89 protein-coding genes, 8 pseudogenes and 1 riboswitch (1 of these 98 cut by a window edge) are annotated in these 115,343 nt (G+C 65.9%); of the genes and pseudogenes, 36 read left to right on the top strand and 61 right to left on the bottom strand.

Going from position 1 to position 115,343, the window contains the following annotated elements:
* Both secA2 and JX552_RS15560 read right to left on the bottom strand, forming a co-directional pair.
* Window positions 1-329 carry the start of an accessory Sec system translocase SecA2 gene (gene secA2 / locus JX552_RS15565; protein WP_205872973.1) on the bottom strand. It extends 2,008 nt beyond the left edge of the window, so the window shows 329 of its 2,337 coding nt (coding positions 1-329); the start codon lies at window positions 327-329; its stop codon lies beyond the left edge, outside the window.
* A gap of 34 nt (window positions 330-363) precedes the next feature.
* Complete coding sequence (locus JX552_RS15560; protein WP_205872972.1) at window positions 364-2,007, bottom strand: acetolactate synthase; 1,644 nt, start codon at window positions 2,005-2,007, stop codon at window positions 364-366.
* 94 nt (window positions 2,008-2,101) lie between these two features.
* On the opposite strand from JX552_RS15560, the gene bacA reads away from it, so the two are divergent.
* Window positions 2,102-4,030 carry a vitamin B12 ABC transporter pemease/ATP-binding protein BacA gene (bacA, locus tag JX552_RS15555; RefSeq protein ID WP_205872971.1) on the top strand — a complete coding sequence of 643 codons (1,929 nt, stop codon included), beginning with the start codon at window positions 2,102-2,104 and terminating at the stop codon, window positions 4,028-4,030.
* 109 nt (window positions 4,031-4,139) lie between these two features.
* On the opposite strand, the gene JX552_RS15550 is transcribed toward bacA, so the two are convergent.
* The 3 genes from JX552_RS15550 to JX552_RS15540 all read right to left on the bottom strand — a co-directional run bounded on the left by JX552_RS15550 (window position 4,140) and on the right by JX552_RS15540 (window position 6,917).
* Window positions 4,140-5,630: an FAD-binding protein gene (locus JX552_RS15550; protein WP_205872970.1), complete on the bottom strand. Its 1,491-nt coding sequence runs from the start codon at window positions 5,628-5,630 to the stop codon at window positions 4,140-4,142.
* The gene (locus tag JX552_RS15545; protein ID WP_205878471.1) at window positions 5,627-6,127 is read right to left on the bottom strand and encodes a VOC family protein; all 501 of its coding nucleotides are present in this window, start codon (window positions 6,125-6,127) and stop codon (window positions 5,627-5,629) included. Before JX552_RS15545 ends, JX552_RS15550 begins: the two co-directional genes overlap by 4 nt.
* 100 nt (window positions 6,128-6,227) lie before the next feature.
* The gene (locus tag JX552_RS15540; protein WP_205872969.1) at window positions 6,228-6,917 is read right to left on the bottom strand and encodes a TetR/AcrR family transcriptional regulator; all 690 of its coding nucleotides are present in this window, start codon (window positions 6,915-6,917) and stop codon (window positions 6,228-6,230) included.
* 112 nt (window positions 6,918-7,029) lie between these two features.
* Here JX552_RS15540 and JX552_RS15535 point away from each other — a divergent pair, with 112 nt between their 5' ends.
* On the top strand, window positions 7,030-7,470 hold the full coding sequence (locus JX552_RS15535) for a nitroreductase/quinone reductase family protein (protein ID WP_205872968.1): 441 nt from the start codon (window positions 7,030-7,032) through the stop codon (window positions 7,468-7,470).
* Here JX552_RS15535 and JX552_RS15530 read toward each other — a convergent pair.
* From JX552_RS15530 to JX552_RS15520, 3 genes are all read right to left on the bottom strand, one after another.
* Window positions 7,460-10,153, bottom strand: coding sequence for a PE family protein (locus tag JX552_RS15530; RefSeq protein ID WP_205872967.1), 2,694 nt, complete (start codon window positions 10,151-10,153; stop codon window positions 7,460-7,462). The two genes, JX552_RS15535 and JX552_RS15530, sit on opposite strands and share 11 nt — an antisense overlap.
* A gap of 420 nt (window positions 10,154-10,573) precedes the next feature.
* The gene (locus tag JX552_RS15525) at window positions 10,574-11,236 is read right to left on the bottom strand and encodes an Rv1815 family serine proteinase (protein WP_205872966.1); all 663 of its coding nucleotides are present in this window, start codon (window positions 11,234-11,236) and stop codon (window positions 10,574-10,576) included.
* Window positions 11,237-11,336: 100 nt separating this feature from the next.
* The gene (locus JX552_RS15520; protein WP_205872965.1) at window positions 11,337-12,290 is read right to left on the bottom strand and encodes a sterol desaturase family protein; all 954 of its coding nucleotides are present in this window, start codon (window positions 12,288-12,290) and stop codon (window positions 11,337-11,339) included.
* A 63-nt stretch (window positions 12,291-12,353) separates the two neighbouring features.
* Here JX552_RS15520 and JX552_RS15515 point away from each other — a divergent pair, with 63 nt between their 5' ends.
* Window positions 12,354-13,286: an alpha/beta hydrolase fold domain-containing protein gene (locus tag JX552_RS15515; RefSeq protein WP_205872964.1), complete on the top strand. Its 933-nt coding sequence runs from the start codon at window positions 12,354-12,356 to the stop codon at window positions 13,284-13,286.
* The gene (locus JX552_RS15510; RefSeq protein WP_241011149.1) at window positions 13,283-14,449 is read left to right on the top strand and encodes an NAD(P)/FAD-dependent oxidoreductase; all 1,167 of its coding nucleotides are present in this window, start codon (window positions 13,283-13,285) and stop codon (window positions 14,447-14,449) included. The genes JX552_RS15515 and JX552_RS15510 overlap by 4 nt, the downstream gene beginning before the upstream one ends.
* Here JX552_RS15510 and JX552_RS15505 read toward each other — a convergent pair whose 3' ends face one another.
* The 19 genes and pseudogenes from JX552_RS15505 to JX552_RS15410 all read right to left on the bottom strand — a co-directional run bounded on the left by JX552_RS15505 (window position 14,450) and on the right by JX552_RS15410 (window position 36,535).
* A complete protein-coding gene (locus JX552_RS15505; RefSeq protein ID WP_205872962.1) occupies window positions 14,450-15,175 on the bottom strand; it encodes an MgtC/SapB family protein in 726 nt (241 codons plus the stop codon).
* Between the two features lie 96 nt (window positions 15,176-15,271).
* A complete protein-coding gene (locus tag JX552_RS15500) occupies window positions 15,272-15,598 on the bottom strand; it encodes a DUF732 domain-containing protein (RefSeq protein ID WP_205872961.1) in 327 nt (108 codons plus the stop codon).
* A complete protein-coding gene (locus tag JX552_RS15495) occupies window positions 15,595-17,001 on the bottom strand; it encodes a PPE family protein (protein WP_205872960.1) in 1,407 nt (468 codons plus the stop codon). Before JX552_RS15495 ends, JX552_RS15500 begins: the two co-directional genes overlap by 4 nt.
* A 32-nt stretch (window positions 17,002-17,033) precedes the next feature.
* Window positions 17,034-18,272 carry a PPE family protein gene (locus JX552_RS15490; protein WP_205872959.1) on the bottom strand — a complete coding sequence of 413 codons (1,239 nt, stop codon included), beginning with the start codon at window positions 18,270-18,272 and terminating at the stop codon, window positions 17,034-17,036.
* Window positions 18,273-18,456: 184 nt separating this feature from the next.
* Window positions 18,457-18,780, bottom strand: a complete 324-nt coding sequence (locus tag JX552_RS15485) for a DUF732 domain-containing protein (RefSeq protein ID WP_205872958.1) — start codon at window positions 18,778-18,780, stop codon at window positions 18,457-18,459.
* Window positions 18,781-18,820: 40 nt separating this feature from the next.
* Window positions 18,821-20,229, bottom strand: a pseudogene (locus JX552_RS15475) (PPE family protein).
* Window positions 20,230-20,308: 79 nt separating this feature from the next.
* Window positions 20,309-21,557, bottom strand: a pseudogene (locus JX552_RS33360) (PPE family protein).
* Between the two features lie 696 nt (window positions 21,558-22,253).
* Entirely contained in the window at window positions 22,254-23,390 is a 1,137-nt protein-coding gene (locus JX552_RS15465) for a PPE family protein (protein WP_205872955.1), read from the bottom strand.
* A 314-nt stretch (window positions 23,391-23,704) separates the two neighbouring features.
* Window positions 23,705-23,876: riboswitch (M-box (ykoK) riboswitch) on the bottom strand.
* Window positions 23,877-24,008: 132 nt separating this feature from the next.
* Window positions 24,009-25,217 carry a PPE family protein gene (locus JX552_RS15460; protein ID WP_205872954.1) on the bottom strand — a complete coding sequence of 403 codons (1,209 nt, stop codon included), beginning with the start codon at window positions 25,215-25,217 and terminating at the stop codon, window positions 24,009-24,011.
* 93 nt (window positions 25,218-25,310) lie between these two features.
* A complete protein-coding gene (locus tag JX552_RS15455; protein ID WP_205872953.1) occupies window positions 25,311-26,573 on the bottom strand; it encodes a PPE family protein in 1,263 nt (420 codons plus the stop codon).
* A 477-nt stretch (window positions 26,574-27,050) separates the two neighbouring features.
* Window positions 27,051-28,886 carry a type VII secretion AAA-ATPase EccA gene (gene eccA / locus JX552_RS15450; protein WP_205872952.1) on the bottom strand — a complete coding sequence of 612 codons (1,836 nt, stop codon included), beginning with the start codon at window positions 28,884-28,886 and terminating at the stop codon, window positions 27,051-27,053.
* The gene (gene eccE / locus JX552_RS15445) at window positions 28,883-30,109 is read right to left on the bottom strand and encodes a type VII secretion protein EccE (RefSeq protein WP_205872951.1); all 1,227 of its coding nucleotides are present in this window, start codon (window positions 30,107-30,109) and stop codon (window positions 28,883-28,885) included. Before eccE ends, eccA begins: the two co-directional genes overlap by 4 nt.
* Window positions 30,106-31,922 (bottom strand): annotated as a pseudogene (locus JX552_RS15440) (type VII secretion-associated serine protease mycosin). The gene eccE and the pseudogene JX552_RS15440 overlap by 4 nt, the downstream one beginning before the upstream one ends.
* The gene (eccD, locus tag JX552_RS15435; RefSeq protein WP_205872950.1) at window positions 31,900-33,411 is read right to left on the bottom strand and encodes a type VII secretion integral membrane protein EccD; all 1,512 of its coding nucleotides are present in this window, start codon (window positions 33,409-33,411) and stop codon (window positions 31,900-31,902) included. Before eccD ends, JX552_RS15440 begins: the two are co-directional and overlap by 23 nt.
* Before the next feature lie 275 nt (window positions 33,412-33,686).
* The gene (locus tag JX552_RS15430; RefSeq protein ID WP_205872949.1) at window positions 33,687-34,589 is read right to left on the bottom strand and encodes an ESX secretion-associated protein EspG; all 903 of its coding nucleotides are present in this window, start codon (window positions 34,587-34,589) and stop codon (window positions 33,687-33,689) included.
* Window positions 34,590-34,688: 99 nt separating this feature from the next.
* A complete protein-coding gene (locus tag JX552_RS15425) occupies window positions 34,689-34,973 on the bottom strand; it encodes a WXG100 family type VII secretion target (protein ID WP_055579135.1) in 285 nt (94 codons plus the stop codon).
* A 59-nt stretch (window positions 34,974-35,032) separates the two neighbouring features.
* The gene (esxW, locus tag JX552_RS15420; RefSeq protein ID WP_205872948.1) at window positions 35,033-35,329 is read right to left on the bottom strand and encodes a type VII secretion system protein EsxW; all 297 of its coding nucleotides are present in this window, start codon (window positions 35,327-35,329) and stop codon (window positions 35,033-35,035) included.
* A gap of 318 nt (window positions 35,330-35,647) precedes the next feature.
* Window positions 35,648-35,947 carry a type VII secretion system ESX-5 target PE19 gene (locus tag JX552_RS15415; protein ID WP_055579137.1) on the bottom strand — a complete coding sequence of 100 codons (300 nt, stop codon included), beginning with the start codon at window positions 35,945-35,947 and terminating at the stop codon, window positions 35,648-35,650.
* A gap of 249 nt (window positions 35,948-36,196) precedes the next feature.
* A complete protein-coding gene (locus JX552_RS15410; RefSeq protein WP_205872947.1) occupies window positions 36,197-36,535 on the bottom strand; it encodes a DUF732 domain-containing protein in 339 nt (112 codons plus the stop codon).
* 395 nt (window positions 36,536-36,930) lie between these two features.
* On the opposite strand from JX552_RS15410, the gene pstS reads away from it, so the two are divergent.
* A complete protein-coding gene (gene pstS / locus JX552_RS15405; protein ID WP_205872946.1) occupies window positions 36,931-38,040 on the top strand; it encodes a phosphate ABC transporter substrate-binding protein PstS in 1,110 nt (369 codons plus the stop codon).
* A 13-nt stretch (window positions 38,041-38,053) separates the two neighbouring features.
* Here pstS and JX552_RS15400 read toward each other — a convergent pair whose 3' ends face one another.
* From JX552_RS15400 to JX552_RS15375, 6 genes and pseudogenes are all read right to left on the bottom strand, one after another.
* Window positions 38,054-39,274 (bottom strand): PPE family protein, encoded by a 1,221-nt coding sequence (locus JX552_RS15400; RefSeq protein WP_205872945.1) that lies wholly within the window; start codon window positions 39,272-39,274, stop codon window positions 38,054-38,056.
* Window positions 39,275-39,311: 37 nt separating this feature from the next.
* Window positions 39,312-40,471, bottom strand: a pseudogene (locus JX552_RS15395) (PPE family protein).
* Window positions 40,472-40,720: 249 nt separating this feature from the next.
* Window positions 40,721-40,915, bottom strand: coding sequence for a ferredoxin (locus JX552_RS15390; protein WP_205872944.1), 195 nt, complete (start codon window positions 40,913-40,915; stop codon window positions 40,721-40,723).
* Window positions 40,916-41,135: 220 nt separating this feature from the next.
* Entirely contained in the window at window positions 41,136-41,504 is a 369-nt protein-coding gene (locus tag JX552_RS15385; RefSeq protein WP_241010571.1) for a DUF732 domain-containing protein, read from the bottom strand.
* A 520-nt stretch (window positions 41,505-42,024) separates the two neighbouring features.
* Window positions 42,025-43,245: a PPE family protein gene (locus tag JX552_RS15380; RefSeq protein ID WP_205878469.1), complete on the bottom strand. Its 1,221-nt coding sequence runs from the start codon at window positions 43,243-43,245 to the stop codon at window positions 42,025-42,027.
* A 133-nt stretch (window positions 43,246-43,378) separates the two neighbouring features.
* Window positions 43,379-44,590, bottom strand: coding sequence for a PPE family protein (locus JX552_RS15375; RefSeq protein WP_205872943.1), 1,212 nt, complete (start codon window positions 44,588-44,590; stop codon window positions 43,379-43,381).
* A gap of 242 nt (window positions 44,591-44,832) precedes the next feature.
* Here JX552_RS15375 and JX552_RS33355 point away from each other — a divergent pair, with 242 nt between their 5' ends.
* Both JX552_RS33355 and JX552_RS15370 read left to right on the top strand, forming a co-directional pair.
* Window positions 44,833-44,961, top strand: a complete 129-nt coding sequence (locus JX552_RS33355; RefSeq protein WP_277395987.1) for a hypothetical protein — start codon at window positions 44,833-44,835, stop codon at window positions 44,959-44,961.
* Window positions 44,962-45,369: 408 nt separating this feature from the next.
* A complete protein-coding gene (locus JX552_RS15370; RefSeq protein WP_205872942.1) occupies window positions 45,370-46,545 on the top strand; it encodes a cytochrome P450 in 1,176 nt (391 codons plus the stop codon).
* Between the two features lie 339 nt (window positions 46,546-46,884).
* Here the strand turns inward: JX552_RS15370 and eccCa are convergent, their stop codons facing one another.
* Together eccCa and eccB are read right to left on the bottom strand one after the other, a co-directional pair.
* Window positions 46,885-51,051: a type VII secretion protein EccCa gene (gene eccCa, locus JX552_RS15365; protein ID WP_205872941.1), complete on the bottom strand. Its 4,167-nt coding sequence runs from the start codon at window positions 51,049-51,051 to the stop codon at window positions 46,885-46,887.
* Window positions 51,048-52,577, bottom strand: a complete 1,530-nt coding sequence (gene eccB, locus JX552_RS15360; RefSeq protein ID WP_205872940.1) for a type VII secretion protein EccB — start codon at window positions 52,575-52,577, stop codon at window positions 51,048-51,050. The genes eccCa and eccB overlap by 4 nt, the downstream gene beginning before the upstream one ends.
* A gap of 280 nt (window positions 52,578-52,857) precedes the next feature.
* Here eccB and malQ point away from each other — a divergent pair, with 280 nt between their 5' ends.
* The 3 genes from malQ (at window position 52,858) to JX552_RS15345 (ending at window position 55,872) form a co-directional block, all read left to right on the top strand.
* Entirely contained in the window at window positions 52,858-55,029 is a 2,172-nt protein-coding gene (gene malQ, locus JX552_RS15355) for a 4-alpha-glucanotransferase (RefSeq protein WP_205872939.1), read from the top strand.
* Window positions 55,023-55,493, top strand: a complete 471-nt coding sequence (locus JX552_RS15350) for a nuclear transport factor 2 family protein (RefSeq protein ID WP_205872938.1) — start codon at window positions 55,023-55,025, stop codon at window positions 55,491-55,493. The genes malQ and JX552_RS15350 overlap by 7 nt, the downstream gene beginning before the upstream one ends.
* Before the next feature lie 103 nt (window positions 55,494-55,596).
* Entirely contained in the window at window positions 55,597-55,872 is a 276-nt protein-coding gene (locus JX552_RS15345) for a LapA family protein (protein ID WP_205872937.1), read from the top strand.
* Between the two features lie 17 nt (window positions 55,873-55,889).
* On the opposite strand, the gene JX552_RS15340 is transcribed toward JX552_RS15345, so the two are convergent.
* Entirely contained in the window at window positions 55,890-56,318 is a 429-nt protein-coding gene (locus tag JX552_RS15340; RefSeq protein WP_205872936.1) for a type II toxin-antitoxin system Rv0910 family toxin, read from the bottom strand.
* 190 nt (window positions 56,319-56,508) lie between these two features.
* Here JX552_RS15340 and JX552_RS15335 point away from each other — a divergent pair, with 190 nt between their 5' ends.
* A complete protein-coding gene (locus tag JX552_RS15335) occupies window positions 56,509-58,248 on the top strand; it encodes a molybdopterin-dependent oxidoreductase (RefSeq protein WP_205872935.1) in 1,740 nt (579 codons plus the stop codon).
* Window positions 58,249-58,261: 13 nt separating this feature from the next.
* On the opposite strand, the gene JX552_RS15330 is transcribed toward JX552_RS15335, so the two are convergent.
* On the bottom strand, window positions 58,262-58,822 hold the full coding sequence (locus JX552_RS15330; RefSeq protein ID WP_205872934.1) for a hypothetical protein: 561 nt from the start codon (window positions 58,820-58,822) through the stop codon (window positions 58,262-58,264).
* A 202-nt stretch (window positions 58,823-59,024) separates the two neighbouring features.
* Between JX552_RS15330 and JX552_RS15325 the strand changes: the two genes are divergently transcribed.
* Together JX552_RS15325 and JX552_RS15320 are read left to right on the top strand one after the other, a co-directional pair.
* Window positions 59,025-60,908: a DUF4407 domain-containing protein gene (locus tag JX552_RS15325; RefSeq protein WP_205872933.1), complete on the top strand. Its 1,884-nt coding sequence runs from the start codon at window positions 59,025-59,027 to the stop codon at window positions 60,906-60,908.
* 142 nt (window positions 60,909-61,050) lie between these two features.
* Entirely contained in the window at window positions 61,051-61,503 is a 453-nt protein-coding gene (locus JX552_RS15320; RefSeq protein ID WP_205872932.1) for a DUF6941 family protein, read from the top strand.
* A 56-nt stretch (window positions 61,504-61,559) separates the two neighbouring features.
* On the opposite strand, the gene JX552_RS15315 is transcribed toward JX552_RS15320, so the two are convergent.
* The 3 genes and pseudogenes from JX552_RS15315 to JX552_RS15305 form a co-directional block, all read right to left on the bottom strand.
* Window positions 61,560-62,774, bottom strand: coding sequence for a cytochrome P450 (locus tag JX552_RS15315; protein WP_205878468.1), 1,215 nt, complete (start codon window positions 62,772-62,774; stop codon window positions 61,560-61,562).
* An 857-nt stretch (window positions 62,775-63,631) separates the two neighbouring features.
* Window positions 63,632-63,988, bottom strand: coding sequence for a PE family protein (locus JX552_RS15310; protein ID WP_431195985.1), 357 nt, complete (start codon window positions 63,986-63,988; stop codon window positions 63,632-63,634).
* A gap of 2 nt (window positions 63,989-63,990) precedes the next feature.
* A pseudogene (locus JX552_RS15305) lies at window positions 63,991-65,077 on the bottom strand (ISAs1 family transposase); the annotation flags it as partial.
* 137 nt (window positions 65,078-65,214) lie between these two features.
* On the opposite strand from JX552_RS15305, the pseudogene JX552_RS34125 reads away from it, so the two are divergent.
* Window positions 65,215-65,408 (top strand): annotated as a pseudogene (locus JX552_RS34125) (ISL3 family transposase); the annotation flags it as partial.
* On the opposite strand, the gene JX552_RS15300 reads toward JX552_RS34125, so the two are convergent.
* A complete protein-coding gene (locus tag JX552_RS15300) occupies window positions 65,398-65,844 on the bottom strand; it encodes a PE family protein (protein ID WP_205872930.1) in 447 nt (148 codons plus the stop codon). The pseudogene JX552_RS34125 and the gene JX552_RS15300 overlap by 11 nt on opposite strands.
* Window positions 65,845-66,003: 159 nt before the next feature.
* Window positions 66,004-69,030, bottom strand: a complete 3,027-nt coding sequence (locus JX552_RS15295) for a PPE family protein (RefSeq protein ID WP_205878467.1) — start codon at window positions 69,028-69,030, stop codon at window positions 66,004-66,006.
* 295 nt (window positions 69,031-69,325) lie between these two features.
* Here JX552_RS15295 and JX552_RS15290 point away from each other — a divergent pair, with 295 nt between their 5' ends.
* Entirely contained in the window at window positions 69,326-69,952 is a 627-nt protein-coding gene (locus JX552_RS15290) for a TetR/AcrR family transcriptional regulator (RefSeq protein ID WP_431195860.1), read from the top strand.
* A 3-nt stretch (window positions 69,953-69,955) separates the two neighbouring features.
* Window positions 69,956-70,546 (top strand): TetR/AcrR family transcriptional regulator, encoded by a 591-nt coding sequence (locus tag JX552_RS15285; RefSeq protein WP_205872929.1) that lies wholly within the window; start codon window positions 69,956-69,958, stop codon window positions 70,544-70,546.
* On the opposite strand, the gene JX552_RS15280 is transcribed toward JX552_RS15285, so the two are convergent.
* Together JX552_RS15280 and JX552_RS15275 are read right to left on the bottom strand one after the other, a co-directional pair.
* Complete coding sequence (locus JX552_RS15280) at window positions 70,522-71,322, bottom strand: DAPG hydrolase family protein (RefSeq protein ID WP_205872928.1); 801 nt, start codon at window positions 71,320-71,322, stop codon at window positions 70,522-70,524. The genes JX552_RS15285 and JX552_RS15280 overlap by 25 nt on opposite strands.
* Window positions 71,322-72,662: an FAD-binding oxidoreductase gene (locus JX552_RS15275; protein ID WP_205872927.1), complete on the bottom strand. Its 1,341-nt coding sequence runs from the start codon at window positions 72,660-72,662 to the stop codon at window positions 71,322-71,324. Before JX552_RS15275 ends, JX552_RS15280 begins: the two co-directional genes overlap by 1 nt.
* Window positions 72,663-72,728: 66 nt before the next feature.
* On the opposite strand from JX552_RS15275, the gene JX552_RS15270 reads away from it, so the two are divergent.
* Window positions 72,729-73,475, top strand: a complete 747-nt coding sequence (locus JX552_RS15270) for an IclR family transcriptional regulator (RefSeq protein ID WP_205872926.1) — start codon at window positions 72,729-72,731, stop codon at window positions 73,473-73,475.
* A gap of 72 nt (window positions 73,476-73,547) precedes the next feature.
* Here the strand turns inward: JX552_RS15270 and JX552_RS15265 are convergent, their stop codons facing one another.
* The 7 genes from JX552_RS15265 to JX552_RS15235 all read right to left on the bottom strand — a co-directional run bounded on the left by JX552_RS15265 (window position 73,548) and on the right by JX552_RS15235 (window position 82,565).
* Window positions 73,548-73,838 carry an ANTAR domain-containing protein gene (locus JX552_RS15265; protein ID WP_205872925.1) on the bottom strand — a complete coding sequence of 97 codons (291 nt, stop codon included), beginning with the start codon at window positions 73,836-73,838 and terminating at the stop codon, window positions 73,548-73,550.
* A 168-nt stretch (window positions 73,839-74,006) separates the two neighbouring features.
* On the bottom strand, window positions 74,007-75,371 hold the full coding sequence (locus tag JX552_RS15260; protein WP_205872924.1) for a wax ester/triacylglycerol synthase domain-containing protein: 1,365 nt from the start codon (window positions 75,369-75,371) through the stop codon (window positions 74,007-74,009).
* Window positions 75,372-75,482: 111 nt separating this feature from the next.
* Entirely contained in the window at window positions 75,483-76,760 is a 1,278-nt protein-coding gene (locus JX552_RS15255; protein ID WP_431195984.1) for a D-arabinono-1,4-lactone oxidase, read from the bottom strand.
* 2 nt (window positions 76,761-76,762) lie between these two features.
* Window positions 76,763-77,968, bottom strand: a complete 1,206-nt coding sequence (locus JX552_RS15250) for a M28 family metallopeptidase (protein ID WP_205872922.1) — start codon at window positions 77,966-77,968, stop codon at window positions 76,763-76,765.
* 19 nt (window positions 77,969-77,987) lie between these two features.
* A complete protein-coding gene (locus tag JX552_RS15245; RefSeq protein ID WP_241010569.1) occupies window positions 77,988-79,226 on the bottom strand; it encodes an amino acid deaminase/aldolase in 1,239 nt (412 codons plus the stop codon).
* 109 nt (window positions 79,227-79,335) lie between these two features.
* Window positions 79,336-81,255 (bottom strand): PE family protein, encoded by a 1,920-nt coding sequence (locus JX552_RS15240; protein ID WP_205872920.1) that lies wholly within the window; start codon window positions 81,253-81,255, stop codon window positions 79,336-79,338.
* 89 nt (window positions 81,256-81,344) lie between these two features.
* Window positions 81,345-82,565, bottom strand: a complete 1,221-nt coding sequence (locus tag JX552_RS15235) for a CaiB/BaiF CoA transferase family protein (RefSeq protein WP_205872919.1) — start codon at window positions 82,563-82,565, stop codon at window positions 81,345-81,347.
* A gap of 228 nt (window positions 82,566-82,793) precedes the next feature.
* Here JX552_RS15235 and JX552_RS15230 point away from each other — a divergent pair, with 228 nt between their 5' ends.
* The 8 genes from JX552_RS15230 to JX552_RS15195 are packed head-to-tail and all read left to right on the top strand — an operon-like array spanning window position 82,794 to window position 91,394.
* Entirely contained in the window at window positions 82,794-83,657 is an 864-nt protein-coding gene (locus tag JX552_RS15230; protein WP_205872918.1) for a mycofactocin-coupled SDR family oxidoreductase, read from the top strand.
* 58 nt (window positions 83,658-83,715) lie between these two features.
* Window positions 83,716-84,654: a thiamine pyrophosphate-dependent dehydrogenase E1 component subunit alpha gene (locus JX552_RS15225; protein WP_205878465.1), complete on the top strand. Its 939-nt coding sequence runs from the start codon at window positions 83,716-83,718 to the stop codon at window positions 84,652-84,654.
* Between the two features lie 14 nt (window positions 84,655-84,668).
* A complete protein-coding gene (locus JX552_RS15220) occupies window positions 84,669-85,667 on the top strand; it encodes an alpha-ketoacid dehydrogenase subunit beta (protein WP_205872917.1) in 999 nt (332 codons plus the stop codon).
* Window positions 85,660-85,899 (top strand): lipoyl domain-containing protein, encoded by a 240-nt coding sequence (locus tag JX552_RS15215; protein ID WP_205872916.1) that lies wholly within the window; start codon window positions 85,660-85,662, stop codon window positions 85,897-85,899. The genes JX552_RS15220 and JX552_RS15215 overlap by 8 nt, the downstream gene beginning before the upstream one ends.
* A gap of 17 nt (window positions 85,900-85,916) precedes the next feature.
* Window positions 85,917-86,786, top strand: a complete 870-nt coding sequence (locus JX552_RS15210) for an enoyl-CoA hydratase/isomerase family protein (RefSeq protein WP_205872915.1) — start codon at window positions 85,917-85,919, stop codon at window positions 86,784-86,786.
* Window positions 86,787-86,795: 9 nt separating this feature from the next.
* Window positions 86,796-88,328, top strand: coding sequence for an acyl-CoA synthetase (locus JX552_RS15205; RefSeq protein ID WP_205872914.1), 1,533 nt, complete (start codon window positions 86,796-86,798; stop codon window positions 88,326-88,328).
* A 25-nt stretch (window positions 88,329-88,353) separates the two neighbouring features.
* The gene (locus tag JX552_RS15200; protein ID WP_205872913.1) at window positions 88,354-89,706 is read left to right on the top strand and encodes an aromatic ring-hydroxylating oxygenase subunit alpha; all 1,353 of its coding nucleotides are present in this window, start codon (window positions 88,354-88,356) and stop codon (window positions 89,704-89,706) included.
* On the top strand, window positions 89,703-91,394 hold the full coding sequence (locus JX552_RS15195; protein WP_205872912.1) for an FAD-binding protein: 1,692 nt from the start codon (window positions 89,703-89,705) through the stop codon (window positions 91,392-91,394). Before JX552_RS15200 ends, JX552_RS15195 begins: the two co-directional genes overlap by 4 nt.
* A gap of 47 nt (window positions 91,395-91,441) precedes the next feature.
* On the opposite strand, the gene JX552_RS15190 is transcribed toward JX552_RS15195, so the two are convergent.
* The 3 genes from JX552_RS15190 to JX552_RS15180 form a co-directional block, all read right to left on the bottom strand.
* Window positions 91,442-92,284: an enoyl-CoA hydratase-related protein gene (locus tag JX552_RS15190; RefSeq protein ID WP_205872911.1), complete on the bottom strand. Its 843-nt coding sequence runs from the start codon at window positions 92,282-92,284 to the stop codon at window positions 91,442-91,444.
* A gap of 177 nt (window positions 92,285-92,461) precedes the next feature.
* On the bottom strand, window positions 92,462-93,007 hold the full coding sequence (locus tag JX552_RS15185; protein WP_205872910.1) for a class I SAM-dependent methyltransferase: 546 nt from the start codon (window positions 93,005-93,007) through the stop codon (window positions 92,462-92,464).
* Window positions 93,008-93,016: 9 nt separating this feature from the next.
* Window positions 93,017-94,108 carry an NAD-dependent epimerase/dehydratase family protein gene (locus tag JX552_RS15180; RefSeq protein WP_205878464.1) on the bottom strand — a complete coding sequence of 364 codons (1,092 nt, stop codon included), beginning with the start codon at window positions 94,106-94,108 and terminating at the stop codon, window positions 93,017-93,019.
* 264 nt (window positions 94,109-94,372) lie between these two features.
* Between JX552_RS15180 and JX552_RS15175 the strand changes: the two genes are divergently transcribed.
* Window positions 94,373-94,951, top strand: a complete 579-nt coding sequence (locus JX552_RS15175; RefSeq protein ID WP_205878463.1) for a TetR/AcrR family transcriptional regulator — start codon at window positions 94,373-94,375, stop codon at window positions 94,949-94,951.
* A gap of 21 nt (window positions 94,952-94,972) precedes the next feature.
* Here JX552_RS15175 and JX552_RS15170 read toward each other — a convergent pair whose 3' ends face one another.
* A complete protein-coding gene (locus JX552_RS15170; RefSeq protein WP_205872909.1) occupies window positions 94,973-96,199 on the bottom strand; it encodes a hypothetical protein in 1,227 nt (408 codons plus the stop codon).
* A gap of 950 nt (window positions 96,200-97,149) precedes the next feature.
* Between JX552_RS15170 and JX552_RS15165 the strand changes: the two genes are divergently transcribed.
* A complete protein-coding gene (locus JX552_RS15165; RefSeq protein WP_205878462.1) occupies window positions 97,150-97,590 on the top strand; it encodes a hypothetical protein in 441 nt (146 codons plus the stop codon).
* On the opposite strand, the gene JX552_RS15160 is transcribed toward JX552_RS15165, so the two are convergent.
* The gene (locus JX552_RS15160) at window positions 97,587-99,338 is read right to left on the bottom strand and encodes an N-acyl-D-amino-acid deacylase family protein (protein WP_205872908.1); all 1,752 of its coding nucleotides are present in this window, start codon (window positions 99,336-99,338) and stop codon (window positions 97,587-97,589) included. The two genes, JX552_RS15165 and JX552_RS15160, sit on opposite strands and share 4 nt — an antisense overlap.
* 124 nt (window positions 99,339-99,462) lie before the next feature.
* On the opposite strand from JX552_RS15160, the gene JX552_RS15155 reads away from it, so the two are divergent.
* The 3 genes from JX552_RS15155 to JX552_RS15145 are packed head-to-tail and all read left to right on the top strand — an operon-like array spanning window position 99,463 to window position 102,325.
* Window positions 99,463-99,672 (top strand): ferredoxin, encoded by a 210-nt coding sequence (locus JX552_RS15155; RefSeq protein WP_205872907.1) that lies wholly within the window; start codon window positions 99,463-99,465, stop codon window positions 99,670-99,672.
* Window positions 99,669-101,072: an NAD(P)/FAD-dependent oxidoreductase gene (locus tag JX552_RS15150; protein WP_205872906.1), complete on the top strand. Its 1,404-nt coding sequence runs from the start codon at window positions 99,669-99,671 to the stop codon at window positions 101,070-101,072. The genes JX552_RS15155 and JX552_RS15150 overlap by 4 nt, the downstream gene beginning before the upstream one ends.
* The gene (locus tag JX552_RS15145) at window positions 101,069-102,325 is read left to right on the top strand and encodes a cytochrome P450 (protein ID WP_205872905.1); all 1,257 of its coding nucleotides are present in this window, start codon (window positions 101,069-101,071) and stop codon (window positions 102,323-102,325) included. Before JX552_RS15150 ends, JX552_RS15145 begins: the two co-directional genes overlap by 4 nt.
* A gap of 9 nt (window positions 102,326-102,334) precedes the next feature.
* Here the strand turns inward: JX552_RS15145 and JX552_RS15140 are convergent.
* Window positions 102,335-103,117 (bottom strand): annotated as a pseudogene (locus JX552_RS15140) (LLM class F420-dependent oxidoreductase).
* 313 nt (window positions 103,118-103,430) lie between these two features.
* Here JX552_RS15140 and JX552_RS15135 point away from each other — a divergent pair.
* The 4 genes and pseudogenes from JX552_RS15135 to JX552_RS15120 all read left to right on the top strand — a co-directional run bounded on the left by JX552_RS15135 (window position 103,431) and on the right by JX552_RS15120 (window position 106,034).
* Window positions 103,431-104,615 carry a cytochrome P450 gene (locus JX552_RS15135; RefSeq protein WP_205872904.1) on the top strand — a complete coding sequence of 395 codons (1,185 nt, stop codon included), beginning with the start codon at window positions 103,431-103,433 and terminating at the stop codon, window positions 104,613-104,615.
* Window positions 104,612-104,821, top strand: coding sequence for a ferredoxin (locus JX552_RS15130; RefSeq protein WP_205872903.1), 210 nt, complete (start codon window positions 104,612-104,614; stop codon window positions 104,819-104,821). The genes JX552_RS15135 and JX552_RS15130 overlap by 4 nt, the downstream gene beginning before the upstream one ends.
* 36 nt (window positions 104,822-104,857) lie before the next feature.
* Window positions 104,858-105,651 (top strand): annotated as a pseudogene (locus JX552_RS15125) (heavy metal-binding domain-containing protein).
* A complete protein-coding gene (locus tag JX552_RS15120; protein ID WP_205872902.1) occupies window positions 105,651-106,034 on the top strand; it encodes a DUF5073 family protein in 384 nt (127 codons plus the stop codon). Before JX552_RS15125 ends, JX552_RS15120 begins: the two are co-directional and overlap by 1 nt.
* 19 nt (window positions 106,035-106,053) lie before the next feature.
* Here JX552_RS15120 and JX552_RS15115 read toward each other — a convergent pair whose 3' ends face one another.
* On the bottom strand, window positions 106,054-107,547 hold the full coding sequence (locus tag JX552_RS15115; protein WP_205872901.1) for an adenylate/guanylate cyclase domain-containing protein: 1,494 nt from the start codon (window positions 107,545-107,547) through the stop codon (window positions 106,054-106,056).
* A 111-nt stretch (window positions 107,548-107,658) separates the two neighbouring features.
* On the bottom strand, window positions 107,659-109,035 hold the full coding sequence (locus JX552_RS15110; RefSeq protein WP_205872900.1) for a WS/DGAT/MGAT family O-acyltransferase: 1,377 nt from the start codon (window positions 109,033-109,035) through the stop codon (window positions 107,659-107,661).
* Window positions 109,036-109,319: 284 nt separating this feature from the next.
* On the opposite strand from JX552_RS15110, the gene JX552_RS15105 reads away from it, so the two are divergent.
* Window positions 109,320-110,246 (top strand): putative antibiotic biosynthesis monooxygenase, encoded by a 927-nt coding sequence (locus JX552_RS15105; protein WP_205872899.1) that lies wholly within the window; start codon window positions 109,320-109,322, stop codon window positions 110,244-110,246.
* Here the strand turns inward: JX552_RS15105 and JX552_RS15100 are convergent, their stop codons facing one another.
* On the bottom strand, window positions 110,247-111,122 hold the full coding sequence (locus JX552_RS15100; protein ID WP_205872898.1) for an SDR family NAD(P)-dependent oxidoreductase: 876 nt from the start codon (window positions 111,120-111,122) through the stop codon (window positions 110,247-110,249).
* Complete coding sequence (locus JX552_RS15095) at window positions 111,119-113,920, bottom strand: MMPL/RND family transporter (RefSeq protein WP_241010568.1); 2,802 nt, start codon at window positions 113,918-113,920, stop codon at window positions 111,119-111,121. Before JX552_RS15095 ends, JX552_RS15100 begins: the two co-directional genes overlap by 4 nt.
* A gap of 255 nt (window positions 113,921-114,175) precedes the next feature.
* Here JX552_RS15095 and JX552_RS15090 point away from each other — a divergent pair, with 255 nt between their 5' ends.
* Window positions 114,176-115,246: a hypothetical protein gene (locus tag JX552_RS15090; protein ID WP_205872896.1), complete on the top strand. Its 1,071-nt coding sequence runs from the start codon at window positions 114,176-114,178 to the stop codon at window positions 115,244-115,246.
* Window positions 115,247-115,343: the final 97 nt, after the last annotated feature.

Genomic DNA, 115,343 nt, shown 5'->3' with positions numbered 1-115,343 from the left:
GCCATTTCGATCACGTCGCCGGCCAGCATCCGCAGCGCCCCGAGCAACTGGACATCGAACGGCCGCAGCCCCGTCGCACGCTCGGCCGCCTCGCGCGCGATAGCGAGAAACTGCGGAATGTCCGAGGAGTCCGCAAGATCGTCCAGGTTGAGCAGCCCCGCAGCCTTGCGCAGCTTCTCGTCGCTGAGATCGGCGGCTTCCTTCTCGTACTCCTCGGCATCGGTCACCACGGCCATCGAGCGGCTGCGGTTCTTTTCCGTTGTGGCGCCGAGCAGGCGCCAGAAGCGGCTGCTCAGCCGTCCGGGCTGGGAGCGGGTGGTCTTCGGCACAGCTAAACGGTACGCGAACTGCGGTCAGGCCCGATCAGGCCAGGTTCGAACGGCGCGGGTAGGCGACGCTCGGGTCGGTGAGGACGTTGACGACCGCCGGTAGCCCGCTGGCGAAGGCACGTTCCAGCGCCGGGCGAAGCTCAGCGGGTGCCGACACCAACTCGCCGTGACCGCCCAACGCGCGTGCCAGCTCGTCGTACCGGGTCCCGGGCCGCAGCTCGGCCACCACCGAATAGCCGTACAGCGCCTCCATCGGGTGCTTCTCCAGTCCCCAGATGCCGTTGTTGCCCACCACCGACACCACCGGCACGTTGTGCCGGACCAGGGTGTCCCATTCCATGCCGCTGAACCCGAACGCGCCGTCGCCCTGCAGCAGCACGACCTGCCGTTCGGGTCGGGCCAGTTTGGCTGCCAGCGCATAGCCGGGACCCGAGCCCAGACAGCCGAAGGGGCCGCTGTCCAACCAGCAGCCCGGCTGGTAGCTGTCGATGACCCGGCCGGCGTAGGACCCGAAGTCACCGGCATCGATGACGACGATGGCGTCGCGGTCCAGCAGCGGAGCCAATTCGGCGTACACCCGCATCGGGTGCAGCGGAATACGGTCGTCGGCGAGTTCGGCCAGCTCGGATTCGCGCGCGGAGGTTTCGGCGGCCCGGAGTCCGTCGGTCCACTGCTGGTGGTCAGAGGTGCCCGATCCCGCCAGCGCGGAAAGGATTTCGGTCAGGTCGCCATACAGTTCGGCGGCCACCGGCCGCGGATGTCCGCGCTCCGGCCGGGCGCGGTCTACGGCGATGAGTTGCGTGTCGGCACCGAACACTCCCCCGAAGCCGAGCCGGAAATCCATCGGTACTCCGACGATCAGCGCAACGTCGGCTCCGCCCAACGCCTTCGAACGGGCCCGCGAGAACGCCAGCGGGTGGTCGGCGGGCACCATGCCGCGGGCCATCCCGTTCATCAGCACGGCGACGCGCAATCGTTCGGCGAGGCGTAGCAGGGCGGTTTCCCCGTGCCCCCACCAGACGTTGGTGCCCGCCATGATCACCGGCCGTTGCGCCCGCGACAGCAGGTCGACGGCCCGATCCAGCGCGTCGGCGTCGACGCTGGGCGGGCTCGGCAAGGTGCTCAGCGCGCCCGGGCTGCGGTCATCCTCGGCCATCGAGAACACGTGGTCCATCGGAAAGTCGACGAATCCGACCCCGGAGGGGGCACCGACCGACGCCCGCAACGCCTGGTCGACGAGTGCGCCGGCGTCCTGCGCCGACTGTGCGGTGGCGGCAAAGCGGGCCAGTGGCGCCACGAACGGCACATGGTCGATCTCCTGCAGCGAGCCCATCCCCCAGCGCAACGCCGGCGCCCGGCCGCCGAGCACCAGCAGCGGCGACTGATTCTGTTGAGCGGCAGCCATCGCGCTCATGCCGTTGGTGATGCCGGGCCCGGCGGTGAGGGCGGCCACCCCAGGCACCCGGGTCACCTTGGACCAGCCCTCGGCGGCGAACGTCGCGGTCTGCTCATGGCGGGTGTCTATGAGCCGGACGCCCTCGTCGCGGCAGCCGTCGTAGATCGAGAACAGGTGGCCGCCGGACAGGGTGAAAAGCGTGTCGATGCCGCTGGCCTTGAGCCGGCGGGCGACGAGTCGGCCGGCGTGCAGGGCTTGGGCGGGCGCGGCGTCGGTAGTCATCATCGCAGCCTATCCATCCGCCGTCGGGTACCTTCGCCGGAGGATTTCTGTTGCTCAGCCGCGCAGAACACCTCGACTGTGAGGAGACAAGACCGTGGGTCCGAAGCCGTTCACGTTCTCGATTGATTGGGCCCATGCGCTGGTCGACTCGCTGCGGTGGACCGCCATCGCGTGGACGATCAGTGCGGCCGCCGTCCTGCTCGCCTTGGTGGCTTTCCGGTATCTCACCCCGTGGGGTCGTCAGTTCTGGCGGATCACGGGCGGATACTTCACCGGTCGCCACAGTGTGCGGGTGTGGCTGATGTTCGGTGTGCTGCTGCTGTCGGTGGTGCTGGCGGTACGGCTCAATGTGTTGTTCAGTTACCAGGGCAACGACATGTACACCGCCTTGCAGAAGGCATTCCAGGGTGCGGCCAGCGATAACGATGTCGTCAAAAACTCTGGTGTGCACGGCTTTTGGATGTCGATCGGAATCTTCAGCATCATGGCCGTGATTCACGTGGCCCGGGTGATGGCCGACATCTACCTGACGCAGCGTTTCATCGTCGCCTGGCGGGTATGGCTGACGGACCACCTCACCGGGGACTGGCTGGCCGGCCGGGCCTACTACCGGGACCTGTTCATCGACGAGACGATCGACAACCCCGACCAGCGCATCCAGCAGGACATCGACATCTTCACCGCCGGAACCGGAAACGGACCGAATCAGCCGGGCACCGGAACGGGAAGCATCTTGTTGTTCGGTGCGGTGCAGTCGGTTATTTCGGTGGTGTCCTTCACCGCGATCCTGTGGAACCTGTCCGGCACGCTCACCTTCTTCGGGGTTTCCTTCCCCCGCGTGATGTTCTGGACGGTCATCGTCTATGTGTTGATCGCCACGATCATCTCGTTCATGATCGGTCGTCCGCTGATCTGGCTGAGCTTCCGCAACGAAAAGCTCAACGCCGCTTTCCGATACGCGTTGGTGCGGGTGCGCGATGCCGCGGAGGCGGTCGGCTTCTACCGCGGTGAGCGGGCCGAACGCATCCAGTTGCGTAAGCGTTTCACCCCCGTCATCGACAACTACCTCAAGTACGTCAACCGCAGTGTCGGCTTCTACGGCTGGAACCTGGCGGTCAGTCAGGCGATCGTGCCGTTGCCGTGGTTGATCCAGGCGCCTCGATTGTTCGCCGGTGCAATCGATTTCGGTGACGTCAGCCAGACGGCATCCTCGTTCGGCAACATCTCGGATTCGTTGTCGTTCTTCCGGAATGCCTACGACTCGTTCGCGTCGTACCGGGCGGCCATCATCCGGCTGCACGGGCTGGTCGAAGCCAACGAGCAAGGGCGGGCGTTGCCGTCGGTGCTTGCACTGCCGAGCGACGACGGGTCGGTGGAGATCGACAACGTCGAGGTTCGCCGGCCGGACGGCGACCGGTTGATCGATCCGCTGGACGTGCGACTTGAGACCGGCGACTCGCTGGTGATCACCGGACGCTCCGGATCCGGCAAGACCACCCTGCTGCGCAGTCTCGCGGAGTTGTGGCCGTTCGCTTCCGGCACCCTGCACCGCCCCGGCGGCGACAACGAAACGATGTTTCTGTCCCAGCTGCCCTATGTGCCGCTGGGGGATCTGCGTTCGGTGGTCTGCTACCCACTGTCGACGGAGGACGTCTCCGATGCTGAGTTGCACGACGTCTTGACCAAAGTCGCTCTGGCGCCGCTGATCGACCGTCTCGACGAGGATCAGGACTGGGCCAAGGTGCTGTCACCCGGCGAGCAGCAGCGCGTCGCGTTCGCACGGATCCTGCTCACCAAACCCAAGGCCGTCTTCCTCGACGAGTCCACCTCGGCGCTCGATCCCGGTCTGGAGTACGCGCTGTATAAGCTGGTGCGAACCGAGCTGCCGGACACCATCGTGGTCAGCGTCAGTCACCGGCCCACCGTCGAACAACACCACGGGCGCCACCTGGAACTGCTCGGTGAGGCGCAGTGGCGGCTGGGTCCGGTCGACAAGCAGGCGGTCGCTTCCGGCAGTTCCTGAGCGGGCTGGACGGGTCGCCAGGGTGGTGTCGGCGGCGCCGAAATTGCCATGAGGGCTGTGGTTCGGCCCGCGACCACCACCATGGCGGCAAACTCGGCGGCGACTGCGCCTACCCGCCCCCGGCGTGTCGGGCCGCGTGCGCTCCGGCACGGCGCCCGAAGAATGATCCCTCACCTAGCTGCGTCCCGCTGGCATACCCTTTGCCGTCCTGGGCGATGTTTGAGGCGCACGCACCGGCCGCATAAAGCCCGGGAATGACACTGCCGTCCGTGCGCTGCACCTCTCCGTCGACGGTCACCGTCAGGCCGCCCATGGTGAATCCGGAGTACATCGCCCGCCCGAGCGACAGATCGAATACCGCCCAGGGGCTTTTGTCCTGCGGTGCAACGTATTCGGGTTGCTTGTGGAAGTCCGGGTCGTCACCCCCGGCGGCATATTCGTTGTAGCGCTGCAGCGTTTTCTCGAGGTTTCCCGCAGGGATGCCGAGCGCGGTCGCCATCTCGGCGATGGTCTCGTAGCCGTCGAGGAACTTGATCAGTGGCATCTCGGGCATCTTCATGTGCGCTTCGTCGACGATCAGATACGCGGTCTGCTCCGGCTGCTCCAGCACGAACGCCGAAGTGCGCGAATGGTAGGAGTCCTCGGCGACGAATCGCTTGCCCTGCTGGTTGACGATCAGACCGGTCAGCAGGATCTCCGGCGGATAGGCAGCCGCGGTGATGAACAGCTCGTCCATGTTCTTGGTGGCGCCGCCGGCCGACATCCCCAATCGGATGCCGAGTCCGTCGTCGTGGGGATTGCCCAGGATGTAGGGAGCCACCAGGCCGTGATGTTTGGTGCGCCGTGGCTGACCCAGTGCCGGAGTGTGCTCAGCGACCATGTCGGGGTTCATCGCGAAACCGCCGGCCGCGATGACGACGGACTTCGCCCGCACGGCGCCGCTTTCGGAGAAACGCTTCCAACTCGCACCGACAACCGCGTCGTCGTCGACGACGAGGTGGGTGACCCCGGTTTCGTAGTGGACCTGGACGCCGAGTTCGGCGGCGCGCTTGACCAGTAGTTCGATCACCATTGCGGCGCCGCCCAATTCGCCGGGGACGGGCACGGAGTGCCCACGCGGCGCCGGCTTGGCCTGCTCGCAGTACGGCCAGACCTTTTCGTTGCCCGTGTAACTCAGGCCCTCGGTGCCCGGCGGCACCACCACCTTACCGGGGTAGAAACTGCGCTCGAACTGAAACCCAAGCGCCTCAAGCCAATTGAAGTGCTCGACACTGTCGTCGCAGTAGCGGCGGATCTTGTCGAACTCTGGTTCGCGGGACACCGCGACCAGGTACTTGTACATCTCCTCCGGCGAGTCGGAATGGCCAGTCGCTTCCTGGACGGCGGTACCCCCACCGAGGTAGAAGTGGCCGCCTGCCATGGAGGTGGTGCCCCCCGCGGCAGCGGCCCGCTCGAGCACCAGCACACGGGCGCCCGCGGCTGCGGCGCTGACCGCGGCACAGCCGCCGGCGATGCCGAAGCCGATCACGAGCACGTCGACCTCGTCGGACCAGGACTCGACCGAGTCCGCGTTCACGGTGGTGGGGATGTCGGTGCTCACCGCTGCTCCTGTTTGATGTAGTCGTAGAACGCTTTGATCTCGGGTGAGAGGTAGGCGATCTCCACGAACGGGACACCCGCCTGTGGCGCGCTGACGTACGCGAAGTGGATGCCGCCGGGCATCACGCCCTGTTGCACCACCTCGGCGTCGTGCAGTGCCGCATCGGCCAGTGCGGCGTCGAACGCCTCGCGCGTTTCGGCCTCCATGCAGATGTGGTGCAGGCCCGGGCCGCCGTCCCGCAGAAATTCACTATAGATATTCTCCCCCTGAACCGGTGCGATCAGCTCCAGCTGCATGTCGCCGAGGTAGCTCAGGGAGATGCTCGCGATGAAGTCGGCGGGCTCGCCGCGCAGGCGGCAGGTGTCCGGACCGAAGTGCACATCGGGTATCCGCACCCACTTGCGAACACCTAAAAGCCCGGTGAGAGCGGTTTCTGTGGCGTCCAAGTCCGGCGTCACCCAGGCGATCTGGATCGGTGACGTTCCAAGAAAGTTCATCGTCTCGCAGACTATCTCAGCGGGCGGTCGGCAGAAAGAACCGGGAAAAACTTTGCCGTCTGCGCCGCTGTCACGGTCCGCCACCGGGGGTGAACATGTTCTAGTTCTGCTGGCCGAACAAGCCGATCAGCAGCCGCACCTGGGTGTCGAACACGCTCTTGGGATCGGTTACGGTGTCGGCTCCGTACTGCCCGAACACTTCCATGCCGATGGCGCCCAGCACGCCGGCCCACAGCAGGAAGCATCTGGCCATCACGCGGTCGTCGCCGGGAAACCCGAATTCTCGCCGAATGCGCCCGAAGTCCGATGACATCGGTTGTGGCGCAGCGTCACTGGTGAGCATGATGTCGCCGGTGGTGATGCCCGCAGCGATGGCGTCGAACAATTCTGCCACCACGCGGGTGCCGACTCCCGCGGTGCGCTCCGGCGGCGCGTGGTACCCGGGCACCGGGCTGCCGTAGAGCAACGCCCAATGGGCCGGGTGTGCTACCGCCCAGGCGCGCACCGCGTGCGTAATGCCCAGTACGTCCTCGCTCCACGAGTCGCTTTCGGTGCTGTCGCGGGCTTGTCGGACGGCTTCGGCCAGGTCGGAATAGGCGTCGACAAGCAGCAACGTCAGCAGCTCGTCCCGGTTGGCCACGTAGCGGTAGACGGCTGAGGACACCATGCCCAGCTCGCGAGCGATGGCGCGCAGCGACAGCCCGGCCGCTCCGTGGTCCACCAGGTGGCGGCGCCCGAGCTCGATGATCCTCGCCTCGATCTGCTCGCGCGATTCCCGACGTTTGCCCACGTGAGCAAGTTTGACAGGAACGAGATCACTGCTCTTGCTTTTCGGTCTCGATTGTGACACGTTGTTCCTCAAGCGAGAGCAGTGCTCTCTATTTGCTTTAGGGAGGTCCGCGATGCCCACCCAGTATCAACAGCCGAACACAGCCGCCCGCGTCGCTACAGCCGCCATTCGCTGGCTCGCCGAATCGGGCATCAGCATCGCCGGCACCCGTGCCCTGAAGGTGCGGGGGCGCAAGACCGGTCAACCACACAGCGTGGTCGTCAACCTGCTTACCGTCGACGGCGTCGAGTATCTCGTCTCGCCGCGCGGCAATACCCAGTGGGCCCGCAATGTCAGGGCGGCCGGTTTCGTCGAGACGGGGCCACGCTGGCGGCGGCGACCGGCACGGGTCACCGAACTCGCCGACGACGACAAGCCAGAGATTTTGCGCACTTATCTGCAACGGTGGTATTGGCAGGTGAAGGACTACGTCGGCGGAGTCACGCCGGAATCGCACGACGGCGAGCTGCGTGCCGTCGCTGCCCGGATTCCGGCATTCGCGCTCACGCGTTAGGGGTGCCGGCTTTTCCGGACGCGCCTCCCACGCCGTCCATGCCCAACGCACCGCCCTGCCCACCGCTGCCGCCAACACCTGGGCTGAGCGTGGCGAAGCCCAACGCGTTTCCGCCGTCGCCGCCATTTCCGCCGTTACCGCCAGGCTGGGTCCCGGCCCCGCCGTTACCGCCGTCTCCACCCTGGGCGGAAGCGCTGCCGTTGTCCATCCACGCCACGGCATTCCCGCCGCGACCGCCCGCGCCGCCGCTCGCCCCGCCGTCGGCGCCGTTGCCGCCGGCACCCCCGATGGCCGCGGCGGCCGAGACGTCGTTGTAGATCGAAGCGACACCGCCGTTTCCGCCGGCACCACCGGCGCCGCTGAAGCCGCCGCTGGTCCCGGCTGCGCCGTCGCCGCCGGTGGCATTGCCCGTTCCACCGTTCTCCGCGTCGCCGCCGCTGCCACCAGCGCCGCCGCCGGCGGCACCCGAGCCCCCGAGCGCTCCGTCTGCTCCACGGGCGTCGCCGCTGCCCAGGTTCCTGGCGCCACCGCCGGCTCCGCCGGCTCCGCCGGCTCCCGTCAGACTGTCCCCACCTGCACCGCCCGCGCCGCCGACGGCATCGACCGACGACGATGGGCCGGCATAGGCAAGTCCCCCTTCTCCGCCGTTGCCCCCGTTTCCAGAAGTGCCGGAGCCACCGGCGCCGCCCTTACCGGCAACAGGGCTCGTCGTGCCTTCGGTTCCCGCGGCGCCTCCCGCGCCGCCCTGTCCCCCCGTGACCCCGGCGCCCCCGGCCCCGCCCACACCTCCGGTGGCGGTCGCGGCCGACGAGGTGTTGGCAGTGTAAGCAAGGCCGCCCGCTCCCCCGTCGCCTCCGCTGCCATCGATCCCGTAGCCGCCGGCCCCGCCCGCGGCGGCGGCTGCATTGCCAATGCCGCTGGTAAGAGCGCTCCCGCCGCTACCGCCATGGCCGCCGGCGGTGCCGGTGCCGCCCGCGCCGGCGGCACCGCCAGTGGCGGTCGCCGCTGACGTGGCGCTATCGACGATGCCGAAGCCGCCATCCCCGCCGTCACCACCTACCGCGGTCGTGCCGCCGTCGGTGCCGGCGGCGCCGGCTCCGCCGGTCGCGTTTCCGGTTCCGGTCTGCGTCGCATCGCCACCGGCGCCCCCCGCACCGCTGCCACCAGGTCCCACTCCGGCAGTCCCGCCCGCCCCGCCTAACGCGTTTCCGCTCCCCTCGTGGAACACATCGCCGCCGCGGCCACCATCTCCGCCGGCGCCCGCCGTCGCCGTGCCTCCGGCGCCGCCAGTTCCGCCGGTGGCGTTCCCGGCCCCGTAGCCTCGCGACACCCCGCCTTCGCCGCCAGAGCCGCCGCTGGCGCCGGTACCGCCGGCTCCGCCGGTGCCACCCACGCCGGAATCGCCGGTCCGTCCACCGGTGCCGCCGGTACCGGCGGCGCCGCCACGCCCTGCCTCTCCACCGGTTCCGCCCTCACCGCCGGAGGCGGCGCCAGTGTCGGAGCCGCCTTTGCCGCCAGTGCCGCCGTTGCCGCCGGCACCGCCATCACCGTTGACCCCGCCATTGCCCGATCCGCCTACACCGCCGACCCCGCCCGCGCCGCCTCGGGCGCCGTCGCCGCCGCTGCCGTTCGAACCCGTGCCGGTTGCGCCCTCCAGCCCGGTGCCACCGGTGCCGCCGGTCCCACCGTTGCCGCCGGTTCCGGCGCTGCCCGCGATCGCTCCGCTGCCGCCCAGGCCCGCGGCGCCGCCGGCGCCACCCGCGCCGCCGGTGCCCGCGCCGGCACCGGTGTCCGCGGCACCGGTCCCGCCGTGACCGCCTAATCCGCCGGTGCCGCCCATGCCGCCGTCGCCGCTACCGCCAGTGGTTCCCGAGCCGCCGCCGAAGAACCCAGAGGCGCCGCCGGCTCCTCCGGCGCCACCGACGCCGCCCATACCGCCCTGGCCACCGGCCTGGCCAGCGCCGCCGGCCCCGGCGGCGACGCCGTCTATGCCGGTCGACCCTGCGACGCCGGCTCCGCCAGTGCCTCCGACGCCGCCCGTACCGCCGCCACCGCCCGCCCCACCGGCACCCCAGAACATTCCGCCATTGCCGCCCGCGCCGCCCGTGCCGCCGGCTCCGCCCGTACCGCCTTGGGCGCCGGATGATCCGGCGGTGCCCGTCCGGCCGATGCCGCCCGCCCCGCCCCGGCCGCCATTGCCGAAGAAGCCCGCATCCCCGCCCCGGCCGCCAGACTGTCCGGGCGCTCCCGACCCGCCGTTGCCCCCATCACCCCACAGGAGCCCACCTGCCCCGCCGTTGGCTCCCGTTCCCGCCGCTCCGTCGGTGCCGTTACCGATCAGGGGTCGTCCCAGCAGCATTCGGGTCGGGGCGTTGACAACCTCCAGCAACAGCTGCTCGGCACCAGTGGCCTCGGCGGAGGCATAGGCATCCGCACTTGCCATCAGCGTGCGCACGAATTGCTCGTGAACTGCCGCCGCCTGGATGCTGAGTTGCTGATAGGCCTGGCCATGGGTCGAGAACAGGGCCGCGACGGCCGCCGACACCTCATCCTCGGCAGCGGCGAGTAGGCCGGTGGTGGCTCCGGCCGTTATCTGATTGGCCGTGCGGACCACCGATCCGATTCCGGCGAGGTCTGCGGCCACGGACGTCATCGCTGTCGGCAAAACGAGCACATGGGACATGAAACGGGCCTGTCTTTCCGTGTGAGGAACGAATTTGACGGTTCCCGGGGCCCGATCCCGGCGAGTGCCCCGACTGGGGCAGGGTCATCGACAGCGGCCGCTAAGCGTGCATGCGGAGTAGCGAGTAACCCAGATCCGGATCGTATCTTCAGCAGCCGAGAAAGTGGCTCACTTTCGGGAATCAGAGCCAATTAATGCCGCCATTGATTTGTCTGGCTAATTGGTATATAGCCAGCTCGCCGTCATTGGCGACGGCACGGCTCGAATGGGCTAGTGCTGCACCAAAGTCATTGTCAGCATTGATGACTCGGCTTTGGATCGTGGGGCGCTGAGAATTCTGTGGATAGCATATGGATCCGACGCTGAAGCCACGAATTAGAAACCGGTTCTAATAATGTGGCGGAAAGCGGTGTCGGAACATTACGGGTTGAAGCCGGTGTCTTCGCGCACCTGCTGGGTGACCGATGCCCACGAGACCGCGGCGGGCAGAGTGCCCCACACGCTGTTGAAGATCCCGACGATCTGGCCGGACCCGTCCCCTGCGAGATAGATCGGCCCGCCCGAGTCGCCTTGCTGGGTCTGTACCCCGTTGGTCATAGTGAACCAACCGTTGTTGACGCTTTCCACCGTCCCGCAGGTCTCGCCGGTGATGATGCCGAAGTGGCAGACCGCCTGGCCGGGACTTACCGTGCCGGGCCCCGACCGTAACTGACGTCCACCCGGTAGAGCGTTGCTCACCGCCACGTTGTCGGCCAGGGCGATCGCTTCGTAGTCGGCGATGACCTGGTCGGTGGCCACCGTCGACCCGGTCGGGGTGTTGTCGCGGAAGGTCGTCATGTGCCCGATGACGTTGTTGGCCTGGTCGGTCACCGCGCCGCCCCCGCGACAGTGCCCGGCCGTGTACGCCGTGTGCATGCGGACGTCCACGAAGCCCAGCGTGCACACGCGATTCTCCTGGTGGATCTCCATTCCCGGATAGACCACGGTGGGGTCCGCGCTGGCAGTTGCCGGCGCGAGCGCCGACACCGGCGCGACGAGCATCAGGGATGCGGTTAGTGAATGCAACACCGTGCGGCGCACCATCGGACTCCGATCCATCTCAGGCCGACACGGCGCCGACCTCCCCTAACGAGGTTACGGATTGATAACCCCGTAGAGGAATTCGCACAAGGAGACCGCTTCGTTACCGTGACGCAGCCAGGGGCGGGGCTCCCCTGGTGTGGCCGGCCTTGCGTGGCGTCCAGCCCGGGGGGCCGAACACGTAGCCGAAGCAGTCGCGCAGCCGGCTCGCCGAGCGCACGTCGCGGGCGATCGCGACGTATTCGTGCGTCTGGAGTTTCCAGATGTTGAACGTGTCAACTTGCTTGGTCAGCCCGTAGTGCGGCCGGAACAGCTCCTTCTGGAAGCTGCCGAACATGCGGTCGAAGACGATGAAGATCCCGCCGTAGTTCTTGTCCAGGTACACCGGGTCCCTGCCGTGGTGCACGCGGTGATGCGACGGGGTGTTGAAGATGAACTCGAACCAGCGCGGCAGCTTGTCGATGCGCTCGGTGTGCACCCAGAACTGGTAGATCAGGTTCAGCGACCAGCTGAAGAAGATCATCCATGGCGGGAGCCCCAGCAGCGGCAGCGGCGCCCACATCAGGATTTCGCCGCTGTTGTTCCACTTCTGGCGCAGCGCGGTGGCGAAGTTGAAGTACTTGCTTGAGTGATGGGCCTGGTGGGTAGCCCAAATAAGCCGGATACGGTGGGCGACGCGGTGATAGGCGTAGTAGAGCAGGTCTACGCCTACGATCGCGGCGACCCACGTGTACCACTGCGTCGCAGGGAGGTGCCAGGGAGCGAGGTAGGCATAGATTGCGGCATACCCGAACAGCGCCAAGGTCTTCCACGCGGCAGTCGTGGCTATCGACACCAGACCCATCGAGATGCTCGCCATCGAATCGCGGGTGAGGTACGCACCAGAAGAAGGCCTGTCCGGCGCCGGGTTCTTGGCAGCAGCGGCGTCAAGCTTCTCCAGCTTGCGTGCCGCGGTCCACTCCAGCGTCAACAGCAAGAGGAAGAAAGGGATGGCGAACAGCACCGGATCCCGCATCTCGGGGGGCAGCCCCGCGAAGAAGCCCGTAATAGCACTCACAGCTGACAGATTACTGACAGCGCCGCCCACCCGTGCCGGGTTATGCCACCACGGCAGGCGCTGGTGAGGACTCTGACGCGCCCGGTGCGCAAACCTCACGTGACCCAGCGGCTGCTGCGTGCGTCCGGTGTGCGGAACCGGATGTTCCCGCCGGCAAAGCTGGCCAGCTGGGCCGCCAACCCCCGCCCGCCCTACTGCGGCCTGCCCTCCAAGTTGGTGCTGAAGAAGATCGACGTCGTCCGCGACGACCTCAACGGCCGCCCGGTCTACGAGGTCAGCCCGCGTCACCTCGATGCCCGTGAACACACCGGCCACCTGATCTACCTGCACGGCGGCGCCTACGTGCTGGATCTGCTGCCGCACTTCCACTGGCCGGCCATCGCGCGCCTGGCCACCATGCTGCGGCGCACGATCACGGTGCCGATCTACCCGATCGCGCCCGAACACAACTACCGACAGGTGTTCCCCTTCCTGCTACAGCTCTACCGCCGCATCCTGGACACGCATGACCCGAAGTCAGTTGCGTTCATGGGAGATTCGGCCGGCGGCGGGATGGCCTTTGCGTTGTGCCACGCGGTGCGCGACGCCGGGCTGCCACAACCGACGGACGCATTGCTGCTGTCTCCCTGGATGCATCTCGGGCTGCCCGACCCGGACGTGCCGAACGTCGCCAAGATCGACCCGTTTCTCAACCTCGACGATCTGCGGGCCGCCGGCATTCGCTACGCAGGCGGCGATCCGCTCGACAGTCCCCTGCTCAGTCCGAGCGTTGGGCCGCTGGACGGGTTGCCGCGCCTGACAGTGTTCACCGGAACCCATGATGTACTCAATCCCGACGCGCGCGCCTTCCGCAGGCGTGCGACGTCCGAAGGTATGGACATCGGCTGGTTCGAACTCGAAGGAGGCATGCACACGTGGATGTTGCTTCCCGGGCACAAGGCCAAACTGACACTGGGCCAGATCCGCGACGTGCTGTCGGAGCGAACCGGGTCCTGATTATCGGCTCCGGATTCGCGGGGTTGTGGACCGCGCTCGGGGCTGCCCGGCGACTCGACGAGCTCGCGGCCCCGCCGGGCAGTGTCGCCATCACGGTCTTGAGCACGCAACCATTCCATGACATCCGGGTGCGCAACTACGAGGACGACCTGAGCGGCTGCCGCATCCCCCTGGCCGAGTTGCTCGACCCCGTTGGCGTCGCACATATCACCGCCGAGGTGACGCACATCGACTCCGCCGCCCGCACGGTCACCACGTCAGCCGGAGCGACATACGAATATGACCGCCTGGTCCTCGCGGCCGGCAGCCGGGTTAACAAGCCCGACCTTCCGGGGCTGCGCGAGTTCGGATTTGACGTCGACACCTACGACGGCGCTATGCGCCTCCGCCACCATCTGGAAGCGCTGGCGGGCGCGCCGGCGGAGGCCACCGTGGTGGTGGTCGGCGCCGGGTTGACGGGGATCGAAACGGCCTGCGAGCTGCCGCACCGGCTCCGCGAACTGGGTATGACGCCACGGGTGGTGCTGGTCGACCACAACCCTCTGGTTGGCTCCGACATGGGCGCATCGGCCCGGCCGGTTATCGAGAAGGCGTTGTCTGGCAACGGTGTCGAGTGTCGCACCGCGGTGAGCGTGACCTCCGTGGACCCGGCCGGCGTCACGCTGAGTTCGGGTGAGCGACTCGACACCGCAACGGTGGTGTGGTGCGCCGGGATGCGGGCCAATGCGCTGACCGAGCAGTTGCCGGTGCCCCTTGACCGGTTGGGGCGCGTTGCGGTCGATGACTATTTAAGGGTGATCGGGGTGCCGGCGATCTTCGCCGCCGGCGATGTGGCCGCCGCCCAGATGGACGACAAGCACCTGTCGGTCATGTCGTGTCAGCATGGTCGGCCGATGGGACGGTACGCGGGGTACAACGTCGTCAGCGATTTGCTTGGAAAGCCGCTGATTGCGCTTCGAATCCCTTGGTATGTAACGGTTTTGGACCTCGGTCCGGCGGGGGCGGTGTATACCGAGGGGTGGGACCGCATCGTGGTGGCACAGGGCGAGCAGGCCAAGCGGACCAAGCAGACCATCAACACCAAGCGCATCTATCCGCCGCTGACCGCCAGCCGCGCCGACTTGCTGGCTGCGGCCGCGCCGGAGCTGCAGGCACGGCCTTGATCAGTCCGACTGGCCAGTTTGCAGCATCGGGCTGACCGGGTCGCCGGCGTACCAGTGCACCGCATAGATGCCGGGTTGCAGCGACAACTCCGCCACCAGCCGTTCCAGCTTCGCCGCCGAGTGGCCGCCCAGCAGCACATGCGCGGTCAACGCGACGTTGTCCACGGCTTGTCCGGTATGGATACCGCGCAGAATGATGTCGTTACTGCGGGTGTGCTGCACGATCTGGGCGCGCGCATACTTCGCCGACTTGGGGCGACAGACCACCTGGACCTGGTAGGGCTCGAGCCCCTCGTCCTCGTCGCCGGAGTTGTCGTGATCGATGAGCCGGCCCAGCGGGCGCCCCAACAGGTGGATGGCGACAACGGTGCCGGTCGCGATCAGGGCGAACACCAGGTGACCGGAGGCGGCCAGTACGCCTACGGCGGCTGAGCACCACAGAGTGGCGGCCGTGTTGAGTCCGCGGACATTGGCGCCCTCACGAAGGATGACGCCACCGCCCAGGAATCCAATGCCGGACACCACATAGGACGCGACCCGCGTGGGGCTGCTGTCCTCGGTGGCCGCGGCGTACAACACGAACAGCGTGGCGCCCGCTGCCACCAGGGCATTGGTGCGCAGACCCGCCATGCGGGCCCGCCACTGACGCTCCAGTCCGATCAGGGCGCCGCATCCCACACCGACGGCCAGGCGCAGCGCGAAATCGGCGATAGTCAGCGTGTGCACGGCGCTACTCCTCTCCTGGGCCCGCTACGGCAGCCAATCAGAATCGGGTTAACACGAGGTGGCCGCCGGGCAACCGCATTCCGCCAGAAGCTCCGGCTAGAAGTAGCCGCCCTCCGGTTGGCCCAGATGCTCGGGGCAATACGTGTTCGACGCGATGGCCGTGAACATGGCCGCGCCGTCGAGGGTCAGTCCGGGATTTTGGTTTCGCACGTCGGTCAGCACCTGCAGCCCGGTTTCACCGTTGCGCATCAACCCGCACACGGCTTGGGCGGATACGACTGCCTGAGCCGGGTCGGGCACCGTGATGCCCGCATCGGCCAGAGCGGAGAGAAACGTCGCGTCATCGCCATCGGGGTCCGCATGCGCCGGGGCGGCGAAAGCGATCGTGGCGACGACTGCGGCCGCTGCGATCGCCGGCCTCATGTGCCACCCAATTGCGCATCCGGCAGTGTCACCTTGGGCTTGTCCTTATTCGAGACGTGTACCGCGTGGATTCCCGGCTCTTTCGACAGCTTGTCGAGCAGCGCGTCAAGGCCGGCCTTGTCGACATTCCAGTGTTTCACCGAGTCCGGCTCCTTTTGCAATTTTGCGATGACGCTGTCCAGCTTGACCGGTTCGACATGGCCTTTTCCACCGTTGGCGCGGGCACGGGCACCACTGCCGCTGAGGACTTCAGCGCCGGCGGCGCCGAGTGCGCCACCAGTCATACTCCCCAGAGCCATCTGGTTGACCAGGTTTGCCGGCATACCCGCCATGGGCGCCGCCGCCAGGCTGGTGGCAGGTAGCGCCGTCGAGGCCATCCTGATCGCCGGAGTCGCTGAAGCCCAACTCGGCGGCACCGACAACTTGCCCACCACGTTGGCCGCACCCACGTTCGCCGATGTCGCGCTGGTCAGGCCCGCCGACGGTGCCATCCCGAGCCCGGCTCCCAGCGCGGATTTCGGGATGTCTTCCAGAGGAGGCTTCCAGAAGAGCTTGAACTCGGTCATGCCGAGGTTGGGCACGCTCATGCTGTCGTTGGCAACCACACTGAAGCGCCCGATGTCTGCCAGAATTCCGAAGGTGTTTTCCCAGGTTGAGGCCGCTAACGGCGTACCAGTCAGGGCGTTGAGAAGCTGACCCATAGCTTGGATGTACGCGGTGCCCCCGCTGCCCAGTGCCTGAAAGACCTGCAGGACGATGTCGAACGGAAACACCGGCGCCGCGGTGGGTGCGGCCGCGGCGGCAGTCGCCGCCGCGGTACCCGCCGCCAACCCGCTGGATTGTCCGACCGCAGCTTGTTGGGCGGCCAGGCCTGATTCGTTGGTGATCTGCGGTGGTTCGGTGTAGGGCGTCAGCCGCACGGCCGCCGCCGACGACGTGGTGTAACCCAGCATTGCGGCGGTGTCCTGGGCCCACATCTCCCCGTACTGCGCCTCTAGCGCCGCGATGGCGGCCGTGTTCTGCCCAAAGAGGTTGGTTGCCACCAGCAGAGCCAACTGGCTGCGGTTGATCGCAATCTCCGTCGGCGGTACCACGGCCGCGAACGCGGTCTCGTACGCGGTCACGGCCGCGTTCGCCTGGTCGGCGGCCGCCTTGGCCTGCGCCGCGGTCGCTGACATCCACGCCACATAGGGTGCGGCAGCCGCTGCCATGGCGGCCGCCGACGTACCGGTCCACGATTCGTTGGCCAACCCGTCGACGATCAAGCCGTACGAGGATGCCGTGGACTGTAATTCAGCCGCCAAGCTGTCCCATGCAACAGCGGCCGCAATCATCGGCGCCGCGCCTGGCCCGGCGTACATGAGGGCGGAAGTGATCTCCGGTGGTCGCACCGCAAAGCTCATAAGCCCGGCCTTTCTGCTGCGGATGTCATGAGTCAGTCCGCCGGTATCACGATGATGGTCGCCGTGGTGGCGACGTCGTCGGCCGCTGCGACGCCACCGCTGCTGCCCGCACCACCGTTACCCACGGTGCGGATGCTGGCGCCGGCGAGCGCGCGTCCGGCCAGACTCGCCATGGCCATCTCGCCGAACAGGCCGCCCTCGGCAGCCGCCGGGGCTGCGGCCAGAGCGGCGGGGCTGGCGGCGGGCAGTACGGACGCCATCGTTCTCATGACCGGAGCTGCGGTCACCCAGCCTTGTGGCACCGACAGGGATCCAACCAGGGTGGACTGACCCATCGACCCGGCGACTCCGGGAGTGACTGCGGCCACGTAGCCCCCGCGTAGCGGCGACAGGCCGGCAATCGGCTTGCCTCCGGTATTCAGTAGCGCGGCAACCCCCGGCGCATTTTGCGACAAGCCGAGGATCTGCAACGCGAAGAGCCACCAGCCGCCGGCGAGAACGAATCCGATGATCGGACTGTAGGCACCGGTGATAGCAGCGAACAAGGGTCGGATCGCCACCACATACGGATTTATCGCGTCGATGACCGAGCCGATGGGCGTCGAAGCCGCCGGTGCGGCCGCTGCCGGACCTACCGCCTGCAGCGCGTTAGGCACTGCGGTCATCAGTTGCGACAGCCCCGATTGCGCCTCGGCGGCGCCGACTGCCTCGCTGACCGCCGCGGCCTGTCGTCCCGCAGCCGAGGGGTCGGTGGTCTCCGGGGGCTCGGTGAAGGGCGTCAACTGTGTCGCGGCCGCCGAGGATGCCGCATACCCGTACATAGCCGCGGCATCCTGGGCCCACATCTCCACGTACTGCGCTTCGGTGGCAGCGATCGCCGCCGTGTTCTGGCCCAGCAGGTTGGTGGCGACCAACGCCATCAGCAGGTTGCGGTTGGCCTCGATGATGGGCGGGGGCACGGTGGCCCCGAATGCGGCTTCGTAGGCGCCCACCGCGAGCTTGGCCTGCGCCGCCGTCTGCTCCGCCTGGGTGCCCGTCGCGGTAAGCCATGCCACGAACGGCGCGGCTGCAGACAGCATCGAGGCCGCCGCCGGACCCTGCCATGACCCGACCGTCAACCCCTGGATCGTCGAACGGTAGGACGCCGCCGTGGAGTGCATCTCGGCGGCCAGGGCATCCCATGCCGCTGCGGCAGCCAGCATCGACCCAGGTCCTGCCCCCATGTACATGCGTCCCGAGTTGATTTCCGGCGGCAACGCCCCGAAGTCCATCTATTTCCTCCGGTCCCCATTGTGGCCGCCATGGTAATCGCCGCTGTCACGTTATGCGGGCAGGTCCGGCGGATCTCATATGAAGTCCACCAGATGTCCCAATGACACTCCGCGCAATTCCACGTATTTGCGCATCGTGGTAGCGGCGTGGGAACCGAAATTCAGTTAGGCGGAAGAAGTTTCGTCAGCTCTTCGAGAGGTGTTGCGGGCAGTAGAACTGAGACGAGAGCACGGCGAATTCGGCAGCGGCGTCGAGATTGAAGGCCGGGTTGTGGACCTGCACGTCGTGAACGAGCTCCAGACCCGACTCGCCGTTGTTCAGGCAGGTGCACACCGCCCGAGCGGACCGAACCGCTTGAGCCGGTGAGTTGTAGCCGATATCGGCCGTGTGGAGAGCGGCGAGAAACGCGGCATCGTCCCCGCCATTGGTGTCTGACGGGTCGGCGTGCGCCGGGGCGCCGAAGCCGATGGTGGCGCCCAGCCCGATCGTCGCGAGAAGCATCCTCATGTCGATACCTTTCGTGGTTTCCGGCGTCCGCAGGCGCCCGTCAGCCCAATTGCGCATCCGGCGGTACGACTGATGACTTGCCGCGCTTCGACAGGTGCACCGCGTGGATACCGGGCTTCTTGGCCAATTGTTCGAGCAGGCTGTCCAGACCGTCCTGATCGACCGTGTGGTGCTGGACGCTGTCCGGCCTTTCCGATATCTGAGCCACCATGCGTCTAAGCATTTCCGGCGACTTGAGGTCTTTGAGGTCCTTGACGGGTGTGACGTGGCTGCGCGTTCCGGCTCGTCCGGACGGGCCGGGCGCTGCGGCGCCTAGGGCCGCTCCGGTCATACCCGCCAGCGACATCGAACTGAGCAGCCCGCCCTGGCCGAGCTCGGCGGCGGGGACGGCTTCCGGGCCGGCCGCCGACAGCGCGGCAGCGATGGTCCGGATGGCCGGGGTGTTGGCGGCCCAGCTCGGCGGAACCGTGAGGGCTCCGACCGAGGTTCCGTGTCCGAAGTTGGCGGAAGGCGCCGACTCGGCGCCGGTCAGCCAGCCCCGCCCCCAATGCGGGGCCGCCAGCCCGCCGCCGAGCGCGTCTTTCGGTAGCTCGGCGAGCCCCGCTGCCGAGTGCGGGCCGAACTTGAGGAACTGCGATGCCGGGAAGTTGATCAGCAGGCCGATGTCGTTGAACTGGGTGGTGAAGCCCAGTGGCACCTTGAGCGCCGAGTACAGGGTCGTGTACGTCGACGCCCCGGCAGGCCCGAACATGCCGTTCAGGAGAGCGTTGATGGTGGCCGTGTAATCGGTGCTCAGGTTCGCCGAAACCTGCAGCAAGCCCGAAAACGGGGTCCCCGGTGGCCAGCACGGATTGCACGAGGGTGCCGCTCGATGTGGCGGCGGATTGCGCGGCCGCCGCGGCCTGTTTGGCCAGCCCGCCCGCGTTGACGATCTGGGGAGGCTCGGTGAAGAGCGTCACCTTGCTCGCGGCGGCCGACGCACCGGCATACGTGTCCATAGCGAGCGCGTCCTGCGCCCAGAACGCGCCATACTGGGCCTCGGTGGCGGCAATAGCCGCGGTGTTCTGCCCGAACAGGTTGCTGGCCATCAGCGATGCCAATTGCGCCCGGTTGGCCGCGATCTCCTCTGGCGGCACATGTGCGGCGAACGCGGTCTCGTACGCGGAGGCCGCCGCCGCGGCCTGGCCGGCCGTCTGCGTGGCTTGTGCGGCGGTGGCGCTCACCCAGGTCACGTAGGGTGTTGCCGCCCCGGCCGTGGCCGCCGACGACGGACCGACCCAGGGTCCGCTGATCAGGCCGGAGATTACCCCCGTCAAGGCCGCGGCGGTTGACTGCAGCTCAGCGGCGAGCCCGTTCCACGCACTCCGCGGCCGCCAACATGGGTCCCGCGCCCGGACCGCTGTACATCCGGCCCGAATTGATCTCCGGCGCAAACGCTGCAAAGAACATCCCGGTCTACCCCCTGCTCCGATGACACGTCTGAATTAGTTGTGCCGGAACATCATTCGTGGTCACCACGGTGACGGGCTCATTCCTCCATTGCCGGGAGGACGAAGATCATGGCCGCGGCGTGATCGACTTCGGCCACGAGGCCGCCCAGTGACGCGGCGGCCGCGCCGTCGCTCCCCGACGTTGCCGTGCTGGCGGCCAGCGCGCGTTCCGCCAGGCTGGACGCGGCCAGCTGTCCGAAGACTCCCGATTCCCCCGTCAGGGTGGCCGCGGGAGCCGCCGCCAAAGTTGTGGAGAGCGTCGCCGCGACCGTCCTGATGGCCGGAGCGGCGGTGGTCCACCCCTGCGGCACCGACAAGCTGCCCACCAGGGCCGCCCGTCCCATGGCGCCGGAGGCTGCACCATCGACGCTGGTCAGGTGCGGCGGAATCGACTGAGCGATAGGTGCGAGCGCACCGGTGATCGGCTGTGGCGGCGCGAAGAAAGACGCCAGACTCTGGCCGTTCTGACCGTAGGCGTAAACCTGACCGAACGACACGAACGGGCCGCCGGAGCGTTCCTGTGACGGTGTTCCAGTTCGAGAGTTTCGTCGACAGCCACGGCGGCAGCGAGGCGGTGGCCAACTGAGGCACGGCGAGGCATTGCACGAGTGACGTGGACCCCGTCGTCGGCGCCGCGCCGAGGGTTGTCGCGAGGTTCTGTAGTGCGGTGGGCACCGAAGTGACCAGGTGGGACAGCTGCGAAGCCACGTCTGATCCGGTGTCCTGGGCGACCGTGGCACCCTGCAGGCTGGATCCTGCGGCGCCGGTGGTTTGCGGTGGCTCGATGAATGGTGTCAATTGTGTTGCGGCCGAGGAGGACCCGGCGTAGCCGTACATGGCGGCGGCGTCCTGGGCCCACATCTCCTGATACTGGGCCTCCGTGGCGGCGATCGCCGGCGTGTTCTGGCCGAGGATATTGGTGGCGGTCAACGACAACAACAGTGCGCGGTTTGCCGCGATCACCGGCGGGGGAACCGTTGCCGCAAAAGCGGTTTCATAAGCACCCACGGCGATCTTGGCCTGCGCCGCCGCCTGGTCGGCGCGGGCGGCAGTGGCGGACATCCAGGACACGTACGGACCGACCGCGGCCGCCATCGCGGTCGCCGACGGGCCCAACCAGGTTCCAGCGGTGAGATTCTCAACTGCCGACGCGTAAGATGCTGCACTGAAATGTAATTCGACTCCAAGCTGATGCCAGGCGGCAGCGGCGGCCAGCATCGGGCCCGGACCGGGTCCGATATACATGCGGCCGGAATTGATTTCGGGTGGCAGTGCCCCGTAATCCATGGGTGTTCCCCCTTGTACCCCTCGATGGTCGCCCGGTTTCCCCACATCGGGCGATCATTTGCATCCTGACGAAAAGGCTCGACCGGTGTCGAATTCTTCGCTCTCACCGACCCCGTGTCCCATTGCAATGCCATGTTTGACCGCGTTTATTTTCGCCGCATTCCCGCTACGTGATCGTAAGGTAAACAAGAAATCTCGCCGGACGCAGCGTGACGTGATATTGCGCTACAGCTATATCTGAAAACTTTTCGAGCCATGTTCATGACCGTGTTAAGGGCTGGGTGGCAAACGTTGACATACGACAAATAGCGCTATCGCCAATCGCGGCAACGAAAGCGCGATCCCGCGCCGATTTCCACCAAATCGGTTGCTAAAAATGGTGGCCGTAGCTGTAAGCCCAACGTGCATAGGACGTGATCAAGCCGAGATTGTCATCCCGAACCATTTTCGTCTGCGACGAGTATGGTGGGCCGGGTGCGTGGTGATCTATGGGCCGGGTCCACCTCGTCGCCACCTCCCCAGCCGCCGGAGACGACGTCGCCTGGTGCGCGACCGACCGGCATGGCCTGTTCTCCCTGACCTTCAGGAATAACCACGTCAGGCGTGGGAGCGGTAGGGCATAACACCTGTAACGTGACTGCACCTTTCCTTGTGGTGTCCGAAAAGGGCATCGTGCGCACCTCTATTGGAGCGCCGTCAGCCGGCGGCGGGTGATCGCGCGATCACCGTGGAGCGAAAACCGTACTGTGGCACAGCCCGGCCGTAGTGCTGCCCGTTGGTGTTACCCATTGGGAGGCCGGGCATTCCGGGTGACCCTGACGGCGGTGGGGCCACCATGGGAGTGCCACCCAACGCGGAGTGCAGCGGACTGGTCAACGGAGTGGCCGCTGTCCAGGCCGGTGGCACCGACAGTTTGCCAACAGCGCCCGAATTTCCGGCGCCTGCCGAAACGATGCCGCCCGGAACCCTTGTCGATCCCATCGAGCCGGCAACCGCGTTACCCACCGCTGCTGCGGCGCCGTCCGCCGCATCGGCCGCGGCAGCGCCGTTGAGCATGCCCAGGAATGACCCGAAGGTGCTGCCGGGCACCATCAGTCCGCTTGAAGCAAGCGTGTTCCATACATTGGCGTTGGGTCCCCAGTCAGCCCAAAAACCCTGTCCTGCTAGCCCATTGGTTCCGGCGAGTCCCTTCAGTGCGGCCGGTACCGCCGAAATCAGTTGGGAGAGCGTGCTTTGCTCTCCCGAGGCGCCGGCTGCCTGGGTGACCGCGACCGCCTGTGCGGCCAACCCGCCGGGATCCGTGGCTTCCTGCGGCGCCGCGAACGGGTGCAGTTCTGTGGCGGTCGCCGATGATCCGGCGTAACCGTACATGGCCGCCGCATCCTGCGCCCACATCTGGAAGTACTGCGCCTCGGTCGCTGCGATTGCGGGGGTGTTCTGGCCCAGGAGGTTGGTGGCGACCAGCATCGCCAGCTGAACCCGGTTGGCCGCGATCAGCGGCGGCGGCACCGTGGCCGCGAAAGCTGCTTCGAAGGCGACCGCGGCGGCCTCGGCTTGCGCGGCGGTCTGCTCGGCCTGCGCCGCGGTCGCACTCATCCAGCCCAGCTGCGGCACAGCGGCCGCGGCCATGGCCGCCGATGCGGGGCCGAGCCACTCCTGGCCGGTCAACGTTGCGAGTACGGCATCGAAAGACAACGCGGTGGCGCGCAGCTCGGCGGCCAGACCTTTCCAGGCCGAGGCCGCGGCCAGCATCGGACCAGAGCCCGGGCCGGTGTACATACGGGCGGAGTTGATCTCGGGCGGCAACGCTGCAAAGTCCAGGGCGGCAGTCATCGCTCGCCTCCTTTACTGACTGAGTTTTCCGGCAGCACGAGTCCGAATTCGGGCAGCTTTCATCGCAATTGACGTGCGGCTATTTCGCACGCATGAATTACGCAGGGCGGCGAACTCGGCGCACCCGTGTGATTGTCAGAATTTCCGACTCAATTTGTGGACATGGTGCCCGGGCCGGATCGAAGCGAAATGGTCGTCGATCTCGGATAGGGACTGTCGTCGGGACTCACTCCGCTCTCACCTCCTTCGGGCCGGGGCACACGGGGGTGCCGGGCGCATGCCATGGAGATGAGACCAGCGGGAAAACCGCTGGGCCAGCACCCCTCTCGACAGAGCTTCGGCACCACACGGCGTATCCGGCCAGCGCCGGAAGCCACTTGGGCTCAACCCTTAAGCCGGGAAGAGCTGTCCTGACCCTGGGCGTCTTTCGACGTTCGAGGTCAGTGGCCTGTGTCCGTGCAGACGCCTCACCTAGCGAGGTGCATGCAAAGTCATCGTGGCACTCGCCGCGAAAAGAGTCAACTCACCGGCCCGCTTTTGGTCGGATTTCGTAAAAATCAGGGAGGGCGAAATTTGTTGTTCGCCACGATGACAATTGCTGCGTTTGCCGATTCGTCGCTATCCCGCGGCCACCGGACGCGGCATGACGGTCAGCTTGAACCCGTACCGGGGGCCGTTCCCCCAGTTGCGGGAGTAAGCGTTGACAGCGGGCATGCCGGGCATTCCCGGGGTTCCGCTTGCGGCGGGGACCGCTGCGGTAATGGTCGGACCGGTGCCGGGGAGTGTAACCGCACCGTCGCCGGCGACCTCCGCGGCCGCGGTCCAACTCGGCGGCACCGACAGCCGCCCGACGAAGGACGCTTGACTGGTGGTGGCGCTCACGCCAACGCCTGATTGAGCCGCGGTGAGACCGGCCTCGGCAGACGCGGCATCGGCGGCGGCGGGCGCGGCATCGGCCGCGCCGTCGGCCACCGCCTCGAGGTTGGCCATCGCGTCCGTCGAGGCCGGGACGATCAACGCGGGCGACACGTACTGGGCCGACACCAACGCGTTCACGATGTTGGAATTCAAAAAGATTCCGTAGGGGTTGCCGTCGTTGCCGTCGAGGAAATTCAGCAGGTCGGCGAGCAGCCCGGTCTGCGGGATGTTGTCGAAGGGCGAAGCCGCGGCCGGGGATGCCAGTTGCTGCAGACTGGCCGGCACGGCGGACATCAATTGGGGCAGTTCGGACTGCGACGCGCTGCCCGTCGCGGAACCGGTCGCTTGGGCGACCGTCGCGGCCTGGTCCGCAGCACCGGACGGATTCGTGGTCTGGTCCGGTTCGCTGAACGGCGTCAACGTCGCGGCTTCCGCGGCACTGGCGGCGTAGACGTACATCGCCGTCGCGTCCTGAGCCCACATCTCGGCGTATTCGGCCTCGGTGGCAGCGATGGCGGGTGTATTGACGCCCAGGAAGTTGGTGGCCACCAGCACCAGCAATCGTGCCCGGTTGGCGGCGACGACGGCCGGAGGCACCGTCATCGCGAACGCCACGTCGAATGCCGCGGCTGCGGCTGCGGCCTGACCGGCAGTCTGCTCGGCCTGCAGACCCGTCGCGCTCAGCCACGTCACATACGGAACGACGGCAGCGGTCATGGCCGCCGACGCCGGCCCGAGCCAGCCGTCGCTGATTAACGTCGAGATCACCGAGTCGTATGCCGTTGCGGTCAAACGCAATTCGGAAGCGACTCCGTCCCAGGCCGCCATGGCGGCAAGCAGCGGAGCCGAGCCGGGCCCGGAATACATGCGCAGCGAATTGATCTCAGGTGGGAGTACTCCAAAATCCAATATCGGCACCTCCTTTCACCAACCGTGGTCGCGTTGTCGGCGGCGGCAGCCGCATGCAAGCGGAACCGATCACCCGCGGTGGTCTCCCTCCTGTCATCCAGCGGCTGGCGGGCGCCCCATGATCGTCGGCCGGAATCCGTAACGTGGTGGATTGCCGAAGTTGTTGCCCCCGTACATAGCCGGCATACCCGGGACGCCGGGCATACCCGCGGCGGCAGCCTGCGGAGCAACGGCGGTACTGGTCCACCCGCCGCCCGGGTCAGCCGTCCCGGCGTGGTTCACCACCGACGTCGCCGCTATCCAGCTCTGCGGAACCGACATCCGTCCCACCAGTGCCGCTTGATTCGTTCCAGCCGTAACCCCGCCGCGGGTAGCGAACGAGGCCTCGGCGACATCCATCAACGGGGGGAGGTTGGTGGGATTGGCCGGAGAATTCGCCGGTATCCAGGAAGCGTTCCCCTCGCCGGAACCCATCGGCGGTATCGCCTGCTGCTGCGCCCCGAGGGCCACCGCGTTGATATCCGCCAAACCTGCGAACGCCGCGGGGGCCACGATGGCGGGGCTGGTGTATCCGGCCGACACGAATCCGTTCACCAACGATGAATTCAGGAAGATCCCGTAAGGGTTTCCGTCGTTGCCGTCCAAGAAATTCAGCAGGTCAGCGAGCAGTCCGGCGCCCGGGATGTCCTCGATCCCGGCCGCCGGCGCCGAAAGGCCTTGCAGGGTCGACGGAACCGAGGACATCAGCTGCGGGAGCTGCGATTGAGCGGTGCCCGCCGCGGCACCGGCCGCCTGCGTCACCGCGGTCGCCTGTCCGGCCTGCCCAGCCGGATCGGTGACCTGTGGTGGGGCGCTGAAGGGCGTCAGCGTCGAGGCGGCCGCCGAATTGGTGGCATAGCCGTACATCGCCGCCGCGTCCTGGGCCCACATCTCGCCGTAGGCGGCCTCATTCGCCGCGATGGCTGCCGTGTTCTGCCCGATCAGATTAGTGGCCACCAGAGTTTGCAACTCGGCCCGGTTGGCGGCGACGACCGGTGGCGGCACCGTCATGGCGTATGCCGATTCGAATGCTCCGGCCGCGGCTGCCGCCTGCGTAGCGGCCTCTTCAGCCTTCACCCCGGTCAGGGTCATCCACGTCAGGTAGGGCGTGATGGCCGTCAACATAGCCTCCGACGCCGGTCCGCGCCAACCTTCGTCAGTCAGTATCGCGACCACGGTGTCGTAGGCGGCGGCCGTCGACTGCAGTTCTGTGGCCAACCGCTCCCATGCCGAAACCGCGGCCAGCATCGGTGCCGACCCGGGACCGGAGTACATGCGCAGCGAGTTGACTTCCGGAGGTAATGCGCCAAAATCCATCGCCACCATCTCCTCAACCGATCACGATGATCAGATGAATAGCGGAATGCATTGCAGCACAGGCTGGTTGAGATAAAGACATCGGACTTCTCCTAGTGAGACAGTCCGACCCAGCTACGGGGCTTGGCCGCTGCGGTGGTGTCGGGGTGCTGCCGTCAACACGGGTGCCGTGGCACCGCGCGTCCGGATCGTTGCGCCAGCCGATTTCGACGACGGGAAAGCGCCGTGACCGGATCGGGAAGAATGGTCATCGAATTCGTACAGACGTTGCCAATTGAATAAGTGCGGCCCCACCTCCCGTCACCGTCGGGCACACGGGAGCGCGACCGTGCCAGGTGCGCCTGCCCTCTCGCCTAGCTCAAGTTGCACACAGCGTATCGGGCCGAAGCCGCGGTGGCAGGGCAATGGACACAACCCATTCGGCGTGCCGCGCCGGGTCGCGCCGGCCGGCCGGTGGGATGCGGTCCGACCGAGGCGTTACTTGTTCTTGCGCTCCTCCGCTACCGCGGCGCTGAGTCCTTCGGCAAGGTCCTCGCGGGTGAGCTCACGGAAGCGGCGCAGCTGGGTCTCGCTGAATTCGGTGAAGTCGCTGTTGAGCACCGCGTCCAGGTCCTCGTCGTCGAGGCGGAAGCTACGGTGGTCGCGGGCCTTCTCCACGACATTGCGGACGAAGCCGGCGTTGCCGAGCATGTCGATGCCGCGGATCAGGTCGCCGTCCTCGGAGTAGGTCTCGTCGTTGTAGAACTTGGTGTAGGAGGGCAATAGCACCGTGGCCTCATTCTCGGTGATGACGTCCTCGTTCTCCCTGCCCATCAGCACGGTCAACGCGACCAGTTCCTCGGGCGTATAGCTGAAGAACTCGATCACGGTCGAAAAGCGCCGTCGCAGACCCTGATTCACTTCGAGCATCTTTTCCATCGCCTTGGCGTATCCGGCGCCGAACACCACCAACTCGTCGCGATGGTTCTCCATGTAGAGCAGCAGGGTATTGATGATCGCGTTGCCGTACGGGTCGCCCTGCTGGTAGCCCTTTTCATGCAGGGTGTGCATCTCATCGAAGAACACCGCGCCACCGAGTGCGCCTTCGAGCATCTCCTCGGCGTTCTTCTCGGCATCGGCCATGTAGCGGCCGAGTAGCTTGGTGCGGCTGGTTTCCACCACCAGGGGCTTGCGCAGCACGGTCAGGCCGCACAACTGCTTAGCGAACGCCCGCGCGACAGAGGTCTTGCCGGTCCCGGGCGGCCCCAGCAACAAGGTGTGACGGGATGTCAACGGCACGGGAAGACCCATTTTGGCGCGCGCCAGGTTCACCTTGGTCGTCGACTTGATCAGCTTGATTTCGCGCTTGGCCTGCTCCATGCCGAGCATCGCATTGAGCTCGGCGTCGCCTTCGGCCAGATATTTCGCGGCTTCCACGGCATGGCGGGCAGCCTCGGTCTGCGCCCGCGATGGCGCGCTGTCCGGATCCCAAGGGTCCGTGCGCGCCTCGATCGTCTCCGGGTCGGTCAGCACAAGCCGGAAGTTAGGGTTGTCCAGAGCCTCGCGGGCCGGGGTGAACTTGGCGTCGCGTGAGTACACGCGGCGCAATAGTTCGACGGCTTCCTCCTCACGCCCGACATGCCGCAGGCACATGCCCTGGGTGTACAAGGCGATGTTGGCCGCACCCGGCACCCGGTCGCCCTCGATGGCGTCCTGGCCACGTCGGAAGGCCTCCTCGAACACTCCCAGCGACGCCAGCGCGGTGGTGGCCATCGCGGCCCCCGCCGCCTTGAGCTCGGGATGCCGCCACGGGGTCGCCTCGGGGAACTGCGCGAGCACGTCCGGCCAGCGCTTGGTGCGGAAGTAGAGCACTCCGCGCACATAGGTCACCAGTTCGGCGTCAAACGGGTGTCTGGGTTCGGCCGAGTCCAGCAGCTCGGCGGCCTCCCGGTAGCGCTTGTTCTCGGCGAGCACCGCGGCGTACGCGCAGGCCAGCGAATCGACGCTGGTGACGGCCAGACGCAGGAACAGGCCGTCGGACACCTCGGGCCGGAACTGCAGGTCGGTGACGCCGAGCCGGCGGGTCTCCCACCCGAACGTCCTTACCGCCGCCCAGGCGCCGGCAAGGACCTCGATGCTCTGGTCACCGGCCAGGATTCGCGCCAGCCAGGCGTCGCACATGCCGGGGTCGAGCTTGGTGGCAGTGGTGAACATCTGCGCCGCGACCTGCGGGTTATGGCTCGGCTGCAGTCCATTGACCGAGATGCCCGAGGCCAGGAGTCCGGCGACCATGGCGTTTCTGGCATCTTCCGCGGCTGACTGCCCGCGGGTCATTGTGCTGCTGAGCTGGTTGCCCGCTCCGGCTCGTGCGTCACCGGCAACTCCAGCTCGTCGTGATCACGCAGGTCGCGGCTCGGTACGACCAGCGGTGGACGCGACGAGGGCGCAGGCAGGCTGGCCCGCACTGCCGCCAGCTGGCGTCCGGTGAGGCGATTGAGCCCTGACGTCAGATCCTTGGGCAGCCGAGACTCACTGTGGTAGCGCACGAAGGCCGACAATTGCGGCCGGCCGGCCCGCGTCTTCAATCGCATGGTGAGAACAGTAGCGCCCACCTCTGGGGCGTCCGACAGCCACAGGCTTTCCAGGGATTCTGTGTCGATGTCGGTGGGCGTCACCCAGAAACTGGTGACGAATCCATTGAAGTGCTTCAGGTGGCGCCACCCGGGCCGGCTCCAAGTCGGTTCCAGATCGGCCAGCACGGCGGAATCCACCTCCGCCAGCTCGTCGGCCGTCAACGGACGGGCCGCGCACGTCTGCCCGTCCAAGTCTTGGACCAGCCGCTCGGTGGCGGCGACCAGCGTCGCCGCCAACGAATCACGACACACCACGGCGGCCACGTTTCGTTGCGGGTTCATCCGCAGCACCAGCCAGGTGCGGCGCCGGTTGCCGGCGGGACGATCGCCGGCGCCCTCGTTCGCCTCCCAGCCCTCCGGCTGCCACTCTTCCAGCGACGCGGAGGCGCGGGCGGCTGCGGCGCCACCACGCACCTGCACCGACACGATGTCAATGCAGTCCAGGTGAATATCGAACTGGCGCAACCCGTCAGCCACAGCCGCCACCGGCAGATACGGCGCCGATGCGCCGCCAACGGTGCGGTGACGATGACGGCCCGACGGGTCGCTGTCGCCCCCGTCCACCTCCACCACGGCGACCAGTTGACCGCGGTACTCGCGTACCCCCACCGTGTCACGGCCGAACCGACGCTTGAAGTCGATGGCCGGGGTGCAGCCGGCTCCCAGGGCGGTACCGGGGTCGGCGGACCAATCCCACAGCCAGGCCGCCACTCCCGAGGCCACTGTGATGCCGTGGTAACTGACGATCGACAACAGTGTCACCAGCACCGCGATGCCGACGCCGATCCACCACGCCACTCTGCCCTCGCCCTGCCAGGAATCGGGTGCGTGGCTGGCCAATATCAGGATGAGCACGTCCACCAGGAACACCGCAGTCAGCCGCGGCCAGGACAACGCCAACCCGAACTTGCGCTGGGCCTTCATCGTTGTTTCCGCGATCGTCGCATCAATGACGCTGTACCGAACACTGCTCCGCCTATCAGTAATGCCGCAGCCAGGCCCCCGGTGGCCACCCACACCGGCGCCATGTTGCGCGGGGCGGGCGGCTTCGGCAGCGACAGCGGCGCCGAAAGTTGTTTAGGTGCCTGGGCGGGCCCTTGCGGGACATCCCATGTCAATGCCGCCACCGGGTCGACCACACCGTAACCGACCTGGTTGTCGACGCCACGTGCGGGCGGCCTGGCCGTGTGAATCAACCGGTGCATGACCTGGTATGCAGACAGTTCCGGGAACTTGGCACGCACGAGTGCGGCCACCCCGAGACGATCGCGGTCGCGAAACTGGTGCCCGCGGGAACCAGCAGCGTGTTGTCCGGACCGTCGATCGCGTTGACCAAGCCGTCGTCGCGGGGCGAGAGCCCCATGACGTCGGTACCAGGTGCGGAGATCGACACCCACGGCCCGGCGATGCTCATCTGTGACAACGGCTGGCCGCTGGTGTCGACGGCCCCGACCGTGAGCACGTAGTCACTGAACCACGACGGTGTCACCACAGTGCTGACGGCGTTCCAGGCGCGTGGGTCGTTGGGCGACAACGGGTCGAAGATGGTGTTCTGCTTGCAGTCCTTCTTGCTGCTGTCCCCAGCCGCGGCCACGATCAGCGCGTTCTTGTCGACCGCGGCATAGTGCACCGCGGCGCCCAGGGTCCGTTGGTCGACTACGTTGCGCGCGCTCATGCAGGTCACGTCGGAGATGTTGATTACCGAGGCTCCCATGTTGGCCGCATGCACGATCGCGCGCGCCATCGTCTCGACGCTGTCGATCTTGGCCACCGTCTGGGGGTCCTCGTCGCCGGTATAGGCGTCTTTGAGACCGAACGCCTGGCTGGACTGCCGGATCGAGATCACCTCGACGTCGGGCGCGATCCCGCTGAACGCGTCCGGCGGTGCCGCATTGGGACTCGGCGGCGGAGGCGGTGGCGGGGTCGACGACGAAGACGTGGCCGACGTTGAGGAAGTCGGGCTGGGTGACGTCGAGGTGGTCGACGGAGCAAGCGGGTACGGGACGCGCGGGTGGTCGACCGGATGCACCTTGCCGCCCCCCGCGTAGCCGGGGATCGTCACGGTTCCGCCGCCGCGGTTGGCCGACGGGGCCTGACCGGGGCCGGGCGCCGGGCCGGGCCCAGCCCCTTCCGACTGCGAGGGCGGCGCCGGAATCACTGTGATGGTCGGGCCGGGTACCGGCGAGAGGGTGACCGTCTGTGGTGGTGGCGGCTTCTCGGTGGTCGGAATGGTGACCGGCCGGCGCGGTGACGCTGGCGGAGGCGACGCACCGTTGGCGGGCGCTCCGGCGATCATCGAGGCCACCAAGGTGCCATGGGCGTCACAGTCAGACAGGCCGTCGCCCCCGGCCATCACATAGTCGCCACCCGGAATCAGGCGCGGCAACCTCGGGTGCGGGGTCACGCCCGTGTCGATGACGGCGACCTTGACGCCTTCGCCGCGGCCGAACTGCCATGCCTCGTTGAGGTTCAGCATCTCCATGTATTTCGGTGGCACCTTGAAGTCGGTGCCGGGCAGCACCCCGACCTCCGTGCAGTAGGAGTTCTGCTTCATGGGCGCGATCGGCCCGGGCGGGCTGTCAGGAGGAAGCGCCCCCGGATCAATCTGCGGAGGCGCAATCGCATATGCAGGTGGCATTCCGGCGAGCGCGCCGGAGGTCAGCAGCATCGCGGCAACGGTCGTGCTTATCGCACGACCGCGCCGCGAGCGGCTGCTACCGGTATCGGATCGCTGCATAGACATTCATCAACCACAATGCCAGCGGGAAGATCGGCATGAGGCATAGGTACTCGAGCCATTCCACGAACTTGCGGAACAGCGGGCTGTACACGGTGTTGGGCACGACGGCCGCAGCGGTCAGACCCGCGGCCGGCAGCGCCACCAGGATGGCTGCGGCGATCGACACCGACAGCGGTGAGGACAGCACCAGCGCGTAACGCACCAGCACCGCCGCGACGATCAGCACCGCGGTGGCGGCCAGGGTGATCGACTGCCAGCGGTCCACGTACGACCGGCCGCGCAGCAGCAGGAACCCGGCGGTGAAGCCCACCAGGAGCAGTGGCAACCACCGCTCGTGGGTGTGCGGGTTGGACAGCGCGGTCAGGCAGATGACCATCAACACGCCGAGCCCCACCAGCAGACCACTCAGGAACGAACGTGCCCGTTCGGCCTGCAGCAGCACGTCGCGCACTGACGCCGGGCCCTCGAGGGTCGGCGGGCCGCCCTCGGAGCGCACCACGGTGGTCGGCAGGTCCGGCCGGGCCTCGAACACCCAACGGCTGGTCGCGGACGGGAAGACCGGCAGCCGGATGCCGGCGAGCCGCCGGGACAGCGCCGGGGCGGCGTGGTAGAGGATCACGCTGGCCAGCACCAGGCAGGAAAGCAAGGTCACGGCACTGGTGGCGGCCACCATCCTGGCCAGGCTGGCGATGGTCGCGAGTCCGGCAATGGTCACGATCGCGGTGTACACCGCGAGCCGGCGACCGGTGAAGCGCAGCGCCAACGCCGCCGCCACGGCCAGTACGCCGAAGCCCAACACGGCTTGTGGCGACCCGACCGGGCCGGGCGGCGCCGAGGCGGCCGCCACCGTGACCGGAACCAGTCCGCTCATCAGCATGATGTCGGCGACCCGGCGGTCCGCGTCGGTCTTGGCGCGCATCAGCAGCATCACCGACACGGTCAACACGAGGGCACCGACGATCGCGGTGAAGATCGTGGTCAGCCAGGTGTTGTGGTGCCAACGCCACCAGCCGAGCACACCGGAGGCCAGCACCACGCCCGACGCCACCATCGTCGCGCCGACCTGCAGGGCGACGATCGGGTCGATCGAGGCGAACCTCTTGCTGAGGTTGGCCGAAACCGCGGTCGAGATGTGCTCGATGACCTGCGATCGGTGCTCGGTGTCGGCGATGAACCGGATCCACAGCCGGTCGCCGTCGTAGACGTCCTGTTCGGTCAGCGACTGGGTGGCACGCAGCGGCGTGCCGTCGACCAGGCACAGCGCCCACCGCCCACGCCCGCTGGACTCCAGAGGGGTCTCCCCCAGTTCCCGGAGCCGCCCGTTGATCACCTTCAGAAGTGGGTCGGTCATCACCGAGACGGGGGCGTTGGCGTCCAGCAGAACGCCGATCTGGACACCCTCGCCGGCCATGATCCCGACGACCACAGCCCGGGGCGAGGAAACGCCCTCAATGTCAGTCTGTGGCGCATCAGCTACTGCGGTCATCGTCCTGCACCCCCTGCCCTAACGAATGAATAGGTTGTCGATCGCGTGGGCGGCTTTGCCGGTGCGCTGACCGGGGCGGCTGCGACTTTGCAGCCCGGATAGCGCTGCGGCTGGACTGACTCCGATTTCATTTGCCTCGCCTCGCGGTTATTGGTTGTGGTTGACGTAGTGCGATTTAGTTTGCAGCCCGTTCCAGAGCAGTATGCCGTGTTGACATCTTGCTCGCATTTTATGTTCAAAAATGTTGTTACACTGCGCGTTTGGTAACGGCGCTGTTAAACCCTGCTGTGTGATTTCCACTCGCCGTAGGGCAAAGTGTCCAAAACCGTCTTGACCCCGACCTGCACCAGCTGTGGGGTGGCTGGGCAGATAGCCAGCCACGCTTCGCCGGAACCGGCCGTCCTGGCCTGTTGGTAGAGCGCGATGCGACCGCCGGACCCGTCCTTGAGAGACAGGACGGAGGCGCTGGGGCCTTTGGCGTCGTCTCGGTACTGGCGCGCGTACACCGCAACCTCGGCCGCGGGGTCGGACAATGCCTGACCCAGCGCGGCGACCGTGGAGGCGCTGATGCCCATGCGTCGCAGGTCTCCACCGGAAAAGACGTTGAAGCCCGACTCCTGCCACGACTTGGTGGCCTCGAGCATCTCTTCCAGGGGCACGTTGACGGCGTTGATGGCCGCCGGATCCGCGTGATGAATCGACTCGAGGCCGTCGATCACCAGTGCGGCGATCGAGGCGCTGTCCGAGACGACGACGTCGTCGACGGTGATGTCGTTGCCGACCCGCACGGCCGAGACCCAGTGGTTGGCGCGGCGGGCCAATACCACGCGGAACTCGTTGTCGGGGATGTCGCGTGAACCGGGAGGCTGGTTCTCGTCGTCGACCACGCCGTAGAGCAGCTTGCCGCGGGACAACAGCGCAACGACCTCGATGTCCGGCGCGGCGAGCACCTTCATCCGGGCGGCTACCTGCTCGTTGACCTCGTCGCCGACGACAATGCCCTGTTCGCGCATCACCGCCATGCCCGGATGCTCGTTGAGCCAGTCATTGTTGTCGGTGGATACGTACGGCCGGCACCTCAACTCCGGCGCGACGTGCCGGATATCCAGCAACGCCTGAAGCATCCAAAAGCCGTCAACGTTGACGGTGATGTCGGTGCGGGTGCTCTGTTGATCCATCCCTACCTCAACGGTCGTTATTCCATTCGAACTTCCAGTTAACTGCAGGACACGGCAGCACACCAGTAATTGGTGTGCTGCCGCGCCTGAAGTTCGGTTTTAGGCCCAGCTGGAGCCGACGGCGCTGTCGGTCTGCGCCATGTTGCTGCCGGCTGACTGAACCTTTTGGCCGTGGGCGTTGGCCTGCTCGTAGATCACCTGGAAGTTGCGGCCCAACTGGGCGATGAACTCCTGGCAAGCCACCGAACCGGCGCCGCCCCAGAAGTCACCGGCAGCCAGCACATCGCGAACGATGGCCTGGTGCTCGGCCTCCAAGTTGGCGGCCTGCGCGCGGATGAGAGCGCCGTGGGCATCCACATCCCCGAATTGGTAATTAATGGTCATATCGGTGTTCTCCTATCGTGCGAAAGCGTACGCAGCCAGTGCTTCGAAAGCTGTGGTGGCTAGCTGCTGAGGATCTGCTGGGAAGCCTGCTCTTGCTGCTCGTAGTTGTTCGCGTCGCGGACGAGTCCGTCGCGCACGCCGTGCAGCATGTTCACGATGTTGCGGAACGCCGTGTTCATCTGACCCATGGTGTCCAGCGAGGTGGCCGAGGCCAGACCGCTCCAGCCGGCGCCGGAGATGTTCTGCGCGGACGCCCACATACGACGGGCCTCGTCCTCAACGGTCTGGGCGTGCGTCTCGAAACGGCCCGCCATGTCCCGCATTGCGTGCGGGTCGGTCATGAAACGTGAAGTCACCTGATTTCTCCTTAGCTAGTTACTGCTCGAATCTGCTTTGTCAGGACGCGATGGCCGATCGGCTACACGCGGACGTATCCGCCGACCGGTAGTACTGCGAATGTCTCCTTTCGGTCAGCCGGCGGCCACCGGGTGCTTCACGGTCGGAAAGGTGTCGAACCCGGACAACGGCGTCCAGGTTGACGGCGAATGCAGGTGATCAGTGAGCGATGGCCCCGACCGGCCGTCGCACCCCGAAATCACCGCCTGATGGGACGTCGCGGTGGAACTCACGTCCGCCGCTGTCCGTCCCGAAATCTCAGTGTGTCAAATTGTCGTTCAGCCGGCGGCGGCCGCGTTCGCCGCCTCGGTGGCAGCGTACGAACCGGAACTGGTCGACAGGGTGTTGACGAACATCTCGTGAATCGCCGCGGCTTGAGCACTGACGGCCTGGTACATCTGGGCGTGCGCGGCGAACTGCGCCGCGGTCAGTGCCGAGACCTCGTCCGCTGCGGCAGGAACCACCCCTGTGGTCGGTGCCGCGGCTGCTGCGTTCTGAGCGCTCATCGTGGTGCCGATACCCTGCAGGTTTCCGGCGGCAGCCGCCAAAGCCTCCGGCTGTGTGGTCACGAACGACATGCTGTTCCTCCCTAATTTCAATGCCAGCAACCGCTCCCTGGACGAGAGTAGATGACTGCGCGGCGTCAGGTAGCCCGCGACGCCGCCTGGTTGAGATTTGTTCACTAGACGGCAATACGGACTGACCTCTCGTAACGACACAGTAACAGCGCCTGACCTGCTTCGGAGGGCAGTCGCGGCAGTCTGCGGCAACTCTCCCGCGGTCACCGCGCGAGAGACGCTGGCCTGGCGTTTCTCGGGATCCTGTTCTCAGGAGGCGCGCAACTCCGCTTTGTGGCGCGGGCAGTAGGCGTCGATGGCCGCGCCGACGAAGAAGCCGGAGTGGTACGCGGGCATATTGCTGCTGTTCAGTACGTCGTTGGCAACGTCGTTGGGTGACATGCCGTTGTCGAGTTTGACGCAGACGAAGTGTCCGGCCTCGATCGCGTGGGCGCTGGATATGTGGTCGATGATGCCTTCGGAGCGCAGCGCGGCCAGGAACTTGTCGTCGATCGTGTCGGCGTGGGCCGGCGGCAACGTCAGAGCGCCCAACACCGCGCCCAGCGCCCCAGCCGTGACAAGACGAGCCGCGCGAATATGCGCTTTCATTCCCCTGCTCCCGGATGTGGTGATGTGCCGACCCAGCCGAACTCGATCGGCGAAGGGCGGCTTTCGGTAAGCAATTTTCGCGAGTGTGGATCCGCAATTCCAGTTGAGCGCGCAGTTATACACATGCTATTTACCCACTGGCCACTTGGCGGTCGGACAGGCGGCCGTTCGCGCCCCTGGCGGCCGGTGCGCATCGGCGTTGATTGCCTTCCGAATTCCCGAAGTATCGGGACCACATCGCCGTTCACGATCAGGACGGACGGATGCCACCGACCGTTAATTTTCGGCGGACAGCAATTCCAGTAGTGTCTTTCGTTGCGGTGACATCCTCGGGAAGAATGCTCGATCGATGGTAACTGGAATCCAATTCGATTGTCCGAATCAGAGGAACTGAATTGCGACTCGACCGACCTGGCGCCATTTCCATCGCTGCCGCGATGGTCCTAACGCTGTCCGGATGTGGCGGTGCAGACAACGTGAGCGCGCCGAACTCAGCGGCCGGGAGCTCGCCCGCCAAGGTGGATTGTGGAGGAAAAAGCACCCTGACAGCCAGTGGGTCGACCGCCCAGGCGAACGCTATGAGCCGGTTCGTGAGCATATTCGAGCGCGCTTGCCCGGGGCAGCGGATCGACTACACGGCCAACGGGTCCGGTGCCGGGATCCGTGAATTCATCGGACGACAGACCGATTTCGGCGGCTCCGATTCACCGTTGAACCCGAGCGAGTACGCCGGCGCCGAGCAACGGTGTGGTTCGCCGGCGTGGAACCTGCCGGTGGTGTTCGGACCGATAGCCGTCACTTATCACGTCGACGGGGTTTCGACGTTGACGCTCGATGGGCCGACCGCAGCCAAGATCTTCAACGGCACCATCACCAATTGGAACGATCCGGCGATCGCGGCGTTGAACAGCTCGGCCAGGCTGCCCGCCGAACCCATCCGAGTGGTGTACCGCAGCGACGATTCCGGAACGTCGGACAACTTCCAGCGTTATCTGGACACCGCTTCGGGCGGTGCCTGGGGCAAAGGGGCCGCCAGGCAATTCAAGGGTGGTGTCGGCGAAGGCGCCGAGGGCAACGACGGCACCGCCGCGGCGGTGGGGCGTACCGAAGGGACGATCAGTTACAACGAGTGGTCGTTCGCTCAGACGCAACATCTGGACATGGCCCGAATCATCACTTCGGCGGGTGGGGATCCGGTGGCGATCAGCTCCGACTCGGTTGCCAGAACCATCGCCTCGGCCGGAATCGTGAACGAGGGCAACGACCTGGTACTCGACACGATCTCCTTCTATAGGCCAAGCCAGCCCGGTTCATATCCGATCGTGTTGGCGACATATGAGGTCGTCTGCTCGAAATATCCCGATGCCCAGCAGGGCACCGCTGTCCGGGCATTTCTGCAGAGCACCATCGGATCGGGGCAGACCGGCTTGGCGGACCACGGCTACATCCCGATTCCGGACGCGTTCCGCGCGCGATTGTCCACCGCGGTGAACGCCATCTCGTGAAAGCGAAGTCGCCTCAGCCGACCGGCAGCTGGCGAGGCATGACGGTGGGTTTGAACCCGTAACGCGGAGCCGCGCCCGCCCCGCGACCGTTTCCCGCGCCACCCACCGGCATGCCGCCCAACACATTGCCGGTTCCGGCGGACTCGCCGGCGGTGATCGGCTCACTGATCATCTGCACCGCGGGGCGAACGGTCGGCACCGTCGTCGCACCGGGCCACGACGATGGCACGGCGAGGTGGCCGATGTGGGCACCGTTGCCCAGGCCGGCGGCCACCTGTCCGCCGGCACCGAGAGCCGCGCTGACCGGGGGCACCGGGACGGCGGCCGCCGCGGCCGGCGCCACGGTGTTCAAAAGACCCGCCGACTTGGCCATCTGAACGGCGAAGTTGCCCATACCGACGCTGAAGTACGGCAGACCCTCGGTGTTGTAGAAGAAGCTGGCATAGTTCGAGTAACCCTGCATGAACGTGCCGAGGTTGTTGGGCAGCGTGGTCTGCCCGGTCAGCAGGAACCAGATCTCGGTGAGTATCGGGAACTGGGTTGCGGTCTGGGTCAGAAGTTGCTGTGTCCCGGCCGGCGTGGCCAGCAGTCCCAGCTGACCGGTGACCTGATTGAAAAAACTCTGCAGCGACTCCTGGATGGACGCCGCCGGGGCAGCCTGGGCCGCGGCTACCGCCGCGCTCTGGGTAGTCGTGCCGGCCGAGTTGGCGATACTCGGGGCGGCGGTGAACGATTCCAGCTTCGACGCCAGCGCAGAGGACGACGCATACCTGTACATCGTCACGGAGTTCTGCGCCCACATCTCCGCGTACTGGGCTTCCAGCTGCGCGATCACGCCATTGTTCAACCCGAACAGGTTGGTCTGCAACGCTTCGGCCAGATTGGCGCGGTTGGCCGCCACCAGTGGCGGAGGCACAACCGAGGCAAATGCGGTCTCGAAGGCGGCCGCGGCGGACCGAGACTGGATGGCGGCGCGTTCGGCCTGCTCGGCGGTGGCCGTCAGCCAATCCACGTACGGCTGCGCGGCTTGCGCCATCGTTGCCGAAGCCGGACCCAGCCACTCTTCGCCGGCCAGCTGGCCGAGCACCGTTTCATAGCCTTGCGCTGTCGAGGTGAGGTCGGCGGCCAACGCGTTCCAGGCCGACGCCGCTGCCATGAAAGATGCCGCTCCTGGACCGGAATACATCATCGCCGAGGTGGCCTCGGGCGGTAGCGCGGCGAAATCGGTTGCCATGTCGCGACTCCTCAATAATGTTGTAATTAAACATAATTCAACCGGCCGATGGTGGTCGGGTGAGCACGGTGTAACGCAGTCCATAGCGCACGCCCAGGTTGCCCGCACGCTGGCCGTCGCGCGTTCCGGACGAGAATCCGCGCAGTGCGGCGTTGACTCCGTTGACGGTGCCGGGGTCGCCGGGCGAGGGCGAGAGGTGGGTGGCCACCGTGACTGCCGGGGCGGGTTCGGTGGCACCGGGCACACCGGTCCAGCCCACCGGAACGGAAAGCCCGCCGACCTTCGCGGACGAGGCGATACTGGCTGACAGTCCTGCCCCGCTATGGTAATTCCAGCCGCCGGCGCCCAGGGCGGCGAATTGCGGCGTCGGATACCAGGCGCCACCGGAACCCGCCGTCGTGCCGAGTCCGTCCTGCAGCTGTTGTCCGATCGACCAGCCGAAGTTGGCGAGGCCGACCCCGAAGTACGCCTGCAGCGTTTGCCTGATCGCGGTGTACATACCGGGATAGAGGCCCGCCCAGTTGTTAGCGGGCGTCGGCAACCACCCGAGCATCGGAACGGTGGCAACCGGGGTGTCGGTGATGATGACCACGTCGGACGTCGCCGCCGCCGGTGCTGCCATGAACTGGTGTCCGAACTGCTGCAGTGCCGCCGCCGAGAGCAGTTGTGGAATCGTTGGCGTGGTGCTCTGCGGGACGATTCCGCCGATGCGGGGTCGGTGGTCCTCGGCGGTTCGGAAAACCGACCCAAGTCGGTGGCCAGCGCCGACGCTGCAGCATATCCGTACATCGCGGCCGCGTCCTGAGCCCACATTTCGAGGTAGTCGGCTTCGGTCGCCGCGATCGCCGGGGTGTTCTGCCCGAAGAAGTTGGTCGCGATCAGAGTCATCAACAGGACTCGATTGGCCGCGATCACCGGCGGTGGCACCGTCAGGGTGAACGCGGTTTCGTAGGCCGCCGCCGCCGCACGGGCCTGGACGCCCGCGCTCTCTGCCTGCACGGCGGTCGCGCTGAGCCAGTTCACATAGGGTGCCACCGCGGCGAGCATCGACTGGGACGCCGGACCTATCCACGGTGAGCTGGTCAGCTCGGTGATGATCGAGGCGTAGTCTGTTGCAGCCGAGCTCAACTCGCCGGCGATGCCGTCCCAGGCCGAAGCCGCGGCCAGCATGGGGCCCGGTCCAGGGCCGCTGTACATGCGACTGGAATTGATCTCAGGCGGCAATGCCCCGAAGTCGAACAACACCCCTCCTGGCGATTGGCGTCGCTGTCAAGCGGAGCAGCCGCAATGCTGCTGCGCGCGAAAAATGTTCCAACTCCGCGAGCGCGAGCTCGCGTCGTCGGGCTTCCGCACACAGTTGAAATCTAAAGGGATGGTTGGGGTTCTGGGTTGATCGATGCCAACTATTCACTACTCGCCATCATCCGTTAACTCAGAGTTCAGGGTTCAGTTCTCAGAAACAGTGAGCGCCATTTCTGGGCAGGAGGCGACACCGTCGCGCACCAGCGCCTCGTCTTCGGGTGCCACCTGGTGTTCTTCGACCATCGAGTAGCCGGATTCGTCGATCGGAAACAGATCCGGGTCGACCGCATAACACTGGGCATGCCCAACACATTTCGACCGATCGAGCCGGACCTTCACCGTGGTGTCCTTTCTGAAAGCACACCTGCGCAGGTGCGCAGCAGGGTTCAAGAGTAGCTAGATTGCCTTCCGCTCCGCCGGGCAACGTTCTGATCGAGCGTTCAGCGCGGAATGGTGTTTCGCGTCGGGCTGACTTGCTCGCGGAAAGCCGAGCCGCACAAGTCGCCCACTATCGACGCGGATAGGCACCGGTCGAGATCTCCGACTTCGGCTCCCAGTCTCACGATGGGGCGATCTCCAGCTTGTGGCGCGGGCAATAAGCGTCAATACTGGCGCCGACGAAGAAGCCCGCATGAAACGCCGGCATGCTGCTGCTGTTCAACACCTCGCTCGCCACATCGGTGGGTGACCTGCCGTTGTCGAGTTCGAAACAGACAAGACGACCGGCTTCGATCGCGTGATTACTCGAGACATGGTCCATGATGCCCTGGGACCTCAACTCGGCCAGGAATCTGTCGTCGGTCGTGTCGGCGTGGCCGGTCGCGGCTCCCACCAGGTTCATCACGGCGGACAACACAATGGTCACCAAGGCGCGCGCGATCACTGTTTCATCCGAATTCGGACGAAACGAACGGCCGGCTTTCCGCACCAGGAGGCCACCTCCGGAGCCGCCGGGCCACCCTGTCCCATACCAGAATCTCTGTCCCACAATATTGTTCGGGAGATGCCACCGAGCTTTTGGCCGAGTAGCGGCCAGGTGCAGACCAGCAGAACCCCGATGACTTGCGACGTAGTCATCATCGCCACGATGAATCGCGAGCAGACCACCGCCGGAGCCGATTTCGGAAACGACCGCGGCGCCCCGGGGCGGTCGAGCACCCAAGGACCCCGGCGCCACAGATCAGTCCGGGCCCACGCCACGGTCATCACCCGCACCCGCCCGTGGCACGGTCGAAGACCTGAGTGCAGTACCTTGGCACACCCAGGCATAGCCGGCCGTGCTGCCGTGCGATCCCCGTCTGCGACGGCTGCTGCGACCGATGCAGCAGGCAGATCCCGGACCAATCCGCCACCGCTGTCACTCTCCGATCCCACTGCGTCTGGTGCTTTGGAGCCGACAGAGCGACGGGGATGGTCCGTAATGGCCACACAAGTGCCTCACCGCCTAGTCAGCCGACCGGCAGTCGACGCGGCATGACGGTGGGTTTGATTCCGTACCTGGGTACCGAGCCCGCTCCTCTGCTGGTGCCGCCCGCGGTCACCGGTAGGCCGCTGAGCAGACTTTCGTTCACGGCCGGCTCCCCTGCGCTGTAGGGCTCACTGATCATCTCCACGGCTGGGCGCACCGTCATTGCCGCTGTCGAGGCCCCGGGCCACGAAGACGGAACTGCCAGGTTTCCGATATGCGCTCCCTCGCCCATACCGGCCGCTAACTGGCCGCCGGCGGCACCGAGCGCCCCGGCAGCCGGGGCCGCCGGAAGTGCATGTGCCGCAGTCGAAGCCGGGGTATTCAGCCAGCCGGCCGACTTTGCGATCTGGACAGCGAAATTGCTCATGCCGACGCTGAAGTAGGGCAGCCCTTCAGTGGTATAGAAGACACTCGCATAGCTGCCGTAACCCTGCATGAAGGTGCCCAGATTGCTGGGCAGTGTGGTCTGCCCGGTCAACAAGAACCAGCTCTGGGACAGGAGGGGCAAGCCGGCCTCCCATTGCTCGATCAGCCGCTGCGTACCGCCGGGTGCGGCGAGAAGTCGCAGTTGGCTGGTGATCTGATCGAAGAACCGTGCCAGCGAGTCCTGAATCGAGGCCGCGGGGTTGACCTGGGCTGAGGTGACCGCCGCGGCCTGGCTGGTGGCGCCTGCCGGGTTGGTGACCGAAGGAGCCGCCGCGAAGGGTTCGAATGTGCTCGCCGCCGCCGACGCCGCCGCGTAGCGGTACATCGCCGCGGCGTTCTGCGCCCACATCTCTGCATACTGCGTTTCCAACTGTGCGATCACGCCGCTATTGAGGCCGAGAACGTTGCTCGCCAGCGCTTGCGCCAGTGCGACGCGATTGGCCCCGACCAATGGCGGCGGGACGATCGCTGCAAACGCCGTCTCGAAAGCCGCTGCGGCCGAACGCGCTTGGGTGCCGGCGTGCTCGGCGAGCGCGGCGGTCGCCGTCATCCAGGCCACGTACGGCTGCACGGTAGCCGCCATCGCCGCTGACGACAGGCCCAGCCACTCCTCCCCCACCAGTTGGGTAAGCACCAGGTCGTAGCTGCGCGCGGTCGATGTGAGTTCATCGGCCAGTGTGCTCCACGCCGCAGCCGCGGCCACAAACGACGTCGCTCCCGGGCCGGAATACATCATCGCTGAGGTGATTTCGGGTGGAAGTGCCCCAAGATCAATCACGCCGGGCTCCTCGGCCGGCGGTTACGCAGACCCGGCGTGTCGATGTGCGCGGTCCCAGACGACATTCGTTTTCCTCCTCGGTGAGCAGCCTGTTCAACGCTTCTCAGGACCTTGTTGCTGCGACATGGCGTCATCCTGCCGACGGAGGGCGACTGAGCACCGTGTACCGCAGTCCGTACCGGACACCGGTGTTGTCCGCGCGTCTAGCCCCGCTCGTTTCGACCGGGAATCCACGCACTGCAGCGTCCATCCCGCGAGCGGAATCGGTGTGGCCGTTGGGAGCGATGATGTCTTTGGCGATGCTGTGGTGGTGGACTTCGGGGGCTTCCACCCAACTCGGGGGCACGGACATCCCGCCGATCTTGGCCGACGACCCCATACCCGCCGATACGCCCGCTTGCCAGTGGTGTTGCCAACCGCCGGCACCCAACGCCGCGTATTGCGGTGTCGGGTACCACGCCCCGCCCGAACCCGCTGTGGTGCCCAGACCGGGGAACAGCTGCTGTCCTATTGCCGAACCGAAATAGGCGATGCCTACCGAGTAATAGGCCTGCAGCGCTTGTTTGAGCACCGAGTACATCCCGGGATACAGTCCTGCCCAATTGTTTTCCGGCGTCGGCAACCACCCGAGCACCGGCAGATCGCCGATCGGCGTGTCGACGGCGAAAAGCACGTCCGGGGGTGCTGCGTCGGCTGGTGGCGCCGCGAACAGCCGGGCTGCCTGCGGTCGGGCCGCCGTGGCGAGCAGCTGGGGAATCGTGGCCTGCATGCTCTGCGCCGAACTGCGCACTGACGCGGCAGGAGCTGCAGCCGCATCGGTGATCTGCGGGGGTGGAGAAAACCCCGCCAACTCCGTTGCCCGTGCACAGGAGGCTGCGTAGCCATACATCGCGGCTGCGTCCTGGGCCCACATCTCGAGGTAATCCGCCTCCGTGGCCGCCAGCGCCGGGGCGTTCTGGCCGAAGAAGTTGGTCGCGATCAATGTCATCAGGAGGACCCGGTTGGCCGCGATCACCGGCGGGGGCACCACGAGGGTGAACACCATCTCGTACGCGGCCACCGCGGCGGCCGCCTGGCTCGCCGTGATCTCGGCCTCGGCGGCGGTGGTGTTGAGCCAGTCGATGTATGGAGACACCGCGCAGAGCATCGCGCACGCGGACACGCCTAGCCATTGAGAGCTGGTCAACTCGGAAATGATGGACGCGTAACCTGTTGCAGTCAAAGATAATTCAGCTGCAAGCTGATCCCAGGCCGCAGCAGCCGCGAGCATCGGGCCCGGACCCGGGCCGCTGTAGATGCGGCCCGAGTTGATCTCAGGCGGCAGCATCCCGAAGTCGAACAATCCGACACCTGACCTGACTATGACTCGTGTCGTGCCCTTGGTGCCGCAGCCAACCGGCGACGAGGAACACCGCCACTTCCCTTGATTTGGGTCCGCCGCTGGTGTGGGCCCCCTCGGGTGTCGTCGGCATCGGCGTCGACATTGGCATGACGGACCGTACGCCCTGCGGTGCCGTTGCCAACGGCCTCGCCGAAACGCCCCACCCTCGGGCTGAAACCACGCTGGTTCGAATGGAATGAGTGATGCCGCAACCGCGTTCGCGCGCCCGGTGGCTGGTCCGGGTCCGGTTCAACTCCGATGCCGCTATTGCCGACGACGCGAGCGGCCCGCTGCCAACCGCCATCGACCTACCTCCCGCGACGACGCCGTAACCGACGCTCGCCGAACCACAGGTCCGGTCGACGGAAAGCGGCGATGGTCATAGTTCGACGTTATGGATCTACACAGCGATCCGTCCAGCACAAGTTTACGAATAAATACTTGCGATTTGTGCAAATTTATCTCGGTCTGCAGATCCCGAAATGCCGTCTGGCCTTCCAGGTCCTGCCCACCGGCGCCTGCCTCGTTGGCTTACTGTGCAGGTTTCTCCAAAGCATGTGGCACCGCAGCCCCGCGAATATCATCAATAGCCCAGCGCGACAGTAATTTCCGAGATCAACCGGCAGAATCCGACGTGATTGCCCGGGTGGTCGGATCTCGCTTGGTCGCGCGTTCGGGGCAACGGCAATCAGAACTTTCAACGCGCAGGCGGCTGCGCCGGGAGGCTACGATCTCGTTTCATGAGCGCTCTGGGTGGAAGCCGAACAGCCGAGTTTCACTTACCGAGGCTCGAATACTCGTCGCTGCCGCTGACCGAAGACCGGGGGGCTGGATGGCGGACCCTGCGCGACGCCGGCCCGGTGGTGTTCATGAACGGCTCCTACTATCTGACGCGACGCGAGGACGTGCTCGCGGCGTTGCGCAATCCTGAGATCTTCTCCTCACGCCTGCTGCAACCACCGACCAATCCCCTTCCGGTGCTACCGCTTTCATTCGATCCACCCGAACACACCCGTTACCGCAGAATCCTGCAGCCGTACTTCAGTCCGCACGGACTCAGCGAGTCGCGTCCGGTACTTCAGCGTCATGCCGCCGAGATGATCGCCGAGTTGGCCGGCCGGGGTCAGTGCGAGGCGATGACCGACTTCGCGCGCCTGTACCCCTTCCAGGTGTTCCTGGACCTCTACGGGCTACCGCTGGCCGATCGAGATCTGCTCATCGGGTGGAAGGACTCGATCGTCGGCGACAAGGCCTTCCTCACCATGGCCGAAGCGCAGCAGGGCCAGCTCGAACTACTCGAGTACCTGACCGATGCGATCGGGCAGCGCCGCCGTCGGCCGGGATCGGACATGTTGTCCCGGATCATGACCGGGCCGGGAGATTTCTCGGATCTCGAACTGCTCGGCATGAGCCACCTGCTGATTCTGGCGGGGCTCGACACGGTCACCGCGGCCATCGGGTTCGCCTTGCTGGAGCTGGCGCGCACACCGCAACTGCGCGCGGAACTCGTCGACGATCTCCGGCAGACCCGGGTCTTCATCGAGGAAATCGTGCGGCTGGAGCCCTCAGCGCCGGTGGCCCCCCGCATCACGACCGACTTTGTCAACGTCGGGGGGATGACGCTGCCGCCGGGGTCACAGGTGCGGCTGTGTCTGGCGGCCATCAACCGCGACGGCAGTGACGCGACCTCCACCGATGACCCGGTACTGGACGGAAAAGTGCACCGCCACTGGGGTTTCGGCGGCGGGCCGCACCGCTGCCTAGGGTCTCATCTGGCCAGAATGGAACTGACCGTGATCGTCGCTGAGTGGCTCAGGCAGATTCCCGATTTCGAGCTTCCGGATGGATACCGGCCCGAAATCGCCTTTCCGTCAAAGACGTTCGCCCTGACGGCGCTGCCGCTGCGCCTGGGCTAACCGCCGAACGGCGGCATACGCCCAACAGCTTTCCGGTGGCCTCCGGCGAGGCGCTGATGGTGTCGATCGGAATCGGCGCCGCGTGATTGACGGGCCGGACCGGGCGTCGCGATCTCGGGCGGCACCGAGGGTTTGCCGACCGCGGCGGCTTGTCCTAGACCCGTCGCCGACGAAGCCGCCGCAAAAGAGCGATGTTTCCCGCGGGATCGGCCACCGAGCGGCGCACTCAAACGCGATGTGTCCGCTGCCGGCGAAACGCCGCCGCGTCGGAGCGATCCCAGCGGACTGGAGCTCGACACCGACGCGGCAGGCGTTGTTGCGGCTACGACCTGACTTGACCTACTTGCGCACCTCGGTGGCCGCAACCTGGACGAACACGCCCGTGTCCTCGGCCATCAGCAGGCCTCGACCACGGGGCAGCGGACCGCCCTTCATCTTGCCGCGGATGAAGCCCTCGTCCGGGTCGGCGTCCATGACCAACAGCGGAGCGTTCGCCTGGTGCAGGGCACGTAACATCGGGTCGCTGCCTGCCGATGACCAGCCACCGAATGTGCGGGTGACGATCACGTGCAGCCCCACATCGGCGGCCCGGTTCACGAACGGAACCACCTTGTGCAGCGGCGAATCGAAGCCCGGCGGAAGCTGCTGGATGTCGTCCACGATCAGGAAGATCTCCGGACCACTCCACCATGACCGCGACAACAGCTCCTCGGCGGACAGTCCGGGCGGCGGCTCGCGCCCCGCCAGGGCAGCCGACAGCTCGCCCATCATGGCGACCACACCGTCGAGGTTGTAGGCGAACTTCTCCATGTAGTCGGAACCCATCGCGGTGAGCAGCTGACGGCGCGGGTCGATGAGCCACACCTGCGCCGACGGCCGTCCTGGCGGAGGCGGCGGCGCGCTGGTGGAGCCAGGCGCATACAGCCGTCCGATTTCGGACATGATCGTGGCCAGCGTCGTGGTACGCCCACATTCGCGCCGGCCGGTGACCATCAGGTGCGAGTTCTCGGCGAAATTGAGGTAAACCGGCTGCAGGTCCAATTCCGAGATCGCCCAGGCGATTCCGCCGGCGCCGACACCCTGACGAGTGTCGCGCGCCGCCAGTTCGCGCACCTGCTCGACGCCGAACCGCGCCGGCAGGCGCCGCACCGGAGGCGCCGCCGCGGTGGTGAGCCGGCTGACCGCGGCGACAACGCTGTCGCACTCGAAGACGTTGTTGGGCGTGCTGGCCAATGCCGGCCGTGCCACCAGGGTGTGCAGGCCGGCCTGCGGGTCGCTGTCCAACCGCACGTAGTTGACCGCCACCATGCCACGCCCGGGCTTGACCGGGACGTCCTTGGCGAAACGGCTGCGCACCAGTTTGGCGTCTTCCACTGCGGCCAAACGCAGTTCGACGCGCGAACCGAACCCGCTTCGCACCGGCGGCCGCAGCTCCGATTCACGGTCGGCGGTGACGATGACGTGCACACCGAACGAGGGACCCTGGTTGATGATCAGGTTGACCTGGTCGATCAACACCTCGTTCTCCTCGGCCAGCGCCCGGTAGTTGTCGATCACCAGGAACACGTCACCGAAGCCGTCGTTGGGCACCGGCCCGGCTTCTCCGCCGAACTTGCGCCGGCGGAACATCTCCATCGACGCGATGCCGTATTCGAGGAAGCTGCGCTTGCGCTCGCGCACCAGCGCCAGCAGTTCGGCCACCGTGCGGCGTACACCGTAGGGATCGGTGGGACCGGCAACCTCGCCGACGTGCGGCAGCTGCGCCACCGTCGTCAACGCGGTGCTGCTGTACGCCAGGCAGTAGAACTGCACCTGTTCGGGCGTGTGGGTGAGCGCCGCGGAGCAGATTAAGGTCTGCAACGCGGTGGTCTTGCCGGACCCACCGGCACCCAGGATCAGCACGTTGGCACCGGGACCGGAGGTGTCCACCGTCCACGGCGGCTGGTCGTGCTTGAACGGACGGTCGATGATCCCGATCGGGAACACCAGGTTGCGGGCTGAGCCGTAGTCCTTGTTCCAGGGGTGGCCGAGGAAACGGTTGACCAGCTCGTCGATCGCGACCGGCTCGGTCAGCGGCGGCTGCCACAAGCGGTATGGCTCGAAATTGATCCGGCGGAGCTGGTCGATGATCACGGTACCGACCTTCGGCGTCCGGATCGCTTCCTCTTCCTCCTCAACCTCGCCGCCGCCGACGTCGACCACTTCGCCGTTTGCGTAACTCGCGATCGCATCGACGCTCGGGCCTCCGACGCTCACTTCCATCGGCGTGAAGGAGTTGGTGAACAGTTGCGGGCGAACGTAGTCGATGGTGTTCACCAGCACCGGCGCTTCCTCCCCGTCGACAGAGGAGATACGCAGATAGTCTCGCCACAGGAACTCGGCCTGGAACCGGATGATGTCCTCAAGGCTCTTGCGGAAGTAGCCCAGACCGGCCTGGGCCGGCAGGTTCACCGCGTTAGGCACACCGGCCGCCTGCGCGGCGCCGGCGGTGCGAGCCTTGAGCACCAGCCGGTAACCCATGTTCTCCATGAGCTTCTCGGCGCGGCTCTCGATGGTCTGCGACGCCATCATCAGGTGAATCCAGTAGGCACGACCCTGGCGGCCGATCGAGTCGAGCACGTCGACGGCGGTCGGCATGATGCGGAACCACTCGTAGAACTCGTCGATGACGACCACCAGCATCGGCAACGGTGCCATGTCCTGCCCGCGTGCCCGCATCCTGGCCCGGACCGAGTTGTACTCCTTGGCATCGTCCACACCGGCGCTGTCGCAAATCGCTTTGCGGCGCGCGATCTCACCCCACAGCGCGTCCAGGAAGCGCTCCATCAGCGCCTGGTCTTCTTCGAGGTCGGTGATGATGCGCGAGACGTGCGGGACCCCGGCGAACGGCTTGACCGCGGACCCACCCTTGAGGTCGGCCAGGACGAACTGCAGCTCCTCCGGCGGGTGGCCGAGCATCAGCGACTCGATCACGGTCCGCACCAGCGTCGACTTACCGGAACCGGTGGTGCCCGACATGACGCCGTGCGGGCCGTCCCCGCCTTCGTCCAGGGACTTCATGTCCAGGAACAGCAATTCGCCGTTGTCGGAGCGGTTACCGAACGGCACGCGCAGCCGCGAACGGCCCATCGTGTCGGTGCGGCTCCCCCACAGGTCTTCGAAGTCGATGTCCGCCGGGTCGCTGATCCCGTAGTAGGACAGGATGTCGCGGGCACCGATGTGCGCGACCCGCTGGCCGATCTCCTCGTAGGCCTCCGCGAGGCGCCACTGCGCCAGCTTCTGCGCGAACTCTTCGGCTTCAGCGGTGGTCATCTGGTCGGTCAGCGCGAAGAACCACGCCTTGTCGTCGATGACCATCCAGGTGTCGCGGTCGCGGGGCAGCGCCTCGATCACACCGATGTTGTCGAAGGTCAGCTTGCGTTCGGGGACATTCGTCCACATCTCGGACCCGGTCAGGTCGAAGAACGTCACGCCGTCGACGCCTTCGGCGCTGATCACGTACTCCCACTGCGGGTCGTCGACGTCGGCGATGATCACGTGGTGCGGCGTGGGGGTCTGCGCCGACGAGCTGGCGTGCCGGGGCGTGAACGACCCGCGGCCGGCGAACAGTTCGGCCTGCTCCGCCGCGAACTCGCGCACCGAGCTGTAGACCATGCGGGCGCTGCCCGCGGCGTCGGTGCGCCGGGAGTCACCGAAGTGTGGCAACCACTTCACCCAGTCCCACTCGTCGAGGTCGGAACTGACGACGATCATCCGGATGTGGTCGGGACCGTGGGAGAAGGCCAGCTGACAGATGATGGCCCGCATCAGTCCCAGCACCTGCGTGCGATCGCCCATGAGTGCATACCAGGGCTCCACCAGTACCGAGATCATCTTCGGCAAGTTGTAGACGACGCTCTGGTAGCGGCCGAACTCCTGCAGCGCCTTGCCGGTCACCGGCTCCAACTCGATGTCGGTGGGCATGTTCTGCGGCTCGCCCCAGGTCACCTCGGGTCGCGTCATGCCGACGCCGACCCGGACGACACCGAAGTTGAGATCCTTGCCGTCCGGCTTGCGTTCCCACATCCGCTGTGAACCCACGGCGGCCGCAAGGGTGTTCGGCGCCGGGTGGAACCACCGGTAGTTGGCGTCCATGCTGTCGGCCGACTCCTGCGCGGTCTCGCGCAGCATGTCCAGCATCAGCATGAACTGGGCGCGCATAGCGTCCAGTTTCGGCCGGCTCATCTGCTGCTGACCGCCGCCGACGCCGCGGAACATCATCAGCATCATGCCGCCGACCATGAAAATCGGGAAGATCGAGCCGACGCCGCCGAAGACGTGTGAACCGCTGGCGAACGTCATGGCGACCATGCCGCCCAGCAGACCGATCACCACGACGCCGACCACGATCAGCCACCAGGGCTTGCCCTCTGGCGGCGGAATGCTCAACGGAGTCGGCAGGACGATGTTCTCCGGCTTGATTACCGGAGGCTTCTCCGGTGTAGGCCGCGCGAATCCACGTTTCACTTCGGTACCACCAACTCTGCAGGGGTCATGTCCATCGGGAGCGTGTCGTGCTCGACGAGGGCGTCGGCACGAGACAAGGTCGGACCTTGCGGCAACAACCGCAGCGCCACCCACGGCGCCATGCTGGGTTGCAGCGTCAAACCGAGCGCGTCGCGGGCTTCCTTGGTGTCATCGACTCCGAAGCGCGCGCCGGCGTTGGTCAGCCACCACAGTGACTCTGCGGTTTGGGCGCCCGGGTTGTTGCCCGTGACTGCCACGAAATTCGCGTAGTTGGGGCCGAAGTAGACCTGGTCGGCCTCGCGACCGGTGACGTCTGCTTTGACCAGGCTGACCACATTCTTCATTTCGCTGGATTTGATCGGGATGGTCGGACCGGAGACCACCTGGACGCGGGCCCGGTTCTCTCCGTTGGTCCGCTCCCACCACCAGCAGGTCGAGGGGTTCTCCCTGATGTCCAGCACGTTCAACGGGTCGTTCGGATACGCCGACAGGTCCAACCGGTTGACCACCGGCATCTTGGCCAACGCGGACGGTTCCACGGTCACCGGTTTGGTGTTGCCGGGGCGCCCCGCGTTCTGCAGGATCTGGGCGACCAGCGGCGGCAGGGTCTGGACGCCGTCCTCCAACACCAGCGAATACTGTTGCGGCCCACTGATCTGCGGCGTCACCAGGATGGTGCCGACCGGGCCAGGTGCGCCCTGAAAGGTCGCCGGGGCGCCCGCTTTGGGCACTTCTGGAACCAGCAGCTCAGGTCCGACGGGCAACGCGTCGTACAGCGCGTGGCTCATCGGGCGCGCCTGGCTGACCTGCTCCGGCGTCAGGCCCAGCGGCAACAACACAGCGCGGTCGGTGCCGTCGATCTTCGACCGGCGCCCCTCGCGGATGACCCAGGTGTTGCCGCCGTAGCTCAGCACCACGGCGTCCGATCCGTTGAGGATCCGGCGGTGGCCGCTCATGTCCGGGGTGCCGTCGATGACGGTCACCGTGACTCCCGCGGGCGACGGCATGCCCGACGGGCCCGACGTGCCGCCGACGGTGTCACACACCAGCCACGACGAGGTGGACGGACTCTTCGGCGCGAACTCGGTGGGAGCCCCGGGGATGCCGACCAGCGGCCCGTGCGGCATGTTGGCGATCTGGCTTCCCTTGACCAGGTGCGGATTGTCGGGCCGCCCAGTGATCAGCCGGGCGGACGCGAGGTTCAGCGCCGGGTAGAGGCGGTCCCCCACCTTGACGTACAGCGCACCGGAGTCACGGTCGGCGATGATCGGGGATTCGTTGATCTGACCGGCCGGGCTCAGGAAGGAGTACAGCAGGGCGCCCAGGCAGATGACCAGAGAAGCGGAAACCGACGCGATGACGGCCAAGGTCTGGCGACGGCCCGGCTCGATCTCCATCCGGACCCGCCACCGGGTCAACGCCATCGCGGTACGGCGGGCCAGGAACTGATAGCCCGTCACCTGGGTGCGCGTCGACAACCCGAGGCCGTAGCCGGACCCCCGTTGCCCGCGGCTATGTTCAGCCACGCTTGATCACCTTTCGGTCATAACGCCCGGATATGAAACGCCCGCTGATCGGGAAGCACTAAATCACATCGACAACCGTAGGGCACCTGCGCAAACATCGCCAGGCGACAAGAACCGCCTGGATCAGCGCGCTCCATCCCCCGTGGAGTCGTCGTGACTTCACTGGGCATGTTAGCTGCGAATCACCGACTAAGCGCGCTAAGTCGCTCACTGTTTACATCCGCATTCGGGTAGCCCGCTGAGCTGCGGCTCCGGGAGCGGGACGTAAGAATGTTTCTCCATGACCGAGCTTGCGCCGTCGCTTGTCGAACTCGCCCGCCGGCTCGGAATCGCCACCAGCTATCAGGACTGGAGCGGGCGGCAGGTGTCCGTCCCGGAATCCACCCTGGTCGCCGTTCTCGGCGCGCTCGGCGTCTCCGCAACTACCGAACAGGACCGAAACGCGGCCCTGCTCGCACATCTGCGCTCTTACTGGGCCCGATCGCTGCCGCCGACCATCGTCGTGCGCGCCGGGACCCAACCGCGGTTCTGGGTGCACGTGACACACGGCGCTCCGGCCGAGGTGTGGCTGCAGCTCGAGGACGGAACGGAACTCAGCGGCCCGGAAAGCGGCATTGTGCAAGTGGACAACTTCACCCCGCCGTTCGATCTGGACGGACGCCAGATCGGCGAGGCCAGCTTTCTGCTGCCGGCCGACCTGCCGCTTGGTTACCACCGCATACAGCTACGATCCGGCGAGGATCGAGCCACCGCCGCGCTGATCGTCACGCCGGACTGGCTCGGGTTGCCGGAGCGGCTCGGAACGCGCCGCGGCTGGGGATTGGCCACTCAGCTCTACAGCATGCAGTCACGGCAATCCTGGGGCATCGGCGACCTGACCGACCTCGGTGATCTCGCCCTCTGGTCGGCATGGGCGCACGGCGCCGACTACCTGCTGGTCAACCCGCTGCACGCGGCGTGCCTGCCGGGCCCCGGGGCCGGCGGCGGGCGGATTGAACCGTCGCCGTACCTGCCGACCTCGCGGCGCTTCGTCAACCCGCTCTATTTGCGGGTGGAGGCTATTGCGGAGTACGCGGACCTACCCAAGCGCGGCCGGGTCCGGGAGTTGCGCGACCGCGTGCAGCGGCGAGCCGCACGATCGGACGTCATCGATCGCGACGGCGCCTGGGCCGCCAAATGCGCGGCTCTCAAGCTCGTCTACGCGGTGCCGCGATCGGCCGGACGGGAGTTGGCCTACGCCGCCTTCCGCGCACGGGAGGGCCGCGCCCTGGACGACTTCGCCACCTGGTGCGCCCTGGCCGACAAGCACGGCAGCGATTGGTATCGGTGGCCGAAATCGGTGCGACATCCCGACGCACCGGGTGTCGCCGCCTTTGCCGCCAAGAACGCGACGGCCGTCGACTTCCACCGCTGGCTGCAGTGGCAGCTGGATGAGCAGCTCGCCGCGGCGCAATCGCAGGCCACCCGCGCCGGTATGGCGCTGGGCATCATGCATGACCTGGCCGTCGGCGTGCATCCGACCGGCGCCGACGCGTGGTCGTTGCAGGACGCGCTGGCGCTCGGAGTGACCGCCGGGGCGCCCCCGGACGAGTTCAACCAGCTGGGCCAGGACTGGTCGCAGCCGCCGTGGCGGCCAGACCGGCTCGACGAGCTGGAGTACAGCCCGTTTCGCGCGCTGATCCAGGCGGTGCTGCGGCATGCCGGCGGGGTTCGGATCGACCACATCATCGGGCTGTTCCGGTTGTGGTGGATCCCCGAGGGCCGGCCGCCGACCGAGGGCACCTACGTCAGGTACGACCATGAGGCGATGATCGGGATCGTTGCCCTGGAAGCCCGACGAGCGGGAGCCGTGGTGGTCGGTGAGGATCTGGGCACCGTCGAACCGTGGGTGCGGGACTACCTACTCTTGCGTGGCCTGTTGGGCACCTCGATTCTGTGGTTTGAGAAGGATGACGCAACGGGCGCGCCGCTGCCCGCCGAGCGCTGGCGGGAATACTGCCTGTCCTCGGTCACCACCCACGACCTGCCGCCGACGGCCGGTTACCTGGCCGGCGATCACGTCCAGTTGCGGGAATCTCTGGGTTTGTTGACCCGGCCTGCCGAGGCCGAGCAGGAGGCGGCCGCCTGCGAACGGGCTGCCTGGCTGGCGGAGTTGCGGAGGGTAGGCATGCTCGGCGACGGCGAGGAAAGCCCCGAGCAACTGATTCTGGCGTTCCACCGATACCTCGGGCGGACGCCGTCGCGGCTGTTGGGCGTGGCGCTGACCGACGCAGTCGGTGACCGGCGCACCCAGAATCAGCCGGGAACCACCGACGAGCACCCGAACTGGCGGGTTCCGCTGACCGGGCCGGATGGGCGCCCGATGCTGCTGGAAGCGGTATTTAGCGATCCCCGCGTCGCCAGGCTGCTCGACGCGGTGCGCGAGGTGACCACGCCGGCACACTCATGCTGATCGATCGGGATGCCCTCAGCGATCTGGTGCACCGGTATGCGGCTTTCGTCGATGATCGCCAGTTCGATTCGGTGGCAATGTTGTTCACCGACACCGCGGAGCTGGTGGTGGCTGACCCCCCGGCCACGATGGAGCCGGTGCACGCGCACCGGGGCCGCGACGCCATCGCGGCGGCGGTGGCCGCGGTAGCCCGGGTCGCCCGCACCGAGCATGCCATCGTCGGCGAGGTGTATGACGATGGACCGCGACCGGATCTCGCCCGTGGACGCATCACCGGCATCGCCCACCACTGGAGTCGCCGCTCGATCGGCGACGACGGGACCGAAATCGTCGATGTTGTCTGGCATCTGCGCTACGACGACAAGTACCAGCTGACCGACGCAGGTTGGCGAATCAGCCGCCGCGAACTCACCGTCAATGCGATCGAAGCGCGGCCGGTCCGCCGGATGCGACCGCCCGGATAACCCGAACCCGTTTGTTTATAGGGCATTTCGGGTAGGCGTTAAAGACTTGATTTTGGCCGTTCGGGAGCGCCGGCTATGCAATGAACCGCAGAGGAAGAGGCTGATGACCCAGACCAGGCACCTGCCTCGCGCCACGCGCGAGCTTGAGGACTTCGAAGACGCAGCCGAGCGTGGACCCGTCATTGTGGTGATGGCCGGAGTTGTCCTTGCGTTCGTGGTTTCGTTGGCGGCGTTCGCCTTTGGGCAGGTGGGTGTGGGTGTCTCGATAGCCAGCGGTGGAATGCTGGTTTTCGGCGCCGGTCTGTCGTGGCTGAGCATGGAGCGCCGGCGCGTTCGGGACGTGGAACGTGAAGCCCTACTGCATAATTCGCAGAACTGAGGTAGCGGAGTTGAGGGTCAGCGCAATTCGGCCAGGTTCTCGACGGACTTCTTGACGTCGGATCGCAGAATCCGGGCGACCAGACGTCCCACCGGCCCGCCCAGCACTCCGCCCGACAGCTCGGCACTGAGCCGGAAGTCCGACCCCCGGTCGGTCGGTGTCACAGCCATCGCGACCGTGATGCGGACTCCGCCACGGCCACGGCCCCTCAGTTCGATCGATTTCGGCTCGTCGTAGTGCGTCACTTCCCAGTAGATGACGTTGCGAAAACCCTTCACCTTGATCAGCGATGCGACACAGGTGCCCTCTTCGATCGTGGCGGGAACCTCGCTGCGCCAGCCACCGAAGATCGTCATCCATTCGTCGAATCGCGGTAGGTCCGATGCCAGCTTCCACGCGGCTTCCGGGCCCACCTCCGAGGTGGTCGAAACCTCAACCTTTGCCAACGAATCTGCTCCTCTGCACTGGGGGTCGGTGCGGTGGGGTACCCGGGTGTCCCGGGCGGGTAAACCCTGTTGCCGGTTCGCGGGCTCCGTGGTTGCCAATGTTTCTAATTTATACAGTCGCCATAGTGTAAATTTGCTGACTGTGAGTAGATCCATTGACACGGGTTCAGACCCCCGCACCGGATTGGCAATGTCGGATGGACAACTGGGGGTGGACTACGCACGCGAGGTGCACTCTGCCGACGATGTCGTCGACGTCGAGTCCTACGGTGGCGGCTTCGATCTCACCCGCCGCGCGACCGCGCCCCGATTACGGGTCGGCCGGGACAAGTGGTTCAACCTGCTGTGGCTGATACCGATCGGCTTCTTCGTGATGCTGGCCGGCGTCGCGATCGGCAAGGGCCTGCACCACATGCCGGCGGTGCAGTCGTTCATCGAACGCTATCCTGGCACCGATCCGAGTTCGGGCGCCGTCGGACGGCCGGCGTGGATCGGGTGGACCCACTTCTTCAATCTCTTCATGATGACGTTCATCATCCGTTCCGGCATTCAGATCCTCTGCGATCACCCGCGGCTCTACTTCAGCCGCAACGCCACGCCGGGCAAGGACGAGTGGCTGCGGGTGGGACCGCCGGTGCCAGACGATCCGTTGTGGACCGCCAACGCCGATACCGTTGCTCTCCCACCGCAATTCGGGCTGCCGGGATTCCGCCATTCGATCGGCTTGGCCCGGTGGTGGCATCTCGGTGTCGACGTGTTGTGGTTGATCAACGGTGCGGTCTTCTACGTGCTGCTGTTCACCACCGGACAATGGCGCCACCTCGTGCCGACCAGCTGGGATGTGTTTCCCCACGCCGCATCCGTGGCCATTCAATACGCGTCCCTGCAGTGGCCTACCGACAACGGCTGGGTCGCGTACAACGGGCTGCAATTGCTCGCCTACTTCACCACCGTATTCATTGCTGCACCCGCCGCTGTGATCACCGGACTCGGCATGTCTCCGGCACTCTCGCAACGGGTGCACTGGCTCAGCAAGAGAGTGAGTATCCAGCACGCCCGCTCTCTGCACTTCTTGGTGCTGGTGTACTTCCTGTTCTTCATCCTCACCCACGTGACGATGGTTTTCGCCACCGAAGCCCTACGCAACCTCAACCACATGTTCGCGGCGCGAGACGACAACGGCTGGGCCGGTTTCGCCGTCTTCTGCGTCGCGATGGTCATCGTGGCGATCGGATGGGTTGCCGCCACTCCGTTCACCATTCGCCACCCGCGCGTAGTGCAGCGCGTCGGGTATGCGCTGGTCGGTCCGTTCCAGCGCGCGCTGGAGCGCCTCAATCCCAAGCCCGGCGCCTTCACCGAGAAGGACATCTCGCCGTATCACTGGCGAAACGGGCGGCTGCCGGAGACGGTCGAGTATAAAGAGCTGGAAAAGAACGACTTCGCGGATTGGCGGCTGCGGGTCTACGGCCTGGTCGAGAACCCGACCGCGTTCTCCCTCGACGATCTGCGCGCACTGCCCTACCACGACCAGATCACGCAGCACTTCTGCATCCAGGCCTGGTCGGGGGTGGCCAAGTGGGGTGGCGTGTCGATGCAGACCATCATGGACATCGTCAAGCCGCGACCGGAGGCGAAGTGGGTGGTCTTCTACTCGATGGGATTGGGCGCGACTGGCGGCATTTATTACAACGCGCATCCGATCGAGCAGATGACGCACCACATGAGCATGCTCGCCTACGACATGAACGGCGAGCCGCTGCCCTACCTGCACGGCCGGCCGCTACGGCTGCGTAACGAGCTGCAGCACGGGTTCAAGCAGGTCAAGTGGATCAAAGGCATCGAGTTCGTCGCCCACTACTCCGAAATTGGCAGTGGATACGGGGGCTACAGCGAAGACCACAAGTTCTTCGGGCGCCACCAGACGCTGTGACGCGCGGACGCTGCTAACCACCCCAGGCGGCCGCCACCTGAGTGGCGACATCGATAACCTGCGCCGACTGGGATTGTGGCGAGTCGATCTCCTCGCGGACGTACTGCGCGATGAAGCGACGGATCTCCCCGTCCACACCCGCAAGGATTCGCAGTACCTCGCCGCGGATCGACTTGGACGACACGTTGACGGTGATGTCCGAAGGCCGCGGTTTGGAGACGTCCACGATGAGTAACAGCGGCTCGGCCGCCCGGGCGGTAGCTCGCAATGCTATGTCGCCGGTCACCATGAACCGCTGCTTGTCCAGCCGCAGATCCAGCAACAGGTCGATGGACAGCGGGATGTGGATGACGAAGGTGATGAGGTCGCCGAGCTTGCGGGTAACTCGGGGCTCTTGAATCTTGACCTTCGCGCTGACCTTGGCAATCCCGCCGGGACCCTGGGCAATGGGTTCCATGGCAAACTCGCTGCCGGCGATATCGCTCAATGCGGCGGCCACCCGGTCCGGTGTTACGGCAACCTCGAAAAATCTGCGGCCGAACTCTTCGTAGCTGAGGAACTCGTGGTTTTCCATAAGGTTTATACGGTCTCATGCCGCCCGCCGGATGGGCCGCTGATCCCCCCGAGTCGCCAGAAATTCGGCCCGCCCCGCCCCCCTGAAGTGTGATCTGCGCCACCGTGGCGTGGGTTGTGAAGAACGCCACAAGCGGGCGCTTCGATTCGGTGTGTCGGGCGGCGGCCTGCCAGGCTTGACGTCATTGGAGGTGTTAGTTCTCATGCGCGCGCACGAAAACTCTGAGCAGCGCTCGGTCGTCACGCGGATCGCGGCGCTGCTGACCTGGCTGGGTGGCGGACACGCAGGCGAGCTCGGGGAACGCCACGAGCGGTCCACCCACGCCGTCGCGGGAGCGGTGGTGGTGCTCGGCGCCGTGCTCGCGTGGCTGGTCGCCGCCCTGGCGGTCACGTCCGCGGTTGCCACGGCCCCGATCTGGGTCGTTGTTTCGGCGACCCTCGTTTTCGGCCTGCTGATCGGAGCGGTCACCCGTGGCGTCGCCGGTGGTCCGGCTCGCGGTTGGTCCGGCACGGCAGGTCGTGCGGCGGTGGCGGTCGCCGTCGGTGTGGTCGTCGGCGAGCTCGCCGCCCTCGTACTGTTCTCGGGGTCCATCGATCGCCGCCTCGACGAGCGTGCGCTGCGCACGGCTGACTCGGCCCCGGCCGTCGCCCAGGCAGCGGCGTCTCTGCAGCAGGCGCGCGCGGCGCGCAGCGCCCTGGACGGCACCGTCGACCAGGCTCGCGGACACCTGGACAACGCTCTGGTGATCGCGCGCTGCGAGTACAACCCGACTCCTGCGTGCCCGCAAACCCGAATCACCGGCGTTCCCGGTCGTGGACCTGAGACCCGGACGGCAAACGAGCTGCTCGGCGATGCGCAGCGCGAGTTGGACAGCGCGCTGGCCGCCCGCGAACGCCAGGCACCAACGCTGGACGCCGCGGTTTCCCGCAACGAGCAGGCCCTTGCCGATGCGCGGGGTGCCGTGATAGCCGATGCCGGTCGCGGCCTGGGCGCGCGCTGGGTCGCGATGAATGACCTGACCCTGGACAGCGCCGGGGCGCTGGTTTTGCGCATGCTGACGGTCGCGTTCTTTGCGCTGCTGTATCTGCTGCCCTTGATCTTGCGAACGTGGCGCGGCGAGACCACCCACGATCGCCACGCCAGCGCACGCGCAGAACGTGAACGCGCCGAGCTGGAGGCCGAGACCGCGATCGCGATCAAACGGGCCGAGGTGCGCCAGGCAGCCGAAATCATGTGGGCCGAGCACCAACTCACTCAGACGCGCCTTGCCATCGAGGCCCAGGCCGAGATCGATCGCGAACACCACCGCCGTCGGGTGGTCGAGGCGCTCGATGCCCCGGTGCACGCGTCGTCGGAACGTACCTTCGAACCAGTGGAGGAAGACATGTACCTACCGATCGCCGCCGAAGCCGAGGCCGCAAGCCGGGCGGTGGCCCAGTTGCCCGCCGCAGACCGGGACGTGCAGCCGCCGGTCATCGAGTATCTGCCGGCACCGGCCGAACCCGTTGTGGCAGCCGTCGAGCACTACGAAGCGCCGGCCACCACCGAGGTGAACGACGAGCACCGCGCGCCGCTGATTCCGTCGATCCCGGACGCGACCAAGGCGGCCGCCCGGTGGATCCGGCCGCTGGTGCCCCCGTTCGTGGCGCGGGTCATCGACAACACGACCCAGCCGCTGCGGACCGCCCGGCAGGTGTTCGAGGAGGTCGAGGAGATTGCGTTCTCGCTCAAGCGGACCCGCAAAGTGACGATGAACACCGAGAGCTCCGACGGCGGAGGCCAGCAGCAACCGCCGCAGCCGCCGCAGCAGCCCCTGCAGGCCCCGGCACCCACGGCTACCGGCCCCGGCATCCACCGGATCGATTCATCGCGTGGTCGGGCGGCTCACCCGGGTTACGACGACGACTACGCTCAGGTCCGCGGCCGCCATCAACAGCCTTCGCTCGATCAGGTATCCACACCGGACATGGCCGGGCTGTCGGTCGGGACCTCGGGTTCGGAGGGTCGGCGCGAGCTGGTCGAGCGGGAAGGGCCGCGTGAGCTTCGTGGGCCAGAAGGTCCCCGCCAACTACCGCCGGCCAAGTAGACGGCATAGCGCTAAAACGTGCGAGTCCGGCGCAGCGTAGTATCTTTCGACGTCGGCAGCGACGGGTAATTGCATACGGATTGAGAACAGGACGTGGGTCTATGGATCTCGTGACGCCAGCATTCGTAAGGCCGCAACTCGCATGAAAGTCAGCCTCTTCTTGGCGGACGCGGCCCAGGCCGATGTTCAATCGGGCAAGGTCCACACCCTCGGATTGGGCTGGCGTCAGTGTCAAACGCCCACGCCCCCATTTGCTTTGGTGATGTTTCTGGATATCGACTGGGACGAAACCAACAAGCAGCACAAGCTCACCTGCCAGTTGCTCGACACCGACGGTCAACCGGTGGTGGTGCAGGGGCCGCAGGGCCCGCAGCGGATCCTGTTCGAGGCTGCCGCCGAGGCAGGCCGCCTGCCCGGGGCGATCCACGGCACCGCGGTCCGCATGCCGCTCACCCTCAACATCCCGGCCGGGATTCCGTTGGACCCGGGAATCTACGAGTGGCGCGTCGAGGTGGACGGTTACGAACAAGCCACCGCAGTCGAGGCGTTCATCGTGTCGATGGGCGCTATCCCGTCCGCGACGCCACCGGGATGAACGGTCGCGCAAACTCGGTGTGCGGCCGCAGAGAGCGCGAAGACCGTCAGTCGCAGCTATTTCACGTCGAGGTCGAGCCGTTGCAGCCGGCGTACCAAGATGCTGGGCAACCACGGCCCGATGTCGGCTGCCTCGATGAGGGATGTCCGGCTTAGCATCAGCCGCAACGCAATCTGGGCTTCGAGTCGGGCCAGCGCGGCACCGACGCAGAAGTGTGCGCCCTTGCCGAAACTGATGTGACCTTTCCCAGCGGAGCGGTTCAGGCGGAACTCGTCGGGCTTTTCAAACTGCGCCGGATCGCGGTTGGCTGCGCCCCACAGCAGCAGCAGATGCGAGTCGGCCGGCAGTTCCACGTCTTTCAGCATTGTGTCGTTCCGTACGTGGCGGTAGTGCCCTCGGAAGGGAGCTTCATAGCGCAACGTCTCCTCGATGAAGGCACCGAGAAGCTCCGGGTTCTCCCGCAGTTGTTGCTGGATATCAGGACGTGTTGCCAGGATCATCGCCGCACTTCCCAGCAATGACGCTGTGGACTCTCCGCCGGCGGCGAACAGCGTGACCATCATGATCTGGGCGGTCAATGTGTCGAGTTCGCCTGCGGCGCAGGCACTAGCCAGCTCGCCAAGCAAGTTATCTTGGGGATCGGCTGCGGCTCTGTCGAATTGCTCGTTGATGTATCCGGTCAGTTCCATCACGGCGGCTCCGGCGGTGGCGAGCTGGGCTTGATCGACCAGCCCTTCGAGCAGTTGGGTGGCCGCGTAACCCCACTTCACCAGCTGCGCGACGTCGCGATCGGGCACGCCGATGAGCCGGGCTACCACCATCATCGGCAGCCGGTTCGCGAAAGCGCCCATCCATTCGATACCACCGTCCTGCACGCCCGCAGCCCACAGCCGGTCTGCGGTCTCGGCAGCGAACTGTTCCATAAGCCGAATTCGCTTGGCGGCCAAGTATTTCACCAGCTGCTTGCGGTGAATGGCATGTACAGGATCATCCGCGGTGGCCAGTACGTGGGTCGGTCCGCCTAGCGGGTCCATGAAGAATGGTCGAACGAACCCTTCGGCCGTATAAGTCAGCGTTGCGGTGAGGTTTGAGGAGAACTCGTCGGTACGCCGCACGGCTTCGTTGACCGCGTCCCAGCGGCACACAGCGAAGAAATCCGAGTCGGCGATGCGGTGCACCGGACCGGCAATTCGCATCCGCTCGTAAACGGGGTACGGATCCTGCAGGCACTCGGGGCTGAAGAAGGTGATCGCATCGGTAGCTACTGTCACTACGCCAGCCTTGCGGGTACGGGTCAACAAATCAACGGCATACGGCAAGTCGAGAATGTGTACGCGACGGGGTTGGCCCTTCGGCGTCTCAACGCTGCGGACGGACATGCGGAAACGCGGGAACGCAGCGGTATTTCAGTCTCACGCCTGAGACGCATGCTTGCGTGAGTTGCGATGCCCGAGCGTCCCGCGGCCTACCGGGTCATGAGTGGATGCATCTTTCGCCCCGAGCATGGCGGCACAGTCGAGTACGCCTATGAGGTTGGCCACGCGGATTGCCGTCAACCGCTGAGCGTTTGCGACGATGGCTGCCGCTGCCGCTGCCGCCGCCGAGTGCCTGACCTGGCGTCTCTGCCTATCAGCTGTGTCCCGCCGCCGAGTAATGACCGGCAGGGCATCTGCTCGTGCCGCCGCCTCGTGTGGGCGCCGTTGCGGCCTCCCTACTGGCGACGCCGGACCCGTCCCTGCGAACGTTCGTCGGAAATTGGTCTCATGAGGCCACACCGAGAAACTTTACGCACTTCCTGTTCAAGCCTTCCGCCGCACGCTCATGCTGTGCTGCAACATCTTTCACGTCCGACTGATTTGCTGACTCGCAGCACGAACGCGTCGCCCGGTGTCGCCGCCCCAAATCCAGCGCCTGGGGCTTGCGCTGTCTCCGTGCTCTGTCTGATCCCGAGACTCCTGACCCCTAGAACAGGCCCGTTGGGCCGATACTGCCACTAGTGCCGTTGCCACCGTCCATTGCCGCTTCAGCCACCCGCCAAGATTGCCGGGCTGACCGACCGCCCCGTTGGCCCCGATGGCCATCAGCGGTAGGCCGGCGAGCGCCACGGACGGGGCTTTGGCGGTGGCGTTTACTGCTCAGACGCGCTTAAGAGCGTCTGGACCGCCGCGTTCATGGCGCTGGCCGAGTTTGTAGCAGCGGCGGCGCCCAGCGCGTTGATCGTCTCAGTACTTTTATATTGGCCCGCGCTGGTAGCTAATGTGCGCACGAACTGGGCGTGGAACTCCGAGGCTTGCGCGCTGAACGTCTGATAGGTCTGTGCGTGCCGGCTGAACAGCGCTGTTGCGATTCTGGAAACCTCGTCCAGGGCCGGGGCCAGTACGCGCGTGGTGGAGGCCGCCGCGGCGAGATTCGCCTCCTCCAACGCCGAGCCGATGCCGGCGAGGTTATTGGCGGCCAGAGTGAGCAACTCCGGCTCGGCGATCACATACGACATGTCACTATCCTTTGGCTAGACAGATTCGATCGGTGCCGGAGCTGCCGAGTTTCGTGATCGGCAGCGTCGCAGCATGGCAAATAGCGCACCCAGTGCACGCTGTTCTCGATGCCCCGTGCCGACGCAACCAGGTCGCGATTGCGGTCGGTGGGGCGTGCTCGAACGGCAGGCTGCAGATCGCATAGACCACCTCGGCACTGCGCTGGCCGGTGGCGGTGATCAAGCGTTCGCGGGTGATCCGGACGATCTGTTTGGCGTAGGGGCACCCGATTCCTCCTGCAGCGGTAAGGAGCTGCAGAGTGCGTATCTCGACGCGGCCGTGGCCGCGGGAGTTGTCGGTGGCGGTCGTGGACACGTCGGCCCAGGGCAGCGCGGTGATGCGGGCGAGCAATTTCGCCTGGTTCGACTTAACGATCATCAGGTAGTGCGACTCCAAGGTGGCGCAGATCAGTGTGGCGGTGGCAGTCTGGGTGTGCATCGCATCCACGGTGACCAGCCACCGAATCCGGCGCGGCAGTAGCTTGAGAACCGCACGCACGGAGGGGATTTCGTTGCTCATCTCGGCGACGGCGAGTTGGCCGAGCACAAGTCGGGCGCGATGGGCGAACACCGAAACCAGGTGTGAGGCCGCAGCTTTCGCGCGCAGGGTACCGTGCAGTGACTTGCCGTCCGACGTGATCGGCATCAACCCGCCGGGGTCGCTGGGGCCGCGTGTGCGCTGAAGTAGGTACCCATCCTGCGGTTCAGGTCGGCAGGTCCAGCCGGGACAACACGGTGCGGAAGGTCTTCTCACTGGGTCGCCGGAACCGGACCCCCAACTGCACCAACATATCTTCCGGCGCGGTGGCCGCCCGGGTGGCGAACCCGGGGTAGCCGCGCATCCCCGCGGCGGTGGCCAGGATCGCGATCGCCAGCAGTGCCATCAACGAGTACCTTCGCCCGGCGCGGATCCCTTGGGCCGGGCACCGAGGCCAACACTTCGAGAAACTCCGACCGCATGACCTCGCTGTGCTCGCCAGGTCTCCTGCGATCGAACACCTTCGGAACCGACGACGCGGGTGATACTGAATTGGCAGGCACGGGCCCCTCCAGGTGATCGATGAGCGCAAGCAACTCCATCGTTCACGAGCTGCCCGTGCCTTCCCTCGGGCCTGAACGGCTTGTCACCTAAACCATCAGCGCAGTTCCCAGACCCGCGAGTCAACAACGCCGGAGCTCTAAACATCGCCCGCACCATCCAGACCTAGCAGCCACCAATGATCGCCGCACGAGTAGAGCGAACTGCCCAGCGCCCACTCCGTAGGCTACAACCGGATCATCAAATCACGTCGGGCGTATTGCCCTGGGCTTCCGCAACCCCGACAACCAGCGTCGCCGCGCATGGTGGACCCGCACCCGCCCTACGGCGTAAGACCCGGCCGGCACCAATGCAATTGCGAACTGCGAGGAGCTGTTTCGACCGAACCCAGCAGGTTTCGCACTGCGGCGTTCACCGCACGCGGCCCGCTCAACGGATCTGCCGCCACCGCACCCACTGCCCCCAGGGCGCTTCGCGTCGCGGCCGCGTTGGCGGCCTCGGCGCCCTGATACAAGTCCGCCGACGAAGTCAAGGTGCGCACAAATCGGCTCTGAAACGCGAGCAGCTCGCCGCTGATCTTCCGGTAAGACTGGCCCTGCGAGCTGAGGAGCGTCGCCACCGCCACCGACACTTCATCCACGCCCGGAGCTACTACCCGCATGATGTTGGCCGCCGCGGCGGCATTGGCTTCCCTCAATTCCGAGCCGATGCCGGCCAAGTCATGAGCGGCCGACGTTAAGAACTCCGGCCCTGCGATTACATACGACATGTCACCTTCCTTTTCATCAGGCTGGCTCGGGATCGTAAATCCCAAACCGAATTTTTCGAACGCAGTGTCCCCAGTGAACGCTGTGATTACCGGGGGGGTCTAGCAGTGCTTCCATTGTCAATACATTTATAGACGGGCCGAAGTCTTCAACGAGTGGAACTATCTCCTTAGGCCACCGAAGCCGGCAAGCAGGTTAGGCACAGAAAAGGGTAGGTTTGCCGTCGATACTAAGTTCAACAAGGACTGGCCGAGCCTGGAGATGTTGGTCCCGATGTTTTGGAAGCTCAAGTCTCCGATAAGACCTCCCAGATTCACGTCGAGCCCGGGAATTAAGGGGCCGGTAAGCCTGACCGAACCGATGGTAAGGGGAGGGACCGTGAAGCTGCCTAACTTGATCGGATCGATATTGAGCCCTGGCACGGTGAAGCTGGCCAACTTGATCGGATCGATATTGAGCCCTGGCACGGTGAAGCTGGCCAACTTGATCGGATCGATATTGAGCCCAGGGAGGGTGAAGTTGCCCAGTTGCAGGGGCGGAATGGTGAATTCGCCGGTTCGGATGCCCGGCAAATTGAACGGGTCAAAGCCGATCCCGCTGTTCGGCCCGCCGATAACGATGGGCGCAGTCGTGAACTTGGGGATGGTGAGGTCGCCAAGCTTGATGGGATCGATATTGAGCCCAGGGAGGGTGAAGTTGCCCAGTTGCAGGGGCGGAATGGTGAATTCGCCGGTTCGGATGCCCGGCAAATTGAACGGGTCAAAGCCGATCCCGCTGTTCGGCCCGCCGATAACGATGGGCGCAGTCGTGAACTTGGGGATGGTGAGGTCGCCAAGCTTGATGGGATCGATATTGAGCCCAGGGAGAGTGAAATTGCCCAGTTGCAGGGGCGGAATGGTGAATTCGCCGGTCCGGATGCCCGGCAAATTGAACGGGTCAAAGCCGATCCCGCTGTTCGGCCCGCCGATAACGATGGGCGCAGTCGTGAACTTGGGGATGGTGAGGTCGCCAAGCTTGATGGGATCGATATTGAGCCCAGGGAGGGTGAAGTTGCCCAGTTGCAGGGGCGGAATGGTGAATTCGCCGGTTCGGATGCCCGGCAGATCGAACGGGTCAAAGCCGATCCCGCTGTTCGGCCCGCCGATAACGATGGGCGCAGTCGTGAACTTGGGGATGGTGAGGTCGCCAAGCTTGATGGGGTCGATATTGAGCCCAGGGAGGGTGAAGTTGCCCACAGTTACGCCCTTGATATCGATGTCTGGCAGTGTGATGGGCGGAAGGCCGAACGGATCGAAACCGATGCCGCCAATCGTGAACTTGGCGATCGTGGTTGCGGGGATGGTGAAGGCGCCCAGAGTGGTTCCAGAGATGGTGAACCCTTTGAGATTTATTCCGGGCAGGTTGGCCGGGTTGACCCCAATTCCACCAATGGACATACTGGGGATCTTTACGTCTGGCAGCTTCAGGTCCTGGAAGATGGTTATCTCCCGAAGGTTGAAGGTGGCACGACCACCGTCGCTGGATCCAGATAAGAAAGTGACATTCGTGTCCCAGCGAATTCTGAGCAAAGGATTTCCTTCAAGGACATATCCGCTTGGTATCGTTGGTCCTTTTATCGTGAAGTCAGGCGTAGTGATTGCGGGTGTCGTAAAGCCGCCAGTGGAAAACGCAGGAATGCTGATGTCGGGCACAGTTATGTCGGGCAGCCTAAAGCCAGGCACAGAAATCGCAGGCGCCGTAATTTCTGGCACGCTTAACGGAGTTAGGGTAAAGCCGCCTAATACTGCACTGTTGATCTTGAAGCCGGGAATCCTGATATCCGGCAGAGTGAAACCGGGCACATTGATGTCGGGCGTGGTGATCTTAGGGAGGTCGAAAGCCGGGATCGTCAGCTCCGGAACGGTTATCGCCGGGATTACGATGCTGCCGGTGGTAAAGCCGCCCGTGAGTTGTGTCGCGGGCAATGCGATGCTTGGCACCGTCAGCGCCGGCAACCCGAAGGCCGGCACATTAATGTTGGGCGTGGTGATCGTAGGGAGGTCGAAAGCCGGGATCTTCAGCTCCGGAACGGTTATCGCCGGGATCACGATGCTGCCGGTGCTAAAGCCGCTCGTGAGTTGCGTCGCGGGCAATACCATGTTTGGCACCGTCAACGCCGGCAACCCGAAGGCCGGCACATTAATGTTGGGCGTGGTGATCGTAGGGAGGTCGAAAGCCGGGATCTTCAGCTCCGGAACGGTTATCGCCGGGATCACGATGCTGCCGGTGCTAAAGCCGCCCGTGAGTTGTGTCGCGGGCAATACGATATTTGGCACCGTCAGCGCCGGCAACCCGAAGGCCGGCACATTAATGTTGGGCGTGGTGATCGTAGGGAGGTCGAAAGCCGGGATCTTCAGCTCCGGAACGGTTATCGCCGGGATCACGATGCTGCCGGTGCTAAAGCCGCCCGTGAGTTGCGTCGCGGGCAATACGATATTTGGTACTGTTAATGCCGGCAACCCAAAGGCCGGCACATTGATGTTAGGGGTGACGATTTTGGGGAGGTCAAGAGGTGGAATATTGATCGCGGGCGTGACTATCTTGGGCAGTTCAAACGCGGGAATGTTGATATTCGGCGTAAATATGCTCGGCAAATTGACAGCTGGAAGAGCTATCGGCGGAATCGTAATCTGCGGAAGGCTGATGAATGGCGTCACCGCCGCCGCCGCGGCGGAAGCGCCCGCGTGATAGGCGACCATTGCAGATACGTCCTGGGCCCACATTTCCTCGTATGCCGCCTCGGCGGCGGCGATGGCGGGAGCGTTTTGCCCGAACAGGTTGGACATGACCAGCGACACCAAGTCAGAACGGTTGGACGCCAACGCAATCGGTGGCACGATGGCCGCCCGGACCGCCTCGAATTCGGCCGTCATAGCCTGGGCTTGTCCGGCTAGCTGCTGTGCCTGGCTCGCGGTGGCCGAAAGCAGTCCGGTATAGGGCGCCGCGGCTTCCACCATTGCTACGGCCGAAGGTCCCTGCCATGATCCGCCGAGCAGTCCTGCGGTGGTGGCGCGGAAAGATGCCGCGGCCAAATCCAGTCTTTCCGCGAGACTGGCCCAAGCGGCCGCTGCCGCCCTCAACGGCTCGGAACCGGCTCCGCCAAGTATGAGCACTGAAGTGATCTCCGGTGGCAATACCAAGAAACTCATCGCTAGCCTTCCGTCAGCTGTGTTCGGCTCGTGACTCGCCGTGACAGGTCCACAAACACGAGCGCCGAAACCGACGCCCGCCCAGCGGATCTGCCACACCCAAAGGTGAATCCGCAAATCAGCAACCCGATCAAGTGTGGTGATGGCACTACCATGACGAGCATCGAGCAGCGGGTCAATGCCACCGGAAAACTTGAACTGCAGCACCGGACCAAGTAACAATCCGTGTCTCACAGCGAAGCTCGGACCTGCAACGATCGTCTGAATATCTGTTATTTTGTCTCAACTTCAGAAAATGTCTTCTGCCTGGCTCGGTGGAAAGGACACTTCAACAGTGGTTGCTGACGACTGGCTGATTGGCGGCGAGCGCCGCGCAGCCGCCGCCGGACGTATCTACGACGCCGCGGCCAGGCTCATCGCCCACGACGGCCTTAACGGACTCGACATCGATAAACTTTGCGACGAAGTCCACTGTTCGCGCGCGACGATCTACCGCTACGTAGGCGGCAAGACCGAGATTCGCAACGCCGTCGTCCAGCGAACAGCCGAACGCATCGTCGAGTCGGTGCGCTCGGCGGTCGCCACGCTCGGCGGCTCGGAGCGACTAGTCGAGTCGATCCTGTTGACCCTGAAACAGATCCGGTCAGACCCGTTGTGCCAGCTGATGATCAGCTCGATCCGTGGAGGTACTCGCCAGGTGGCCTGGCTCGCCGACTCGTCCCTGACCGCCAAGTTCGCCACCGAGCTAGCCGGTCTCACCGATGGGGATCCTCAAGCGCCAAGGTGGGTGATTCGCGTTGTCCTAACCCTGCTGTATTGGCCTGCAGAAAGCGATGAGGCCGAACGACAACTCGTTGAGATGTTCGTCGGGCCGGCATTCGACGAAAGTCCTCGTACATCTCTACCGGAAAATGGGACGTGACCGATGCCCAGTGACGACTGGCTCGTCGGTGGAGATCGACGCGCGGCCGCCGCCGAGCGCATCTACGAAGCTGCCATCGACATGATGGCGCGCAGCGGCATCAACGAACTCGACCTCGACGAGTTGGCCAGGCGAGTTCACTGTTCCCGATCGACCATTTATCGCTACGTGGGTGGCAAAACTCAGATCCGCGACGCTGTCGTTGCCCGGGTTGCGACTCGCATCACCACTTCGGTGCGCTCTCAAGTCGAGTCAATGGTCGGAGCAGAGCGAGTCACCACCGCGATCCTGGCGACAGTGCGAGCGATCCGGTCAGAGCCCCTGTGCCGACTGATGATCGCCTCGATCCGCGGGGGCACCCGCGAGGTTGCCTGGCTCGCCCAGCTGCCATTCCTGGAGGAGTCTGCCGCCGAGCTCGCCGGGCTGCCTCGCGGCAATCCTGCGCCCGCCGAGTGGGCGGTTCGTGTCGTACTGTCGCTGATGTACTGGCCCGCCGAAAGCGACGAGGCCGAACGGCAGCTGGTGGCGAAGTTCGTCGCACCGGCCTTCACCAGACGCGATCACTCGCCTTACTCGTCTCCGAAGCTCTCGTAAAGCTCAGGCAGGAAACCGGCCAGGTGATTCATCTCCTGCGCACAATGCACCAACAAATTCCGCCCGCTGGTTTCGGCGTTGCCCAGTATCCGGGATGCGATGGGACGCACCGCTTTCGACGCCACGCCGGGTGCGTTGCGCACGGCGATGTGCGGGCCACCCATCCAGAAGCGGGACCGCATCTCCGATCCGGCCTGTGTGGAGCGGATGTGGTGAATGAACCAGCCCACATCCACCGGCGCGTCACCAGAGCCCAACCGCGCACAGACCGCCACCGCATCGTCGGTATCGGCAGGCAGACCCATCTCCCCCGGCGCAATAAATTGTATTGCGCCGCTGAGCATGCTCGACCCGATGTACTCGTTGATCATCGACCAGCGGCCGATGTAGCCTTGCCGACCGGCGTCATCGCCGTCCTTCCAGGCGGCCGACAGGTGCGCCCGCGGATGCCACAGCTTGTAGCGGCGGCTGTCACACCCGTGCCAACCGAACCACCACGACCACATGCCCGGGGTGACACCGGGCATGTCGGTGCGCACCGACACCTGATAGCTGCCGTCTTCGAGAACCCCGTAACCATTCTCGGTCTGCTGGTAGCCGTCATCGGCCACGCTAGCGGCGTCCTCCAAGGCCAGCAGTGCCATTCCGCCCTGCGGCCCGTGTTCCAGTGCGTGTACGACATGCTTTGGCAGCGGGGCCATTTCGGGCTGGAAGAATTTACCGAACGGGGTTTCCGCGTCGTTTCCCCGGTAGCCGAGGTAGAGGTCACCGGTCATCAGATTCGTCCCATCCAGCTGTTGAACAGACCATCGGGGTCATAGGCGGCGCGAGCCTTGTCCAGCCGCGCCATGGCCTCGTCGGTGGCGAATCGGGCGGGGCGCTGGCCCAGGTTCTCGTCTGCCAGTTGGATGCCGGTGGCCAGGTGCGACATCGCCGCCATGTTGGAACGTGCCCAATCGCCGTACTTCGCGTTGTCGGCAGGGTCTTTCCAGGAGCCGTAGAGAGCCAGGTAGATGTCGGCCTCAATGCTGTAGGCCATGTCCTGACGCGGAGGGCACGGGCCCCAATTCAACCACAGAAAGTGCGATGGATGCGGTGGCAGCGTCTCGAGGATGGTACGGATGCCGGGCAGCAGGTCCTCGGCCGGTGCCGATGTCCACATGTTGTCCACCGCGTAATGGTGGTCGGCCAGATAGTGGCTCATTGCGATGTCGTACCAGCTCGGCAAATCGGTCGGCATATAAGGGATTTTGACCAGGGCTTGATCGGCAACAGGGCAGGTGGCGAACAGGGCCAGAGCCTGTTGGGCCTCCTCTTCGGAGTCGGCGAATGCGGGCGAGGCGAACGAGATGACGGGTTGGTCGATTCCCATTGCCGGCTCACCGCGCGACGCCACCGCCTGCAGCTCGACTCGAGGGTCGACTTCGGCGCTGACCGAGCGGGCCCACGAGAAGACCTCGTCGGCCAGCTCGAACGGGTAGAGGTAAGCGCTGGTGCCACAGACCGCCGGGCGCGGATACAGCTTGAGATAGAACGAAGTGACGACCCCGAAGAAGCCGGGACCGGCACCGCGCGCCGCCCAATAGAGTTCGGGATGATTCTCTGCGTCGCAGTGGACTTCCTCGCCATCGGCGGTGATGACATCCAATGCGGTGACGCTTTCGCAGGCCGGCCCATATATCCGGCTGTTCCAGCCGTACCCGCCCTGCAGGAGGTAACCGCCGAGGCAGACGCCCTTGCAGTGCCCGCCCGGGAAGAAAAGGTTCTGCGCCTCCAGGTCGGCCATCAGCAGGCTGCCGCCCTTACCTGGGCCTACGACCGCGGTCATGTTGTCGGCATCGATGGATGCGTGGTCAAGGCGACTGACGTCGAGCAACACGGCACCGTCGCGGAGATGGCTGGCCGCGAAGCTGTGCCCACCGGATTTGATGTTCACCTTGTGGCCGTTCGACCGCGCGTAGGCCAGGGCGGCCTTGATGTCGTCGGCGTCGACGGCCTGAACGATCACCTCGGGATAGCGGTCTGGCACCCCCTGATGCCATACGCTGTCGCGGCGGGCGGGTTCGTACCCGTCCTCGCCACGGAAGTAGTGTCGCCCGGCAGGTAGCGCGCTCATCTGGAACTCCCTTGATCCCTATTTCGGTTCTTCACAGTCCGCTATGCGGCACACTATAGTGGAAGTGTGGGGCAAACGGAACGGACTTCGACGACAAATCGCGACGAGGGAATCCAGGTGCTACGGCGTGCAGCAGCAGCCTTGGACGAGATCGCCGCCGAGCCGGGTCATCTACGTCTCGTCGATCTCGGTGAGCGACTCGGGCTGGCAAAGTCGACCGTCCGGCGGCTACTTGTCGGCCTGGTCGAGGTCGGACTGGTCAGTGTGGACTCGAACGGCCGGTTCTCCCTGGGTGATCGGTTACTCGGCTTCGGCAGCGCGACTGGTGCGCACATCGCTGCTATATTCCGGCCAACCATCGAGAAGGTGTCGGCCGCCACCGATGGCGAGACCGTGGACCTGTCGGTGTTACGGGGGCAGCGAATGTGGTTCGTCGACCAGATCGAGTCGTCGCACCGCTTGCGCGCGGTGTCGGCGGTCGGAGTTCGCTTCCCGCTGGCCGGGACCGCGAACGGCAAGGCGGCGCTCGCCGCACTCGACGATGCCGACACACAGGCCGCGTTGGCCCGGATGCCTCCGCAATTGGCAGATGCACTGCGCCCCGAGATTGCCGAAATCCGTTCTACCGGTATCGCTTTCGACCGCGACGAACACACCCCCGGAATTTCGGCCGCTGCCATCGCGCGACGATCGGTGGGAGACAACGTGATCGCCATCTCGGTGCCCACCCCGACCGAACGGTTCGCCGAAAAGCAGGACCAGATCGTCGCCGCCCTGCGCGATGCGGCCGAGTCGACGGCCTGGACGCGCTGACCCTACACCTGACTCGCGATCGGCCGCGGTACTTCCCTTTACCGCGGCGCCCCGGTGGTCCGACGATGCCGATCAGCGCGAGGATGCGGTGGAATCGGCGAAGAGCTCGCCCCATTCATGCCGCGCCGCTGACTGCGCTTCGATGAAACTGGGCGTCTCCTCCCCTTCACCAGCCAGGTGCACCAGTGCCCAGGCCATCGCATACACCGGGACGCGGTGACGTTGCGCGGCGCCGTGCAACTCATCGAAGGCCATTCCGGACCGGCATCGGCGCAGGCCGATGAGAATGCCACGTGCGGTGTCGAGAAGGCGCCCTGAGTTCGAATCAGAGGGAATCTGGGTAGGAGCCCAGCTTGCCGTCATACCTTTCCTACCTCCTACCGGTACATCCACCGGCGAAAGGCTTGCAGGTTAAAAGATCTCGCCGGAGGCGCGCCACATTCGGCACACCGTGCCATGATTTGCGGGTCGGCGCGATTACGCCAGAGTGCCGCCTATTTCGATATCCACCTGTAAGGGTGCTGAGACCGGTCAGTCGGCCAGCGCCAGCACTTCGTCGAAGCCGGCGACCAGGGCTGCGTGGAAAACGTCGTGGTCGGGGATCGCCGCCGTGTCGACGTTGACGCCCAGCGCGCAGACATCCACATAGGACAACAGCGTGACGTTCACCGATGAGCCGATGGTCGGGCCGAAAGCGTACTGAGCACGCACCGCCGCACCCCCGAGAAACACCGGTACCGGAATGCCGGGCACGTCGCTGGTGAGGAAATCGACATGGCGCAGCACCGATCCGATGTACCACCGCGGCATCAGGTTGAGCACGCCGGCAATCAATTGGGTGTGCGGCAGCGACCTTTCGTTGCGAACCGCGCCGACCCGGCCGTGGATCTCCTTGATCCGGCGCGCCGGATCGGCCTCACCAACCGGCACGTCGAAGCGCATCAGTGTGATCTTGTTGCCGCCCATGTCATCGGTCTCGGTGCGCAAGCTGATCGGCATCGTCAGGTGCAGATCGCCCACCGCGACGCCGTGCTTCTCGTGGTAGATCCGCAACCCACCCGCGACACCGGCAACGAACGCGTCGTTCAGGGCGCCGCCGCAGCGGTGCGCAGCCTTCCGCAATTCGGTCCGCGACACTTCGTGCACGGCGAGACGGCGGATCAGACTGCGCTGGGTGATCAACGGCGAGCCGGTCCGGCTCAGCGGCCGCACCGTGCGGTAGACCGACGCGGCGTTGGCCGCTGCCGACCGCGCCGTAGCGATGGGCCGCCGGATGCCGTCATATATCAGGCGCGGCGCCCGCCTGGCCGTGCCCATCAATGCCTTTCCGAACAGAGAACTGTTGTAGCGCAACGTATCCCGATATGCGTCCAGCCACGAGGAGGCGGCGACCTGCGGCTCATCAGGTAGCGGCTCGTGCGGATACAACTCTGCGGAGAGGTCGAACAGATTCATCGCGATCTGAATGCCGCCCACCCCGTCGGTAAGGGCGTGGTGGAACTTGCAGATTACAGCCGCGCCACCGTCGCCCAACCCCTCGACCAACGTCGTCTCCCACAGCGCCCGGGCCCGGTCGAAGTCCTGCATCTCGGCCAGACGGGCCATTTCGAGGACATCGTCGAGCGATCCGGATCCGGAGACCGCCGTGCGCCGCATGTGGTAGTCGAGGTCGAAGTCCGGGTCGTGTTCCCAGCGAGGCGGGGCCGGTGGCGGGGATTCCACCACGCGCTGACGGAACATCGGCAGCTTTCGGCTGATCAGGTCGAACCGATCCCGCACCTCGCTCCAGTCCGGACTTCGATCCAGCAGCACCACGCTGACCACCGTCGACCGCAGCCGCGGATCGCTTTCCATCGCCCACGTGAAGGCATCGCTGTTGCGCAAGAATTCAGTCATGTTCGCTCCCGGACGTAAACCTACGGCCGGCAACGTCCACGCGTCAGCACCATATTGGCAGCCAATGACTTTGGTCCCCACAGATGAGGCCGTTCGTCAATCCCCGCGGTGTCAGGTGCCGAGCACCCGCCGGGTGTAGTCGTTGCGAAAGACGCGGTCGGGGTCGAGGCGGTCGCGGACCGCGATGAATCGATCCCAGTCCGGGTAGCGCTCACGCAGGGTGCCGGCGGTCTGGTAGTGCCGCTTGCCCCAGTGCGGGCGACCCTGGTATTCGTCCATGATCTCTTCCACGGCCCGAAAATACGTCTCGAATTCCATGCCACTGAACTGGTGCACCGCGATGTAGCAGGTGTCCCGGCCGTGCGCCGTCGACAGGAACGCGTCGTCGGGGGCGCTGAACCGCACTTCCAAGGGGTACATGATCGGCAGCTTGCGGCGGCGCACCAGGTCGATGACGCGCTGGACCGCAACTTGCGCATGCTCGCGCGGTATCGCGTATTCCATCTCGGTGAACTTGACATTGCGCGCGCTGGCGTAGACCTTCCACCCGTGGTCCTGGACGCTCGACGGCGACATCAGACTCGTCATCAGCCGGTTCAAGCGCGGTGCGGCGCTTGGGAATTGGCGTCCGGCGCGGCAGATGACGTTCAGCCCGGCGTTTTCGAACCCCTCACCGAGCCTCTTCTTCCACACCGGCCCGGGTCGGGGTGGTTCGTTGCTGCGCCGGGTGGTGCGCGTCAGCGCGGTCTCTCCGTAGGGGAAGACGAAGAACTCGAAGTGGTCGTTGCCGTCGACATCGGCGTCGAGTCGTTCGAGGGTCGTGGTGAGCGGGCGCAACTCGTCCTCGCGGTGCAGCGTGAACAGCGGCACCACCTTGAGGGTGACCTGCGAGATGACGCCGAGCGCGCCGAGCGAGACCCGCGCCGCCAGGTAGTCATCTCCTTCGGAGACCTCCTGCACCTCACCGGTGGCGGTGACTACACGTGCCGAAACAATCTGTGCGGAAACGTTCTTGAAGCGCGCTCCGGTTCCGTGCGTCGCGGTCGCGGTGGCCCCGGTGATCGACTGCTTGTCGATATCGCCCTGATTCTCGATGCCGAACCCGTTGGCTGCCAGTTCAGCAAACAGCGGATTCAGCTTGGCGCCCCCCTCGACCGTCGCCAGTCCATTGGCCTTGTCGACGTTGATCACCCGCTGCAGACCGGTCATGTCGATCATGACGCCGTCGGTACAGGCGCAGTCGGTGAACGAGTGGCCGCTTCCCACCGCACGGACCGGCTGACCTCTGCCCGCCGCCCGGACCACGATGTCCGACAACTCGGCCTCCGAAGCGGGCCGTTCGACAAGGGCAGGTGCGCAGATTTGGTCACCGGCCCAGTTCTTCCACATACTCATCGCACCAGCTCCCGTGCTACCGATTCCGCGACCGTGACTGCGTGAATCACGGTCTCATACACCAGATTGTCTGGCGTATCCGACATTTGGTGATAGTTGGACAGCGCCTTGTGGCGGTCGATCGAGGAGAAGCACGCGGTGGGGTAGCCCGCCCGGCTCATCAGCACGGCGTCGGTGCTGTTGCGCGAGCGCATGCCGCGTCGCAGCGGCGCCCCGGCGCGTTCGGCCGCGCGGACCACCAGGTCGCGAAACGGCCGGTAGAAGTAGTCCTCCATGACGGTGGTGCCCTCGCCCTCGAGCATGATGAGCTCCGGCGAGCCGACGGTGTCGAAGTTGAGGAAGTACGTGCGATCGCGGTCGAGTTCCGGCTTGTGCCGTGCCATGAAACCGTAGATGCCGCCCTGTAACTGCTCTTCGGCGCCCAGCGAGACCAACAACACTCGCACCCCTGACACCGGCCGGTCACGCAGTCGCTCGGCCAGGGCCACCAGCAGCGCGACCGCCGAAAGGTTGTCGTTCGCCCCGGGCACTATCGGGCTGCGGGCGATGTCGGTGAATGCGGCCACCCCGATTGCGCTGATCGCCGCTCCGACAAGCATCATCGCCCGGCTGCCGCGCAAAGCTCCGACACCGGCCAGTGCAGGCGCGAAGATCGTCGGCCACCAGTTGGGCAGGGAAGTGTCGACCCGTTCGACGATTCCGGGGAACCAGGCGACCGCGTACTCCTGCAGCTTGGAGTCGAAGAATTTGCCACTGTGCGCGGCGTCGTGGTGGGCGCATACCACCACGGTGTGCTCCCCTGCCGGGTCACCTGCTTCGGCGACCACATTCCACGTGGTCCGGGAATTGCGCAGGGTCTTGCGCACCACCCGCGCTCCGTTGGAGCAGTCGTCCGCGATGGCCAGCCCCGCACCCACCCCGGCCAGCGCCGCCGGTGCCCGCAAACGCCGGCTCACCAGGCCCGCCGCGGCGGCCGCGACGCCGACCGCGGAGAGCTTGGCGTGCAGCCGGGGGTAGCCGTCGTAGAACTGTTCTTCTTCGATTCGGGCGTCCCGCGCCCCGGCGGCGCGCAGGCGTTCGACGATCCAGACAGCCGCCTGGTGCTCGCCGGGGCTGCCGGCGCCCCGTTCGATCGGCGCGAGCGTTTCGACCACCTCGCGCAACGTCTCGGTTTCAGTGGCCCCAGCGCTGATCGCGGTCATGACAACTCCTGTTTGCGCATCAGAGGAACGTGCACCCCTCACCTCGGTAGGTCGGAACCGTGTCGACTATCTCAGCGCCGCGCACCAGATGCAGCCGGTCGAACCGCTCACACAGTTCACCCGCCTTGGTGTGCCGGAAATAGACCTTGTCGCCGATCCGCAGGGTGCGGGCGGCGTCCCCGGTCAACGGTGTCTGGACTTCGCCGGTGCCCTCCATCGCATTCAGGGCAAGCCCCGCCGGCAGGTAGGGCGTCGGCATCCGATCTTTGGCGCCGACGCCGCTGGCCAGGTAGCCGCCGCCCAGTGCGGTCACCGTCGCCTCGTCCGGTCGGCGACACACCGGCAGCGCGAAGATCGCCGCGGGCGCCAACGTGAACGAGGAGTAGGAATCGAACAGCGTCGGCGCGTAGAACCCGGATCCCGCGGTCGCCTCGGTCATGGCGGGTTCCTGGGCCACCAGCTCCAGGTCGCCGGTGCCGCCGGCGTTGACGATCTCGAGGTCGGCCACTTCCCGGACCAGTTCCACGGCACGGGCGCGGCGCTCCCGAAGCTCGGCAATCGATCGGCGCTGCATGAACCCGACCAGAGCATTCTGCAGACGCTTGCCGGCGACTTGATCACCGAACCCGGCGATGTGGCCCTCGTAGGACATCAGCGCGACCAGCTTCAGGTGCGGCCGGCGCGCGATCTGCTCCGCGAGGCCACGTGCCTGCTCGGGGGTGTGTAACGGCGAGCGCTTGGGTCCGATCTTCACGCGCCCCCCGCCCGGCCAGTACCCGGCGTCGAGATCCAGGCACAGCCGGACGGGCTGGTTCGTCGCATGCTCGATCAGGTCCAAATGCTCGATACTGTCGACCATCACGATCGGGGCACCGTCGGGGTCTGCGGCGGTGACCGCCCCGAGCTCGCGAAGTGCATCACGATCAGTGCTCGGATAGGCCAGCAGCAGATTGCGGAAGCCGTGGCCGGCCAGCCACAACGTCTCGCGCAGGGTAAAAGTCATCAGGCCGTCGAAACGCTGGTTGGAGTCCAGGATCTGGCGCTGTATCGGCCTGCAGCGCAACGACTTTGACGCGACTCTGATTGGTTTGCCGCCCGCCCGGCCCAGCATCTGGGTGGCGTTGCTCCACAAGGCGTCGAGGTCCAGAAACGCAAAAGGCGCGTCCAGATCGGCGAATGCTTCTTCGTAACGCTGCAGCCGGCCCGGTACATCCAGCCTGACTTGCCCATCCGAACGTTGCTCGCGACCGGCATTCACGCCGTCACCATACTGAACATCCGCCCAATTACCGCAACCTGTTCGCAACCGAGTCCGCAGACTGTGCAATTTGCCGTCCATACCACCTGAGATTGTGCAGAATGCCCTGCTACGGACCGTTGGCCCCGTCCTGGCCGAAGAGCAGGCCGCGCCTGCCGCCGGGACCACCGGGGGCGCCTCCGGTTCCCGCTCCGCCGTTGCCGCCGTTACCGATCAGGATGGCATTTCCGCCGGCACCACCGGCACCGATGCCGCCCGGTGCACCGTTGCCACCGGTACCGCCGTTACCGAACAGCAACCCGCCGCCGCCACCGCCGCCGCCGCCGCCAACTGCTCCGGCGCCGGACCCGGCCGTCCCGCCCGCGCCGCCGCTGCCGAAGAGGTAGGAGCCATTGCCGCCCGCACCGCCGTTGGCGACGCTGCCCAGGCCGCCGGCGCCACCACTGCCGCCGTTGCCGCCATTGCCCACCACCCAACCACCGTGGCCACCGGCGCCACCGCTCGCGTACAGCACACCGCCGACGCTGGTGGCACCGCCGTTGCCGCCGTTGCCCCCGATGCCGATCAGCACACCGCCACGGCCGCCGTTGCCGGCCGCGCCGCCCACCGGTTGCTGGGTGATCACCGGTGCCTTCGTCACTCCCGTCAGGCCGATGTCACCGCCATTGCCGCCAAACCCGCCGACCCCAAACAATGAAGCGTCACCGCCGGCGCCTCCGAAGCCGCCCGACCCGACGAAGCCCGTGGTGACTCCCGCCCCACCGCTGCCGCCAATCCCGCCGGCCCCGCCGCTGCCGCCGGTGCCGGAGATCAGCCCACCCGAGCTGCCTTGACCGCCCAGGGCGCCCACACCGCCGTTGCCACCGGTGGTGGTGCCGGCCCCACCGTTCCCGCCGGCGCCGCCGATACCGCCGGATGCGCCGTTACCGAACAACCCCATCGCGCCACCAGTTCCGGCGGCTCCGCCGTGACCGCCAGGGTTTCCGCTCACCAGGGTCGCGGCACCGGCGCCGTCTCCCCCGGCGCCGCCGGCTCCGCCAAACCCCGAAGTTCCGTACAGCAAGCCGCTCTGTCCGCCGGTGCCGCCCCGACCGCCGTACCCGCCCACGCTGTTGATCAGAGCCGACGTCGAATCACCCTGTCCCCCGCCACCTCCGGCGCCACCGGCGCCGCCGTACCCCAACAGCGACGCGCCGGCGCCGCCCGCCCCGCCGGCCCCCCCGACGCCGCCGGCGGAGAGGATCGTTTGACCGGGGCCGGGCAGCGGTGCCGCGCCGCCGACCCCACCGGCACCGCCGGCGCCACCGAATCCGTATACCAGGCCGGCGCCGCCGCCGTTGCCGCCCGCGCCGCCGCCGGCGCCGACGATGCTGCCGGTGACCGGCAGGCCCCCATTACCGCCGGCGCCTCCGAAACCGCCATTGCCCCAGAGCAATCCGCCGTTACCACCGGCTCCGCCACTCGGCCCGGCGCCGCCCGCGAGAGTCGCGTTGCCTGCCGCACCGCCGTGGCCGCCGTTGCCGAACAACCCGGCGCTGCCGCCGTTGCCCCCGCCCTGGTTGGCGCCGCCGGAGGCACCGTTGCCACCGTTGCCCCACAGCAACCCGCCGTTCCCCCCGCTCTGACCGGTCCCATTGATCCCATCGGCGCCATTGCCGATCAGCGGTCGCCCGAGAAGAAACTGGGTGGGCGCGTTGATGACATTGAGCAGGTCTTCGACCACCGACTGCGCAGCCAGCGGCGTGGTGTTGGCGGCCTCGGCCAGCGAATAGCTATTCGCGCCGGCGTAGAGAGCCTGAACGAATTGCTGATGGTACGTCGCCGCATGGATGCTCAACGACCGATAAGTCCGGGCGTGCGCGCCGAATAATGCTGCGATCGCAGTGGATACCTCATCGGCAGCGGCGGCGGTCAGCGCTGTCGTCGGGGCTGCCGCGGCCGCGTTGGCGGCGGTGAGCGAGCGGCCGAGGTTCCCGAGATCCGAGGCCGCGGCGGTCAGAACGTCCGGCACCGCGATGAGATACGACACAATGCCTCCGCCCAGCCGTCATCGAATTTTCCGGCAAAGAGTAGCGCGATCGGATCGTGCGACGGTGTATTTCCGGCGGTCCCGCGCGGTCAGAGGATGGCTTTGGCGTCCTTTGCCTGCGCGATCTGGTCCCAGTCCACATCCAGTTCGAGAAGAATCTCCTCGGTGTGCTGACCGTGTTCCGGCGCACGACTCGGGCCCGGTGGGGTTTCGTCGAATTGCACAGGCGCAGCGACGATCCGGTAGTTCTCGCCGCGGTCGTCGACGTTGGTGATGACGTAGCCGTTGGGCTCCACCTGCGGGTCGTCGAGGGTCTCGCGCGGTGTCGCCAGCGCGCCCCATACTCCCGGTTCGTCACGAAGCGCCTGCCGCCAGTGGGCGAGGTCATGAGCGGCAAACGCGTTCGCGAAGATGGCGGTGGCGTCGGCGGCGTTGGCGATCAGGTTGGCCGACGGGACGAACCTCTCGTCGTCGGCCAACTCGGCCAGACCCACGCGGCGGCAGAAGCCCGCCCAGAACTTGTCCGGCTGCAGGAAGACCAGCTGAATCCACCTGTCGTCTTTGGTCTTGTACCGGGCCACCAACGGGTTGATAGCCAATCCCGGTGGCGCTCCTGGGATCCCATCGATATCGAACAAGTCGGCGACCGAGATCGACGGTGCGATAGCCCACATCGCCTGCGCCAGCAACGACGAGTCGACGATGCTGGCTTCGCCGGTGCGCTCGCGGTGGAACAGGGCGGCGCACACCCCGCCGGCCAGCGTCGCCCCGCCTTGCAGGTCGCCGAATGCGGGGCCCTGTACCGCCGGATTCTCGGTGCCGAAGGGGGTCAGGGTGTAAGCCACCCCGCCGCGCGCCAGATAGGTCGCCGCGTCGAAGCCGCCACGGTCGCGATCCGGACCACGCACGCCCAGTCCGGTGCCCCTGGCGATGATGATCCGGGGATTGAAGGAACGGATGTCTTCTACGGTCAGCCGGGCACGCTCGAGTGCACCGGGTAGCCAGTTGGTCAAGAACACGTCCGCCGACGCCAGCAGCCGCCCGAACAGCTCGCGTCCGGTTTCGGTCTTGATGTCGATGGCGATGCTGCGTTTGCCCCGATTGCTCAACTCCAGAATGAAGTCGACATCGGCTCGCGCCGCCTGCCGGGTGAAACCGCCAACGACCAACGCCCGCCCGGGATCACCGGAAGTGACGCCTTCGACTTTGATGACGTCGGCACCCCAGTCGGCCAGGGCGACTCCGGCGGACGGAACGTATGTCCAGGATGCCAACTCGACAACCCGAACCCCGCTGAGCATGCCCGCCATCGTCAACCCTCTCGATCGGCCGCTTCATTCCTTGCTATTTTAGATATTCTAGCTACTGTAAGCCATATTGATAGCCCGACTGCGGCCATGCCCGTTGGAGCACGGCCGCTCGTGGAAGAGATGCGATGGAAGCCGGCCACTGGTCAGATCCCCGGACCTTTTCCGTGGCGAATGATGTTGGGCCACAGTGCCGATCGTGCAGGGTGGCACCGGGGTTGGGGGGCTGAAGTGGGCCGAGTGACCGGGAAGGTGGCCGCGATCAGCGGTGCCGCGCGGGGCCAGGGACGATCCCATGCGCGAATGCTGGCCGCCGAGGGTGCTGACATTATCGCTGTAGACCTGTGCGAAGACATCGGAACCAACGAGTATCCGCTGGCTCGGCCGGAGGATCTGGACGAGACCGCCCGCCTGGTGGAGAAGGAAGGGCAACGGGTCTATACGGCCGTAGCCGACGTCCGCGACCGTGCCGCGCTGTCGGCGGCCATCGACGATGGCGTAGCCGAGTTCGGCCATCTCGACATCGTGGTCGCGAACGCCGGCATCTGCCCTCTGACCGCTGGCCTGCCGCCGCAGGCCTTCGCCGACGCCGTCGACGTCGATCTCGGCGGCGTGCTCAACCTGGTGCACGTCAGCCTCAAACACCTGCACGCGGGCGCGTCCATCATCGTCATCGGCTCCAACGCCGCGTTCATGTCGTCGATGAACACCACGGGAATCGACGGCGGACCCGGCGGCGCTGGTTACGCTTTCGCGAAAATCGCTGCGGCACATTACGTCAACGATTTCGCGCGGGCACTGGCGCCGTTTTCCATCCGGATGAACGCGGTGCACCCAACGAATGTGAATACCGACATGCTGCACAGCGCACCCATGTACCGGGCGTTTCGGCCCGACCTGCCCAATCCGACCCGCGCGGACACCGAACCGATCTTCCCATTGGTCCAGGCGATGCCGGTGCCCTACGTGGAACCCGAAGACATCAGCGAGGCCGTGCTGTTCCTGGCTTCTGACGCGGCCCGCTACATCACCGGTCAGCAGCTGCGGGTCGACGCCGGCGGATTCCTCAAAGTCAAACCATGGTCAGGCTCGTGATGCTGTCTCGCAACGGAACTGGAGGCATCAGGTGAACGAGCGGCGGCTCTACGAACTGATGGTGTTGATGCAGGCGGCCGACGACCGGCTGTCCAAGGGCATCGGCACCGGGGAGTTCATGTGCGTGTACTGGCCGTCGCGCGGACAGGAAGCGATCGCGGCGGCGATGGGTGTCGCGCTGCGCCCAGACGACCAATTGGTGACCACTTACCGGGGATTGCACGATCTGATCGGCAAAGGCGTGCCGCTGGAGGAGATCTACGGCGAGATGATGGGCCGGGTGGTCGGAGCCAGCCGCGGCAAGGGCGGCACCATGCACATCGCCAACCCGGACAAGGGTGTGATGCTCTCGACCGGCATCGTCGGAGCCGGTCCCCCAGTGGCTGTCGGCCTGGCGATGGCCGCCAGACGCAAAGGACTCAAACGGGTTACGGTCGTCAGCTTCGGCGACGGCGCCACCAACACCGGCTCGTTCCACGAGGCCGCGAACATGGCCGCCCTGTGGGACCTGCCGCTGGTCTTCGTCTGTCAGAACAACCTTTACGCCGAGATGACACCAACTGCGGACACCATGAAGATCGCCCAGGTAGCCGACCGGGCCGCCGGTTATGGAATGCCCGGCATTCGCGTCGACGGCAACGATCCGCTCGCCGTCCAACATGTACTGGTCCAGGCGCTGGACCGGGCACGCAGTGGCGGCGGTCCCACCCTCATCGAATGCGTGACCTTCCGGTTCCGCGGCCACTACTTCGGCGACCGGATGCCCTACATCCCGAAAGATCAGCTCGCCGCGGCGCTGGCGGCCGACCCGGTGCCACGGTTCCGCATCCACCTGGAGACGGCGGGCATCTGCAGCGCGGAGGAACTCGACCGCATCGGCGCGGCGGCGCAAGACGCCGTCGAAAGCGCACTGCGCACGGTACTCAGTGCCGATCCGCCGTCTGTCGACGAACTGGACCGGGACGTGTACGCGACCCCGATCACGTTCCCCGGGTGAGGAATTCGCTGCCTATGGATGACCAACAGATGACGATGCGCGAGGCATTGAACCTCGCACTGGACCAGGCTCTGCAGGCCGACGACAGGGTGTTCCTGCTTGGTGAAGACATTGCCGACCCCGGTGCATCCGGCCCCACCGTCGGCTTGTCGACGAAGTACGGGCACGACCGGGTGCTGGACACGCCCATCTCGGAGGCCGCGATCGTCGGCGCGGCTATCGGCGCGGCGATCGACGGGATGCGGCCGGTAGCCGAGATCATGATCATGGACTTCATCGGTATCGCCGCCGACCAGTTGATCAACAACGCTGCCAAGTTGCGGTTCATGACCGCGAGCCGGACGACGGCGCCGATCACTATCCGGACCCAGGTGTACGCGGGCCTGGGCACCGGCGCCACGCACTCGCAGTCCCTGGAAGCCTGGTTCATGCACATTCCGGGGATGAAGGTCATCGTGCCGTCCACCCCGCGGGACGGCAAAGGTTTGCTCACCTCGGCGATCTTCGATGAAGACCCGTGCCTGTTCGTCGAGACCATCCGGCTGCAGGGCCGGAAAGGTCCCGTCCCGGTTGATCCCGGCTTCGCGATTCCCCTGGGGAAAGCCGATATCAAGCGGCCCGGCACCGATGTCAGCCTGATCAGTTACGGACGCGCCGTGCACGACGCGCTGGCGGCGGCGGCCACGCTGGCCGAACAGGGCGTCAGCGCCGAGGTGGTCGACCTGCGCACCCTGCTGCCGCTGGACGTCGAGACCATCGTCGAGTCCGCCCGCCGCACCCGGCGAGTCGTGATCGTGCACGACGCGGTCCAGTTTGCCGGTCCGGGAGCCGAGATCGCCGCCATCCTGTCGATGGAATTGTTCGGCGAACTGGCTGTGCCTGTTCAGCGTGTCGGTGCACGCTTCGTACCCAATCCTGCAGCGGCCGGCCTCGAGGCACAGGTCTATCCGTCACCGGCCCGCATCGTCGCCGCTGCGCAACTCGCCTTGGAGAAGGCGAAAGCTCATGGCTGACTTCATCATTCGCATTCCGCGGGTATCGGTCGCCATCTCGGAGGCCGAGCTCACCGAGTTGCTGGTGAACGGCGGCGATTACGTGGAAGAAGGCACACCGATCTACGTCATCGCCACCGAAAAGGTGGAACAGGAAATCGAAGCCGGCGCATCGGGCACCGTGCGGTGGGCGGCTCAGACCGGAACGACCTACGACATCGGCACCGAAATCGGCGTCATCACCTCACCCTGAAAGGTAATCGAAAAGTCATGGATCTCAACGAGACTCGCGAACGGATCATCTACGAGAAACAGGGCCCGATCGCCCGTGTCACGCTGAACTGGCCGGAGAAGGCCAACGCCCAGGACCAGAAACTGGCAGAAGAGGTGGACGCCGCGCTGCTGGATGCCGACCGCGACTACGACATCAAGGTGCTGATCCTCAAGGCCAACGGCAAGGGCTTCTGCTCGGGCCACGCGATCGGCAACAATTCGGTCGATTACCCGTCGATGGTCGAGGCCGCGAAGGTGATGGGCACTCCGTGGAAGCCCCAGACCGACATGTTCGTGAAGCCCATCCTGAATCTGTGGGAGTTCTCCAAACCGACCATCGCCCAGGTACACGGCTACTGCGTGGGGGGCGGCACGCACTACGGGCTGACCACCGACATCGTCATCGCGGCCGAGGACGCGTACTTCTCCTACCCGCCGCTGCAGGGATTCGGGATGCCGTCCGGTGAATGCTCGATCGAGCCTTGGATTTTCATGAACTGGCGGCGAGCGGCGTACTACCTCTACCTTGCTGAGGTCATCGACGCCAAGAAGGCGCTGGAGGTGGGGCTGGTCAACGAGGTGGTCCCTCGCGAACAACTCGACGACCGCGTCGAGGCCATCGCCCGCCACATCGCACAGGCTCCGCTGACGACGCTGCTGGCGACCAAGGCGAACCTCAAACGAGCCTGGGAGCTGATGGGGATGCGGGTGCACTGGCAGAGCTCCAACGACCTAGTCGCGCTCGCCGCGGTCAGTAAGGACGTGCAGGAGCTGATTCAGACGGTGTTCCGGGACAAGGTGCTGCCGTCCGAGCAGGCCCGCCGACAGGCCGCCGCGGCCGCCTCGACCGACGGCGCCGGTACCTAGATTCCGCCCGTGAACATCGCCGACCACGCGAGAACCGCCGCACAATCGCCGGCACTGATCACCGAGGGCGGCGCGGTGTCGTTCGGTGCGCTCTACGACCGCAGCCAACGGGTAGCTGCGGCGTTGCGCGAGGCCGGTCTGCGCCGCGGCGACGGCGTGGCGCTGGTGCTGCCCAACCGGCCGGAGTTCTTCGAGATCACCTGGGGCTGCCAGCTTTCCGGCCTCTACTACACCGCCGTGAACATCCATTTCACGCCGGACGAGGTCGCGTATGTGGTCGATGACTCCGAGGCCAAGGCGGTGTTCGTCGACGCGTCGATGGCTGTCTTGGCAGCACGTATCCGCGATGTGAACGCGTCGGTGCGCGTGCACTTGGTGGTCGGAGGCCGGCTGCCGGGTTGGCGGCCGTATGAAGAGGCGCTGGGCGCCGCGGGTGCGGCCCCGCCCGCGAGCGACGGGTCGGAGATGCTCTACTCCTCGGGCACCACCGGAAGACCAAAGGCGGTGCGCCGCCCACTGCCGTTGGACGGCAACGGATCCTGGGCTCAGGCGGTGCTCGAGATGGCGCTGACCCACAAGTACGGGATGCAACCGTCCAGCGTGTACCTGTCCCCCGCCCCGCTGTACCACGCGGCCGGCGTCAACTACGCGATGGCAGTCAGTCGTGTGGGGGCTGCGTCGATCATGATGGCTAAGTTCGACGCCGAAACGGTGCTGCGGCTGATCGAGACGAACCGGGTCACCCATGCCCAGTTCGTGCCGACCATGTTCGTGCGAATGCTCAAACTGCCCGAAGCGGTGCGCGGCAGATACGACGTGTCCAGTCTGCAGTGCGTGATTCACGCCGCCGCACCGTGCCCGGTGGACGTCAAGCATCAGATGTTGGCCTGGTTCGGCCCCATCATCCACGAGTATTACGGCGGCACCGAGGGATTCGCGGGCACCACGATCGGGCCCCAGGAGTGGCTGCAGCATCCCGGGTCGGTCGGCGTTCCGACGACCGCCGTGCACGTCGTCGGTGCGGACGGCGCCGAGCTGCCCGTCGGCGAATCCGGTGAACTCTTTTTTGAGGGCGGCCCGGACTTCGAGTACTTCAAGGATCCTGCCAAGACCGCCTCGGTGTATAACGATCGGGGTTGGCGCACCCTGGGCGACATGGGGTACGTGGACGCGGACGGCTACCTCTACCTCACCGATCGCTCGACCTTCATGATCGTCTCCGGTGGGGTCAACATCTACCCGCAAGAGGTGGAGAACCTGTTGATCATGCACCCGAAACTCGTTGACGCCGCGGTCTTCGGGGTGCCGAACGACGAATTCGGTGAAGAGGTCAAGGCGGTTGTGCAACCAGTGGCGGGTATCGCGCCGGACGCTGAGCTGGAGGCGGAGCTGATCGGGTACTGCCGGAGCCGTCTGGCCACCTACAAGTGCCCGCGCACCATCGAATTCGACGCTGAGCTGCCTCGTGACCCGAACGGGAAGCTGTACAAGCGGCGCATCCGCGACAGGTACTGGCAGGGACGGATGTCCCGGATCGTATGAACTGGTGAACCGACGGAGTAGAGCCATGGATGTGAACTGGACGCCGCTTCCGGTGCCGTGGGCGGTGCAGTCCGCCGACCGAATTCCCAAGCAGCGGTACTACGATCCACAGTTCTACGAACTGGAGAATCAGAAGTTCTGGCCACGGGTGTGGCAGATGGCGTGCCGGCTGGAAGAGATTCCCAAGGCCGGTGACTTCGTCGAGTACGAGATTCTCGATCAGTCCGTCATCGTGGTGCGCCTCGACGCCGAAAACGTGCGTGCCTACCATAACGCGTGCCGGCACCGCGGGGTGAAGCTGTTGGAGGGCAACGGATCCCGTCGCACCTTCGTCTGTCCATTCCATGGCTGGTGCTGGGGCCTCGACGGCCACAACACCTTCGTGCTGCGCACCGACGCTTTCGACGGGCACAATCTGGATCCTGCGGATCTGGCGCTGGTGCCGGTGCGGTGCGAACTGTGGGGTGGGTGCGCGTGGATCAACCTGGACGACGACGCGCCGCCGTTGCGTGACTGCTTCGAGCCGTTCGCCACGATCTACGACGCCTGGAAGGTGGAGTCGCTGCGCACCGAGTGGTGGCAGTCGTGCCGTCTTCCGGTGAACTGGAAGCTGGCGACCGCGGCCTTCATGGAGGGTTATCACGTACCGCAGACCCATCCGCAGTTGCTGCCGTCGTCACAACCCGCCACGTCCACACCACCAGGTCTGATCCAGACCAGTCTGTATTTCATGCGCACCCTCGGCGAGGGCATGGCCGGCATGACCCACGAGAACGACATCCGCGTTGCCGAAGGCCTGCAGAACATCGAACTGCCGAGCGATCCTGCCGAGGCGATGGCGGTCTGGAAGAGCACCCTCAACGACGCCGTCGTGGCCTGGCACCGGGCCCGCGGGTGTGACATGCCAGATCTCAACGACCTGCAACGCCGGGGCATCGTCGACGCCATCGGTTTCTGCTTTCCGCATTACTTCCTGCTGCCGCAGTACAGCAGCGCCTCGTCCTACCGGATCCGCCCGCTCGGCCCCGAGGAAACTCTGTTCGAGATCTGGTCACTCACCCGCATTCCACCGGATCAGGTCACCGCAAAGCCGGTTCCACCGGAACCCATGGCGCCCGACGACCCGCGCTGGCCGCCGATCCCCGCTCAGGACTTCTCAAATCTGCCCAGACAGCAAAAGGGTTTGCGCTCGAAGGGGTTCGAGTTCATGCGGCTGTCCAGCCAGATTGAAGGGCTCATCTCGAACTTCGAGCGTGTCATCGACGGTTTCCTGGCCGATCTGCCCTACGAGGCGTTGGTGCCGGCGATGCAGAAGACCAACACCACCATCGACGTGCCGATCGCCGACCTCGGCTTCGCTCAGAAGGTGGCGCGGTGAACACCGAATGGGATCGCAGTGTCGACCTGGTGATCGCGGGCAGCGGCGGCGGCGGCATGGCGGCGGGGCTGGCCGCACTCGACGCCGGCCTGCAACCGCTGATCGTCGAAAAGCAGCCTATGGTGGGCGGTTCGACGGGGCTTTCCGGCGGGGTCGTCTGGCTGCCGAATAATCCGCTGATGCGGGCGGACGGCATCGCCGACTCACACGAGGACGGTCTGGCCTACCTGGCCGACGTCGTCGGCGACATCGGTGCGGCCTCCTCCCCCGCTCGCCGGGAGATGTTTCTGACCGCCGGCTACGAGATGATCACTTTCCTGCTCCGCAAGGGTGTCCGGATGATTCGCTGTGCCGGATGGAGCGATTACTACCCGAACCACAAGGGGGGCAACGAGTCAGGCCGTGCCGTCGAAGGTATCCCCTTCGACGCAGCCGAACTCGGCGCTTGGCACGACAAGGTGCAGCCGTCACTGGCCAGAAACTACGGCTATGTCGTGCTGACCAACGAGTTGCGCTCCGTTCAGTATTTCAACCGCTCGCCGCGCGCATTCGCGGTCGCCGCCAGAGTCTTCGCGCGTACCAGGGCGGCCCGAATCACCAAGCGGCAACTGCTCACCAACGGGGCGTCGTTGATCGGCCAGATGCTGAAAGTGCTCATCGACCTCAGCGACGGCCAGCCGCCGCTATGGCTCGACGCCGCGCTGGAGGACCTGATTGTCGAAGACGGCCGGGTCGCCGGTGCCCGGATCGTCCGCGACGGTGTACCGCAGAACGTCGAGGCGCGTAAGGGAGTTGTATTGGCGGCAGGGGGCTTTGGGCATAATCCCGAGATGCGCCGACAGCACAGCGGTGAGCAGCCCAACGAAGGACGGTGGTCGATCGCCAACGCCGGGGACACCGGCGAGGTGCTGCAGACCGCCATGCGTCTGGGCGCCAAGACCGATCTGCTCGACGAAGCCTGGTGGCTGCCTTCGGTGTTCATCGCCAACGGCGGCGCCGCGGCTGCCTCACTGGGTTCGGGACGCCAGCGACCCGGGGCCATCTACGTGGACTCCGCCGGCCGGCGCTTCTGCAACGAGTCGAACTCCTATGTGGAGGTCGGCAAGGCGATGTACGCGAACAAAGCGGTGCCGTGCTGGATGATCTTCGACGACGGGTACGTACGCCGCTATGTCGCGGGCAGCAACCCGGTCAAACGCGAGCACCTGCCCCCGGACCTGGTCGAGAGTGGAGCCGTCAAGCGGGCCGACACGCTCACCGACCTTGCCGCCCAGATCGATTTACCGGCCGAGGAATTGGTGCGAACTGTGCAGCGGTTCAACACATTCGCGGCCAAGGGGCTGGATCCCGATTTCGGTCGCGGACAATCCGCCTACAACGACTGCCTCGGCGATCCCGGGTACCGGCCCAACGCCGCGGTGGGGCCGCTGGACCGGGCGCCCTACTACGCGACCCGGGTGCTGCCGGCCGACGTGGGCACGTGCGGCGGCGTGATCACCAACGAGTACGCGCAGGTGCTCGACCAGCAGGACCGGGTGATCGAAGGGTTGTACGCGACCGGCAACACCACCGCCACGGTCATGGGCCGAACGTATCCGGGCGCCGGCGCGAGCATCGCTAGTTCCATGGTGTTCGGATACGTCGCCGCGCGACATGCCGCCGGCCGCAAAGTGGCCGGCCACCACTGATGCCGAGCAGACGCAAAAGTCCCCATTTCGGCACGAAGAATGAACTCTTACTTCTGCTCGCCGGAATGGTCGTCGATGAAATCGCGGGGCTTCATGCCGGATTGCATGAGCTCGGCGCGACGGGCCTGCACATCCGAAGCGGCACCCACCATGTTCGTCAGGATGTGGCTGACCTGCAGGTGAACCCGCATACCCATCAATTCCCAGGCCCGCTTGACATTGTTCTTCACCGCCATCAGCGTGGTCAGCGGAATCTGGGCGATCTTGCGCGCCATCTCCTCGACCGTCTCCTCGAGGTCCTCTCGAGCAACCACCTTGTTCAGCAGGCCCCACTCGAGTGCCTGCTGCGCCGAGAGCGTTGGAGCCAACAGCAGCCAGTCCATGGTGCGATGCCAGTTCATCAGCAACCAGGGTTCGATCATGGTGTGACCGCCTGGCTCGCCGAGGCTTTGGGCCAGCGGCATCTGGAAATACGCGTCCTCGGATGCCACGCAGAAGTCGGTCAACAGCCCGAGATAGATCCCGCCGCCCATGCAGTACCCGTGGATCTGGGAGATGGTCGGCTTCGGAAACTCCCACAGATACAAGGTCGGCCACAAGAACAGATCGGCGGTGCCTTTGTAGAGATCCTCAAAGGTGTTTCCGAAGTCAGGGTAGGGATTCTCGTCGGGTCCCCAGCGGGCTACGTGTCCGCCACAGAAGCCCTTGCCGTTGGCTTTGAGAATCACGACCTTGATCTCTTTGTCGCGGTCGGCTTCTCGCAGGCACGTATCGACTTCGGTAACCAGCTCCGCGTCTTTGGTGTTGGCCTTCTCGACTCGGTTCAGGATGATGCGCGCGATCGGTGGCTCGCGCTCGTAGACGACCGCTTCCAGGACGCGCCGCTCCATGAGCGTGACACTACCCGACGGGGGGTGCGGGCTACAGTGATCGGCTGACGATTTTCTTTCATGATTTCGCTTGTGCGGCGGTAGATCTAGTGCACCCCTGCGGCCGCATAAGCCCGACCGGTACTCCACCAGGTAGCCGTCGCCACCGAAAAGCTGGATGCAGTAAGTCGCCTACTCTCACGCATGCGCCAGCAGCCACGCGTAGCCGTCGGCTTCACCAGCCGCCACCGGATCAAGTTCGCCGAACGCCGAAAGCAGTTCCCCCCGAGCGGCCCGGAACGGGCCCGGGGCGGCGCCGACCTCACTGAGAGTGCAGATCGCCAGCAACCCGCCCGGCGCCAGGCGCTCGATTAGTGCGCGATCGAGGCGGCGGTCGCGAAACTTGTTGCATAGCAGAGCATCCACCTGCGGTCCCGGCGGCAGTCCCTCGTCGAGGTCGACGGTGTCGAAGCGGCAGCGGTCCTGAAATCCGTGACGTCGCGCCAGATCTCGCGCCTGCGTGACGGCAACGTCGGAAATGTCCACACCCCACACGTCCAACCCGCGCCGTGTCAGCCACACCGATCCGAGTCCCTGCCCGCAGGCGACGTCAAGCGCCCGGCCCCGAGTGGGCACCAAATCGGCATACGGTCGGAGGAAATCCGGCGGTGCGATGTCGTCAACCCGCACCGGCCCCGATTGCGCGTACCGCTCGTCCCAGCGGCGCCGGTCCTGCTCGGTCACGGCGCCAGGCTATCGCCTCAAGTCTTGCGGGTCCGGCGCCGGTGGCGGGCTCGGATCGCCCCATCGTCGCTGGATTGCCCGCATCGGGTCCGCCGCGACACCGGGGAACGCGCGATACGGAGAGCGTCGAAGCAGATACCAGCGCACCGCGGGTGCGGCCATCCGCAACAGCAAGCGCCGCCATCCCACCTTCGCCCGGGTCTCGGCAAGCATGCTGGGCAGCGAATGATGTTGATAGGCGGTAACATTCTGGGCGTGATCGGTGTCGATCCAGTCAGTGGGATACCAGCTGAGGTCGTTGTCGGGGTCGCCACGTCGACCTGGTGGGATGGCACCCGGGAGTCCCATCGCCGCGGCGGATTCTGACCCGATCGTGGCCTGCGTGACGCGGTGCGTATGGTCGCCGCCGATGACAAAGACCTCGCGGACGTGATCGGTCACGGTTGCTGCACAAAATGCGTGCGCGACGTCGCGCACGTCCACGGTGTGGATACGTCCATCGGACGGCAGTACCGCCTCGAAAAATATGAGATCGCGGTCGATCTTGAACCGTGGTTCGGCGGTGAGCACCCCGCCGAGCCGTAGCACCACCCACTCCAGATCGGATGTCGTCACGCACTGCTCGGCCAGGGATTTGTGCTGGCCGTACAACTCGCTGGGTGCCAGCGGCGTCGACGCGGTGAGATTCGGATCGTCACGGTAGGGATTGCGGGCGCCATAGACGGCGATGCTGGATGCCTGTATGAATCGTGGTGGCGTCCGCAGTTGGGCAGCGAGCCGCACCAGCGTCGCGGTGGCATCCACATTCACCGAGCGGGCCAGCTCTCGTTTGGCGTAGCAGAACGGCGGGATGATCGCGGCAAGATGGATGATCGCAGCGGGCTCAACGGCATCCAGCATGGCTCTGACGTCAGGTGGTGATGTCAAGTCGGCCCAACACACCTCGACCCTGGGGCCGGCGGTGAGCTGTTGAGCACGGTCACGATTCGGGCGGATATCAAGGTCAGTCGCGATCACCGTGCGGCCCTGATCGGACAACGCGGCTACCACGGCGGACCCGACCAGGCCGAACGCCCCGGTCACCAAGACACGATCAGCAATCACGTCAGGACCTTCCCAGACACCGTCGGAAGGCTCGCGGCGGCTGTGCCCGCGGCGCGGCGCACGGACCGAAGCCCGTCCGACCGATTTTCTGGACAGTTGTCTATATTTTGTTATCGACGATATCGCTCATGTCACCATCGGGCAAGGCAACGCCCAAGCCAGAATCATTGTGATTTGGCCGTTCGGTAACACATGAGCCGATGTCCGGCGGTGCTTGTCGCCGCTAGTGCGCCTTCCTACACTGGACGGGTGTCTAGAGAAATGGTTTCTCCCACGGCCGGTGTGACCGCCCCGCGCCGCTCGGATCGGCGCCCGGGACAGACCATACGAAAAGTCCTCGATGCCGGCTTGGAGGAACTGCGCGAATCGTCCTACGCCGACCTGACGATGCGCGCGGTCGCCCAGCGCGCGGGAGTGTCGCCGGCCAGTGCCTATACCTACTTCTCATCGAAAAGCGCGTTGGTTGCAGCGGTTTATCTACGGTTCCTCCGCGAGTTGCCACTGCACACCGACGTGAACGACACCACCAAGACCCGGGTCAGTGCCACCATGCGGGACATGGCCCTGGTGGTCGCCGACGAGCCGGAGCTCACCGCCGCGTGCGGAGCCGCGCTGATGGCTGACGACCACGCTGTCGTCCCATTACGGGCGGAGATCGCCGAGGAGGTCTCCCGCCGGATCGGCGCCGCCCTGGGCCCAGGCTGGCCGCGGCAGGTGAAATCCACCCTGCAGATGACGTTCGCCGGCGCTCTGATGACCGCCCGCTTCCTGACCTACGGGGAGATCGCCGGCCAACTCGACGAGGCCGTCAACCTCATCCTGGGCGCCTCCGTCGCCTGAAATACCGCGAGCCCGTCGCGATTACACCGGAGTCAGCGGCAACGACACTCGTGGCTGGAAGACAAAGCTCGAACCACGACTGAACTTGGCCACCGCCACCTCGGAGAATTCCTCTGCGGGCGTGTCTGTTTCGGTGATGAGCGCCGTCCATTCGGTCGCGGTGCCGGTCACGTCGACGCGCAGGTGCGGATCCACCGCGGACGCGATCGCCTGCAATGGTGCCACCGCCTCGGGAGACACCAGCGCCGGCCATGCCTTGTCCTCATGTGCCGGTGACCGGCGAAGGCGCACTCGATCGGATTCGAAATCGGCCACCACGTAGACGGCTGGATTGAACAGCGGGTGCAGCTCCATCACGCGCAGCGCACCCTGAACTCCTGCCGGGAGGTCGAGCGCCCGATGAATCCGCTCACCGGCCACCCCCGCCAGTCCAATGAGTTGCTTGGTGGCGATCGAACTAGCCAACGCGACATCGTCGCCGGCGCGCTTACCCACCGCGAGGGCAAAGGACAGGTAGAGCAGATGCATCTGCAGGCAAACTTCATCGGCAAGGCGGACCAGAGTCGAGTGGGAGAAAGCCGCAAAATCGAAATCGGACACCAGGGCGCCGGAATAGTCGGCCTGGCCCGGCTCGGCCGTGTCTATTGGATCGAGTTCGGTGGTCGCGGCGCGGGTGCGACCGACAATCTCCAATTCCGGGATAAAGCCGACTTCAGGATAGGAGTCGTCGATGATGACCGTCCACGCGCAGTGCGGGTTACGGTCGGCTGGCATCCGCGGCGGCCGGTGGATGGGCCTCACCTGGGCCCGACGGTTGGTGGCCAGCGCTGTGGCATCGAAGGTCGGGTCTTCGATGTCGTGGCACATCCCACGCACATAGTCCTCGCCCATCGGCTCTACATCCAGCAACGCACCGCAGTGATCGAGGTGGAATTCACCGTGCCAGCGGTCATGCACCGTGTAGCGGAAGTCCATGAACTGTGGCGGAGCGCCGATGTCGAGTTGCAAGCCCTTGAAGATGGTGATGACGTCGTCGCCCTCGAAGCGCAGCGCGCGCTGCATGCGCTTGGTGTAGAGCGGGCTTGCGCCGGCCCACTCTTCGATCGCGATCTGCACCATCTCTCCGCGACCGAACTGCTGTATGCACCATGCCATTCCAGACCGGTCGATCATCTGGCCGATCAGCAGCAATTCCGGTACCAGCGTGCTGAGCTGCTCGCGGGTTAGGGCGGCGTACCTGCTGGTCACGAGCGGTCCTCCGTCCCCACCTCGCCTGCCGCACCCGTGTCCACAAATAATGGACAGGTGTCCGATTTCGCTTCTGACTCTAGCGGCCCTATCGGCAATCGGCAACAACGCTGCGGTACAGGCAAGAGAAGTCGACCGTCACCGTTTGCCCCACCTCGTTATCGGCAGCAGCCACACCACTGAAGACCACCGAGCCGCAACACTTCTAGACATATGTCCAGCACGAACTACGGCCCCCACCATGAGCTGAGCGCGTTGCCGGCCGCGCGAACCTGCGCTCCGTGGGCAATTCGGCGTCAATGCGCACCGCCGGCGATCGCGACCGCCGCGCGAACCGGTAGAGCGGCCTTTCGATAGCGCACATCGACCGCGCGGTTCACGCATTCCCCGGAACCTGCCGAGATGACCACGGAGCAATGCGGTTTCGACGGAGTTGACGAACAGTTGCGTGTCGCCAGTCTCGGGCTGGCCATCTCAGGTTGGCCTACTCGCAGACCCGGCCGCACACTGGCGGTCACCATGCACGGTCATCACGATGTATGCGCATGACGGACGGACAACCACAGGCCGCGCTCCGACGACGAACATCCAGGTGCGCCGCGACCTCGAGTTCGGCGGTGCCGGGGTGAGTTCCTGGCGATCGTCACCGAGGGCTTCCGGCGTGAAGTACCCTGCAGAGACGGTGGTGGTTTCATCCGGCTGATCTCGAACATCCTGTCATTCAGGGCATTTCGTGAACCCACCGAAGCTGCGTGAGGACGCTGTCCGTCCGGCCACACCAGCGATGCCCGGCTGCCCCGACACGAGTTGGGCGACATGGTGGCCGCCCTGACAGGCTCGCAGGGACCACCCGCAGGTTGATCCCTTTCTCGCTTTCGGCAATCCTCATCGGGGGATCTCGTGGCTGAGCCGAAGGAGGGCCGGACGTGGCCGGTGTAGGACAGATCGCGATGAACAGTGCGCCCGTCCTGGGTGGCATGATGCTCGCTCTGACCGCGGGACAGTTCCGCGGACCGGACTACCGTTCGCTGATCAAGCAGGACATGGATCTGCTCGATCGCCTGCCGCCGGAGGCCGCTGAACGGCGCGCCAACCTCCAGCGCAGCATCGATACCCGGATCGACGACCTCATCGCCGCGGCCGACAGGACCAACGCGCTGCGCAAAGCCGCGACGTCCTATCGGGGTAACTGGCGCGACATCGTGTTGTTCCTCTGTGTGGTGCTGTTCGCAATCGTCTGGTGGGACGTCAACCACAGCCGGGCCAACTGGTTGCCGACTTTTGTGTTGCTGATCGTGTTGGCGGTGGTCACCGCGGCATACGCGCTGCGCGGAATGGTGCGTGCGGGTGCGTCGCTACTGCATCGAGGCAGCACCGGCGACCCTGGTTAGCCGACCGGCGCCGGACGGCACCCACGGACCAGGCCGCCGGGTCTGGCCTCGGTCAACTCTCCCTCGGCGACCACCGTCTGCCCCCGCACCAGGGTCTCGACATAGCCGTCAGAGCGTTGAATCAAGCGGCCGGCGCCACCGGGCAGATCCGTTACTTGTTCCGGGTAATGCAGCGCGAGTCGCTCCAGATCGATCAGATTGATGTCGGCGCGTCGGCCCGGTTCCAGCACGCCACGGTCACCGAGGCCGTAGAAGCCGGCCGGGTCACCGGTGAGTCGGTGTACGGCCGTCTCCAGCGACAGGCCCGGTCCCCTGCTGCGGCCCCGGACCCAGTGCGAGAGCAGATAGGTGGTCATGCTGGCATCGCAGATGATGCCGCAATGCGCCCCGCCGTCACCGAGGCCCTGCAGACTCACCGGATCCGACATCATGTCGTGCAGATGGTCGTAGTTGTTGCCGGCGTAGTTGAGCAGCGGCAGCAGCAGGAACTCTCGACCGTCCGCCCCGAGCAGCACGTCGTAAGTGACTTCCCAGGGGTCGCGCCCCTCCCGTTCGGCGATGGACGCCACGCTGTCCTGTGGTGCGGGTTCGTAGTTGAGTGCGGCGCCAAGCGGATACAGCCGCGCGAAGATGCGCCGGTTGAGCTGGTCTGCCGACGGCTGCGACGTCGGGTCGGGTGGCTCTGCCAGGATCCGGGAGCGCACCGCGGGATCCCGCAGGCGATGCACCCGCTGCTCGAGCGGCAGGTCTATCAAGGAACGGTAGGTGGCCCGATGGCGGAAGGGATTCATCCGCGACTGGTGGCCCATCAGCATGCCGAACGCCCGGCAGGCGACCTGTGGACGGATAGCCGCACCTTCGGCGTTGGCCATGTGTACCGCAGCGAACCAGCTCCGCCAGTCGTGCGGGTCCTGCTCGTTGACCATCGCCAGAAACGTCAGCGGTATTCGGTACTTTCGCCCCAGCCGGGTGATCCAATCGATCTCGGCGTCGATCGAATGGCGGTGATCGCCGCCCATCGCACCGCCCACTCCGGCCGGGACCACCTGCAGCACGCCGGAACGCACCTGCGCCATGACGGCCATCAGGGCAGCCAGCTCCGCTTCCTCGGAATAGGTACCGGGCACGGGCTCCCCCGATGCGCTGCGATGGCCGGCCGTGCGGCCGAACGACATGCCGAGCGCCCCCGCGCGCAGGCCGTCATCGACGATCCGGCTCATCGCGTCGATGTCCGCGGCGGTCGCGGAATCCTGGGCGCGGTCACCCATCACGAACCCGCGAACCGCCGCATGGGGAATCTGGGCGCCGACGTCGACAGCCCTGGGCATTCTCCCCAGAGCGTCCAGATACTCACCGAACGACTCCCATTCCCAGGCGATCCCTTCCGAGAGTGCCGAGCCCGGAATGTCTTCGACACCCTCCATCAGGTCGACCAGCCACTCGTGCCGATCCGGCCGCACCGGTGCGAACCCGATGCCGCAGTTACCCATGATCGCGGTGGTGACGCCGTGCCAGCAGGACGGTGTCAGGTGTGGGTCCCAGGTGGCCTGGCCGTCGAAGTGCGTGTGCACATCGACGAAACCCGGTGTGACGGTGAGGCCGTCGGCGTCGATGGTGCGCCTGGCGCTTCCACCGACCCGGCCGATCTCGACGATGACACCGTCGCGCACCGCCACATCGGCGGTCTTCGGGGCGCCACCGGTGCCGTCCACCACCGTGCCGGCCCGAATGATCAGGTCGTACGTCATGGCCGCCTCCAGGTGCCAACTGGCTATCTCTGTAATGATAACAATGTTAAGTCTGCACCGGCCGCACGCACCGGCTGGCGTACGATCGCGACGTTCGCCGCTCGCCGAGTGAGAAAGCTGTGGCATGCGCATCGTCGTGGATCTGAACAAGTGCCAGGGTTACGCGCAGTGCGTCCCACTGGCGCCCGACGTTCTGAAGCTGCTCGGTGACGAGGCGCTGTCCTATGACCCCAATCCCGAGGACGCGCAACGACAGCGGGTACTGCGCGCCGCCGCGTCGTGTCCGGTGCAGGCGATCATCGTCGAGACCTACACCCCCGAGGCGCAACCGTGAAGAATCCGCTCGTCGCGGAGCTTGTCAAAGCCTTCCGCGCCGAGGCCCGCATCGTCATCGTGGGGGCATCACTGGCCGGCCTTCGGGCGGCGGAGGCGTTGCGGGAGCGAGGTTTTCGTGGTCACTTGACGCTAATCGGTGATGAGCCGCATGAGCCGTACGATCGCCCGCCGCTGTCCAAACAGGTCCTCAAAGGGTGGGTGCCCGCAGACCACACGAAGCTGCCGCGGCTGCGTGCGCTGGACGCCGACTGGCGATTGGGGGTGGCGGCGGTCGGCCTGGACCGCATCAATCGCCGGGTGTTACTGGCCGACGGGCACGCCGTCGAATACGACCGGCTGCTGATTGCCACCGGGGTGCGGGCCAGGCCGTGGCCCAACCCGGCCGAAGGCGCGCTGGACGGGGTGTTCACCGTGCGCACCTGTGACGATGCGGCTCGCCTGCAGGCGGCCTTGCGCGAGCGGCCGCGGCGGGTGCTGGTCGTCGGCTCGGGTTTCATCGGCTCGGAGATCGCCTCGGTCTGTTGCGAGCTGGGGCTGCCGGTCACAGTCGCCGAACGCGCCGGCGGACCGTTGGTCGGCGCGCTGGGCGGGGTGATCGGCGATATCGCGGCGGGTATGCACCGCGACGCCGGTGTCGATCTGCGCACCGGTGTCTCGGTGCAGGCGCTACTGGGCGACGCCGCCGGCCACGTTCGACAGGCGCAGCTGTCCGACGGCGTCACGCTGGACGTCGACGTCGTCATCGCGTCATTGGGGTCTGTCCGCAACGTCGAATGGTTGCAGGGCGCAGGTCTGGCCAGCGGCTTCTGGGGCGTGGGGTGTGATGCGGGTTGTCGTGCGTTCGACATCAACGGGGTGGTGACCGACAACATATTCGTTGCCGGCGACATCGCCCGGATGCCGCACGTGCTCTACGAATACCAGTTCATCTCGATGGAGCATTGGGACAATGCGGTCTTCGGTGCGAAAGTGGCCGCCAACAACATGATCAGCCTGGAGACGGAGCGTCGTCCGCACCTTCCGGTGCCGTCGTTCTGGTCGGGCCAGTTCGGCGTCAACATCAAGGGCGCCGGGGTCTGTTCGTTCGGTGACGAGATCGTCTTCACCCAGGGCAGTCCCGGACAGCGACGGTTCGCCGCCGCATACGGACGACGGGGACGCATCGTCGGCGCCGTCACCTTCGACCACGGCAAATGGCTTCCGTACTACACCTCGCTGATCGAACGATCGGCACCGTTTCCGCCTCCCCCACCGGGATATGATCGGCCACCCGACATGACGCCGATACCCGCGCGTTTCCCGGATCCGCGAGTCCCGACCGGGCTGCCGGATGTGGTGCTGACCGGACACGACCCGACGTCGCGGGGAGCCGAGTTCCGACCCCGGGAGCTGCCATGACCGCACGAGAAGTCTGGGCCGCGGCGATGACATACGACAACCGCGCCGACCCCTACCCGTTCTTCGACGAACTGCGCAAGACACCGGTCGTCCAGGTAGCCGACGATCTCTACGTCGTCACGGGCTACCGGGAACTGCTCGCACTTGCTCATGATCCCCGGATCAGCTCCGACATCCGGCGCAGCCCGCTACGCGGCGGACAGGATCCCGAGGTCGAAGACCTCGGGCACTACGGCCACCAGCAGAGCATCATCGTCTCCGATCCACCCGATCACGACCGCGCCCGCCGACAGGTGATGCGGCACTTCGGGCCTCCGCACTCTCCGGGGGTGATCCCTGCCACCGAGCCGAGCATCTCGGCACTGTGCAACAGACTGCTCGACGGGTTGAAAGCCAACGGCAGTACGCGTTTTGACGTGGTGAACGACTATGCGTACCCGGTTCCCGTCATGGTGATCTGCCGGATCCTGGGTGTGCCGCTGCAGGATGAGCCCACCTTTCACGCCTGGATCTACGACATGCTGTCCGGGCTGGACCTCGGGCCGGACGCGGCTACCGACGAAGGCAGGGCGCGCGTTGAGAAAGGCCGCACCAGCGGGGAGGCGCTGCGCCGCTATCTCGCCGAGTTGATCGACGGCTACCTGCACCATCCGGCCGACTGCCTGCTGTCCAATCTGGTCAACGACACCGACGGGCCCGACGGTGCGATGTCGCCGCAGGAGGCGCTGTCCAACGCGCAACTGCTGCTGATCGCCGGCCACGACTCGACGGTGAACACCATCTCGAACTGCGTGCTGACCCTGCTGCGCAATCCCGGATCCTTCGACCTGCTGCGGCAACGTCCCGAGCTCATCCCGCGGGCGATCGAGGAAGTACAGCGCCTGCAGTCTGCCGTGCAGTTCTTCCCCAGTCGCAGCGCCACCGATGACATCGAGATCGCCGGCACCGTGATCCGCAAAGGTGCCGCGGTGCATCTGATGTACAGCGCCGCCAACCGCGACCCGGCGCGCTTCCCCGACCCCGGCAGATTCGACCCGCAACGCCCGGACAACGAGCACTTCGGCTGGGGCAGCGGCATCCACACCTGCATGGGCGGTCCCCTAGCCCGGCTGGAGGTGAATCTGGCACTGGAAACGTTCCTGCGCCGAGCGGACAATCCGCGTCTGGTGGTCGATCCGCCGCCGTACCGACGCAGCCAGATCTTCCGCGGTCCCCTGCATCTGCCGGTCGAGGTCGACGGGATCCGCGACTGACACCAGCGCCTACACCCCGTCGCGCCAGGCGATCAACTCCGCGAGAGCGGTCAAGTCATAACCGTTTTCATTCGGCGTGAGCTCCACGGTGAACAGCGTCGCACCCTCTTTGTGGTACAGATCGGCATCACTGGGGCCGCGCCACAACACCGCTCGCTCGATTGCCGAATCGTCGCGTTGCGCCGCTTCGGCATAGGACTTGAGCAGGTTGTCAGCGCGGCGGAATTCATCGAGGGGCGCGGCGCTGTGCCAGATGTCGGCGAAGCCCGCGATCAGCGGCAGGGTCTTGTTGTCGCCGGATCCATCGATGAGGATCGGAATCTCCCGTAGCGGCGGCGGAATGAGCCGCGCCAGTCGATACTCGATCCGCGCCAGCCCCTCGACCAGCTCCCGGAACCGATCGCCCGCACTCGGGTAGTCGTATCCGTATGTGGTGTCTTCCTTTTCGTACCAGCCGGCGCCGAGCCCCAGAATGAGCCGACCGCCGCTGATGTGGTCCACGGTCCGCGCCATATCGGCCAGCAGGTCCGGGTTGCGGTATCCCGAACCGGTGACCGGCAGTCCGATCTCGGCTCGTGAGATCAACTCGCCCCACGCAGCCAGGGCCGTCCATCCTTCGAAGTTGGTGCCATCCGTGCTGGCCGGGCACCGGCTGATGGAAGTGGTCGCAACCGAATATCACGTCGGTGCCCATGGCCTCAGACTCGCATACCGCTTGACGCGACGCGGCATAGCTGGGTGTGCCCCCGGACGCAGTTGGGCCCCGACCCGGATCCGGCGCGGTGATGTCATTCAAACCTCTTGTAGTCGTGACGAATTGGGACAGTTCAGGCGCGCTTGCCGTCGCTCGCTGGCGATTTCGCGCCGGCCCCCGTTGCCCCGCGCGGTTCATCGATACCTCTGCCCTCAAGTTAACCCGGGTGCCCTCGAGGTAACCCGGGGCCGCTGCCACATATTTCTGACACGCAATCCAACTTCCCGATGTCGGCCTTCAATATTTGTGATGTGCGCCGAAGGACGACGGTCGCGACGCCAAGTTATCTAACTTACGTATTTTTACAAGACAAGGATTGCCCGCCGCTCGGTGCGGTGTCAGGCTGGCTGTATGACAGAAGCGGAATCATTCGTCGACCAGGCTGTGATGGGTCTTGCCGAACCTCAGCCCATGTACAAGGCGCTGCGGGAATCGGCCCCGGTGTTCCGGTCACCCCAAGCGGTGGTGCTCAGCCGGCTTTCGGACATCGAGATGGCCCTCAAGCGCACGGACTTGTTTTCGTCGAACATGGACGCGGTCGATCTGGGCAATCTGCGGCCGCTGATTCCGCTGCAGGTCGATCCGCCCGAGCATGCCAAGTACCGCCGCATTCTGGATCCGCTGTTCACCCCGCGCGAGATGGCTCGGCGGGAACCGCAGGTCACCGCGCTGGTCAACGAGATGATCGACCGCTTCGCGGACCGCGGCTCGTGTGACTTCCACGAAGAGTTCGCCGTGCCGCTGCCGTGCACGGTGTTTCTGCAGCTGCTCGGCCTGCCGCTGGAGGACCTCGACAAGTTCCTGGAATGGAAAGACGGCGTCATCCGGCCGGCGGGATCCACCGGTTACGACGATCGCCACGAGGCGTCGGCCGACGTCGCCGAACAGATCTACGAATATTTCGAGCGCGCCATCGACGACCACATCGCGCACCCTCGCGACGATCTGCTGTCAGCGATGATCGCGACGCACTTCAAGGAGGACGGCGGTGCGGCGCTGTCACGCGAGGAGCTGCTCGACATCTGCTTTCTCTTCCTGATCGCCGGCCTGGACACGGTGACGGACTCGCTGGACTGCTTCTTCGTGTACCTGGGGCGACATCCGGACCATCGTCGACAGCTGGTCGAGCAGCCTGACATTCTGCCGCACGCCATCGAGGAATTGCTGCGGTGGGAGACACCCGTGCCCGGAGTCGCCCGAGTCGCCATGCAGGACGTCGAGGTCGGTGGGTGCCCCATCAGCAGAGGCGAGCGGGTCAGCCCGTTGCTCGGCGCGGCCAACACCGATCCGGCCGAGTTCACCGACCCCGAGCGGGTGGACTTCAGCCGGAGTCCGAACCGGCACCGCGCGTTCGGCGGGGGCCCGCACCGCTGCCTGGGGTCCCACCTGGCGCGCATGGAACTTCGGGTCGCACTGCGCGAGTTCCATCGGCGCATCCCCGACTACGAGATACCGCCCGGCACCGAGCTGAAGTACACGGCTGCTTTGCGCTCGGTCGAAGCGCTGCCACTGACCTTTCCGGCGCCGGCGCGATGACGCGGGTAGCCGTAGACGCCGACCGTTGTGTGGGTCACGGTCGTTGCTATTCGCTGGCGCCGCACATCTATGACTCCGACGACGTCGGCCACTGCGTCGTGCTTGTTCAGGACGTCTCCGGAGACCAAGAGCAGCAGGCGCTCACCGGAGCGCAGAACTGCCCGGAAGAGGCGATCACGCTTACTCCTTCCGCGGCCCGTCGGTAGGTACGCTGTCGCAAACGACAGAAGGGACGCCCGCGCATGGAACCAGGCTCGCTCGATCCGGTAGCCAGCGAACGGTTATCGCACGCCGCCAAGTCGTGGACGTCCGACTTGTCGATCAACGAGTTCGCACTGCTGCACGGAGCCGGGTTCGAACCGATCGAGCTGGTGATGGGCGTCTCGGTGTATCACGTCGGTTTCCAGTTCTCCGGAACCGGTTTGCGGCAGCAGCAAGAACTGGGAGTGCTGACCGAGGCGACGTATCGCGCCCGGTGGAATGCCATGGCGCGCATGCAAGCTGAGGCCGACGCGCTGCACGCCGACGGTATCGTCGGCGTCCGCCTGAACTGGCGGCATCACGGCGAGGGGGTGAACATCTGGAGTTCATGGCGGTCGGCACCGCGGTCCGCTACACCGAGAAGCCCGGGGCGTACCGGCGTCCGAACGGACAGGCGTTCTCCAGCCACCTCTCTGGGCAAGACATGGTGACCCTGCTGCGCTCGGGCTACACACCGGTCGCCTTCGTAATGGGCAATTGCGTGTTCCACATCGCCGTGCAGGGGTTCATGCAGACCCTCAAGCAGATCGGCCGCAACATGGAGATGCCGCAGTGGACGCAGGGCAACTACCAGGCGCGTGAGCTGGCGATGTCGCGCATGCAGACCGAGGCCGAGCGCGACGGCGCCAACGGGGTGGTGGGCGTGCACTTCGCCATCTCGAACTACGCGTGGGGACACCACACGGTGGAGTTCTACACCGCGGGAACCGCGGTGCGCCGCACCGGAAGCGGGGAAACCATCAAGCCGACGTTCGTGCTGCCGATGGACAGCTGATGTACGAGTTCGACGCCGAGCGGGTCAGTCGCACCATCGCGGGCGCGCTCGCCGGCCCCGGCGGTATCGCGATGGTCGTGAAGGTGTTCGCCGGGCTGCCCGGGGTGATTCACACGCCGGCCCGGCGTGGATTTTTCTCCTCCAGCCCCGAGCGAGTGCAGATCGGCGACTGGCGCTACGAGGTCGCTCGCGACGGACGGTTGCTCGCGGCGCACGTGGTGAACGCCATCGTGATCGCCGAGGACATCCTGCCGGCCGACGCCGTCGGGCCCCACATCACCCGGTCGTTGCATCAGATCGTGGCCCGGTACGGAGCAACCGTGGTCCCCAATATCAACGCCGCGGTCGACGTGCTGAGTACCAGCCCTGGTTATCCATACTGAAATATCGAGCACCGCAACGTTATTCGTCGCACACGTTAGGTACGACGATGTCTGTAGAGCTGTCCCGGCCGCGCAGCACGGTGGTCATGAGCAGGCGCCAGTGCTGTGCTTCGTCGTCCGCGGCGCATCGGCGCGCGGCGCCGGACGCCGCCACGCCGCCGTGCTGCTTGGCCACCTCGGTGAGCCGGGCCGCCTCGTTCACCGGATCGCCGATGACGGTGTACTCGTACCGCCGGGACTCGCCGATGTTGCCCGCGAACACCGTTCCCGCCGACACCCCGATGCCGGCTCTGATTTCCGACCGATTGAGCCGACGGCCGAGTTCGCGCGCCGCCGCCAGAGCCGCGCCCGCGTAATCGGGCAATTCGATCGGGGCGCCGAAGATCGCCAGCGCGGCGTCGCCTTCGAATTTGTTGATGAGTCCCTGGTGGCGCTCGACCACGTCAACCACCACCGCGAAGAACTCATTGAGCAGCGCGACGAGGGCTTCCGGTGGCATCCGCTCGGCCAGCCGGGACGAGCCGACCAGGTCGACGAACAGCGCGGCAGCCTCGCAACTGACTCCGCCCAGGGCGGCGTGGACGCCGTTCTCGGAAGCGCCCTGTTCGGCCAGGCGGGCGACGTCACGCCCGACGTGACGGCCGAACAGGTCCCGCAACCGCTCGCGTTCGCGCAGTCCCGCCGCCATGGTGTTGAAACCTGCCTGTAGCAGGCCCAGTTCGGAGGCCTCGAACACCGGCACGGTTGCGTCGAAGTCGCCACGTTCGACGCGCCGCATCCCGCGCCGGACCTCGTCGATCGGATCAGCGCTCACCGCGCCGGTGAAGGCGGTGATCGCCAGCCCGCTCACGGCAGCGCAGCCACCGATAGCCAGCACCACGTAGGCCAACCGGCGCCCGGAATAGTCGACGACCAGCGCGCTGGCCCCGACCAGCAGCAGCTGCAGCAGCGGGACGCCGGTACCGAGCGTCCACGCCGACACCGCCCGCAGCCGCAGCCCAGGCCCGCGTGCGGAGGTCGGCGGGCTGTGGGTGAGCACCTCGGCGACGAACGGCCGGAGTATCCGTGTGCACAACCAGTAGGCGACCGCGGTGGTCACGAAGCTGCCGAGCAACACCGACACACCCAGCGTCGTCGCCAACCAGGGCGCGTCGAGATTGATCACCACCAGGATCACACCGGCGGCTACCCAGACCGCACCGTGGATAGCGGCGGTGCGCGACGGGATTGCCATCAACACCCGTTTTCGCGCGGACTCCTCGTCGTGGTCACTGCGGTAGGTGGTCGCCAGGAGTCCGCTGATGATGGCGGTCAGCGCTGCGACCGCGACGTAGAGCGTCATCGCCAGGACGTTGAGCCGCAGCACATGCCGCTCGCTGAGCGCATGGCCGGTAGGCAGGGCCCAGAACGTCGTCACCCCGATCACCGCCGCCCCCAGCACATTCGGAAACAGCGCGGCCAAGACCAGCAGGGCGCGCGTCGTCCACGGCACCGGGAACTGCCGGCGTTTCACCAGCGTCGCGTTCGGTGGTCGTCGGTCTGGGAGCGTTCCACGGGCTATAACCTGCCATAGACCACCCCGATGGTGCGCCGGTTCAGCTTCCGTCGGTCGCTGTGCCGGCGCTCATTGATTGCGGCAGACCAGCAACTCCTTGAGTGCATCGGGGAACGCGTCGGCCATCGCCCACAGCTCCGGTACCAGGTCCGGGCAGGAGATGATGCCGATGCCCAGCGCCCCGTCGAGGGACATGACGGTGATGTTGAGACCCGCACCACCAAGGAGCGGCCCCAGGGGATACATCGACTCGATCCCGCAGCCCAGGAAGTACAACTGATCCTGCGGTCCGGGCACATTCGACAAGATCATGTTGTAGGCGGGGCTGGTGCTCAACGGGATTCGGGGCAGGATCCGCATCGCCGCACCGAACATCGTCGGCCCGCCGAACTCGGTCCAGTCGTGCAAGAGGGTAGGCCCCATGGCCGCGGTGTGTTCCTTGGCCGCGTTGTTGCCCGCGGCGATGGCACGGAGGCGAGCTGCGGGATCGGCGATCTGAGTCTGCATGCGGCAAAACATCCACGTGGTCTGGTTGCGGCCGGGTCGCTGCGACTTGTCGCGCACCGAGACCGGCACCGTGGCGACCAACGGAACGTCGGGAAGTTCGTCACGCTCGAGCAGGAACCGTCGCATCACCCCGGCGCATAGTGCCACCACGACGTCGTTGACGGTCACCCCGAACCGGTCCTTGACACGCTTGATATCCCGCATATCGAGTTGGGTGAAGGCCACGTTGCGGTGATGCGTCAACGGCCCGTTGAATGCGGTCGCCGGCGCACTGAACGGTGCGGCCATGGTGCGGCCCTCGCGCGCTCGCAGGACGGTCTGCGCGAGGGTGATCATCGTCGCGGGCACCACCGTGGCCAGCCGCAACGGTCGCTTGGCCACATTGAGCAGTCCACTGGCCGCGATCTGTAGCGCACTGGCACCTCCGGCACCCACAACCGGTTGCGGTGCCGGAGCATCGGGGACCAGGCTGCACAGCTGGGCCAACAGATTCGCCCCGGCGACGCCGTCGACCACGGCATGGTGCACCTTGAGCACCACCGTCAGCCCGTGTTCGCGGGCACCGCACTCGATCACCCACATCTCCCACAACGGACGGTCCCGGTCCAGGGGAAGACCCGCGATGTGTCCGCAGATCTCGGCCAGTTCGCGGCGTCCTCCGGGTGAGGGCACCGCGACCCGGTGCAGGTGGCGCCGCAGCGCAAAGCTCTCATCGTCCACCCACACCGGGTGGTCCGGATTCAGTTGCGTATCAGCGAGTTTCATCCGGAACTCGGGCACCGCCCGCACGTGCTGCGCCAGCAGAGCACGAAGCCGGGCGTAGGTATAGCCACAAGGCATCGTCGATGTATCGAGTTCCAGCACGCAGCAGACGTTCAACGGCTGCGTCGGTGTCTCCATGTAGAGGAAGAAAGCATCAAGTCCACTGAGTCGTTCCATAGCCGCCCACCCGACTAGTCACGTGCACATTCATCTGTCATCACCCCACGGCTCCCCCATCAGCCTCCCCTTCGAGACCGGGCACCGAGGTTGGGCATCGCGTACCCGGGCCCACAAATCGCTAAACCCGTTCGATGCGCGCGTAGGCGGGCGTCGCCGGCGAGAGTGGGGTTGACGCCGGCGCTGTTCTGTTCGAGGCCGACTCCTGCGGCAGCCCGGGTGATCGGGACCCCAACGTTGCGAATTGATCCGGATGTCGATGAGTCGGGTGGTAGACAACTGGCATGACTGTTGGCGCGGCCGCGATCACGATCTTTCATCCGCCGGGGAATCCGGATCGGTTCGACGGCTGGGTGCAGGGTTACCTCGGCACGGCCGGGCAGGCGCCGGGATATGTCGCTGCGCGGTCATCGGTTCCCGGCGGCGGCCAGTTGGACTGGGCCGTCGAGGTGTCTTTTGACAGCTCCGAGTCACTCGACGCATGGCTCGACAGCGCGCCGCGTCGCACCCTGCTCGCCGACGGCGCGGCACAGGGATTCGGCCGATCGGCCGCCGATCTCATCCTGGCGCCGGGCGAACTGCCACCGGGCAATATCGGGGTCTTCCTGCACAGCGTCGCCGCGGGCAAGGACGCAGATTTTGTTGGCGCGCAACGCGATCTGACGCTCATTACGGCCACCTTCGCCGGATACGAGGGGACGGCACTGTTTCCCGGCGACCCGAGCGGGCAGTGGATGTCGGTGCTGCGCTTCCGTACCGCCGGGCAACTCGCCGCGTGGATCCGGTCCGGGGAGCGCAGGTTGGCGCTGCCCAGTTTGCGTCAGGAACTGACGGACGACTTTGCGGAACTTCCGCGCAGTGCCCCGTTCGGTTCGACGGTTCGTGTCGCCGACGGTCAGGCCAAGATCACACCCGCATGGAAATCTGCGATGCTGGTGATCCTGTGCCTCTACCCCACCGTAATCCTGCTCTCCAAAACTCTGACCCCGGAGCTGAACCGCGTCGGAATCGACCAGGCGGCAGCCATTTTCGTCGGCAACGTCATTAGTGTCGCAGCGCTGCAATGGCTTCTGGTGCCCGCGGCGTCGCGGCCGTTCCGGCGCTGGCTCGACCCCATCGACGGCGCGGGCACGCGCATCAGCCTGGCCGGGGCGACGGTGGTGGCCGCCGGATACGCGCTTCTGCTGCTGGTTTTCGGCCTAGTGGGTTGATCACCCGCCGATCATGGTGTGCAACTGGTCGACTGACCAGGGCGCATTGTCCGAGTGATCACGATAGCCGAGCACCTGGGATGTGGGCCGAGGCAGGCGCCCCACAAAATTGCCTGCGGCAACGAAGATCTGACCGGTGACTTCGCGCGCGAGATCACCGGCGAGATAGGCGTAGAGCGGAGCCACGAAGGCGGGCGGGGCGGCGTCCAGTGAGGCACGCATCGTCATCTCGTCGAGCAGTCCACGGCGATGCAGGTCGATGATGTGCCGTTCGTACTCCGGACCCGTGGACAATCGGGTTCTGGCCCCAGGACACACCACATTGGCCCTCACCCCGGCGCCTTTGAGCTCCGCCGCTATGGCCATGGTCAGGCCATTGACGGCAGCTTTGCCGGCCGGATAGCCGGTACCGCCGTAGTCGCCGAGGAAGGCGACCGAACCCGTGTTGATGATCGAGCCGTGACCCTGCGCGGCCATCACCGGTGCGGCGACCCGACAGGTGTGAAACACCGTCCCGAGATGCGCACCGATCAGGCTGTCGAACTCCACCGGTGAGATCCCCAGAATCGAAGAGCCCGGTGGCTCGGCGATCCCGGCGCAATTGATCAGAACGTCGAGCCGTCCGAAGGATTGAACACACGCGTCGATCAGGCCCGCGGCGACGTCTTCATCACCGGCTGTACCGGCGACGCCGACCGCGGCGCCGCCCGACGCGGTGAGCGAGTCGACAAGCTGCCCTACTGCCTCGGGGTCACGGCCGTTGACCACGACGGCCGCACCCATCGTGCAGAGCACTTCGCTGACTGCGCGCCCGATCCCGCGGCTGCCGCCGACCACCACCACACCACGGTCGGTGAGCAGGCCATCCACGCTCATCTGGTCGCGGTCGCAGGTTCGAGTTCCTCATCGTCGGCGGCCGTACGCCGGGGCCACCACAGCCAACGGTCCAGCACCACCATCATCGCCGGAAGCACGAACGCCCGGACAACCAGCGCGTTCACCACCAGCCCGAGTCCCACGGTGACGCCGATCTGCGCCACGCTCAGCACGCTGCTGATCCCCAGGGCGAGCATGGTCAGGCCGACGACGACACCGCCGGCGGTGACGACCAACCCGGTCGCGGCGGAGGCCCGGATGATGCTGGTACGCAGCCCCGCGGAGAGTTCCTCGCGAATGCGCAGCGCGAACAGCAGGTTGCCGCCGGAGGCTATGCCGACCATCGACACGAACGCGATAGGTGGCACCGACCAGTGCAGGTCGTGGTGCAGCAGACGGTGGAAAAGCAGCACGCTGGCCCCGAGCGCGCTGACGTAGGAGGCCAGGATCGTCGCCAAGACGACGAATCCGGCGATCGGACTGCGTAGCAGCAGCGCGGCGATGAAGAGGATGACGGCCAAGGTGATGACCACCATCAGGGCCAGGTCACCACCAACGATGTCCTGCAGGTCACGGGTGGCCGGTCCGACACCGATGAGTTCGACCGCGGTCGCCGGTAACGCGCCGTCTTTGACCGTGTCGGTCACCGCGGCCGCGATCGCACGAGCCCGTGCGGCACCTTCATCGCCCCATTCCAGTCCCTGGCCGTAGACGAACAACCGAGTGGCATGCCCGTTCGGCGAGAAGAACTGATCGAGCGTGGGTCGCATGGCCGGATCGGTCAGGATGCGGCGGGACGCGTAGAGGTTTGCACCGGGGCTGCCCTGCGAGACCGAGGCCAGCCGGTGCAAGTAGTCCGGAAGCTCCTGAATGGGCACCGGACGGGGATTGCTCAACAGATCTCTGACCTGAGCTGCCATCCCCCGGACCTGGGCCATCTCGGTGCTCACCTCGGCCAGCACCTCGGGCAGGGGCACGCCGGGTTTCGCGGCCGCGTCCACTGCCGCCTTCGCCAGCGTGTCGGCCGCTTCCACCAGTTTGTTCGAGCCCGCCACCACCGCGGTGGCCCACTGCACCGCCTCTTGGGCCGACGAACACACCGGAGTCGTGCGGCAGTCGCTGATCGAGCCGACGAAACTGCGCAGTGGATCGAAGATCTCGGCGACGTCTGCGGCTCGGGCCCGGATCTTGTCGGTGGCCTGCTGCGTCAGGCGTACCGCCAAACTCACACCACCGATGGCGTAAGCGCCCGCTTGGGTGCTGGACTGGATCAGATCGAGTCCGGAACCCAGCTCACGCACCCCGGCGTCGAGGTCGGTGAACGTGCTGTCCTTGGCGGCGAGCTGGTCGGAGAACTGGTCGAGCCGGTCGCCGACATTGCCGCCGGTGGCCGACAGGGAGGCCTGCTTGGACACCATTCCACTGGGATGGCTCGCCGATTGCACCATGCGCACACCGGAGATGCCCATGATGGCGCCGGTGACCCGCCCGATCGCGGCCAGCGCGGCGGGGTTGCGCAAGTCCTCGTCGGTCTCGATCGTCACGACGTCAGGCTGGACGTGATTAGCGTCGAAGTGCTGGTTGACAGCGCGGTAGCCGCGGTTGGCTTCGGTGTCGGGTGAGGTCGACGCGGTTTCGTCCCAGCCGATCGGCACGCCCGGCAGACCGAGCAGCATGATCAGCACGAAGACGCTGGTGGCCACCAGAATGGGTGCCGGCCAGCGCGCGACGTGGGTGCCGACGCGCCGCCAGCGCCGGCGCAGCCATTCCCGCTGCGGCGGCTTGACCAGCCCGGCCCTACTGGCGAGCGCGATGAGGGCCGGCGTCAACGTCAGGCTGGCCACACCGACGGCGAGCACACCGATCGCACACAGGATGCCCGTCGTGGCGAACATGCTGATCCGGGCGAGACTCAGCCACCCGACCGCGCCCAGCGGAGCCACCACGATAAGCGTGGATCCCACGATCGCGGGCGCCACGCTGCGGTAGGCGTCGGCCAACGCGTCGGCGGGATCGAAACCTTTCCGGCGCTGTTCGTGGTACCGGCCGAGTAGGAAGATCGCGAAGCCGGTACCCGCTCCGACAGCCACCGCGACGGCGATGGACAGCGAGAACAGCGACACGCTGATCCACTGGCGGGAGGCGAGGTCGGAGATGATGGGCTTGGCGACGGTCAATCCCGACATCACCGAGGCCAGTGGCACCATCGCCGTAATCACCGACCGGTACAAGATCACCAGGAAAACGAACAGGACTCCCAGGGTCACAGCGGTGATGACCTGAGTCTGCCGATCGATCGCGGCGAACTCATCCATGATGGTGGCGCCGGCCCCGGTGATGTAGACCCGCAGACCGTCAGGAGGGTGCAACGCGGCCACGATGGTTCGCGCCGCGGTGATCGAGTCGACGGCTTCGGTTGAACCCGTCACCCCGTCCAGGCGCAGCGTCGCCGTCACCACGTGGCCGTCGCGGCTGACCGCCGTGTCTCCCGCCGCCGGCATCCGCCACCAGTCCGTCACGTCGTACACATGTTTCGTGTCAGCGCGCAACGCGGTGATCAGTTGCTCGTAGAACGCCCGGTCCTGATCACTGAGCGGGCCGTTGCGTTCGAGTACCAGGTAGGCGACGTTGTCGGTCGGCGCCTGCGAGAAAGCAGCCGCCGAGCGTTGCACCGCAAGAGAAGTCGCGGTGCCGACCGGCAGGAACGGCTGGTCGAGGTCCGCCACGACCCGCTCGAGCGGCGGTGCAAGGCTGTTGCCGGCGACCGCGGCAAAGGCCCAGACACCGACGACCAGCAACGCGAAACGATAGATTAGGCGAGGAATCAACGCGTAGGCCTCAGTCCCGCCAAGCGGCAGGTATCACGCAGCAGCTCCCATTCACCTGGCGTATCACCTTCTCGATTGACATCGTCATGCAACCCCCGACCGAGTCGGCTCATTCAACCACCTCAGCCCGCAGACGGACAGCGATTTGACGGCGCGCCGTGGTCAGCGGGACCGTCTGGCCAAACCCTGCTCACCTGCGTTCCTGACTCGATAGGGTCGCCCGTCATGGGTGTTCTGCGGTTCCTCTGGCGACGCATACTGGCATTCGACCGTATCGGCTCCCGCATCCCACAACTCATCCAAGTCTGGCTGCTCGAGCTGTTCTTCGTCATGCCATTGACGTTCTTCATCGGAAAAGTGATCGACATCCACGGTGCGCTCGGCGTACCCGGCACCGGCGAGCGGCTGAGTGGTGTGTTCTGGGGGGCACTGCTGGTGTCACTGATCTTCGGTTTCTTGTTCGTGCGGTCCCTGGTCCGGCCGCGGGTGGTCCAGGGATCGTGGACGCCCGTGGTGCATGCCGATGTGGGACCGGTGACCGTGTACGGCGCCAACCGAGGTTGGACGGTGACCTATCCCTACCTCACCAGCCACCCGTCGTATGCACTGTTGCTGTTGTTGACGGCGCCGATCCCGGCGGTGATGTTCGCGGCAACCCGCAACCAGGGCTACAGCACGTTCTACTTCCGCGCCTGCGGCATCGTCGGTATGGTCATCCTCGCCTGCATGGCGATGGCGCGCATCGTGTCCTGGTACGTCTTGCGATTAGGGCGCCGCCAACTCGACGAGCAATTGCATGGCGCGCCGGTCTCGCAACGCCGGCTGGGTTGGGAAATCGCGTGGAAACCGGTGTTGGTGCTGGTGGTGCTGATGTATGCGATCGTCTGTATCCCACTCGGTGTCATGTGGCTGAAGGAACAGCGCACCATCGCGGCCCTGCCGCTGGTCACCGTCGCCGACACCGCCGGTAGTTATCGCCGCGTGGAGGGGACGGTGGCATCCGAACCGGTCTACTGGGCGCCGCACGGCACCGGTCGCGGCGGAAACAACTACGCAGGCGCGGGGGTGCTGGTGACGCTGCGCTCCGGGGGTGAGGCACTGCTGCTGGCCGAATCGCTGTCGGTTCCCGATTTCAAAGGGGTGATGGCCGACGTTTCGCACGGCACCCTCAAGGCCACCGGAAAAGTGATCGACGACATCACCGCTACCCAGCGCACCTATTACGGGTTCGACATCAACGCGTTCCCGGGGCCCCCGCCCAGCGGGCGGGTCATGCTGCTGCTCTCCAGCCCCTGAGTTGTCGATTACGTGTTCTGGCCACCGGCGAGCCTTCGCATGTCGTACCGTTCTGACAGGTCCTGGGCAGACCATGGGGTGGCGCCGTCGAAGGGGG

The sequence above is a fragment of the Mycobacterium gordonae genome, from assembly GCF_017086405.1.
Classification (GTDB): Bacteria; Actinomycetota; Actinomycetes; order Mycobacteriales; family Mycobacteriaceae; genus Mycobacterium; species Mycobacterium gordonae_D.
This window is presented reverse-complemented; position numbering and strand designations above follow the sequence as displayed.

Bases quoted from the DNA above. Each gene is read 5' to 3' on its own strand.
- JX552_RS15410 (WP_205872947.1), bottom strand. From the start codon at position 36,535: ATGAAAGCGCATATTCGCGCGGCTCGTCTTGTCACGGCTGGGGCGCTG.
- eccE (WP_205872951.1), bottom strand. From the start codon at position 30,109: ATGAAGGCCCAGCGCAAGTTCGGGTTGGCGTTGTCCTGGCCGCGGCTG.
- JX552_RS15135 (WP_205872904.1), top strand. From the start codon at position 103,431: ATGACAGAAGCGGAATCATTCGTCGACCAGGCTGTGATGGGTCTTGCC.
- JX552_RS15280 (WP_205872928.1), bottom strand. From the start codon at position 71,322: ATGACCGGTGACCTCTACCTCGGCTACCGGGGAAACGACGCGGAAACC.
- JX552_RS15105 (WP_205872899.1), top strand. From the start codon at position 109,320: ATGACTGTTGGCGCGGCCGCGATCACGATCTTTCATCCGCCGGGGAAT.
- JX552_RS15210 (WP_205872915.1), top strand. From the start codon at position 85,917: ATGGATCTCAACGAGACTCGCGAACGGATCATCTACGAGAAACAGGGC.
- JX552_RS15320 (WP_205872932.1), top strand. From the start codon at position 61,051: ATGAAAGTCAGCCTCTTCTTGGCGGACGCGGCCCAGGCCGATGTTCAA.
- JX552_RS15190 (WP_205872911.1), bottom strand. From the start codon at position 92,284: ATGGAGCGGCGCGTCCTGGAAGCGGTCGTCTACGAGCGCGAGCCACCG.
- JX552_RS15290 (WP_431195860.1), top strand. From the start codon at position 69,326: ATGTCTTCTGCCTGGCTCGGTGGAAAGGACACTTCAACAGTGGTTGCT.
- JX552_RS15345 (WP_205872937.1), top strand. From the start codon at position 55,597: ATGACCCAGACCAGGCACCTGCCTCGCGCCACGCGCGAGCTTGAGGAC.
- JX552_RS33355 (WP_277395987.1), top strand. From the start codon at position 44,833: ATGCCGCAACCGCGTTCGCGCGCCCGGTGGCTGGTCCGGGTCCGGTTC.
- JX552_RS15285 (WP_205872929.1), top strand. From the start codon at position 69,956: ATGCCCAGTGACGACTGGCTCGTCGGTGGAGATCGACGCGCGGCCGCC.
- JX552_RS15255 (WP_431195984.1), bottom strand. From the start codon at position 76,760: ATGTGGAAGAACTGGGCCGGTGACCAAATCTGCGCACCTGCCCTTGTC.
- JX552_RS15430 (WP_205872949.1), bottom strand. From the start codon at position 34,589: ATGGATCAACAGAGCACCCGCACCGACATCACCGTCAACGTTGACGGC.
- JX552_RS15220 (WP_205872917.1), top strand. From the start codon at position 84,669: ATGGATGACCAACAGATGACGATGCGCGAGGCATTGAACCTCGCACTG.
- JX552_RS15160 (WP_205872908.1), bottom strand. From the start codon at position 99,338: ATGACGTACGACCTGATCATTCGGGCCGGCACGGTGGTGGACGGCACC.
- JX552_RS15120 (WP_205872902.1), top strand. From the start codon at position 105,651: ATGTACGAGTTCGACGCCGAGCGGGTCAGTCGCACCATCGCGGGCGCG.
- eccA (WP_205872952.1), bottom strand. From the start codon at position 28,886: ATGACCCGCGGGCAGTCAGCCGCGGAAGATGCCAGAAACGCCATGGTC.
- JX552_RS15350 (WP_205872938.1), top strand. From the start codon at position 55,023: ATGCTGATCGATCGGGATGCCCTCAGCGATCTGGTGCACCGGTATGCG.
- JX552_RS15100 (WP_205872898.1), bottom strand. From the start codon at position 111,122: ATGAGCGTGGATGGCCTGCTCACCGACCGTGGTGTGGTGGTGGTCGGC.
- JX552_RS15545 (WP_205878471.1), bottom strand. From the start codon at position 6,127: ATGAACTTTCTTGGAACGTCACCGATCCAGATCGCCTGGGTGACGCCG.
- JX552_RS15465 (WP_205872955.1), bottom strand. From the start codon at position 23,390: ATGACTGCCGCCCTGGACTTTGCAGCGTTGCCGCCCGAGATCAACTCC.
- JX552_RS15265 (WP_205872925.1), bottom strand. From the start codon at position 73,838: ATGACGGCAAGCTGGGCTCCTACCCAGATTCCCTCTGATTCGAACTCA.
- JX552_RS15560 (WP_205872972.1), bottom strand. From the start codon at position 2,007: ATGACTACCGACGCCGCGCCCGCCCAAGCCCTGCACGCCGGCCGACTC.
- JX552_RS15215 (WP_205872916.1), top strand. From the start codon at position 85,660: ATGGCTGACTTCATCATTCGCATTCCGCGGGTATCGGTCGCCATCTCG.
- JX552_RS15155 (WP_205872907.1), top strand. From the start codon at position 99,463: ATGCGCATCGTCGTGGATCTGAACAAGTGCCAGGGTTACGCGCAGTGC.
- JX552_RS15295 (WP_205878467.1), bottom strand. From the start codon at position 69,030: ATGAGTTTCTTGGTATTGCCACCGGAGATCACTTCAGTGCTCATACTT.
- JX552_RS15175 (WP_205878463.1), top strand. From the start codon at position 94,373: ATGGTTTCTCCCACGGCCGGTGTGACCGCCCCGCGCCGCTCGGATCGG.
- JX552_RS15200 (WP_205872913.1), top strand. From the start codon at position 88,354: ATGGATGTGAACTGGACGCCGCTTCCGGTGCCGTGGGCGGTGCAGTCC.
- JX552_RS15330 (WP_205872934.1), bottom strand. From the start codon at position 58,822: ATGGAAAACCACGAGTTCCTCAGCTACGAAGAGTTCGGCCGCAGATTT.
- JX552_RS15495 (WP_205872960.1), bottom strand. From the start codon at position 17,001: ATGAGCTTTGCGGTGCGACCACCGGAGATCACTTCCGCCCTCATGTAC.
- JX552_RS15530 (WP_205872967.1), bottom strand. From the start codon at position 10,153: ATGTCCCATGTGCTCGTTTTGCCGACAGCGATGACGTCCGTGGCCGCA.
- JX552_RS15225 (WP_205878465.1), top strand. From the start codon at position 83,716: ATGGTGTTGATGCAGGCGGCCGACGACCGGCTGTCCAAGGGCATCGGC.
- JX552_RS15535 (WP_205872968.1), top strand. From the start codon at position 7,030: ATGCCCACCCAGTATCAACAGCCGAACACAGCCGCCCGCGTCGCTACA.
- JX552_RS15165 (WP_205878462.1), top strand. From the start codon at position 97,150: ATGAACAGTGCGCCCGTCCTGGGTGGCATGATGCTCGCTCTGACCGCG.
- JX552_RS15370 (WP_205872942.1), top strand. From the start codon at position 45,370: ATGAGCGCTCTGGGTGGAAGCCGAACAGCCGAGTTTCACTTACCGAGG.
- JX552_RS15260 (WP_205872924.1), bottom strand. From the start codon at position 75,371: ATGACTGAATTCTTGCGCAACAGCGATGCCTTCACGTGGGCGATGGAA.
- JX552_RS15275 (WP_205872927.1), bottom strand. From the start codon at position 72,662: ATGAGCGCGCTACCTGCCGGGCGACACTACTTCCGTGGCGAGGACGGG.
- JX552_RS15130 (WP_205872903.1), top strand. From the start codon at position 104,612: ATGACGCGGGTAGCCGTAGACGCCGACCGTTGTGTGGGTCACGGTCGT.
- JX552_RS15250 (WP_205872922.1), bottom strand. From the start codon at position 77,968: ATGACCGCGATCAGCGCTGGGGCCACTGAAACCGAGACGTTGCGCGAG.
- JX552_RS15325 (WP_205872933.1), top strand. From the start codon at position 59,025: ATGCGCGCGCACGAAAACTCTGAGCAGCGCTCGGTCGTCACGCGGATC.
- JX552_RS15455 (WP_205872953.1), bottom strand. From the start codon at position 26,573: ATGGATTTTGGCGCATTACCTCCGGAAGTCAACTCGCTGCGCATGTAC.
- malQ (WP_205872939.1), top strand. From the start codon at position 52,858: ATGACCGAGCTTGCGCCGTCGCTTGTCGAACTCGCCCGCCGGCTCGGA.
- JX552_RS15400 (WP_205872945.1), bottom strand. From the start codon at position 39,274: ATGGCAACCGATTTCGCCGCGCTACCGCCCGAGGCCACCTCGGCGATG.
- JX552_RS15415 (WP_055579137.1), bottom strand. From the start codon at position 35,947: ATGTCGTTCGTGACCACACAGCCGGAGGCTTTGGCGGCTGCCGCCGGA.
- JX552_RS15110 (WP_205872900.1), bottom strand. From the start codon at position 109,035: ATGGAACGACTCAGTGGACTTGATGCTTTCTTCCTCTACATGGAGACA.
- JX552_RS15090 (WP_205872896.1), top strand. From the start codon at position 114,176: ATGGGTGTTCTGCGGTTCCTCTGGCGACGCATACTGGCATTCGACCGT.
- JX552_RS15235 (WP_205872919.1), bottom strand. From the start codon at position 82,565: ATGGCGGGCATGCTCAGCGGGGTTCGGGTTGTCGAGTTGGCATCCTGG.
- JX552_RS15525 (WP_205872966.1), bottom strand. From the start codon at position 11,236: ATGGTGCGCCGCACGGTGTTGCATTCACTAACCGCATCCCTGATGCTC.
- eccD (WP_205872950.1), bottom strand. From the start codon at position 33,411: ATGACCGCAGTAGCTGATGCGCCACAGACTGACATTGAGGGCGTTTCC.
- JX552_RS15485 (WP_205872958.1), bottom strand. From the start codon at position 18,780: ATGAGGATGCTTCTCGCGACGATCGGGCTGGGCGCCACCATCGGCTTC.
- JX552_RS15490 (WP_205872959.1), bottom strand. From the start codon at position 18,272: ATGGACTTCGGGGCGTTGCCGCCGGAAATCAACTCGGGACGCATGTAC.
- JX552_RS15500 (WP_205872961.1), bottom strand. From the start codon at position 15,598: ATGAGGCCGGCGATCGCAGCGGCCGCAGTCGTCGCCACGATCGCTTTC.
- JX552_RS15145 (WP_205872905.1), top strand. From the start codon at position 101,069: ATGACCGCACGAGAAGTCTGGGCCGCGGCGATGACATACGACAACCGC.
- JX552_RS15335 (WP_205872935.1), top strand. From the start codon at position 56,509: ATGTCGGATGGACAACTGGGGGTGGACTACGCACGCGAGGTGCACTCT.
- JX552_RS15300 (WP_205872930.1), bottom strand. From the start codon at position 65,844: ATGTCGTATGTAATCGCAGGGCCGGAGTTCTTAACGTCGGCCGCTCAT.
- JX552_RS15425 (WP_055579135.1), bottom strand. From the start codon at position 34,973: ATGACCATTAATTACCAATTCGGGGATGTGGATGCCCACGGCGCTCTC.